Raw genomic sequence first — 115,343 nt, 5'->3', positions numbered from 1 at the left:
CCGAGGCTTATCTCGCATATGTTGATAGGCTCGTCGACGAAAGCGGCAAGCTGGTGCCTGACACCGCCAAGTTCCTTGGCGATTTCCTCACGGCATTTGACAGATTTGCTCAGAAGAACCTTTAAAACTTCATGCTGCTTGCAAACATTGGCGCGCTTTCGGAATGAGAGCCGCCTCTGAGCTTTCGGATCGCAGTCAATAAATAGCCGAGCGATACGCGCGAAGCCGGTTTGGTGTCTGTTGACAGGGGGGACGGGCAGTCCTACTTTATATAAGAATATTCTAAAATACTTTTTAGTTTCATGGTGATAGGATGATGACACGCCGCCAAACCTTGTTGGGTGTTGCCGCCGCTGCCGTTGGTCTGTCGGTGCAAGCGCGCCGAGGGCAAGCGGAAGGTCAATCGGCTCGTTCTGCCGGTTTTTGGTATCCGGAAGAAACAGAGCCGCATGAACGCACTTTCATGCAATGGCCGGTGAATCCGGCTGTGTATGACGATCCTGATTTTCTTGATGATATTCAGAAAACGATCGCGAAAATAGCCAATACTATCGCGGAATTCGAGCCGGTTGTGATGCTGGCTGCAGCAAAACACCATCCTGCTGTTCGCAAGCTGGTGTCGCGCAATGTGGAATTATGGGACATTCCAACCGACGATTTGTGGTGTCGCGATTCCGGTCCCTCCTTTGTTGTTGATGGCAAGGGTGGTCTCGCCATCACGCAGTTCAATTTCAACGGTTGGGGCAACAAGCAGACCCACCGCGCAGACGGGAAGATCGCGGCGCGGATAGCCGAACGGATGGGATTGCAGGTTTTCGACGCAGGTCTGGTGGGCGAGGCGGGAGGAGTTGAAACCGACGGCCACGGCACGCTGATCGCTCATGAAAGCACCTTCATCAATGCCAACCGAAACCGGGGCAGCAAAGCTGAAATCGAGAAGATGCTGCTGGACACGATGGGTGCACGCAAGATGATCTGGGCACCCGGGATCATCGGTGCCGATATCACCGATTATCATATCGACGCGCTTGCCCGTTTTGTTAAGCCCGGACAGTTGCTGATCCAGATGGGAGATAAGATCGATCCCGACGACCCCTGGTCGGCTGCCGCCTTTGAAACGCATGACATACTGGCTGCAGCAACCGATACCGAGGGGCGCAAGCTGGATATGGTCATTTTGCCGGAACCTTATGACATACGTTCGAGCAACAGCGATTTCGTGTCTTCCTATGTCAATTACTATGTTTGTAACGGCGCGGTGTTAGCTGCCGAGTTCGGGGATCGTAAAGCCGATGAACGGGCTGCGGCTATTCTTGGCAAACTCTATCCCGGTCGGGAGATTGTTACATTGAATATCGATCCGGTGGGTGAGGTTGGCGGCGGTATCCATTGTGCCACCCATGAGCAACCCAAGGTCTGAACATGTGGAACTGGTTACGGCGCAATACTGAACAATTGGCCGCTCTGGGCGGGATAGCGACGGCCTTTGCCGCGCTCTCGGCGCTGATTATCATTCCTTATCAAGTCAGTCAGGCCGATCTCATTCAGCGCGACCAGACTGCGCGCGAAATATATCGCGAGTTCCTGAATCTGACGGTGCAAAAACCCGAACTGGCGCAGGCCGATTATTGCTCGCTGAGAGGCACGACCGAGCTCACCGCCTATGGGGCATATGTCGAGTATCTGCTTTATACGTCTGAACAGATGATCGAAACCTCACCGGACTGGCGTGCGCCGATGGCCGGATACTTGAGTGATCACATGGAATATCTGTGCGATGCCGAGGGGTTGGGCGCGCGTGACGGTGTGGCAGATCTGCTGGCACAGACCGGACTGGTCTGCAAGCCCGAAAATACTTGTCAGGAAAACACGCGACCTTGAAGTGATATGGCGGAGAGGGTGGGATTCGAACCCACGGTGGAGTTACCCCCACGCCGCATTTCGAGTGCGGGGTCTTGGGCCAATTCAACTACTTCTCAGCGTTATGCAGCGCCGTGAACGATCCGAAAAAATCGTGACGGCTGCGAGCATTTCAGGTGAATGCCGAGCGTGCGCCGTCGAGGTGCCGCGGTTGTGGCCGCGGCGCATCAAAGATGTCTCACGCCTTGTTTGATATGCATCTTCATACAACGCGTTTTAACAATGCGATTTCGTCTTCGGTCAGGTCGAATAGATCATAGACGATGCTGTCGATCTGGACTTCGGCTTGGGCTATCTCGGCAGTCAAGCGGGCGATCTCGGCGCGGTCGCGGTTGATCCAGTCTTCCCAGTCGGAGCGATCGGCCAGCGGGATATCGACCTTGAAAACCTTCTTCACCTCGGCGCGGAAGGCGGCGAAGTCGCGCAGGGTCCACCATTCCTTAAGACGTGTTGTTAGCTTGGGTTCGCGTTCAGGCGGGCAGAGGTCGGGAATCCGCCGCGTTAGGGCCGTTTGCAGGGCGAGGCGATTTTCAGCAGACCTTTGCGCTACGTTGGCCAGACGAGAAAGTTCGATACTGGCATTATCTGGGATGACAGGCATAGGGAGCTTTTCCACATGCTGCGCGGTTGCTTCGCGCCATCCGCCCCGAACGGCAGTGGTCCTTGAACAAAAATCAAACCAGATAACTTTCGAGTTCAGAACAGCCAGCAAGTCCCAGCCACCGTTTGGGATGAAGTAGGTCTTGTTGTTGGAATACGCCCCCGTCGTTTCCATGGAATAGATCGGCTGGTCTTGGAAATGACCGTAGGCAATTTTTGGTGGTTGGAAATTTGGTGCATAGGCTTCTTGTGCTTGCTGTAGTTCGAACCATTCTTGTTTCGTGGCCCGGTTTTCCAGCTGATCCTTGAATGGCATTAGCCAATCGCGGATAGCCGGATAGTCATCAATATTGATGCGACGTTGCGGGATGTAGATCAGCCACAGGCTGCGCGGTTCGGCCCGCCAGCGTTTCAGGTCTTTGCCTTCGAGGAACGGCTTTAGCAGCTCGGCGGACCGGGGGTCTTGGGCGCAGAGGCATTCCTTGGTGGCGCTGTCGATCACAAAGGCCGCGTTCAGACCTGTTTTGATACCGTAAAGCGGTGACCCGTAGACGTCCTTTAGGGTTTTCTTGCCTGTCCTGATCTTGTCGCGCAGGGCGCGCAGGGCGGGTTTTTCCAGTTCCCATGATCCGGTCCTCAGGGCCGTTTGTGGATATGGTCCGGCGGCAGCTTCCCAGGTGGCGAGGAAGTTGTTTTCCGGCAGGGTATCCACCTTCCAGAAACGCAGCTCGTGTCCTTTTGGCGCGGCTCCGCGTTTCATGGTCAGGATCGCTGGATAAGTGGTCACCCCCTCGAAGACTTGCAGGTCGGCGAAATCGACTACGCTTTCGATGGTGGCTTCTTTCAGTAGATATTCGCGCAGGGGCTTACCTGAGCCGGTCTTGAAAAAAGTATTAGAGGAAATGTAGCCCAAGCGCCCGCCTGGTTTCAGCAGGCGTAGGCCTCGTTCGTAGAAATAGCAGTAGAGATCGGCCCGGTCAGACACGACCTCATAGCGCTTTTCCAGATAGGGTTTCAGCAGCTTCAGGAATTCCATCCGCACATAGGGGGGGTTGCCCAGGACCACGTCGAAGCCGCCTTCGGCAAAGACGCTGGGGAAAGCGGTTTCCCAGGTGAAGGCGTGATCGAGATAGGCGAAGTTGCTGTCCTCGATCAGGCTGTCACCAACGCGGATATTGCCCGACAGACTGTCCAGAACCTTCCCACGGCGGGCGGTCTTGATCCAGAGCGACAACTTGGTAATCTCGATGCTTTCCTCGTTCACATCCACGCCGAAGAGGTTATCGGTCAGAATCTCGCTGTCAGGGACATAGTCGAGCAGATCGCCAAAATGTTCAGCTTTCGTCAGCAGGTCTTTGATCTTTTCGTTCACGCGAGTCAGTTCGGCCTTCATGAAGTCGAAGGCCATGATCAGGAATACACCGGAGCCACAGGCGGGATCGACAATGCGCAAGGATTTCAGGCGATCGCGATAGGCTTGCCAAGCTTCCAGCTCAGCCGTTTTTTTTCGCCAGGGGATGTTTTCGTAATCGGTGACATCCGCGCCCTTCTTAGCGAGATCGCGCAATGTGTCTTCGAACATTTCCCGCAGATGTGTGCCCAGCGTTTCAGCTACGATGAAGCGCGCGATGTAATCAGGTGTATAGACGACGCCGTCCCGCTTGCGTCGCCCGCTTGTGCCGGTGGTTTTCTCGGATTCTTCCTCCTCACCGCGCGCGATCGCTTGCAGACGCTCCACATCCGCGATTGACTGTTCAAAGATGTGGCCGAGGACCGTGACCGAGACTTCAGAGGCGAAGTCATAGCCGCCGAGGGTCTTGAAACCATCGCAGATTTCATCGTGTATGGTGAGTCCGTTGATTACCGCGTCATCTCGGAACAGGCCTCCGTTGTATCGCGGGATACTAAGTTCGGTGTTGCCAAGGTCAATTGCGCGGAACAAGCCCTTGAAATTATCCCAAATGGGGCGAGGATTATAAGGATCGCGTGCAACGAAAGCATTCTCTAGAGTGTTGTTTGGCAGTAAGCCGGTGTCTTCTGCAAATGCTATGAACAGCACACGATCCAGGATCTTCTGCGCGATCGCGATGGCATCGAGGGGGGCAATAGCAGCATCGGCCTTCTCGATGGCGCTCAGAAGCTTTAGGCGCAATTGCTTGTAGTCTTTATAAAGACTTTCAGTGATGTCCTTGTCTTCGCGGCGGCTCTCTTTCAGAAGACCAGCTGTTCGGCCAGACAGTAGATTTTCCGCCGACAGGAGCAGTATGAAGCGTGCGTATTCTTCCGGGTTCGTAAGTTGGTCGAGGCGAAAAGTCTCATAGGCAGAAGTGCCTTCACCAAAGCCATAGAGCCTCAGCTCAATCATGTTCGAAACTATCACCCATTTCACGCCAGGCGCATTCATGGCGTATTCCCAAGCCTGTTGAACAGGACTCTTGTTCCGACCTGGCATTATTGCATCAAGGTCGTGGGTATCCGCGCCCTTCAATTCAAACGGGGCAATAATCTCTGGTATCTTTCCCCCAAAATGACCTAGAGCGAGATCGACACTTCCACGCAAGATGGCTTGCTCGGTAGAAACATTGTAATCTGCTCCGCTAGCTGGACCGTGGTAGCCTAAAACTCCCTCAACGATCTTGGAAGCAAACTGCCCATGTAACGAAGTTTCCTTCAGGTGTTCAATCCTACCTGAGATGACTAAGTTTGCCCAATCGTTAAGTGCCGCCAGATGAAGTGACGGTATGGGGTCGGATTTTATATAGCGCTTCAGAGTCTTACGATTAAAAAGATGCATCGAAATTAGCTTCTTGTTATAAATCTGAACCAATGGTTAGGAGCATAAAACCTAGCAGTCTCAACTAGTTCCAGGCTGGCACGAATATACGCTTTAGTGGCACAAGCTGTTGCGTTTCCAGGTCGAACTTTTCGTATTGCTCCAGGAGGCTTTTCACAAGGTCATCTAGGTCCATTAAAGCGAGGGGGATATTTGCCCGCTCAGCTTCATAGCGCGCCTCACGGGTAAAGCCTCCAGTGCTAACATAGAGTCCCTTGTCTTGTGGATGCCGACCACCGAGGAAGCTGCGAACGTCAGGCGCACTCATTGCGCCCTTCCGGTGTTTCACTTCAACGACGATGCGTGGTGACTCGAATCCGAAGCCGTCCGGTGAGGCGACAATATCCTTACCACGATCAGGGCCTGCATCGGACACACTTGTTTTGTAGCCAAGTGAACGTAGTAGCCCTGCGACGAGTTCTTGCATATCGTCCCAAGTGAGCGCGTTCACCTTATCCTTAATAAATTCGTGCGCTCTGCTCTCCATAGATTTGAATAGGTCATCTTCCGATGACTCGATGACGGCTGGGATGGGTTCGCTGGTTGCAGTTTGTCCGGATGCTAGGGCTTTCTTCAATTCGACCGCAACCTCGGTCGATATACGGAACAACGTCGAGATGGAACCTAGGCTGTTTCGACTTTCAACAGATAGAAGATCACGGCCTACTTCGCCGTGCCATCGCACTGGTCTGAATTGCCCATCTTCGGGGTCGAGCGAAGTGTCGTAGCGATAGGGACCGGCGATCTCTCCGACCAGGTAAACACGCCGAGAGGGATCGTAGGTCACGACCATATCTCCAACGTCGATCTCGTTGACGAAACGATGCAATTGTCCGGCGGCCATCGCTATTGACTGAGGCTTCGCGTTGGGAAAAGCTTTAGAAACAAGATCCGCTATGGCTTTTCTTGTCTTAATTTTTGATAGATCGCCTATGTCGTTCCAGCCAATTGCCACTGCCGACTGGTCTCTGAATGTGTCAAACAGTCGCCCATTGCGTTCAGCTCGCACCATCCAAGATTTGCTCATGCCCCGAATCCCTTCATATTCACGTAAAGATCGCTGAAAGTTTAAAAGCGTGCAATATCAGTTCGTGATGGGGCGGAGAGTAGCTGTGTTTCCTCCCAATCGCTCCCGACTGGTTCCGCGCATTCGTGCGTTGCAAAACAGCAATAGACATGCCAAACGCGCCAGCGAGTCTTATTGAGCTGTTACTGAAGACCAAGAGCCAAATATGACAATGCCAAAGAAGACAGTTCGCGACGCTACGTATTATGAAGATCGTCTGAAGCGTGATCACCCAGCGATATACGCCGATCTGAAAGCTGGAAAATATCGAACAGTTACTGATGCCGCGTTGGCTGCTGGACTGAAGACCAAGCGCACTCGCTTGCACGAGATGAAAAATGCTTGGGAAAAGGCTAATCATTCGGAGCAGCGCGAGTTCTTAAAATGGCTCGGTGTAGGCAGATCCGTTGTGCATTCAGTTTCTGTTGGAGCAATGCCTATTGCTCCGATAGCCGCTAACCGTTGCTTGGTTCCGTTGGCTGTCGCCCGGATTGATGAAATTATGTCTAAACGCCATCTCAAAATTGGGGACGTGATGGCCGAGATGGGTTTCGCACGTTTAAATGCATCTTTAGGAATGGCGTTAGCAAGGGTCACACAGCTTCAGCCAGTCCTAATAGTGGCTTTGGAAAAATGGCTGGCCGCAAATGCCGCGGTTTGATTAAACGCGGTATGTGAGCTGGCAGGCAATATATCAGTGCGAGCGCACAGTCTCAGGGATTAGAGAAAATTTCACAAACGTTGATTGCTGAAGCAAGTTCAGTCGTGAAGTGCCTTGTTGGATCTGCGCCAAAGAGGCTGATGTTTATATCAGGCAAATCGCTTCCTGATGGAATGGTCAAAGTGATTGGCATACCTTCATACCATGCACGACCGATGCCTGCTGCCCTGTCTCCGACGCCCATCGTGATATCAAGTCCTGATCCAAACGATGCCGCTAAGAGATATCCGGTGTAGGGTGCAAATCCATTTACGGTTTTCACTTCGCCTTCGGTCGGAAGGCTGCCTTTGAAGGTCGGCCAAGGGTTTAGGTCGCCGGGTATATAAAGGTGAAGAATCTGGGTCTGTTTGTCGTTGCATGAAAGTGTGAGACGAGGGCGATCTGTTACAAACCGTTCAGTCAGATCTTTATCGACGAGCTCACTTTGAAAGCTGCCACTCAGTGCATCGATGGAGGTTTTTGCCGTCGGCGCGTCAAGGAAAAGAAAGACATCAGCCTGAGCAGCCATTGATGCACTAATGCCTAATAGGCTGGCGGTGAATGTTGTGACGACCGACGAAACGAGCTTCATATGCGTGACATTCATGATGTTGGAGCTGCACGAAAGGGAACCTTTCTGACATGAAAGATCCCGCAAACTCGTCATCACTGTAAGCTGCTGATATCCTTCAGTCGCCTTTCCGTGGTCAACAGAAAACCCGCTCTGCACAAAAAGGTTCCTTTAAATCAATCCCTTACCGGGTATATTCGCTGCAAGATCCCGGAATAGTAAGGCTCATCGCACAATGCAAAACCTCGGGTATGCCCGCGTAAGCACAACGGAACAGAACCTTGATTTGCAGCTGTCTGCGCTGCGAGCTGTCGGTTGCCACGCTGTGCTGACCGACGAGGGCATATCTGGATCCGAGTTCACCCGACCAGGGCTTTCGAAATTACTCAAGCAATTGCGCGCCGGTGATACGTTGACCGTCTGGCGGCTCGATCGGTTGGGGCGCTCATTATTCAATCTCATTAAGCTCGTCAGGGAGCTTGAGGAGCGTGGTATTCAATTCCGTTCATTAAGTGAGAGCATTGATACCGGGACGCCAGGCGGACGACTTCTTTTCCATCTGCTTGCTGCGATGGCCGAATTTGAACGCTCATTGGTCAGCGAGCGCACGCGTGCTGGTATGGCGGCTGCCCGAGCAAGGGGCAGCCGTATCGGTCGCAAGCCAGCTATGTCACCGGAACAGATAGCTGAAGCGACCAGCGCATTCGTTGATGATGGCATCAGCCTCGAGGATCTTGCCAAGCATTACTCAATTCATCCGAGAACGCTTAAAAGTAAGATGAGACTGATTTCATTAGTTGGTGATGGTGTCAGTAAGCCGATTAGCTGACAAATGGATATTCGACTGTGTGATCTCCTCACCACGCAGCAATGCTGATACCCAGCGACCACTGGGCCGCTGCACGCCATTGTTCAGGGCTTTTACGCGATATGCGAGCAGCCGAGCTACATCTCCATACGTCCGCGGCTGACGAAGCCAGATCAGATACTCATGACCGCAGACCTTACGGAAGTCCTGATCGTAATTCAGCGGAAACGGTTCGATGTCATCTTCAAGCAGCTTGCAGACATCGCCAAGAGTAAGTGGCACGCCGTCATTCACATAGGCACCGGACACGTCATCGTGGTCTACGAATGATTCAAACCGATTACGGAAGAACCGGCGGAGGTTTAATTTATCGTATTTCACGTTCTTCTCTAACGTCAGTAAAATTGTTCACGCCACCGGAGGTGGTGTGTTCTTCATGATATTTAATGGGAATATCCGATTATAACCGGATTTTTTGGCTTATTCTGTAACGCTCAACATAAGTTCTTTCTTACTTATATAAGAAGAAGAGATATTAAGCCGGGCGTTACAGTCACAAGTTCATCCGGTTAAAGTGCAACTGCAGCCGCTGCCATCTTCAGGTCCCGGTTACGGCGAAGCTTTGCGACCCGCGCCCTCGTTTTCTCACGCCGGTTGTTGAGGCGGTCCATTGCCACCGGTGAAACACTGCCATGTTTGTCAGCCATAAAGTTAGTGACAGACTTTGTGGCTCCGGCGCACCGAGTAAACAATGGGCATTCGATGCATTGCTTAGCGTCTGCGGAATGAGCGCCGGGGATGCCAAAGCATGCAGGAGCAAGATCTAACTCTTGCAGAGGTGCAACATTTTCATTGGTAGCATAACTCGACATTTCAGAACGAAGATTTCTCACCACACTCTTGCGACCGCCTTTCGGAACAGATTTCATGGCAAGACGTAACGGCAAATGGCGGGTCGCGAGACACTGGCGTTCAAGTTTCAGTGACCAGTTGCCTACACTCTCGCCCAGTGTTTCCAACAGATAAGAACGAAATTCATTCTGCACCGGGAATCCGCGGTAATGTTCGATACGATACTGAGCAAGATCTCCGAAGCGATTGACGACAGTGGGGAGACGTTCCAACAACCATTTTTCAAATTCGATCGGCCAAGCTACACCCGAATTCTTGGACCCGAAAAGCTGAGCCGGACGAGGTGCATTCTTCCAGGTGTAGTTACTCGCAAACCAGAACCCGAATTCAATCAGCAGCTCGTATGGCAAGCCGAGAAGATCCGCTCGCTGCCTAGCGTTCCATACTTCTGTCAATGAACGACTAGGATGGCCGAGAATGCGAGTGCTTAAGCCCTGGGCGCGTTCAGCCAACCCGTGATCGTTCTCACGACGGAGATAATTTTTATAGCCAACCCGATAAAGTTTCACGAAAAGCTTCGTCGCCTCAAGGGGCGTCATGAAGCGATAAGCATACCACTTTGAGTGTGCTGCATCTCGTTCTCCTTTCAATACGCTTGGCATAACCAAACGCAGTGATTCAATTGCGTCGTTGCGCTTAGCAATCTCCAGATCGTCAATTTTTGACATAGTTTTTCCTTCGGACAGGATGGCCTGACCGTTTTGAGTTTCGATAGATGTGCAGCGCTGCTATTTCATTTATAGCGCCCGAGAAAACGGAACGCTTCACTTTGTCAGAAAAATCTAAAGGGGCGCCAGTTTGGTGCTAAATCCTGATCGGCTACTTACTTTATAGCAACAAACGAAACGGACTGTATGCGATTGTCAGAATACGAATCTCTTTGACTCGAGGATCGTCACCAGCGCGTTCCGTGGTGCTTGGTGCTGACATTGTGCTTCCGGGTCGTCGGTGCTCGCCAGTGAGTCTCTCTGGCGATTTTTTGATATGGGAGGATCCGACCCAAGTTTCATTCCGGAGACGGAAGGCATCCCCATTGGCACACTTGCATTCTTCTAAGACTTCGATGATCGGCATCATACATGCTGCTGCTGATCTAACGCTCGGCAGATTGATCGTGCATTAATGAGGAGGTTGCATTTCACCGACGCTGAAGAAGGATGGCGGCGGCGCGTCTCTTACAATCGTCCAGGCAAATACGTCTGGCTACGTCTATCGTCCACCAGGCATCATCGGGGCGTGGGTTCGATACTCAGAAGTTGCATCCGGTATGAATTGCCTGGGCTGATTTCGGGTCGCTGTGGGAAAGCCATCGAATATGTTTTCGGCGCTGCACCGTAAGGGCTCCAAGAAGCGAGTTATTACGGTGACGTTCGAAGTGTTATCATAGATCGATCTACGTGATCATCTGCAGCGCTTTAGAAGGGGCTTCAATCTCGAGATAGATCGTCCCGGCATAGGCCAATGTTGACAGATTCCCAAAAACGTCGAAATCGGCCCAAATACGTAAACTTTTGTCAACATACGTCAACATAGCGCACCTAAAACACGAATATTCATCAACATTCTAATCGCTATGATTGTCGTTGGTGGCTATTTTCAGTGCTTTCGGAGCGCTATGTTTACATTGGCGGGTGTTTAATTGGTTGAATGTAAACGTCGTAAATCAATTAATGGTTGAGTTAACCGAGGCGACTGACCAGGCTCTCAGCGTTCAGGTGCGTGTAGCGCTTCAGCATCGACAGCTCGCGGTGCCCCGATATGGTGCTGACTTCCATGATGTTCAGTCCAAGCTCGAAGAAGCGGCTGACGGCTTCGTGGCGTAGGTCGTGAAATTTCAGATCCACGATGCCGGTGCGCTTGATCACGCGCTTCCACGTCTGCTCGAAAGCTGAGATCGTCATGCCGAACGGCATAGATTTATCTATGGTGTCGCTCTGCTTGAGTGTCATCAGTGCTTCATAAGCACGCTTTGATAGTGGAATCTCGCGACTGGTGCCGTTCTTGGTCATAGCCAATGAGATCACCCTCCGGTTATGAGAAATATCTGACCACTTGAGGCCAAGAATTTCTCCACGGCGCATCCCGGTCTCGATTGCCAGGACGACCAGCGTGCGAAAGCATTCGATCTTACCCTCATCACAAGCATCGAGAAGGCGCTGCTCCTCGGACGCACTCAAGCGGCGTGAACGTGCATTGTTGATTGTCGGTCGCCGGATCATTTTCACAACATTCTGAGCGAGGGGGTAGCCCCAATCACGCATGGCGACGTCAAGAACGTGACTGAGGATTGCAAGCTCACGAACTGCGGTGGCTGGCTTCACTGTTTTCAGACGCTCGTCTCTGAACGAAGCTATGTCCTGCTGAGATAAGCCGACCAGTGTCCGGTAAGCGAGATCGTGACGCTGTAGCACGCCTAAGCGCTGTGTCTCTTGAGTAGCGCCACGTTTCGACGGCGAGACTTCTTCAGCGTATCGCTTCATCAACGCGCCAAGCGTCGTGCTTTCAAGTATGCGCGTATCTGGTGCAGCGCCGAACTTGTCGACCTGGCTTTCCAGATCGCGCGCCCACTTCTCGGCTTCTGTCTTGCTGTCGAACGATTTGCAGCGTGGTTTCATTCCACGTCTGCGAACCTGGGCTTGCCAGCGCCCCCTGAGTTTGCGGATGGTTGCCAAAGCATGATCTCCAATAGATATTGAAGATCACGCGTAGGACGCCCCGGATGGGGAGCCAAGAATTATCCCGGCTGGTAGACTTCATTAGCCGGGAGGTCGAGACTTAAAATTTCTTGGAGTAATAAGGTAATGTCCTCTGGACGTAAGTCCACGATTATGCTGAATATGTAAGTATTACAATACCTAATCCTAAACGAAAAGGGTCGGGTGAATAGATTTAATCTTCTTGCCCGTCCGAGTGACGAGCGAGTTGAAGCAGAAAAGCGATCGGATCCACTGTATGCTTGAGCCTTTGCATATTTCTCGTGACTTAGTCATTAAGAGCGCTTTTATATCCGCGGTCACAAACTTTGATTATGCGATAGCGAATATATTTCCTCTCCTAGATCGTTTTGGAGAGCAGAGAAAAGCTCAAAGTAAAAAGTTTTATGATCGTCTGCGGAACGATATTGTTTCAGGTTGCGTCATGCCACCGATTACTCTTGCGTTTGTAAATCCTGCGCTTTCAACCGAAGCTGATCCTGAGGTTCTCAGCGAATTTATCAACAATAATATCGCTGATGGATACATCCTTGACGGTATGCAAAGAATGATAACCCTCAAGGATGCTTCGACATTAAACGGTTACGTCGGCACCCGCACTCTCTACGTTAATGTTATCGTCGCTGAGAGGTATGATCTTCTTTTGTATAGGATGATAACACTCAATAACGGGCAAAAGCCTATGACTGCTCGGCATCAGATCGAAATGCTGACCAAAGGTGCGATAGATATCTCTGGCACAAACCTGGAAGTAGTTAGCGAGAAACAAACAGAGTTAACAAAGATACGCAACGCTTTCCGTATGTCCGATGTAGCAGAGGCTTATACTGCTTACCTATCGGATAGTTTGCATAACCAGAATACCAAAATAATAGAGAGTAAGTTGGACGAAATACTCGTTGGTCGGGTAATGGAATCTGACATAACAAACGCACAATACACATTTTCAGAGATATTAACTGAGATCGCACGACTTCAGTCTGTCGATCAAAACAGAGATTGGCTGCGCCAAGTCAATAATCTTATTGGATTTACAGTAGGTGCGAAACGATCACTTAATGATATAAGGGCTGTTAATCCTGCAGATTTCAGTCAGAAAATAATTACATTCGAAGCAGCCTTCGATGCTATTAATACATCGAAAGTGAATGTCGGGAAATATCGGAGAGAGTTAAGTCGTCATTATATCGAGAATATTGCTGAGCTTGCGGCTTTTGATCAATCGCAGTTAGAAGAGCTTTTTTTCAATGAAACGATGACCGACTGAAATGCCATCGACGTTCAAAATCAAAGACGGATTATCACAACTGGGCATCAGAAAGCCTTTCGGCGTCAATGAGGAAGGGGTTCACGCCTTTGAGTGTTTAAGAATACTTTGTGGCACAGTAAATCTTCACAACAAATCAGACGGTTCTGTAATAAAGTTAAGAAACTGTTTTCTTACACAGGCCGTTAGGAAGCTAAAGGTAAATTCCCTTAAAGAAATAATAAACTCCGCTTTTGATGGGGATATGTCTTTAGATGATGTCGATAAATACTTGAGTAAGACATCTGGGGTTAATAAAGATTTTTGGATGAAAGTTAAAGGTGAGCTTTGCTTGACTTTGGCATGTTGGAGTAAAAATCAGTATACTCGAGCTTTCCTTCATATATATAGACTTATCGAAATGACGTCTGTAGCTCTGCCTCTATTTTACGCGAGTGTTGAGCATAACTATTTAAAATCTCTCGAGTTCCTTAAGGGGCTTCCACAGAATCCGCGGGATGGAGATCTCGCAATATTCCGGAAGTTTGTATCCATTCTCGCTAAAGAGGGAGGCTACGAAAAACTAAAGATGGAAGTCTTCTACTCAAAAGGAGATCTCACCTGGGACGCAAGGTATACGAAGCAGATTTACGATTACGTTATCTCTGCGGAGAGACTAACAGCTTCGATAGATACCGCCGCTAGTAAGATTGACATTCCCTTTAGCGAATTTCCATCTTTTTTCGTCACATTCAGGAACAGACTGTTTCACAGCATGTTGTCGGCGGAGAATTTGGATCTTGATCAACTAGGAGGGTCGGATGCAGCCTGTGAGCCACTAATAAATCCGGCATTGAATTGGTTTACCATGATGCTCTGCGTTATTCTGAAGCAAAACGCTGCTCGATACATCTAGAACGACCGTGCCGCAAGCGTGGCTCGCGATTTGAAATTATCACTGGGTCGCGCAGCCGAAATCACCCGGCGAGGGCGTATTCCATTTAAGCGTCTGTTTTCAATAATAAAATGGCGGAGAGGGTGAGATACCAACCCACGGTGGAGCGACCTCCGGTAACGATGAATTGCATACGTAGAAACGCATCCTTGTCTGCACCTCGTGGTTGATGCTAGATCACCTAAAAATGGGGTGGGTTATGCGTAAGTCTTTTGTTTGCGCCGTTGCAGGCGCCTTGTCAGCTTTTTTTATAATTTCCGCTGGAGCGGCTTCAGCGTCTGAAACTAGCTTCGGCCCCTTTACGGTTGATGATACTAAGCCAAATGTAATCGAGATGAATGGCATCATTGAGCCAGGGGCTGCTCTGGATTTTCGTAGAGCTCTCCGGGCAGCACCTAATGCCAAATTGGTGATACTGAATAGCGATGGTGGCAACGTCCAGGCTGGGTTGCTTATAGCCGACGACATTAACCAGCGAGCCCTGGCAACTTACATTCCAAAAGCGAGCAAGTGCTATTCCGTATGTTCTTATATCTTCTTGTCGGGCAAGGAGCGCAAGGCTGATGGCGAGCTCGGGGTTCATCAGATCTCGTCAGACTCACCTGATTTAGTCGGCGCTCAATTGGCAATATCGGACATTATAGAAGTGTTAAGCAGATTTGATACACCGCCAGCGGTCACGCAGATCATGTTCAAGACACCGCCAAATGAGATGCACGTATTCAATCAGGAAGAAATTGAGCGATACAAACTTAATCGTTCGCAGGCTGATCAATCAGCAGGTAGCGCAGTTTCGGTTAAGAGTGCCAAGGCCATTTGGTCGAAAGAGATCGTTGATAAAGCTGTCGCCGAAATTGTTGCTTTTGAAAAAGACGGCGTTGCCGCATGTGTCAAAGACGCGGGAACCAGCATTAGCTATGCAGTGAAGCAGATCGATTTGAACGGTGATGGTATAATGGAACTCGAGATTGCAAGTTCTCCAGCGGAACTGGGGAATGGCGCGAGCATGTGTTTTGGCAGAGCCACCCAGAATATTTATCTACTGATCTCTGATGGAAATGGTGGTTGGAAAAGAGAGTTTGGTTTTGATTCTGCCGGACTTGAATACCTGCCACGTGAGAATGGGCAGATGGCGGATGTTGTCATTGGTGGGCCAGGCTTTTGTTTTCCGACTTGGCGGTTCATCGATGGCAGCTACCATCTTTGGAAAAAGTGTGAAGACGGAAAAGAAGTTTTGGCAGAGGGCTTTCCAGGTGCAGATCGTCAGGAGGTTATGGTAGCAGCCGCTAAAACGGACACTAAACAGGGTATTTTACCGCACCCAGGAAAGGTCTCGGTGACAACGCGATCGCCGGAATTTGATCACAATGGGTCGTTGATGCTGGTCGACCATAAGAACGGGATCATAGCTTATAAAAGCCCTAAGAAGTCGATCCGTGGAACAATATCGCCCGGTCAGGTTCTGTTCAAAGGCCATCCTTGGGACTATTTTGCGACTGGCCGTCCAATTGAGGGGACGGCTTACGTTTTCAAGAAGGGTTGCAGCCCGGCCCCTTATCGAGTCAAAGGCCAACTAGAAGGCACTTGGCACACACTTGTCCTACGAGGCGCAGCACCTGTTCGGAAAAAGGGCTCATGTAATATTGAAAAATATTCGCTAACCAGCCCTAATGCTGAGCTGCGTTTTGAAAGCATCTTGGATTGAGATTATTACCGGAAATGCAGATACCGAAATCCCTCATGAAATTATCACGGTTTTCAACCCTGTCTGCGGACTTGCGCCTGCCAGCGACCTCTTAGTTTGCGTATCGTTGCCATGTGATCTCCGATAGATATTGAAGATCACGCGTAAAACGCCCCGCATGGGCAGCCAAGCCCTATCCCGACCGCCGACAATGGATGTCCAATTTGGAAGGTAATTTTGCTTGATCCAGACGTGGAGCTAGATTCCCAACACGGGGTTATCGCTCCATCGCGCTGATCAGCTCGATCTCATTTCGCGCATCTACCACCTTGATATCGCTCTCGCGAAACAGTTCCACTGCTTCCCGGAAGGCCTGTTTACGTTTTGAGGAGTCTTTTGGCCCTTCGACGGCGACGACCACATCGGGTGGAAGTTTGCCCTTCAAGCGATTGATGGTGAATAGCCATTTATTACCGTGGTCAAGAATACGTGTTGGCTCATCCTGACCGAGATAAATGGGCTTCAAAACCCTAAGAGGCGTATTTTGGATAATTTCCACAAACGGGAATTTCGCCGAATAAACTCCATCTGAGAATGCCATCGGCTTGAAATGGCGACCAATGTCACGCAGTTTCAGAATTCCTCGGACGTGCTTTTCCAACAAACCTTCACGATAAATAGAGCCAGCAAAGTTCCGTCTGACATAATAGTTGAATAGTTCGTCGAGCTTATCCTTGGGATTATCGGTCATCGCGAAACGGACGTCACTGAATCGGATTACTCCTTCGCGATCCTTTGTCAACGCGTGAAAAAGATGCTCGGCGTTGTCGCTTAGCTCGAACTCAAAACGGCTCTGCCCGCTCCCTGTATGACCGGCGAGATCCCTGATCCGCTTCAGCTCTACATAGTAGCTCTTTAGAGCGCCGCGAATAGTCGTTGCCTCAACGCTATCGAAGAAGCTTGTCAGCCTGCTAAGGCGTCTAGTCTCGAGTCTAAAGTCTAGATAGCCCATTCGCGGCGCGACGAGCACTATACCAATGTTAGCGAATTCTTCCGTTTCGACGTGTGGCTGGAAACGGATTATCGCATAGCTTACAGCATGCTTTTTCATGTTCGTTCCCAAAACGCTGGCACCCTATGTCGCTTCAGTGTGCTCTCAATACGATCGAGCGACAAGTTAATATCGACCGTGCAGGCGTCGTCTACATAGTGCCACCGCTCTGGGATGTCACCAAGGATCTGGGGTAAATCCATCAAAGCTTCTTCAAACCTTGCATTATAACGGTCCTGAAGATCCCTCTGGTCGCATATTTCACAGAGTGAACTACGAAATATATGGCTTTGAAGTTGTGAATGAAGCGTTACTTCCTCATCGAAGGCCAAATTGTGATCGATGACAGCAAGCCGGTGTGCTGTCTCCGACCAAAGGAGATTAGGATTTCCGCCGGCGTCGGTTAGCGTGCGGTCACCGTTTTGAATCCACCAATCGAACGCAGCGATGTCGTGTTTCACCGCCGCCGGAGCCTGGTGAATGTTGACGAAAGACATTTCATTCGCGCTCTCGACGTTCTCCGAGCCGAAAAGGAATCCGAATCCAAGGTCCCGCAAGGCTCCACCACGGCCAGCTTCATACAGCTCCTGTGGAACCGTGACGATACAAAAACGCGGAACAGGCAAACCCAGGCGTAAAGCAAGTTGACCTGCAACCCACTCTTTCACTAGCGAGTCGTAACCAGCACCTTTTCCCTTAACAAAATAGAGTTTTCCATCCGAGCCACGGCAGATGTAAGGCTCGGTTGCCCCCTGCTCAGAACGCCTCAGCACTTCATCGATCTCGATCGGCATCGGTCCCCACGCACGCCACACAGTAGCAAGCGTTTAGATCACATAGTAACGAGAAGTCCAAGAGCAAGAGTGTGCCACGAGTGTGGCTGATCTGCTGGCACAGACCGGACTGGTCTGCAAGCCCGAAAATACCTATCAGGAAAACACGCGACCTTGAAGTGATATGGCGGAGAGGGTGGGATTCGAACCCACGGTGGAGTTACCCCCACGCCGCATTTCGAGTGCGGTACTTTCGACCACTCAGCCACCTCTCCGCATTGTGCACTACGGTAAAACGATCTATGAAAATCGCGCCGTCGGTAAGCATCTAAAGCGAATGCTAAGTGTGTAGCGGCTCAATAACGGGCCAAACACAATTAGACAAGACCTAATTTGCATTCCTGGACGAAAATTCTTGACTTTTCCGCTACCTCATATCTATAAGCACCTGACTTTATGTGTGGGGTAGTCTGCGCTTATTGTTTTGATTGGAGATTTCCGGTTTTCCGGGCTCTGGTCAGGAGGCTGAAAAGCTTCCAAAATCAATCGACTGATAAAAAGACGGCCCGTGCCTGAGGCGCTTGCGTTGCAGGGTATGAGAGCTGGACCGAACGACCCGAAAGGAAAACAAATGTTCGCAGTCATTAAGACTGGTGGCAAGCAGTACCGCGTTGCCGCAAACGACCTGATCAAGGTTGAAAAGGTTGCTGGCGAAGCTGGCGACATCGTAGAATTTGCAGAAGTTCTGATGGTCGGCACGACCATTGGCGCGCCAGTTGTTGAAGGCGCTCTGGTAACGGCTGAAGTCGTTGAACAGGGCCGCGCTCGCAAGGTTATCGCGTTCAAGAAGCGTCGCCGTCAGAATTCCAAGCGTACCCGCGGTCATCGTCAGGAACTGACGACCATCCGTATCTCGGAGATTCTCACCGATGGTGCGAAGCCTTCCAAGAAGGCAGAAGCCAAGAAGGCAGCTCCGAAGGCAGACGCCGCTGAAGGCGAAGCCGCAAAGCCAAAGAAGGCAGCGCCTAAGAAGGCTGCAGCCAAGGCTGAGTCGGCTGAGTAAGTAGAAGAGATTAAAGGAGAAATCCAATGGCACACAAAAAAGCTGGTGGTTCGTCGCGTAACGGTCGCGATTCAGAGTCGAAGCGCCTTGGCGTAAAGAAGTTCGGTGGCGAAGCTGTCGTTTCTGGCAACATCATCGTGCGCCAGCGCGGCACGAAGTGGCATCCGGGCGCCAATGTTGGCCTCGGTAAAGACCATACTATTTTTGCTACCACCAACGGTTCCGTTGCTTTCCGCACGAAAGCCAACGGCCGTACCTACGTATCGGTTAACCCGATCGCGGAAGCAGCAGAGTAAGCCGGACCTCTATAAAGTACCGGCGTCCCATGGACCCGGTACATATGGCGACCTGCCAGAAGATCGAAGGGAAGATGGGACAACCATCTTCCCTTTTTTCATCTGGAGGACAGAACAATGGTCGTCGAAGTCTTAGAAGAAGATTATTACGAGAGCTGTAGTGAGCGGGAGGCCAGCTATGCTGTTCTCTCGCCGGGTTTAGAGCACGCACTGGATTGCCCCGTTCTCGTTACTGACAGGCTGGTTCTTCGCCCGCCACACACCGAAGACGTGGATGCAATTTCCTATCTTGCCAATAACGCCCGCGTCTCCGCTATGCTCGCCCGTATGCCTCATCCATACACCCGCGAAAATGCTGTCGATTTTGTCGAGCGTGTCCGAAAAGGCGAGATGGGCAATTGCATTTACGCGATTACCCAAGCTGAAACCGGCATATTTATGGGTTGTTGTGGCATCCACGCGCATAAACATGGCGAGGGGCTGGAGATCGGCTATTGGCTGGGCGAGCCCTATTGGGGTCATGGCTTTGCAACCGAAGCCGCCCATGCATTGATCGATCTGGCCTTCCGGGCCACGCCGATCGAGCGGTTGCATGTTTCATGCCGCGCCAGCAACGGTAGCTCTCGCCGTGTGATCCATAAGTGCGGCTTCCAGTTCAGCAACATGGGCATGTCGGATTCGCTCGCTGCCGGGAATGTCCCTGTCGAGCGCTATGTTCTTGACCGGCGGACCTGGATCGGCCTGAGAAGCTGGCAGTCGTAATCAAAAAGACGGTCCTGCGCGATAACCGCAGGACCGATAAAGATCGGGGAATATAATGAACGATATTTATGCTGTCGCCCGTGAAAGGGTTGTTGTTCGCGCACTGGACAAGGGAGACCTGCACCGGTTCCGCGCGATACGGCTTTCGGCTCTGCAGCTCGCGCCACAAGCCTTCGGCTCGACCTTTGAAGAAGAAAATGCCTATTCCGACAATGTGTTTGCGCGTCGTCTGGAACAGGTGAACGGCAATGTCATTTTCGGTGCATTTGATGGCGAAAACCTGATGGGCATTGCCGGGATGTTCCGGCATGAACGCAAGTCGGAGAGGCACCGTGGCACTCTGGTCAGCGTCTATGTTGCTCCCGAAGCACGTGGGTTGGCTCTGGGCAAGGCGCTCGTTGGACGGATTATCGAACATGCGGCGCAGCATGTCGTGATACTGGATGCAAAGGTCGTGGCAACCAACGAGCCTGCGAAGCGCATCTATTACGGGCTCGGCTTCAAATCCTACGGCGTTGAGCGCAAGTCGCTTTATGTGCAGGGTCAGTATCTGGATCAGGAGCTGCTCTATATCGATTTCAGTGATCCTGCGTGGAAACTGAACTTAGGCTGAAACCCTTATGTTTGAGTGAATTGAATTTGACGTTTGTTGCTTGTAGCGGCGTGATGCAAATGTCGAAATCAGACCACTAGCTGTTTGCAGGACAAGGGTTTTGCTGTAATTGCAAATCGGATTGCGCGAGATTGCGTGCGGTCCCAAGTTTAAGACGCGCTACGATACAAGTTTCGAATGCGTCACAAGAGGTAAGTTCAATGAAATTTCTCGATCAGGCCAAGATTTACATTCGCTCCGGCGCGGGCGGTGCAGGCGCTGTTTCGTTCCGGCGCGAGAAGTTTCTTGAATTCGGCGGTCCTGACGGTGGCGATGGCGGGCGCGGCGGCGATGTCTGGGTTGAAGCTGTCGATGGTCTCAATACGCTGATTGATTATCGCTATCAGCAGCACTTCAAAGCCAAGACCGGCATGCATGGCATGGGTCGCAACATGACCGGCGGCAAGGGCGATGATGTCGTACTCAGAGTGCCGGTTGGTACGCAGATTTTTGAAGAAGATAATGAAACGCTGATTTGCGATATTACCGAGCTCGGCCAGCGTTATCGCCTTGCCAAGGGCGGGAATGGCGGCTTTGGCAATCTGCATTTCACCACATCCACAAACCGTGCGCCGCGCCGTGCCAATCCCGGCCTCGACGGTATTGAGCGCACGATCTGGTTGCGTCTGAAGCTGATTGCCGATGCTGGTCTGGTCGGTTTGCCGAATGCGGGTAAATCCACATTCCTCGCAAGTGTGACAGCGGCCAAGCCAAAGATTGCTGACTATCCTTTCACCACGCTGCATCCCAATCTTGGCGTGTCGCGTGTCGATGGCCGCGAGTTTGTGATCGCCGACATTCCTGGTCTTATCGAAGGTGCAAGCGAAGGCGTGGGCCTTGGCGACCGCTTCCTTGGCCATGTCGAGCGCACGCGTGTGCTGTTGCATCTGGTGTCGGCGCAGGAAGAAGATGTGGCAAAGGCTTACACCGTCATTCGTGGTGAGCTCGAAGCCTATGAGCATGGTCTTTCTGACAAGACTGAAATCGTAGCGCTGTCGCAAATCGATACGCTTGATCCGGATGCGCGCAAGGAAAAGATCAAGGCACTGCAGAAGGCCTGCGGGCGCGACCCGCTGCTGCTTTCAGCCGTTAGCCACGAAGGCTTGAATGATGTCTTGCGCCAGCTTGCAAGCGTGATCGATAAGAGCCGTGCAGCGGAAGCTGGAACAGCCGAAGAAGAATAACAGTTGAGGACGCGGCGCAGGAACTGAATGCATGTTGAAACAACTCAAAGATTATCGCCGCATCGTTATCAAAATCGGATCTGCGCTTCTCGTAGATCGTTCATCGGGCCTCAAACAAAGCTGGCTTGAAAGCCTGGGCCAGGACATTGCCAGCCTTTCGCGGGCAGGTGTGGAAGTCCTAGTCGTTTCTTCGGGGGCCATTGCGCTTGGCCGTACGGTTCTTGGTCTGCCGAAAAAGTTGTTGAAGCTTGAGGAAAGTCAGGCTGCCGCTGCTGCGGGGCAGATCGCACTCGCCAAGGCTTATGCCGATGTGCTCGGTAGCCACGGCATCAAGTCTGGTCAGGTTCTGCTCACACTGGCCGATACCGAGGAGCGTCGCCGTTATCTCAATGCGCGCGCGACCATCGAAACATTGCTGAAACTCGGTGCAGTCCCGATCATCAACGAGAATGATACAGTCGCAACCACCGAAATTCGTTATGGCGACAATGATCGTCTGGCGGCTCGTGTTGCAACCATGATGGGCGCAGATCTTCTCATTCTGCTTTCGGATATTGATGGGCTTTATACAGCTCCGCCACATAAGAACCCGGATGCGCAGTTCCTGCCTCTTGTGACGGCAATTACCCCGCAAATCGAGGCTATGGCGGGAGCTGCCGCATCCGAGCTATCCCGCGGCGGTATGAAGACCAAGCTTGATGCGGGCAAGATTGCCAATGCCGCAGGCACGGCAATGATCATTACATCCGGCACGCGTATGGCGCCGCTTTCAGCCATCGATCATGGCGAGCGCGCAACCTTATTTGAGCCGTCGCGTGCGCCGGTCAATGCCTGGAAGACATGGATTTCCGGCAATCTTGAACCTGCAGGTAAACTGCTGGTCGATGCGGGTGCGGCAAAGGCGCTGAAGTCTGGCAAATCGCTACTACCCGCAGGTGTCAAAGAGATCGAAGGTCAGTTCGAGCGCGGCGATACGGTTGCAGTGCTGAATGAAGAGCGCCGCGAAATTGCGCGCGGCTTGATTGCTTATGATGCCGACGATGCGCGCAAAATTGCCGGGCATAAAAGCGATGAGATTAGTAGCATTCTTGGTTATGATGCGCGTGCTGCGATGATACATCGCAATGATCTGGTTGTGCGCGGCGTGACTGCGGTTGAGACAGAAGAAGCATAAAGGGTGGAGCGGATGCTGAACAAAGTGGACGGGGGAGCCGACATTGCAGCCATCATGGCGGAAGTTGGTCGCAAGGCCAAAGCTGCTGCAGCACCACTCGCAATAGCAAGCGCCGAGCAAAAGAACAAAGCCCTGCTTGCTGCTGCAGATAGCATCCTCGCAAGCAAGAATGCAATTCTTGCAGCCAATAAGCTTGATCTTGCCAATGCGGCAGAGAGCGGTATGGCTGCGTCATTCGTTGACAGGCTGACGCTCGATGACAGCCGCATAGAAGCCATTGCCGATGGAATTCGGGCGATTGCTGCTCTGCCTGATCCTGTCGGTGAGGTGATCGCCGAATGGGACCGTCCCAATGGTCTTCACATCGAGCGCGTACGCACGCCGCTCGGTGTGATTGGCGTCATCTACGAAAGCCGTCCCAATGTAACGGCAGATGCCGGCGCGCTCTGCCTCAAGGCCGGTAATGCGGTTATCCTGCGTGGCGGTTCAGATTCCGCTCACTCCTCGGCTGCGATTCACCGGGCCCTTGTAACTGGTCTTGAGGCTGGCGGACTGCCTGCCGATGCTATCCAGATCGTGCCTGTGACGGACCGCGCTGCGGTTGGCGAAATGCTCAAAGGTTTGAACGGTGCGATTGATGTGATTGTGCCCCGTGGCGGCAAAAGCCTTGTTGCGCGTGTGCAGTCAGAAGCGCGGGTTCCGGTCTTTGCGCATCTCGAAGGCATCTGCCACTTGTATGTCGATGCTTCTGCCGATCTTGATATGGCACGCGCCATTGCGGTCAATGCCAAGATGCGCCGTACCGGCATTTGCGGCTCAGCTGAAACGCTTCTTGTGGATCGCGCCGTTGCCGCAACGCATCTTGTACCAGTTCTGCAAGATCTGGCTGCAAAAGGCTGTGAAATTCGCGGAAGCGACGAGGTGAGGGCGCTTTATCCCAATGCCGGGCCTGCAACGGAAGAAGACTGGTCGACCGAATATCTCGATGCGATCATTTCCGTAAAGCTCGTCGACGGTGTTTCGGGTGCGATCGAACATATCAATCGTTACTCCTCACATCACACCGAGGCGATTATCGCTGAGGATGCCGAAGCCGTTGCACGCTTCTTCAATGAGATCGATTCAGCCATTCTGCTGCACAACGCCTCGACGCAATTTGCTGATGGTGGCGAGTTCGGTATGGGCGCGGAAATCGGTATCGCGACTGGCAAGATGCACGCACGCGGGCCGGTGGGCGTCGAACAATTGACCTCGTTCAAATATCGTGTTCGCGGTAACGGACAAGTTCGTGGTTAGGTTTAGCATGATCTTTTCCGAAAACCGGTGCCCACTTTTTGGGACCATGCCCTAATGCGTTTCGGCTTCGGGCTTTCCGCACTGAAAGAGCAATATCCGGATGTTGATGCGCATTATCTGCGCATGCCGCATGTCGAAAAAGGCATGACAGTCGGTCTGTTTGGTGGCTCGTTTAACCCTCCGCATGGGGGGCATGCGCTGGTGGCAGAAATTGCAATCCGGCGGCTTAAACTTGATCAGCTCTGGTGGATGGTGACACCCGGTAATCCGCTGAAAGACAGCCGCGAACTGGCGCCGCTCGCTGACCGACTGAAACTGAGCGAAGATGTGGCGAGCGATCCGCGTATCAAAGTGACTGCTCTGGAGGCTGCCTTCAATGTGCGTTATACGGCTGATACCCTGGCGCTCATCCGCAAAGCCAATCCCGGTGTGCATTTTGTCTGGGTGATGGGGGCTGACAATCTTGCATCGTTCCATCGCTGGCAGCGTTGGCGCGAGATTGCGCAGAATTTTCCTATCGCAGTGATTGATCGGCCGGGTTCGACACTGGCTTATTTGTCGTCGCGCATGGCGCAGACATTTTCCGATAGCCGACTTGATGAACATTATGCGCCTGTTCTTGCGCGCCGCACGCCGCCTGCCTGGACATTCATTCACGGGCCGCGTTCTTCGCTCTCGTCGACCGCACTCCGTAAACAGAAATTGGAAAAGTGAACGGGCTTTTAAGCGCATCCTGAAAGGTATGAAACGGTTTTCGGGTGAGATGTGCGTCAAAAAAAGCTAAGACTCTTGAAAGAATACAGGGACTCTGCCTATCTTAGGTATGTGCGGTGCTTATGAATGCCGTACTGCGTTGTTCTTGTCGGAAAGGAACTACACTGAGAACAGCAATTGAGAAGAAGGCTCACCACGCGCCTTCACCGGTCGGGATGAACGAAACAGCTTTCGTGTCCCAGACCTTCGACGCGGCTTTGGCCAGTCTCGAAAACTCCAAAGCAGAATCCATCATCCCCATCGACATTCGCGGAAGATCTTCGATCGGCGATTATATGATCGTCGCGTCTGGTCGTTCGCATCGTCATGTAACGGCTGTCGCTGATCATCTTATGCAAGCTCTTCGTGAAATGGGCTGCAAAGATATGCGGGTCGAAGGACTCGAGGGCGGTGATTGGGTTCTCATCGATACAGGCGATATTGTCGTCCATATTTTCCGTCCGGAAATCCGTGATTTCTACAATCTGGAAAAGATCTGGATCAACGACGATCTCGAAGATCAGCGCGCATCGGGAACGGTGCACTGATCAAGTCGTAAAGAGGACGTGATGCGTGTGAGTGTTATGGCCGTGGGCCGGATGAAAGCCGGCCCCGAGCGGGAGTTGGTCGAGCGTTATTTCGACCGTTTTTCCAAGGCGGGACCGCCGCTTGGGCTCGAATTTGCCGGTGTGAGCGAAATCCCCGAAAGCCGCGGCCAAACGGCTGATCTGCGCAAAGCCGAAGAAGCACAGCGCATCAATGAAGCACTCGGCAATGCCGGTTCAGGGGGCGCTGCCCTTATCCTGCTCGACGAGCGCGGCAAAGCGCTCGGCTCGGAAGCTTTTGCTGAACGCATTGGCCGTATGCGTGATGATGGCAAGCGCCAGCTGATTGTCGCCATTGGCGGCCCGGACGGGCACGATCCTGCTCTGCGTTCGCGCGCAGATCTGGTTCTGGCGCTGGGCGAACTCACATGGCCACATCAGATCGCGCGTATATTGATAGCTGAGCAATTATATCGGGCTGCAACAATTCTTGCGGGTCATCCCTATCATCGGTCCTAGTTCTTTCATGTTTTTCCAATAGGTGACGAATAGGTCCTGTTTTGGCCTGATTTCGCAACTGCCTCCTGTATCACCTATAGAAATTCATGACGTACACAAAACCTGCCGTGAACGTACCCCAGATCGCTTTCGTGACAGATGGCGGCTTTCTCAAGCCCACCCTTGTGGCGATGTGGGGCGTGCTTCGCCACTTATCTGTACCGGGCATCATACATTTCTGGGGTGATGGTCTCAGCGACCAGGACTGGGATGCGGTAAGGCGCGTTGCGGCGATAAATCCGGCTGTTACGCTGAATTGTCTCGCTCTGTCTGCCGATGATCTGGATGGGGCAAAAGGGCCAACGTCTCATATTTCAGCAGCTACGATGGGGCGCCTGCATATTCCGGCCCGTATCACTGGTCGCGTTCTTTATATCGACGGCGATACTCAGATTGTCGGTGATGTTGCGCCGCTTTTCTTGCTCAATCTCAATGGTTGTCCGATTGGTGCCGTACGTGATTGTGTGGTGGCAAAGTGGTCGGCGCGCAGTCTTAAAGTACGCGACAAATGCCGCGCCCGCATCAGCGAGTTGCAGGGGCTGATGGGGCAGACCGATATATCGCGCTATTTTAACGCCGGTGTCCTGCTGCTTGACACGGATGCGATCCGCGCTGAGCCTGAATTGCATCAGGCCATGCACGATCTTGTCCGGGCTTCCGCATTCCCGCTCGGTGATCAGGACCATCTCAACAACGTGTTTCGTGGTCGTGTGCATCTTCTTAACCCGGCTTATAATTCCTCGTGGCGGGATGCTCCCCGACAGCGTCGGCATATCGCCCGACTTGGTGGCGATGCTGAGGAAAGCAAGACGGTTCCGGATATTATCGTTCACTTCCACGGTCCCGAAAAGCCCTGGAAACGCCCGCGCCGCGATCTTTGGAAAAGTCGCGCGCGTGCCGTCTGGCGCTATCGTCGTGAGATGCAGGAATATGCGCAGAGTTATCCCGATCTTGCGCTGTGAGCGATCTTTTTGCTTAATGCTGCCGCGAACAACGGTTGGATAAGCACGGATGCGTATCATTCAGCTCGATCATATACAGCTGGCAATGCCAAAGGGTGAAGAAGAAAAAGCTCGTGCTTTTTATGCGGGGCTTCTGGGAGTTCCGGAAGTGTCCAAGCCGCAAAACCTGGCGGCAAGAGGTGGCTGCTGGTTTGAACGGGGTTCGTTGAAAATTCACCTTGGAATCGATCCTGATTTTATTCCGGCACGCAAGGCGCACCCAGCCTTCATTGTTGAGGAACTGGCAGAACTGACCGAAACACTGATCAAAGCAGGTGTCTCTGTTGTCGAAGATGAACCGCTGGTTGGTTATGCAAGACGCTATGTCTCCGATCCGTTCGGGAATCGTATCGAATTGATGGAGAAATTCGCATCATGACGGCTATAAACCACGCCAGCGCTTATGGTTGATGGTTCGTTAACGGTATGCGGCTAGTTTTGGCCTTGTTTGTTCCTGATATAGCGCGCCATGAGTCTTTTTCGCCTTCCCAAAAAGCCTAACCTGTCTGCCGTGTTGCGGACTGGTTTTGTTGCGACTGCTCTTATGGCAGGCGTGCCACAGGTTTTTGCACAACAGGCTCTTCAGCAGCAGCGCGATCAGGCAGCGAGTGAATATGAGCAACTCAGCACCGAATTGTCGGTGACGGGCGACAAGCTGAAACAGCTTGAAGACGAGGTGGCAAATCTCAAAAAGGATCAGGCGACCATTACCGCAGCGCTGATCCAATCGGCCAAGACCGATAAGAAATTGCAGCAGGATATTGCCGATAGCGCTGACAAGCTCGTATCTCTGCGCGAGCAGGAAGACGGCATTCGCAATTCCTTGCGAGCGCGACGCAGCATTCTGGCTGAAGTGCTGGCAGCCCTTCAGCGGATGGGTTTGAACCCGCCGCCCGCAATTCTCGTGCGACCCGACGATGCTCTGGCATCGGTACGCAGTGCTGTGCTGCTTGGTGCGGTTGTACCGGAAATGCGTGAGCAGGTGGAAGAGCTCACCAGCGATCTCAAGGATATGCAGCGCGTCACCGCTTCTATTACCCAGGAACAGGACAAGCTCAAGGAAACGCGGACGGCGCAGGCTGAAGAGCAGAAGCGTCAATCACTTCTTCTTGATGAGAAGAAGAAGTTGCAGGCGCAATCCGAGCAGGAAATCGAGGCGCAACGCAAGCGTTCGGAAGAACTTGCGGCCAAGGCGGGCAGTCTCAAGGAACTGATCGACGGGCTTGATGAGCAGATGGCAGGTGTGCGTGATGCGGCAGATGCTGCGCGCAAGGCGGAAGCCGAACGTCTTGCAAAAGCGCAGGAAAAGGCCGGAGAAGCAACGCCAGACGAGAACCGCCTGCATGCGCAGCTTGATTTTGCATCACTGCATGGAAAGCTGGCATTGCCTGCTGCGGGCAAGACAATCCGGCATTTTGCTGAAAAGGACGGTGTTGGTGGCAACATGATGGGGCAGGTTGTCGAAACCTTGCCCGCTGCCACGATTACGTCACCTTCCGATGGCGTTGTGCTTTATGCAGGTACATTCAGATCTTATGGGCAGCTCTTGATCCTGGATGCTGGCGGCGGATATCATATCGTGATGGCTGGCATGGGCCGAATCGATGTGGCGCAAGGTCAGTTCGTGCTGGCGGGTGAGCCTGTCGGTGCAATGGGTGAAAAACTTCTCGCAAGTGTTGCACCAATTGAGGTGGGCAATGGCGCGCCATTGCTTTACATTGAGTTTCGAAAAGATGGAAAACCCGTTGATCCGGCCCCGTGGTGGTCCGAGCGGCTTTCTGGAAGGACACAAAATGATACGTAAACTGTCGCTGCTGTTCGCCGGAGCCCTGATGGGCGCGTCAGCCATGGTGATGGTTCAGGGCGCGCCTGCCTCCACTGCTTTTGCCGCAGCGGGAAAAGACAGCGATGTCTACAAGGACCTGGCTCTCTTCGGTGATATTTTCGAGCGCGTGCGCCAGCAATATGTGACGCCGCCAGATGACAAGAAGCTGACCGAAAGTGCCATTAACGGCATGTTGACGTCGCTCGATCCGCATTCGTCTTATCTCAACCCGGAGGCAGCGCAGGACATGCGTGTGCAGACCAAGGGTGAGTTTGGTGGCCTCGGTATCGAAGTGACAATGGACAACGATCTTGTGAAGGTCATCGCGCCGATTGATGATACGCCGGCTTCCAAGGCCGGTGTTCTCGCAGGCGATCTGATCAGCAAGATCGACGGTCAGGAAGTCCGCGGTCTGAGCCTGAGCGATGCCGTTGAAAAGATGCGTGGTGAAGTTGGCTCGCCAATTGAGCTGACACTTATTCGTCAGGGTGCCGACAAGCCGATCACGCTCAAGATCGACCGCGCGGTCATCAAGGTCAAGGCAGTTCGCTCGCGGATTGAGAATGACGTCGGTTATCTGCGCGTGATTTCCTTCACAGAGCAGACTTCGGAAGATCTCAAGAAGGCGATCAAGGATATTCAGGAAAAGGTTCCGGCCGACAAACTGAAGGGCTATGTGCTCGACCTCCGCCTTAATCCGGGAGGTCTGCTTGATCAGGCCGTCGCTGTCTCAGACACGTTCCTCGACAAGGGTGAAATTGTTTCGACCCGCGGTCGCGATCCGCAGGATGTAACCCGCTTTGACGCACGCAAGGGAGACCTTGTCGACGGCAAGCCGGTGATCGTGCTGATCAATGGTGGCTCGGCCAGTGCTTCGGAAATTGTCGCCGGTGCTCTTCAAGATCATCGCCGCGCGACCGTGCTCGGCACACAGTCTTTCGGCAAGGGGTCTGTACAGACGATTATCCCGCTTGGTGAAAATGGCTCGCTGCGTCTGACGACAGCGCTCTATTACACGCCGTCGGGCAAGTCGATTCAGGGCAAGGGCATCACGCCTGACATCAAGGTTGAACAGCCGTTGCCGCCAGAACTGCGCGGCGAGGATGTTGTTCGTGGTGAGTCCGAACTTAAAGGCCACATCAAGGGTAACGCTGAAGACGATCAGGGATCGGGTTCGGCAGCTTATGTTCCGCTTGAGCCGAAGGATGACGTTCAGCTCAACGAAGCGCTGAAGCTTCTGCGTGGCGAAGAAGCCAATGCTGCTTTCCCACCAGACCCTAAAAAGGGTGTTCTGAACTGATCTGCCTTAGTGCACCGTGTGTGTCCTTTCGGACGCACAAAGGTCGCTCTAAGCTATTGAATCTACGCATCGTGCTTTCCAAAAATCAATTCCGGTTTTGGGGCTGATGCTGTTGAAGGCGAATGAAACGACAAGCGCGGGAGTTCAGGCTCCCGCGTTTTCTTTTGTCGCAGTTTACAGCGGCTCCAGATAAGATTGAATAGTTGTAACCGCTCTATAACACTCGTTCAAACGCGCGCATACGGAGATACCATGTCGAAGCATAAAGGTCCTGTCGATCCTGAAAGCCTGCCTTATCGCCCTTGTGTGGGGCTGATGGTGCTCAACAGGGAAGGCCTCGTCTGGGCCGGTCGTCGCATCGTTATTCCGGGTGACGAGATGGATGGGGCTACGCAGCTTTGGCAGATGCCGCAGGGCGGTATCGATAAGGGCGAAGACCCCGAAGTTGCATCGCTACGCGAGCTGTATGAGGAAACCGGCATGAAGTCGGTCTCACTGCTTGCAGAAGCACCAAACTGGATCAACTACGATCTGCCGCCACGTCTGGTCGGGCAGGCCCTCAAGGGTAAATATCGCGGCCAGACCCAGAAGTGGTTTGCTTATCGCTTTGAAGGCGACGAGAGCGAGATTGCAATCAATCCCCCTCCCGGTGGGCATACAGCCGAGTTCGAAGAATGGGCGTGGAAGCCAATGCAGGAGCTGCCGGATTTGATCGTGCCTTTCAAGCGCAAGGTCTATGAAGAGGTCGTGAGCGCTTTCCGGCATCTTGCACCATAATTCATCAGCCCTCTTGTCTGACAGGCCAACATATTGTCAACTCATCGCAGATGCGTCGGGGACGCGTTCTGAGAGGGAGAATTGCTTATGGACGGTATGAGTCTTCTTGTATTCCTTTTCGTTGGTCTGATTGCTGGCTGGCTTGCCGGCAAAGTGGTGCAGGGCGGTGGTTTCGGCCTCATCGGCAATATTATTGTTGGTGTAATCGGTGCTTTCTTCGCGGGCTGGCTCTTGCCACGATTGGGCTTCTCGGTTGGCGGCGGTATTCTCGCTTCCATTATCAACGCCTTTATCGGTGCTGCAATCCTTCTTGTTATTCTGCGTATCGTTAAACGCGTCTGACGACGTGTTCCAATCCTGAATAAAGGCCCGGGTTTTTTCAAAAGCCGGGCCGCTCTTTTTTCGAAGTTCAATCCAATGACACCGAATTCACGACTGTCTCTCGGTCTGGCTCTGACCGCATCGGCAGGCTTCATTGATGGAATTGCTTTTCTGGAATTGGGCGGCTTCTTTGCCTCCTTCATGAGCGGCAACACCACTCAGCTGGGGCTCGCCATTTCCGGGCAACCGGATGCTATGGGGCGGGTAATTATCTGGCTTCCCGCCGCTCTTATCGCGTTATTTTTCACAGGCGCATTTATGGGGACACTTACCGTTCGCGCCCATGGCAAGAATGGTAGCCTTGCAGTCATGGCAAGCGTGGCGGCGATACTTCTTCTGGTCAGCGTCTTGCGTCATGTGGGGCTCGATCTGATCCATCCGGTGCTGCTTCTGGCAGCCGCTATGGGTGCGCAGAATGCCGCTGTACAGCCTATAGGCTCTGCGCGTCTCGGTGTGACTTATGTGACCGGAACTTTGTTTAATTCAGCGGCTGATCTTGCCGGTTCATTGCGTGGTGAAGTGCCACGATGGCGCTGGTTGCAACATTTCGCTGTTTGGCTGTCATTGATGATCGGTGCCGTTATGGGCGGCTTTGCGCATTATTTCATTGGCCTCGATGCGCTGTTTATTCCAGCCGCTATGATCGTCGGTGTGATGGTATTTTATTGGAAAGCAAATTAGAGCGCATTTCGATCTCATCATTTTTTACGCGCATCTTATCCGAAACCGTTTCACACTTTTCGGGATGGGCTCTAACTAAACAGTGATTTCTCACTCTCCACGAGCTCGGAAATCAAAGCTGAAACAGCCGTGACACGCCGCAGAGTGCGCGCAGATTCATGATAGGTCAGCCAATAGGCCCGGCGGATGATGCGGTCGGGCAATACAGGCACAAGATTAGGATCTGCGCGTGCGATGAATGCGTGCAAAATGCCGATGCCTGCACCCGCACGAACTGCCTCCATCTGTCCCAATGCGCTTGAAACCTCAAAAGCAGGCTTCCAGTCGCGGCTGATTTCCGGCGCATAGGCCAGAGACGGGTTGATCACCAGATCTTCCACATAGCCAATTGTCCGATGGTGGTTCAGATCTTCGACGCTTTCAGGCATGCCGTTTGCTTCGAGATAGGAACGATGGGCAAAAAGACCCAGCGTATAATCGACCAGCCTGCGGGCGATCAGCCGTCCCTGTTCAGGGCGCTCGACCGTGATGGCGATGTCTGCTTCACGTCGCGACAATGAGAAGGAGCGAGGCACAGGCACAAGCTGGATGGTAAGATCGGGATATTGTTGTGTCAGCCGCGCTAGTCTTGGAGCCAGAAACGTAACGCCAAAACCATCAGGCGCACCAATCCGCACCGTACCCGATACAGCGATATCGGCATTACCGACTTGCGAACGCGCAGAAAGCATTTCTGCTTCCATGCGTTCGGCTGCAAGCAGAAATTCTTCGCCCGCCTGCGTGAGTGTCGAGCCGTTGGTTCGGCGCGTCAGCAGCGTTGTGGAAAGCGCCGTCTCAAGTGCAGTCAGTCTGCGGGCAACTGTTGTGTGGTTGAGGCCGAGCCTTTTGGCCGCACCCAGAATCTGCCCAGAGCGCGCGACAGCAAGGAATATGCGAATATCATCCCAGTTCATGGTGTTCTTTGTTTGAGCGTGAGTTTGCCCGAAAATTGCTACGCGCTTTTCGGGGTTTATCTTATTGGTACTATAAAAAATGCACAACGGATACGCTTTTCAGCGCCTTGCAATTGTGAATTTGCAGAGTCAGGATAGCTGTCAAGATGGCAGGTTTTGGATCTGCCAGACGGAACCAGAATTCAGGGAGGTCTTCCAATGCGCACTGTAGGGCATTTCATCGGCGGCAAGCATGTAGCTGGCAAAAGCGGCCGTACATCGGATATTTTTCAGCCGCTTGATGGCACGGTGCAGGGCACAGTTGCTCTCGCCACAAAGGACGAAGTCCGTGCTGCAGTGGAAAACGCCAAGGCTGCACAGCCAGCATGGGGCGCAACCAACCCGCAGCGTCGCGTTCGCATTCTGCGCAAGTTCCTTGAGCTGGTTGAAGCTGAATACGATAGCCTTGCCGAACTGCTTGCACGCGAACACGGCAAGACTATTGCTGACGCCAAGGGCGATATTCAGCGCGGTCTTGAAGTGGTCGAAGTTTGCCTTGGTTCTGCGCATATGCTGAAGGGCGAATTCACCGACAATGCAGGAACGGGCATCGACACCTATTCCATGCGCCAGCCGCTGGGTGTTGTGGCGGGTATTACGCCGTTCAACTTCCCGGCAATGATTCCGCTCTGGAAAGCCGGTCCTGCAATTGCATGCGGCAATGCCTTTATCCTGAAACCGTCGGAGCGTGATCCAGGCGTACCGATGCGCCTTGCCGAACTGTTCATGGAAGCCGGTCTTCCAGCTGGTATTTTCAACGTCGTCAATGGCGACAAGGATGCTGTTGATGCGCTGCTTGACGATCCTGATGTTCAGGCCATTGGCTTCGTCGGTTCCACGCCGATTGCGCAGTATATTTATGGACGTGGTTGCTCGAACGGCAAGCGTGTGCAGTGCTTTGGCGGTGCAAAGAACCACATGCTGATCATGCCGGATGCAGATATGGATCAGACCGTTGATGCGCTGATCGGCGCGGGTTACGGTTCGGCTGGCGAACGCTGCATGGCGATCTCGGTTGCCGTTCCTGTTGGTGAAGACACTGCAAACCGTCTGATGGAAAAGCTGATCCCACGCGTTGAATCGCTGAAGATTGGTCCTTCGACCGACAATTCAGCCGATTACGGCCCGGTTGTTACTAAGGCTGCACTCGATCGCATTCGCGGTTATGTCGATCTCGGTGTCGAAGAAGGCGCAAACCTCGTCGTCGATGGTCGTAACTTCAAGATGCAGGGCTATGAAAATGGCTTCTACATGGGTGGTTGCCTGTTCGACAATGTCACGTCGGACATGCGCATCTATAAGGAAGAAATCTTCGGTCCGGTTCTTTCGGTCGTTCGCGCCAAGACCTACGAGGAAGCCCTGGCTCTGCCGAATGAACATGAATTCGGCAATGGCGTTGCCATCTTCACCCGCGACGGTGATGCAGCGCGCGATTTTGCAAGCCGCGTTCAGGTTGGCATGGTCGGTATCAACGTGCCGATCCCGGTTCCGATTGCTTATTACACCTTCGGTGGCTGGAAGGCTTCGGGCTTCGGTGATCTCAACCAGCACGGCCCTGATGCATTCCGCTTCTACACCAAGACCAAGACAGTCACCTCGCGCTGGCCGTCTGGCGTCAAAGACGGAGCTGAATTCGTCATCCCGACGATGAAGTAACGCCAGACGTTTCTTTGCTTGCGCGTCCTCGCTTTGCTGCGGGCGCGCGGCATGGCGTCAGGGATAGTGCGGAGTTTGTCATTCCGACGATGAAGTAATTTCGGACCCTTTCTTACAGAGTATCGACCCCGCCCATTGTGGCGGGGTTTTCTTTTCTAACGATGTGATGGGGAGGGAACGGAGTTTCTTTCCAGTCGTTTAAAACAGGCACGAAGATTTCCGCGGGGTCGTTTCGCAGTCGAAGCGATTCACTTACGTTCAGATGAAGAGTGAGAGGCAGAGTGCCTTATTGATCAGCCAGAATGTGCAGGAGTTTCCCATGACCGCGAAAGTCAATCAACGTATCGTCCTCGCTTCACGTCCCGATGGGCGTCCGGTGGCTCAGAACTTCCGGCTTGAGGAAGTGGCAATCCCAAGCCCGGGCGAAGGTGAACTGCTTCTGAAACTCCGTTACCTTTCGCTTGATCCCTATATGCGTGGGCGCATGAGTGCCGCCAAATCCTATGCTGCGCCTGTCGAGATCGGCGGCGTCATGGATGGTGGGACCGTGGGCGAGGTGGTTGAGAGCCGCAGCGCAGGTTTTGCGCCAGGCGATTTGGTACTTTCGCATTCAGGTTGGCAGAGTTATGCGCTCGTAAAAGCCACAGATGTTCGCAAGCTTGATCCGAAGGCAGCACCCGTGACGACTGCGCTCGGTATTCTCGGCATGCCAGGTTTTACCGCCTATTCAGGTCTTCTCACAATTGGTCAGCCGAAAGAAGGTGAGACCGTAGTGGTTGCCGCAGCGACTGGACCCGTGGGGTCTGCCGTGGGGCAGATTGCGAAGCTGAAAGGCGCACGCGCCGTTGGTATTGCGGGCGGCGCGGACAAATGTCGTGCGCTGATTGAAGAGTTCGGCTTTGACGCAGCAATTGATCATCGCAGTGAAAACTTTGCAGAAGAGCTGGCTGCGGCCTGTCCGAAAGGCATTGACGTCTATTTCGAGAATGTAGGCGGCAAAGTCTTTGCGGCAGTTTTCCCGCTGCTCAACCAGTTTGCCCGTGTGCCTGTGTGCGGTCTGATTGCCCAATATAACCAAAGCGGTGCATTCGATGGACCGGATCGTCTGCCGGTTTTCATGCGGGACGTTTTGTCGAAAAGCCTCACCATTCGTGGTTTTATCCAGCGTGATTTCGTGGAGCAGCGCCCGGCCTTCTATCATGATATGGCGAAGTGGATTGCCGATGGTCATGTTCGCTATCGCGAGGACATTGTCGACGGGCTTGAAAATGCACCAAAAGCCTTCTTTTCGCTACTTGAAGGCGGTAATTTTGGCAAGCTGATCGTGAAAATCGCGTGAGTGCATTTCGAAAAATGCCAATCTGTTTTCAGACGCGTTACGTTTGATCAAACATTCTGCTTGCAGAACGGCGCTTCGGGCGTGATGCTGTAGTTCTTCTTTGGGACGCGAGTCTTTTTTTGAGGGCAGGCAGGTCATGGGCGAACGCCAGCAGGCGGGTATAGGCGAGGGCGGTGGTCCGGGACGCGAGCGTCAGGACGAGGCGCAGCGTATTCTCGATCGGCTTGAGCGCGAACAGATCGGTGCAGAAGGCATTGTGCGGCGCGGGTTGTCGCGCACCGCCGAACATCTGTCAGCCAGCGACGCGCCGGAGAATGATCCGATCGAACTCTGGGCTACGCGTGTTGGGCGCGGACTTGGGCTCATCATCACGCTGGCGATAATCGGCTGGCTCCTTTTCTATCTCATGCAAAGCTAGGTTCAATATGACGCTTTCTGCGCCGTCGGATGCGACAACCGTTATTGTCATTTCAAGTCATGTCGTGCGCGGTTCTGTGGGTAACCGTGCTGCAGTTTTCGCATTGGAAACGCTGGGCTTTCCTGTCTGGGCTGTGCCGACTGTGGTGTTGCCATGGCATCCCGGTCATGGGCCTGCCGGGCGTATCGTGCCGCCGTCGCAGGAATTCGCAACATTGATGAAGGATCTGGAACGCGCGCCATGGCTTGGTGAAGTGGGGGCAATCCTGACCGGTTATCTCGGTCATCCCGAACAGGCGGACGCTGTCGCCGGGCTTATCAAAGCGGTGAAAGCGCGCAATCCAAATGCGCTTTATCTGTGTGACCCGGTGATCGGGGATCAGAAGGGGCTTTATGTTCCTGAAGCAACGGCCATTGGTATCCGTGACAAGCTTCTGCCTCTTGCTGATATTGCCACGCCCAACCGGTTCGAGTTGTCGTGGCTGACGGGGGTTCCGCTGGAAGACAACAAGGCGCTGATGGAAGCAGCACTTGATGCAGGTCCTGCGACAATGCTGGTAACGTCTGCTTTCCCGCTTATGACAGGCAGTATCGGCAATATCCTGCTGACGCCGACGGTTGCGCTGATGGCGGAGCATCGCTGCGTCGAAGGACCGACCAATGGTCTTGGCGATCTGACTTCAGCGGTATTTCTGGCGCGCAAGCTATCCGGTCTTTCCGACGAGAAGATGCTGCAAAGCACGACAGCTGCGGTGTTTGAGATAATGGCTCGCTCCGCCAAGCGCGGCGCTGATGAACTGATGCTGGAAGCAGATGCTTCCAGTCTCGCGACACCAATGGCAATGGTGCAGACGCGGCGACTGGTGCATCCGACCAAGGGATTGCGGGCGTAGGGCTGTGGTTTCAGCAGTATTCTGCACCATGCTTATGCGGTTTATGGTGGCTGCGAGAGATCGCAAATGCTTGAACCTGAACGCCAACGTTTTTTATTGCTCTCGGTTTTCGATAGGGATATTGGAAAGTCATGGCTGATCTACCAGATTCACTACTCGCCGGTTATCGTACCTTTATGAGCGAGCACTTCGCGCAGGAAACAGCGCGTTATCGGGAACTCGCGGAAAAAGGCCAGTCTCCTCAGACTTTGGTCATCGCGTGTTGCGATTCGCGCGCCGCTCCTGAAACCATCTTCAATACAGCGCCGGGCGAAATCTTTGTCCTGCGCAATGTTGCAAACCTTATTCCACCCTATGAGCCGGATGGCGAATTCCATGCAGCATCGGCTGCACTCGAATTTGCAGTGCAGAGTCTCAAGGTGAAGAATATCGTCGTCATGGGCCACGGCCGCTGCGGCGGGATCAAGGCTGCGCTCGATACGGAGAGCGCTCCGCTTTCTCCCGGTGATTTCATCGGCAAGTGGATGAGCCTGATTGCACCAGCGGCAGAAACAGTCAGCGGCAATCAGCTGATGACCCCGACGGAGCGTCAGACGGCCCTTGAGCGTATTTCAATCCGCTATTCTCTCAATAATCTGCGCACTTTTCCTTGTGTCGATATTCTGGAAAAGAAGGGTAAGCTCACCTTGCATGGCGCGTGGTTCGATATTTCGACCGGTGAACTTTGGGTGATGGATCACCAGACCGGTGATTTCAAGCGACCGGATGCCGGGCCATTGCAGCCCGCATCGGATATATCTGAGTAATAAAAAAAGCCCGGTTTTCCGGGCTTTTCTTTTATGATTTTGACTGGATTAGAGCGCCGATCTGATTGAATCAAATCGGCGCTCTAATCATTTATTTTTACGCGCATCTTTTCCGAAAACCGTTTCACACTTTTCGGGATGCGCTCTAGTTCCCGTCGATTGCCTTGCCCATTTCGGCAATGGCGCGCTGGTAAACGCTTGCAGCGTTCCAGCCCTGAATTGCACCGTAGTTCGGTTCGCCAGGCTGATAGCCAGCGCCGCGCTTCCAGCCGTGACCGACCAGGAAGTTTGCAGTCGAATAAAGTGCATCCGCCTTCGAGCGAGCCATGTCGATATGACCGCTACCATCACCGTCCACGCCATATTTCAGCACGTTAACCGGCAGGAACTGTGTCTGGCCGATTTCGCCATGCATGGCGCCGACAGCATTTGCATCGAGATCCTGATTGTCGATCAGCTTGAGCGCTGCATAAAGCTGCTGGGTGAAATAGTCGCTGCGGCGGCAATCATAGGCGAGCGTTGCAACTGCCGAAAGCGTGTGCTGCTTGCCGAGATAGGCACCAAAGCCGGTTTCCATGCCCCAGATAGCGAGCAGCGGACCGGCTGGAACGCCATAACGCTTTTCGATTGCAGCAAAGAGCGCCGCATTCTGCTTCTTCATCGAACGTCCGCGCTGGATGATCGTGTTTGCGCCGCGCTTCTGCATGAACTGCTCGAAGGAAAGCTTGAAGCTCTTCTGATTGCGGTCAGCATTGATCGTGGCCTGCGCATATTTGGTGTTGGACAGAGCACCGATTGCACGCTTGCCAATGCCACGTCCCTGCGCTTCCTTGATCGTCTGCTGGAGCCAGGCATTATAGCCAGCGCCGTTGTTTCCGCACTGGGCTGCCTCAGCGAGGCCGGTTCCGGCCATCATGCCCACTGCAAGAACTGCTGCTGCGGTCCAAGACCGGCCCTTGGCAAACAATGCCATTCGTTTCTCCTTTGGAGTTGATTCTACCTCGGCGCGAATTTGCCATTCTTTACATCAAATGTCATGCCGGAACCGGACACCAAGTCCCGCCATTTCAAGTATTTTATCGCCATAATAAGGGAGTTTGACAAGTTTGAGGCTTGAGAACGAACATTTTCGCCCCTGTTGACAAAGTGCTTCATACCTATGGACTATAGAAGTGCTGGTAAAAACTATTTACCACTATGACCACAATTTGCTCTTTGAGGCCACGACATTGACGAGGGAGGACGCCACGTGTCGAATGGATTTCTTGCATTATTTGCATTTTTGCCGATTTTCGTAGCCGGTGTAATGCTGGTTGGATTTCGTATTCAAGCCCGGACCGCTATGCCGGTCACTTACATAATCACAGTGATTATTGCGATGGCTCTATGGGGTATGAGCGGCAATCGCATCATCGCTTCCACCATCCAGGGGTTGATACAGACTGCCGGATTGCTCTGGATTATCTTCGGGGCGATTTTGCTGCTCAATACGCTCAAGCATTCGGGCGGCATTTCTGCCATCCGCTCTGGTTTCGCACAAATCAGTCCTGATAGGCGTGTTCAGGTGTTCCTGATTGCGTGGCTTTTCGGCTCCTTCATCGAAGGGGCGTCTGGCTTTGGAACGCCGGCGGCTGTTGTCGCTCCGTTGATGGTTGCGGTTGGCTTTCCAGCGCTTGCAGCCGTCACGTTCGGTCTCATTATTCAATCAACACCAGTTTCTTTTGGCGCAGTTGGAACGCCGCTCATCGTGGGTGTGCAGTCGGGTCTCAATCGCGAGGCATTGACGGGGCAACTTCAGGGCGCCGGTTCAAGCTGGGAATACTTCTTTCACATCATCACGTCGGAAGTAGCCATTCTGCATGCCATTTGCGGTACTTTCATTCCGCTCTTTCTTGTTCTTATCATGACGCGCTTCTTTGGGCGTAACAAGTCATGGACAGAGGGGCTGGCGATTCTGCCTTTCGCACTCTTCGCAGCCTTTTCATTCACAATACCCTACGTTCTGAGCGCGGTTTTTCTGGGTGCGGAATTCCCGTCAATGATCGGCGGTCTGGTTGGTCTGGCTCTCGCCACACTTGCAGCCCGTGCCGGTTTCCTGATGCCGAAAGACACCTGGGATTTTGCGCCAGCGTCAGAATGGCCGGAAGGCTGGATGGGTAGCGTCGAGATGAAGCTCGACGAACTGACATCGCGAAAAATATCGTTGGGACTTGCCTGGACGCCGTACATACTTCTGGCTGTGTTCCTTGTGGTCAGCCGTACATTCCCAGCCGTTGGCAGTGCGTTGAAGTCGGTGACTTTTGCTGCAACCAACATTATGGGGGAAACAGGAATAAGCGGTGACTTTGCGCCCTTGTTCTTGCCTGGCGGACTGCTCGTCATTGTCTGCCTGATCACCTTCTTCCTTCATCGCATGTCAGCGGTGCAATTTTCGAAGGCGTTTGGTGAAAGCACAAAGACCTTGCTCGGTGCGGGCTTTGTGTTGCTCTTCACTGTCCCGATGGTTCGCGTGATGATCAATTCCGGTGTCAATTCAAAGGAGTTGGTCAGCATGCCGCTGATGGTTGCAGATTGGGTGGCTGTCGAGGTTGGAAATATCTATCCATTCTTTGCTCCATCCGTCGGTGCGCTCGGCGCGTTTCTTGCGGGCTCCAATACTGTTTCCAATCTCATGCTCAGTCAGTTCCAGTATGGTGTTGCAGAAGGGCTTGGAATTTCTGGGGCATTGATGGTTGCCGGGCAATCGGTGGGTGCTGCTGCGGGCAATATGATCGCTATTCATAATGTTGTTGCTGCTTCTGCAACGGTCGGATTGTTGGGCCGCGAAGGCTTGACGATGCGCATGACCATCATTCCGACGATCTATTATGTGACACTGGCAGGCACATTGTTGCTGATCGGCTTCTACGTGCTGGGCATCGGCGATCCACTTGTCGGAGCCGTTCCACAATAAGGCTCGAGTAGGCGGCCCTGTGTAATATGGTTTTGCAGGGCCGCTTCCTGCCTTTTGCTTGACATTGCTGGCTTATCACCTTAAAGCCTGCCTCAATCTACCCGCGATCTTCAGAACGCGAGCCACCGACCGGGACCCATTGTGGTATAAAACGATCCCGGAGGTCCACATCCGACAGCGCGATGCGCCCTCGGGTGCTGTATCTCTTTGGTTGCTTCTTGAACTGACCAGTTCGCGGGACGATCTATCCCTGAGAACGCATTAAGCCTCCTCTCGGATTAAAAGGAAACTCGATGTTTGAATCACTTCAGGAGCGTCTTGGCTCCATTCTGAACGGCCTGACCGGACGCGGCGCTCTCTCTGAAGGCGACGTGGCGGCTGCGCTGCGCGAAGTGCGTCGTGCGCTGATTGAAGCCGACGTTTCGCTGGAAGTGGTTCGTTCTTTCACCGACCGCGTTCGTGAGAAGGCCGTTGGTGCTGAAATTCTGAAAAGCATCAAACCCGGCCAGATGGTCGTTAAGATCGTTCATGACGAGCTTATCGAAATGCTGGGCACCGAAGGTGTCACGGTCGATCTGAACGCGCCTGCACCTGTCGTCATCATGATGGTTGGTTTGCAGGGTTCGGGTAAGACAACAACCACCGGCAAGCTTTCCAAGCGTCTGACCGAGCGTCAGCGCAAGAAGGTGCTGATGGCCTCGCTCGATACGCGTCGTCCGGCAGCACAGGAACAGCTTCGTCAGCTTGGTATTCAGACCTCGGTTGACACATTGCCAATCATAGCTGGCCAGTCGCCGGTTGAAATCGCCAAGCGCGCCGTTCAGGCTGCAAAGCTCGGCGGTCATGATGTGGTTATCCTCGATACCGCCGGTCGTACGCATATCGATGAGCCGCTGATGGTGGAAATGGCGGATATCCGCAAGGCCGCCAATCCGCATGAAATTCTGCTTGTGGCCGACAGTCTGACTGGTCAGGACGCGGTAAACCTCGCGCGCAATTTCGATGAGCGCGTCGGCATTACCGGTATTGTTCTCACTCGTATGGATGGCGATGGCCGTGGCGGTGCCGCACTTTCGATGCGCGCCATCACCGGCAAGCCGATCAAGCTGATCGCCACCGGCGAAAAGATGGATGCGCTTGAGGAGTTCTATCCTAAGCGTATTGCCGACCGTATTCTCGGCATGGGCGATATTGTTTCGCTCGTCGAAAAGGCTGCTGAAAACATCGACGCGGAAAAAGCCGCTGCGATGGCTAAGAAGATGCAGTCGGGCAAGTTCGATCTCAACGATCTTGCCGACCAGCTGGGCCAGATGAAAAAGCTCGGTGGCATGGGCAGCATCATGGGCATGATGCCCGGCATGGGCGGGATGAAGGACAAGGCAGCAGCAGCTGGTCTTGATGACAAGGTTTTTGATCGTCAGATTGCCATCATCGGTTCTATGACCAAGGCCGAGCGTGCCAATCCCGATCTGCTCAAGCATAGCCGTAAGCAGCGTATTGCCAAGGGTTCCGGCACCAATGCTGCCGACATTAACAAGCTTCTCAAGATGCACCGCCAGATGGCCGACATGATGAAAGTCATGGGTAAGGGCAAGGGCGGAATGATGAAGCAGATGATGGGCGGTCTTGCTGGTAAGATGGGTCTTGGTGGTCTCGGTGGCGGCCTGGGCGGCGGCATGGGAATGCCCGATCTTTCCAAGATGGACCCCAAGCAGCTTGAAGCGCTTGCCAAGCAGGCCGAAGCTGCTGGTCTGACCAAGGGTGGTGGTCTGCCAGGGTTGCCGGGCTTAGGCGGGCCTAAGCTTCCGGGTCTTGGTGGCGGTCTTCCCGGCCTGCCGAAGAAGAAGTGAGTAAGATGGCTGACGAACAGAACACTATACCCGCTGAGCTTCTGTCCTTGCGCGCTTCCATCGATAATATCGATGCAGCGCTGATCCATATGCTTGCGGAGCGTTTTCGCTGCACGAAAGCTGTGGGCGTATTGAAAGCCGAGCGTGGCCTTGCTGCTGCTGACCCGGCGCGTGAAAAGCGTCAGGTCGAGCGTCTGCGTGCGCTGGCTGTTGATGCCCATCTCGATCCAGATTTTGCTGAAAAGTTCCTGAACTTCATCGTGAAGGAAGTCATTCGGCACCATGAGCATGCCGCTGCAAATCACAGCGGAAACTGAACACCGCAAACGCGGCTCAACCAATTGCCCATCTGGGCAGAACTATTGTCTAAAGGAAAGAAAAAATGGCTCTTAAGATCCGTCTCGCCCGCGCTGGCTCCAAGAAGCGTCCTTACTACCACATCGTTGTTGCTGACGCTCGTAGCCCACGCGATGGCCGTTTCATCGAAACCGTTGGTGCATGGAACCCAATGCTTGCCAAGGACGCTGAACGCGTAAAGCTCGATGGCGACCGCATCCAGCATTGGATTTCGCAGGGCGCACAGCCTACTGATCGCGTTCTTCGCTTCCTCGACCAGGCTGGCCTTGCAAAGCGTGAAGCACGCAGCAACCTGACCAAGGGTGAGCCAGGCAAGAAGGCTCAGGAGCGTCTCGCTCTGGCCAAGCAGGCTGAAGAAGAAGCAGCTGCAAAGGCTGCTGAAGCTGCAGCCGCCGCTGCTGCTCCTGCTGAAGAAGCTGCAAGCGAATAATTTTTCGCAACTTGCGAATGGAAAAGCGGCGGAGCAATCCGCCGCTTTTTTTGTTGGCGGCTTTGTGGGGAATAGGGGATGCAAGTGGGGATTGTCGTGAAACTTACCACAGTGTTGTCGGCGTTTATTCTCGTCACGCTGGCCGTTCCGGCGCGCGCGATAGATGCGCAGGAACTGGCCGCGGCAGCTGCCTCTTATGAGGACGGGGCTGCAGCGCAACAATTGGAAGACCGGATTGCCGACCTCATTGAGGCGGGGGACAAGGTTGGTCTGAAGGCACTCGCCACGCAAATCGAGAGAGAGGACGGCCCCTTTCTTGAAGCTTTGGCCGCATTTCAGGAACAGAGCGAACCGGGAGCGGAAGAAGTAGAACCCGCTGCCAGCGATGAATTTGCACGGCTGGCAATGGCCATGGGATCTTGCCATCAGGCAAACATTGCCCTCAGAACCATCGTTCTTCTCGTTTCCGCAGGCGAAGCCGAACCGATCGTCAGGAGTGGTCTTGTCATGATCGACGGGAGTGAAATCGACAGTACCTATGCAAGTCTGATCCACATATGCGAGAAGGTAAAAAAGCTTCCCGCCCATAGGCCGAGGATCGGTTCCAGATGCGTATTCACGGGTGTCTGTGGCGATGATCCGGATATGACTGGAGAAGTCGGGCGGAGCTCAGGAACGTCTGGCCATGACCAGGCGGATGGAAGAAGAAGCCGCTGAAGCTGCCGCTTTTCTTATGGGCTGGCTGACTATAATGTTGCCCGTCGAGCCTTACCTCAGGTCCAGCTTCCATGTCTGACCGATGAGATCTGCACCGAATGAATGGTGCGGGGCTTCGTCAATAAGCTTGAAACCGGCCCGTTCGTAAAGACGCCGGGCCGCTGTCAGAACGCTGTTTGTCCAAAGTGTAAGTTGATCGTCACCGACGGCGCGCGCGCGTTCGATGCAGGCATTCACAAGTCTGGCTCCTACGCCTGTGCCGCGCGCTTCCTGCTCGACATAGAGCAAACGTAGCTTGCCGAGTTTTGGTCGATCCCCATGTACCAGAAAGACCGATCCGACGATGCGGCCATTCATTACCGCTATCCAGGCCCCATCGTGTGCGGGATCGAAGGCTTCGATGAAATCTGCAAGAATCCGCGCAACGAGCGCCTCATATTCGTGATTCCAGCCATATTCTTTGGTGTAAAGCACGGCCTGCCTGTGGATGATCCAGCCAAGGTCGCCAGCTTGTAGGCTACGTATCTGCACGTCCCGCAGGTCCGGTTCATCGAATATACGTGTAATTGTTGCAGCCGAGGCTAGTAAGTCCTTGCGTTGGTCTGGCCTCAATCCGTCGAGAAGCTCACCGACTGCCCCACACGTATTCCGTTCCAGAGCGGAGTAAACCTCACGGCCGGCTTTGGTAAGCTCGATGGGACGGCTGCGGCCGCCTTCCGGGTGCTGTGATGTTTCAATCAATCCACGTTCGGCAAATCGTTTGAGCATCCTGCTGAGCTGGCCGCGATCGAGATCAAGAGCCCGCATAATTGTTGCAGCCGTCGGGTTGGTGCGATGTGCGATTTCGTAAAGGATACGCGCTTCGGACAGAGAGAACGGGCTCTTGTCGAGATGTGTGTTCAGAAGGCCGAGGCGGCGCGTATAGGTGCGGTTGAAAGCGCGCAATTCGCTGATGTCTTTTTGGCTTTCGCTCAATGTCATGGCTGTATACGCCGTTGCGCGGCGCCTCCTATGTTGACTTTATCAATATGCAATATGTTGATAGAGTCAACATAGTTTTCAGGCGATGGCTTCGTCCCGATGAAAACTCATCAATGATGGTGTAAGAAAGGTTTGTGGGTCGCGCGTCTATGGACTCAAGTCAAACAGACTGGACGACACATGAAATTCGTCTATCCTATTGATTTGACGGCTCGCATTTTTGTGAATGCTCGTATGCGAGTACCAAATTTGTTCGGCGCAGCAAACGCGCCTTTTTCAGGAGAACACCATGTCGGCCGTGACCGCTATCCGTTCTTTTCCTTTTCGTCGTATCATCGTAGCTCTCGGGCTTGCGGTCCTTGTGCCGCTGCTTTCGGCTTGTGGCTTTAATACAATTCCGACAAATGAAGAAAAGGCCAAGGCTGCATGGAGCGAAGTGCAGAACCAGTATCAGCGCCGCGCTGACCTCGTGCCCAATCTGGTCGAAACGGTGAAGGGCTATGCTGCGCACGAAAAGGAAACCCTTCAGGCGGTGATTGATGCGCGTGCCAAGGCGACACAGGTGCAGATTACGCCCGAGACACTCAATAATCCGGAGCTCTTCAAGCAGTTTCAGGATAATCAGGCCAATCTCACCAGCGCACTGTCGCGCCTGATGGTGGTGGTCGAGCGCTATCCTGACCTGAAAGCCAACCAGAACTTCCTTGCATTGCAGTCGCAGCTTGAAGGTACTGAAAACCGTATCGCAGTTGCACGCCGCGACTATATCGAGGCGGTTCGCGTTTATAATACGGCGATCCGCACGATGCCGACGATGATCTGGACATGGATCTGGTATCGCGATGCTGTTCCGATGCAGACATTCAGCGCGGATGCAGGAAGCCAGACAGCACCTCAGGTCAACTTTAACAATTGATCGGGTTTTCCGTGGCAGCTTTGCTTCCCATGCGTGCGGCGTTTCGCGGCCTGAACTGGCTGCGAAACCTGTTTGTTTTTGTCGCGCTTCTGCTTACCGTCTTTGCCGCTGCAGTTGCGAATGCGCAGGACGTGGCAAGGCCTGCACAGGCTTTGACCGGGCGTGTGGTCGATGCTGCCGGTATTATAGATCCGACAGCAAGGCAGCAGCTCACGCAGAAGCTCGCCGATTTTGAAACGAAGTCATCGGATCAGGTGGTGGTGGTGACGGTTCCGAGCCTCAATGGCGAAGATATCGAAACCTATTCCAATCGCCTGTTCCGGGCCTGGGCGCTGGGGCAGAAACAGGAAAATAACGGTATATTGCTGGTCGTCGCGCCCAATGATCGCAAGGTGCGTATCGAGGTCGGCTACGGCCTTGAAGGTACGATGACCGATGCGCTTTCGAGCGTGATTATCAACGGCACGATCATCCCGGCGTTTCGCACAGGCGATTATTCCGGTGGCGTGGTGCAGGGCGTCGATGGCATTCTTTCGGTGCTTTCCGGTGATGCTGCCGAACTTGAAGCGCGCGCTAAACGCAATGTGCAGAGCAGTTCTGACGACATCGACTGGGTGTTCGTTGTTTTCATCACCTTCTGGTGCCTGATCTTCTTCGGGGGCTTTGGCATGGCGATCCTGACGCCGATCTTTGGTCGCAAGATCGGTCCCGGTAAATATCGCTGGCTGGGCATGGTGGTCGATTTTAACTCGCGCGGTGGGTCCGGCGGTGGTGGAGGTTTCTCTGGCGGTGGTGGTGGATGGTCATCGGGCGGCGGTGGCGGCGGCTTTTCTGGCGGTGGCGGTTCGTCAGGTGGCGGCGGCGCTTCGGGTAGCTGGTAGGGGAGAAGTCTGTGACGGTTAAAAACCTAATCGGCGAGCAAGATCATAAGCGTATTGCTCATGCGATCCGCGATGCCGAGGCCAATACAAGCGGCGAAATCTACGCCGTTCTGGCGCGTTCCAGCGATGATTATTTCTTTGCTGCAGGCTTCGTTGCGACCTGTGGAATTCTCATAACCTCGGTCATTCTGGCATTTCTCGCGCATTGGTACTGGTTCGATATCCGGCTACCGATGTTTGGCCTCGCCATTCTGGCGGCCTTCATTTCGGTCATGCTGGTTCTTTGGTTCCTGCCTTCAATCCGCATATTGCTGGTGCCGCGCCGCATTCGCTACAAACGCGCCCATCTCAATGCCTTGCAGCAGTTTTTGGCGCGCAACGTGCACATCACAGAACACCGCACCGGCATCCTGCTTTTTGTGTCTATGGCCGAGCATTACGCTGAGGTTATCGCCGATGCAGGCATTCACGCGCGGGTCGAGCAGGAAGAATGGAACGGGATTGTTGCAACCCTGATCCATCACGCTTCACGCAAACAAGTAGCTGAAGGTTTTGTATTGGCCATTGGTCAGGCAGGCATATTACTGGAGATGCATTTCCCCGCAGGTGACAATGATATCAACGAGCTGGACGATCATTTGATCGAGCTTTGATCCGGGGTATAGATTGCCAGATTCGCCGCTGATTTGTGGCGAAATTTAGCTTTTATGACGCTTACGTAAGCCTGTTGTGTCACCTGCAGTGTGATTGACGTGAAGCCAAACGGCATATTTCGAAATTTCCCGGAGAGTTTTCGAAGTTTTGTTCCAAATTAAATGGATTAGATGCAAGTTTTCTGACTTTCACGGAATTTTTTGGTTGTTTTCAACGATTTGTCATCGAAACGGATGCCCAATCTGCTAGTTTGGCGCGCATTGCCATCATGACAGGAGTATCCGACGTGACTGCAAAGCAGGATCGGTCGAGCAAAATTAAAGGTTCCAAGGCAAGCAAGGAGGAGAAGAAGGGAGGAAAGTCGAAGGCGCTTATCGCCTTTTCGCAGCTTCTCTTCGAATGGGCTCCACCCGAAGATCTTGCAGCCTACGATGCTGCAGCGCTCGATAAATCTGCCCGGTATGGCTACGAGGCGCTTGAATCCTATCGTAAGGGCAAGAGCATCATCAGCGTCGATAACAGCATCGAACGCCATGGCCGCCCCGTCAGCGTCATCACCATCGTCAATGACAATATGCCGTTCCTGCTCGACTCGATCATGGGTGAGCTGAACGATCACGTCAGCCAGATTTTTATGGTCGTGCACCCGGTTCTCGATATCCAGCGGGAAAAAGACGACCTCACAATTCTAGGCGAAGCCTCGCAGCTCGCACCCGCCAAGGGCGTTGAGCGCGTAAGCCTTGTGCAGATTCATCTGCCAGCACTCGACAAGCAGGTAAAAGCCAATCTGACTGCTGCAATCAAGCGTGTGCTCGGACAAGTCCGTTCTGCAGTCAGCGACTGGAAGCCGATGATGAAGCGCCTTGATGGTGCAATCGCCGATTACAAGCGCGTTCAGGAGTTGACGCTCGATCCGGCAATGCCGGAAGCTATCGCCTTCCTTGAATGGCTGCGCGATGATCGTTTCATCTTTCTCGGTATGCGTGAGCTTACCTTCAAGGGCAAGGGTGACAACCGCGAGCTGGTTCCTGTCAAGGAAACGCTTGGTATCCTGAACGACAGTGAAGTGCGTGTTCTCCGCAAGGATGACGACGACACGGTGACACCACGCGAAATCACCGACTTCCTCGACGGCAATGAACCGCTGATCGTCACCAAAGCGAATTCGCTTTCGTTGGTCCATCGCCGGTCTTACCTCGATTATGTCGGCGTGAAGATTTTTGGTGAGAAGGGCGAGGCCATTGGCGAGCTGCGTCTCGTTGGGCTCTTCACCTCCGTTGCTTATACGAGCTCGGTTGCGGGCATTCCGTTCATTCGCTCGAAAGCTGATGCAGTTATCAAGCATCTTGGCTTCAATCGCGAAGACCATTCGGGCAAGGCACTCATTAACGTGCTGGAAGAATATCCGCGTGATGAGCTTTTCCAGATCGATACGGAAAGCCTGACGGCCAATGCAGAACTGATCCTTGCGCTCGGCGAACGCCCGCGTGTGCGTGCCGTTCCCCGCCTTGATCGTTTTGGCCGCTTTGCGACCGTGCTGATCTATATTCCGCGTGACCGTTATGACTCGGTCGTGCGCGAGAAGATCGGGCACTATCTCGTCGATATTTATAGTGGCGACAGCTTCGAATTCCATCCGGTATTCCTGCAGAACGGCCTGACCCGTGTGCAGTTCGTTATCCGCCGTCATGAACGCTCGACGCCGCATGTGGATCGCGAAGAGCTGGAGGCGCAAGTGCGTGCCATCGTGCGTACGTGGGACGATGCTGTGCGTGAAAGCGCGGACAATGCGGATGCCAAGACCGTTGCTCTTGCTGCAAGCTTCCCGCCATCTTATCGCGAAATCTTCACTGCACCCGAAGCCCTGGTCGATGCAGAACGTATCGCCGGCCTCAGCGCTGAGGCGCCACTTTTCGTGGACTTCTATCGCTATCGCACGGATGGCCCGGATGCGGTTTCTCTGAAGCTCTATCATCATGGTGCGCCGGTTGTTCTGTCGCAGCGCGTGCCGCTTCTGGAAAACATGGGCTTCCGCGTCGTCAGCGAACAGACCATTGATCTGCCGCAAGCTGGCAAAGATGGTGCTCCGGTCTATGTCCATGACATGCAGCTTGTGAACGCCTATGGCGCTCCCGTCGATCTTTCCGACGATGGCGAGATGCTGGAAGATGTATTCCGCAATGTCTGGGATGGGTTGGCGGACAATGACGGCTATAACGCGCTGGTGCAGACCGCACGCCTGACGGCACGCCAGATCATGATCCTGCGTTCCTACGGTCGCTATCTGCAACAGGCAGGCATTGCCTATTCGCAGGGCTTCATCGCGGCCGCACTGAACCGTTATCCGGAAATCGCCAGCGATCTTTATTCGTTAATTGATCTGCGCTTCAATCCATCGGCCAAGCGCCGTGACGCGGCTGAAAAGAAGCTAGTCGATGCCATCGAGACCGCATTGCTTGGCGTGCCAAGCATCGATGACGATCAGATTTTGCGCCGTTTCCGCAATCTGATCGAAGCCACATTGCGTACCAATGCCTATCAGCCGGATGCTGACGGCAAGCCGCGCGTTACTTTTGCCTTCAAGCTCAATCCACGGCTTGTCGAAGGTCTGCCTGATCCGCGTCCATATCGTGAGATCTTCGTTTATGGGCCGGAAGTGGAAGGTGTGCATCTGCGTTTCGGCGCTGTTGCGCGTGGTGGTCTGCGCTGGTCGGACCGCGCGCAGGATTATCGCACCGAAGTGCTGGGCCTCGTGAAGGCACAGCAGGTCAAGAATGCAGTGATCGTGCCGGTTGGTGCCAAGGGCGGCTTCTATCCGAAGCGTCTGCCGGTCGGCGGTGATCGCAATGCAGTGTTCGAAGCCGGTCGCGATGCCTACAAAGTGTTCATCTCGACGCTTCTGTCCGTCACCGATAACATTCATGACAATGATGTCGTGCCGCCTGCGGAAGTTGTTCGTCACGACAAGGACGATCCGTATTTCGTTGTGGCTGCCGATAAGGGCACGGCGACTTTCTCCGATACGGCGAACGCGATCAGCCAGGCTCATGATTTCTGGCTTGATGATGCCTTCGCATCGGGTGGCTCTGCTGGCTATGACCACAAGGGCATGGCGATTACCGCACGTGGTGCATGGGAAGCCGTGAAACGGCATTTCCGTGAGTTCGACAAGGATATCCAAACCGAGCCGTTCACGGTTGCTGGTGTGGGTGATATGTCGGGCGACGTGTTCGGTAATGGTATGCTGTTGTCGGAGCAGATCAGACTGGTTGCAGCGTTTGATCACCGCGACATCTTCATCGATCCGAACCCGGTTCCGGCTGACGGCTTTGCAGAGCGTAAGCGTCTGTTCGAGCTGCCGCGTTCGAGCTGGCAGGATTATGATCGTTCGAAGCTTTCGGCTGGTGGTGGCGTCTATAGCCGCAGCCAGAAGACGATCACGCTGTCGGCAGAAGCTGCAAAGGCCATCGGCCTTGGCAAAACCACGGCTTCGCCGCAGGAAATCATGACGACGATCCTGAAGGCGCAGGTCGACCTTCTGTGGTTCGGCGGCATTGGCACCTATATCCGTTCGACGGCGGAAACGGATGCGCAGGTTGGTGATCGCGCCAATGATGCAATTCGTATCACGGGTTCTGAAGTGCGGGCGCGAGTGATCGGCGAAGGCGCTAATCTCGGTGTCACGCAGCGTGGACGCATCGAATATGCTCTGACTGGCGGTCGCAGCAACACGGATGCTATCGACAATTCGGCAGGCGTTAACTGCTCGGACGTCGAGGTCAACATCAAGATCGCACTGGCTGCTGCCATGCGCTCGGGTAAGCTCAAGCGTCCAGCACGCGACAAACTGCTGGTGAGCATGACCGATGATGTTTCGGAACTGGTGCTGCGCAACAACTATCTTCAGCCGCTGGCACTTTCGCTCAGCGAACGTCAGGGCCTTACAGAGCTGCCTTATCAGGCACGCTTCATGGCTGAACTTGAAACCCGCAAGTTGCTTGACCGCAAGGTTGAGTATCTGCCTTCGGATGCGCTTCTGAATGAGCGCCAGAAGTCGGGACAACCGCTGACCCGTCCGGAACTTGCTGTTTTGCTTGCTTATGCCAAGCTGTCGTTGTCGGATGAGCTGGTTGCGAGCAGGCTTCCGGATGAGCCTTATTTCGAGCAGCTGTTGTTCGGATATTTCCCGAAGCGCATGGTCAAAAACTATGCCGAGGAAATTTCCAATCACCGATTGAAGCGGGAAATCGTCGCTACTTTGCTGGCTAATGACGTCATCAATCGCGGCGGTATCACTTTCATTAGTCGTTTGGCCGATACGACAGGCAAGTCGCCTGCTGATATCGTGCGAGCTTATGTTGCAGTGCGTGATGGTTTCGAGATCAATGCGATCTATGACGCCATTGATGCGCTTGATAACAAGGTGGCAGGTGATGTGCAGAACCAGTTCTATCATCTGGTTGGCGAGATGTTGCTTGCGACAACCGCCTGGGTGCTGCGCAACGACACGACGCGTGCAAACCTGACGGAACTGGTGAACACCATCACCACGGCACGCTCTGCTCTTGAACCACGCTTCGATGGTCTGATGCCAGACTACCTCATTGAGGCCGTACAGGCGGACAAGGCAGCCTTCGTCGAGAAGGGCGCGCCTGAGAAGCTCGCCCAGCGTCTGGCCAATCTGCAGCTTGCGGGCATCATGCCGGATATCGCGCTGATCGCGCATCTGGCTTCTGCTGATCTGGTGGCAACCGCCAAAACCTATTTCGGTGTGTCGGAAGCCTTCCGCATCGGTCGCATCGAAGAGGCGGCACGGAGCATTCCCGTCACGGATTATTATGACGGGCTTGCCCTGTCACGAGCGAGCGATACGATCACGCAGGCAGCACGTGGCATTACGATTGCTGCGCTCAAAAAGTATGGCAAGGACAAGGATCCGGCAGCGACATGGTTCGCCGAAGATGCCGCACGCATTGATCAGGTCAAGAACCGTATGGTGGCGCTGACCGAGGGTGGTGATCTGACGGTGTCGCGTCTGGCTGTTGCTGCAGGACTTATGTCTGATTTGACGCAGTAAGGTAAGGCAACTCTAAGTTAAAGGGGCGGCTTCGGTCGCCCTTTTTTGTTTATTGTAGGTGGGGAAAGCGCAGTATAAGGTCCAGCTTAATTACTGAAGAGAAGCTTCAAGCATCGGGGGCAAGGAGCAATTCATTGGGCGATCAATCTGTAAGCGCGAGAGGCTATGCTTCTCGACGCGGCGTATGGGGCTGGATATTTTTCGACTGGGCGGCACAGCCGTTTTTCACGGTTGTCATAACTTTTATTTTCGGGCCTTACTTCATTTCACGTATGGCCGAAACGCCTGAAGCCGGGCAGATTGCATGGGGCTACGGCTTTGCGGCTGCAGGCTTCGCAATCGCCATTCTATCGCCTGTTCTGGGGTCGATTGCCGACCAGACGGGTGCGCGCAAGCCATGGATTGGCTTTTTTGCCGTTCTCAAGATCGTCAGTCTGATGACGCTTTGGTTTGCTGTGCCGGGAGCCAATCTGTTCTGGGTATTGCTTGCCTTTAGCATAGCGATGGTTTCTGCGGAATTTTCTATTGTTTTCAACGATTCCATGATGCCGCGTCTCGTGCCGCGAGAAGATATAGGAAGAGTTTCCAATCTCGCCTGGGGGCTTGGTTATCTGGGCGGCATGATCGTTCTGATCTTTGTCGTCTTTTGTCTCTCGGCTTCACCTGAAACCGGCAAAACGATCCTTGGTATGAAGCCCTTGTTTGGGTTGGACCCGGTACAGGGAGAAGATGCCCGTATCACGGGGCCGATCGCCGCTATCTGGTATCTGATTTTTGTTCTGCCGATGTTTTTGTTCACACCCGATCAGGCGCGCGGAAAGCCTTTGCGACAGGCACTTGGCAAAGGTTTGTCGGAGTTAAAGGCAACGTTGGGCGAAGTACGTAAGCGTCCAGGCGTTGCACGATTTCTGGTTGCTCGAATGATTTATCAGGATGGCGTCAATGCCATCATCGCCTTGGGTGCAGGCTATGCCGCATCGATGTTTCATTGGTCGATCACAGGGATCGGACTTTTCGGCATGATCACCAATGTCATGGCAATTTTCAGTTGCCTTGTTGCGAGCCGCATGGATGCGCGCTTTGGCTCCAAAGTGATCGTGATGATTTCGCTGGTATTGCTGTTTTTCGCTTCCATAGGGATGGTATCTACGGGGCGGGACTATCTGCTGTTTGGTATGGTGGCGCTCGACTATTCGCCAGCTCAAGGCTTGTTTGCGACGTCTGCGGAACATGCTTTCCTGATTTACGGGATCATGATGGGTGCTGCCTTCGGTCCCGTGCAGGCCTCGTCTCGCTCCTGGTTCGCGCGCAGCATCAAGCCAGAAGAATCGGGTCGATATTTTGGCATCTATGCATTGGCTGGAAGAGCAACCAGCTTCCTCGGACCGTTCCTGGTGGCAACCGTGACAGCGCTCACGCATTCGGCAGCATTGGGTATGTCAGTACTGGTATTGTTTTTTACTGTCGGTTTGGTGCTGGCTGCGAGAACTCCTTATCCATCCGACAGATAGATAAGGAAATGCAGTAGGCAAAAGAGATACGCCGATCTGATTGGGTCAGATCGGCGTATCTCTAACGTTTACATCATGCCTGCGGCTTTGGCACAGGCAATGGCGATAAGACCACCGACCACAGGTGCTGCAACTGGCACCCATGCATAGGACCAATCTGATCCGCCTTTACCCGGAATGGGTAGCAGAGCATGCGCAATGCGTGGTCCAAGATCACGCGCCGGATTGATTGCATAGCCGGTCGGTCCGCCGAGCGACACACCGAGTGCCCATACGAGAAGGCCAACCATCAGCGGGCCCAGAACGCCGACGGCACCAACGGCCTTTGCGCCAATGGCGATGACGACAAATACGAGTACGAAAGTGCCGATGATTTCCGTGATGAAATTGGCCGGAATGTTGCGGATCGCTGGGCCTGTACAGAAGACGGCAAGCTTGAGATCTTTGTCTTCGGTTGGCTTCCAATGAGGCAAGTAGGCCAGATAAACCAGAATAGCACCCGCGAATGCACCAAGCATTTGTGCCGCAATATAGGGTGCGACTTCAGCAGCAGGAAATGTGCCAGCCGCATAGAAGGCAAGGGTTACGGCCGGATTGAGATGGCCTGCAGCACCCGCTGAAACCGCAACCATGACACCACAAAGAACGGCAAAACCCCAACCCGCTGTTATGACGATCCAACCCGAGTTCTGACCTTTGGATTTGGCCAGGAGCACGTTGGCGACGACGCCGTCACCCAGTAGGATAAGCACCATTGTGCCGAGAAATTCTCCAATAAAACCATGACCCATTTTTTGCTCCGAGGATAATTGGGCGCTGAAAAACCGTCCGGTGGGCAAATGTGCTCACCGGCTGTCCAAAACTATTGTCCATTTCAGGCGATGGCCCGTTGATCGGGCCAGATTAAAACCCTTATTCGACCCAGTTGAGGGAACGCTGAACGGCTTTTTCCCATGAGGCGAACAGGCGGGTTCTTTCCTTTGATGTCATCTTAGGGTGCCAGCGCTGGCCGACTTGCCAGTTTTCGATAATGTCGTTCGTCGACTTCCAGTAGCCAACGGCGAGACCCGCCGCATAGGCGGCACCGAGGGCTGTGGTTTCGATGATTTTGGGACGTACGACCGGCACATCCAGGATGTCGGACTGGAACTGCATGAGAAGTTCGTTGATGGTCATGCCACCATCGGCCCGCAATTCGGTGATTTCAACACCGGAATCCTTGACCATCGCTTCCAGCACTTCGCGCACCTGATAGGCGCTAGCTTCGAGTGCTGCACGTGCGATGTGACCCTTATTGGCAAAACGCGTCAGACCGGCGACAACGCCACGTGCCGAATCTTCCCAGTGGGGGGCGTAAAGACCAGAGAAGGCAGGAACGAAATAGACATCGCCATTGTCTTCGACCGTGCGAGCCAGTGTTTCAATGTCGCCGCTGGTTTTGATGATGCCGAGATTATCGCGCAGCCATTGCACCAAAGCACCGGTAATGGCAATCGAACCTTCCAGCGCATAGATCGGCTTTTTATCGCCAAGCTGATAGGCAACTGTGGTGAGTAGGCCGTAGGTTGATGGAACCAGCTTTTCACCGGTATTCATCAGCATAAAGCAGCCAGTGCCATAGGTGTTCTTGGCTTCGCCCGGCTCAAGACAGGCCTGACCGAAAAGGGCTGCCTGCTGATCGCCCAGAATGCCGGCGAGCTTGACACCTTCAAGTGAAGGCAGGGAGATATCGCCATAGACCTCGCTGGATGAACGAATTTCTGGCAGACAGGCGGCTGGAATATCGAAGAGGTGCAGAATTTCCTCGTCCCATTTCAGGGTCGCAAGATCCATAAGCTGCGTCCGGGAGGCATTGGTGACATCGGTAATGTGGATGCCGCCATCGGTGCCGCCTGTCAGGTTCCAGACAAGCCAGCTATCGATGGTGCCGAACAGAGCATCGCCTGCTTCAGCCTTTTCGCGTGCACCCGGAACATTATCAAGAATCCAGCGTAGCTTGAGGCCTGAAAAATAAGTCGAGATAGGCAAGCCAGTCTTGTCGCGCAGACGATCTGCACCGCCATCCTGCACGAAATGGTCGACCAGTTCGTCGGTCCGTGTATCCATCCAGACAATTGCATTATAAAGCGGTGTGCCTGTTGCCTTGTCCCATAGCAGTGTGGTTTCGCGCTGGTTGGTGATGCCGACCGATGCGATATCGGAAGCCTTGAGCTTAGCCTTCTTCAAGGTAGCTGCGATGACATGCTGCGTGTTGCGCCAGATTTCGTTGGCGCTGTGCTCAACCCAGCCAGCTTTTGGATAAATCTGCTCGTGTTCCCGCTGGTCCATGGCGATAATGTCGCCATGCTTGTCAAATATAATGAAGCGTGAACTCGTGGTTCCCTGATCGATGGAACCGATAAATTGAGTCATGTGCTTTTGCTCCTCCCATTCGGGTGTTTGTTACCGGCAGAGCGCAGAATCGTGCGAACTGCCTGCTTTCCAAATCAACTTAATACAGGATGACGCCTCAGGCATTCCCAATAGCTTCGTGCCATCCTCTGCACTTTCGTTATGCTCTCCAAAACGCATAATACGAAATAATATGAATATAAAACGAAAGCAATATGAATTCACTTTTTCGAGAGTGACGTAAAAGTGATGAAAATATGTCGCTATGAGTAAAGCCGCTTTCATTTTCCGAAGACCAATCATTCCTGCGTAATCGGCGAGGCGCGACGTCTTCAGAGCTCAACGATAGGCCCATGAAAAAAGGCCCCGGGAAGATGTCCCCGGAGCCCATTTCGTTAGCTAGAGCGCGTTTCGATCTGATTGGATCAGATCGACGCTCTAAATATTTGTTTTAACGCGCATCTTTGTCCGAAAACCGTTTCACACTTTTCGGGATGCGCTCTAAATGCCAGCTTATGAACGCAAAGTTTAGTGACGGAAATGGCGCATGCCGGTCATCACCATGGCGATGCCATGTTCGTCTGCAGCAGCGATCACTTCATCATCACGCATGGAACCACCCGGCTGGATGACGGCCGTCGCGCCTGCCTGAACGGCAGAAAGCAGACCGTCGGCAAACGGGAAGAATGCGTCGGAAGCCACAACGCAGCCTTTGGTCAGCGGTTGAGCGAGACCGGCGGCTTCTGCAGCGTCTTCTGCCTTGCGGGCAGCAATACGGGCCGAATCCACGCGGCTCATCTGGCCTGCACCGATGCCGACTGTTGCACCGTCCTTGACATAGACAATGGCGTTTGACTTCACATGCTTGCCAACGCGGAAGGCGAATTTCATGTCGTTGAGTTCGGCTTCGCTTGGGCTCCGCTTGGTCACGACTTTCAGATCGAGATCGTCAACGACGCCATTGTCGCGGGACTGAACCAGCAGGCCGCCAGCAACTGTCTTGGCTGCGATACCTTTCGCACGTGGGTCAGGAAGACCGCCCGTTACCAGAAGACGCAGGTTCTTCTTGGCAGCAACGATGGCCTGTGCGCCTTCGGTTGCGTCCGGTGCGATGATGACTTCGGTGAAGATCTTGACGATTTCTTCAGCGGCTGCTTCATCAAGCGTTTTGTTGAGCGCAACAATGCCGCCGAATGCCGAAACCGGATCGCAAGCCAGTGCCTTGAGATAGGCTTCCGTGATCGTTGCAGCTTCTGCGACGCCGCAAGGATTGGCGTGCTTGATGATGGCAACGGCTGCGGTGCGGGCAGGATCAAACTCGGCGACGAGTTCAAACGCCGCATCGGTATCGTTGATGTTGTTGTAGGAAAGTTGCTTGCCCTGAAGTTGGGTTGCGGTCGCAACGCCCGGACGCTGTTCGCCGGTCAGATAAAAGCCTGCGGTCTGATGCGGGTTTTCACCATACCGCATCACTGAATGCAGCTTGCCAGCAACAGAACGGTAGGTCGGGGTTTCTTCGTTGATAGCTTCGGCAAACCAGTTGGAAATGGCTGCATCATAAGCGGCAGTGCGCGAGAATGCCTTGGCGGCTAACTTCTTGCGGAAAGAAAGCTGTAGCGAGCCTTCGTTCTTTTCGAGTTCTGCTACCACGTCTGCATAGTCAGCTGGATCGACAACGGTTGCGACATAGGCATGGTTCTTTGCCGAAGCGCGGATCATGGCCGGGCCACCAATGTCAATATTTTCGACAGTAGTGTCGTAGTCGCCGCCCTTGAAGCGAACTTCTTCAAACGGATAAAGGTTGATGACAGCCAGATCGATGCCACCAATACCGTGTGCTTCCATGGCTGCAACATGTTCAGGATCGTTGCGCACGGCGAGCAGGCCACCATGGACCGATGGATGCAGCGTTTTTACGCGTCCGTCCATGATTTCCGGGAAGCCGGTTACTTCGGACACGTCCTTTACAGGAATGCCTTCAGCGGCAATCGACTTGGCGGTACCGCCGGTCGAGAGGATTTCAACGCCATGCGCATGAAGCGCCTTGGCAAAATCGATGAGGCCGGTCTTGTCGGACACGGAAAGGAGGGCGCGGCGCACCCGATGAAGATCGGGAGCGGGAATATGCTTGGAGCTGACAGCCATAGGAAACGGTCTCTTCGTTGCTGAAGCGTTTTGCGTTCAGGAAGGGTGGGACGATGGCGAGTTAGCACAGGCGAGACGCGAATCATACCTTAAAACGCCGCAAGGCAGAGGCTTTGTGAATTAAGCGTAGCTGCCGATGGCGATGCGGCTGAATTGCCAGTTCACTTCCGGGAGGTCTGAGGCCGGAAACGACAGCACGATTTGCTTTGATGTCACAGGTCCGCGGAAGCCGGCGAAGAAGATGCTGTCTTCTAATTGCGGCGCCACTTCGAAGCAGGAGAAAGCCCATGTGTCATCATGAGGTGCGCTCAGGATAATCAGGCCATTTTCATCAAATGAGATATCGACCGACGGGTGAATATGAAAACGCACGGCAATATTGTCGCGCCCGTTGGCTTTCAAAGCTTTGGCATCGCCACGATAGAAACGGTCGGCACCCTGAATGACGCTGCCATTGTGCGACAGCACCACGCGACGCTCGTGGAAAATTCCGAAGAGCCGGACGTAACCGTCATGGCTTGCGACAAACCCTTGCCGACCCATGTCTTCCACACGGTCACGCTGCACTTTGGTTGGTCCGGCAATGATCGGTGTACCGATCATGTTGGAAAGCCCTGAATTCAGGCTGAAACGGCAGGATGATGTGTCATTGATGGTAGCCGTCGAGTGCGCGGCAGTCGAGCGTCCCAATGGACGAAATTCTGGTGGACCAAAGCGGTCGACGCCGGAATTGACAATATAGCGCTGACGTCCGGAGGACATTTCAAAGGCGAGGCAGCCCGCATGGGCATCGCGCGACGAGGTGACCGGAGGCGGCAGGCCGGTGTCAGCGATGATCGTGGTAGACCCCATGGACAGGCGTTCATAGCCTGAATAGGGGGCATGGGTCAGCGGCGAGCCCGCGGTTTCATCATGGCGCAGCACTGAAATGATGCGCTCTGACATGGTTGGCCCGACGCCGTTGAACAGCGCAAGGCTTCCGTCCTGATGACGGAAGAAGCGGAGCGCTGGCAACATGCGTTCGACGGCTTCGATCAGCGCCTTGGGTGGTGCTTCCGTGCCATTGGCATAGGTTTGGCGCAGCGGCAGAAGGTCGGCCAGCAGTTCGAGAATAGTGACGGGATTGCGCGAGACGTGGCCACCATCAGGCAGAATCTGGCGCTTTAACTCATATTCGAGATTGCGGCGAGCCGCACGCGCCGTCGGTGGCGAAACCGGGAGCGCAAGGGCTGCGAATGCAAGTGCGATGCGGGCGCGAAGCCGCTCCTCACCGTCATCCATGGCTGACGCCACCGTGCGCAGATAGCGCACCTGCATGGCAAGAGAACGCATGAATTTGCGATAGGCAGGCAGTTCAGCGCCCGACAAAATCAGATTGGAGTGCTGCAACCATGCGATGATGCGCTGAGCCGTAACTTCCGGTGACCAGGCCAGTCCACCGATGCGTTTTCCATAAAGGCGCATCCAGTCATCAAGCAAGGCACGTGCATTGGCGGTGGCAAGCTCGCTATTGGCGCTTTTGAGATGACGCAGCCAGCTGAAGCTGTGAAGTGCTGCTTCCCACTCAGGTGTTGGTGGTTCGACGGCGAAAGGTGAAAGCCCACCAGTCTCGACAAGGCGACCGGCAAGCGCGAAGCGACCGTGATAAAACTCCTGAGCGAGTTGGGGGTCCGCAACGCGCAGATCTGGTGGAGCAATCAGAATGCGTTCCGGCGTGAAGCCTGTGAAACGCCAGCGGAAAAGCGGGCCCATGCGCAGACGGCGGCTGAACTTGCGCCAAGCCTGTGCAATAGCCAGTCCCCAAAGATGCGGGGTTTCGCTCAACGCGACTGCCACCCTTTCATTCTCCGTATTAAAATTCATTCGCATTGGACCTGATAAGGCAGGCCCGTCCTTTCATGCCATGATTTATCGAAATGCCGGTTTCCGGATTTCGGAATCATGCATTCTTAGAATCGTCTATAATGGTGAATCGAATGTTAACCATAACGGGCGCAGCGCACCCGTTATCGCAAATTCATCGATTTTAATCAGCAGTTGCTAACTGACTAAAGCGCGTCGCAATTTATCGTATTCAAGAGCCGCGCTTTAAGTCTTTGTTTTCATGCATGTCGTTATTGGAAAACCGGTTCCCACTTTTCCGCGACATGCTTTAGGCTTTGCGTCTGAAACGGGCGGCGAAAAAGCCGTCCATGCCTGCCATATTCGGATTGCCATCGAATTTTTCCGCAGGCAGATCGGCAGGGGTTGACCGCAGGAAGCCTTCTTTGGTGATTAATCCTTCGAGGCCGGGGCACTCTTCAAGCGTGATCGGATAGGCTTCAATGGCCGGATTTTTCAGCGCATTGCGAGCCATATCCTCGCCCTCCTGCGGATGCAGTGAGCAATTGGAGAACAATATTGTGCCGCCGGGTTTCACAAGCGTGATGGCCTGCTCAAGCATTTTGGCCTGAAGTGTGGCAAGTTTCTTAATATCCTGCGGCGTCTTGGTCCAAGGCACATCTGGGTGACGACGCACTGTGCCAGTGGATGAGCAGGGCGCATCCAGCAGTACGGCATCAAACAATGTATCCGGCTTAAAATCCATCATATTGCTTGCAACAGTGCGGGCTTTGAGGCCCAGACGTTCCAGATTGCCGTCAAGCCGCTTGAGGCGGTTTTCGGACATATCAAGCGCTGTTACATCAGCGCCCTGAAGCACAAGCTGTGCAGTCTTTCCGCCGGGGGCTGCACAAAGATCCGCCACGCGCTTGCCTTTAATGTCGCCCATCAGGCGCGCTGGCAGGCTTGCGGCGGCATCTTGTACCCACCAGTCACCCTCGGCAAAACCGGGCAGATCGGTGAGGTTGCCCTCGACTGTCTGAAGACGCACAGAACCGTTGGGCAAGGCTACGCCGCCAAGCTTTTCTGCCCATTCCTTCGGATCACCTTTAACGGTGAAATCAATTGGCGGCTCGTAACCATGCATGGTCAAAATGGCTTCGGTTTTTTTCGGACCGTAGGAATCGGTAAGGCTCCTTGAAAACCATTCAGGCACATTTTTTTCAGGCTGCAATGTATGTTCGAGCGCGCGTTCCTTGTTGCGCGACAATCGGCGCAGCAGTGCGTTGACGAGACCAGCATATTTGCGATTGCGCGGATCGTAATTCGCTGCTTCAACGGCCAGATCGACCGCAGAATGATCGGGGAGGTTGAGATAGAAAATCTGCGCGACGGCTACATGCAGCAGGTGTTTGAGCGCATGTGCATTTTCCGGCAATGGACGATCAAGACGCTTGTTGATTGCTCGATCAATGCTACCGCGATTGCGCAGTGCAGAGCCCAAAATAGCGCGAACGAGCGAACGGTCGCGTGGCTCAAGTGCCAGATACTGCGGATGGCCATGGCTGTTATCAGTCAGACCGTCGAGCGATGTGTTCTTTTCAATCACTGCACCAAGCAGGCGGGCCGCGGTGAGACGTGCGGCAAGACCGGGCCGTTGTTGTTCGGCACGGTCTGCGACGTAGTCATGTGTCTGCGGCTTGTTATTTCCACGCTTTGGCGCAGGTTTCTTATCGTTCACGCTGTTCTACTTTATCTAACGCTTGGGATGCGTTTCTACGACCACGGGCCTCGGTAGCCAGAATTGGAACCGGAGCCACCACTGTTATTTTTGTCTGCATTACCACTAGTTTGTCCCCAAGGACCACTGTTTTGTGCAGGGGCTGTGTTACGCTGCGCCATTCCAGCCGAGCGAATACCCATTTCTGCAGCCATCTGTTCAAGCGCCTGAATACGATTATCCGTGTCCGGATGCGTCGAAAACAGGTTGTCTGCACCACGTCCGCTCAGGGGGTTGATGATAAACATGTGTGCGGTTGCCGGGTTGTGCTCTGCTTCCTCATTGACAACAGATTTGGCACCGCGGGCGATTTTGCCAAGGGCTGATGAGAGCCAGAGCGGGTTGCCGCAGATTTCGGCACCGCGACGGTCGGCGGCATATTCGCGGGTACGGCTTACCGCCATCTGCACGATCATGGCGGCAAATGGGGCAACGATCATCGCAAGGATCGTGCCGATTACACCCATGATGCCATTGCCGTTCTCTCGGTTGCCACCCAGGAAAAAGGCAAAATTGCCGAGCATGGAGATCGCACCGGCAAGTGTTGCCACGATTGTCATGGTGAGCGTGTCACGGTTCTGAACATGCGCCAGTTCATGCGCCATCACGCCTGCGACTTCTTCCGGCGTCAGTCGGTTCAGCAGGCCAGTCGTGGCGGCCACGGCAGCGTTTTCCGGGTTGCGGCCAGTGGCAAATGCATTGGGTTGATCTTCGTGGATGATGTAAACCTTTGGCATCGGCAGTCCTGCATTGGCAGCGAGACCACTGACCATCCGATAATAATCGGAGCCGGAACGCTCATCCACTTCCTGCGCATTATACATGCGCAGCACCATCTTGTCAGAATTCCAGTAGCCAAACAGGTTCATGGCAACCGCGATCACAAGCGCGATCATCATGCCACCACCGCCGCCCAACAAATAGCCGATGCTCATGAACATGACTGTCATGAGAGCAATCAGCATGGCAGTTTTCGTCATATTCATGCGTATAGGTCTCCAGTTCAGCGAGAATTGATCTCAAACAGGGTTTTGCTTGCCCACCAAGTTTAACTATATGATGGGTATGAAACCTCTGAGCTTCAATAATGGATTTGCCGCGGATGACCGATAAATTCAACGAAACCGACATCAATGATAATGTAGCTCCGCGCAAGTTTGACGATTTGCCAGCGGCAGCACAGCGCGCGCTCAAAGAAGCCGAAGAACGCCGCTCCACTGAGACGGCTGAAAAGCTCCCGCGAGAAATCGGCGGTCGCGGCGGCAAAGATCCTGCGCGTTTTGGCGACTGGGAGATTAAGGGTCGGACAATCGATTTTTTAAAATTTGGGGTATTTCCGCTCCTGCGACCTGTAGTTACCCTCACTCTGAGACAGCGCTTCGCGCTTCCTCAGGGTGAGGGTGCCGCGATACTAAAAAGGCCGGGAAATCCCGGCCTTTTTTGCTATTTCTTATTCTGACGGTTTTCGATCAGATCGTCCACGACGCCCGGATCGGCGAGAGTCGAGGTATCGCCCAGTGCTCCAAACTCGTCTTCGGCGATCTTGCGCAGGATGCGGCGCATGATCTTGCCCGAACGGGTCTTTGGCAGGCCCGGCGAGAACTGAATCTTATCTGGCGTTGCAATTGGCCCGATTTCCTTACGCACGTGGCTGATCAGCTCCTTGCGCAAAGCGTCAGCATCCTGTGTTTCCGCGCCAGTCATCAGAGTGACGTAGCAATAGATACCCTGTCCCTTGATCGGGTGTGGATAGCCGACAACCGCAGCTTCCGAAACCGAGTGATGCGAGACGAGTGCCGACTCGATTTCCGCCGTGCCAAGACGATGACCGGAAATATTGAGCACGTCATCGACGCGACCAGTGATCCAGTAATAACCGTCGTCATCGCGGCGGCAGCCATCACCGGTAAAATACTTGCCCTTGTAGGTGGAGAAGTAAGCTTCGATGAAGCGCTTGTGATCGCCATAAAGTGTGCGCATCTGACCCGGCCACGAGTCGATGATGCAGAGATTGCCATCGACCGCGCCTTCAACAACTGCACCCTCATTGTCCACGAGCTGCGGCTTTACACCGAAGAACGGACGGGTTGCGGAGCCCGGCTTGAGGTCGGTTGCACCGGGCAATGGTGTAATCAGAATGCCGCCGGTTTCCGTCTGCCACCAGGTATCGACAATCGGCGAATGCTGATCGCCCACGACGTTGTAATACCATTCCCAGGCTTCCGGGTTGATCGGTTCGCCGACCGAGCCAAGCAGGCGCAATGTCGAGCGAGACGAACGTGTGACGAACTCATCGCCCGCGCCCATCAGTGCGCGAATTGCAGTTGGCGCTGTATAGAAGATGTTGACATGGTGCTTGTCGATGACTTCCCAGAACCGACCCTGGTCGGGGAAGTTCGGTACGCCTTCAAACATCAGCGTGGTCGCGCCATTGGCGAGCGGTCCATAGACGATGTAGGAATGACCCGTCACCCAGCCCACATCCGCGGTACACCAGTAAACATCGCCGTCGTGATAGTCGAAGACATATTGATGTGTCATCGAAGCATAGACGAGATAGCCGCCGGTGGTGTGAAGCACGCCCTTTGGCTTGCCGGTCGAGCCGGAGGTATAAAGGATGAACAGCGGGTCTTCCGCGTTCATTGGTTCAGGTTCACAGGTCGGCTCAACGCTTGCCACTTCCTGATGATACCAGAGATCGCGGCCCGGTCCCCAGCTCACCTTGCCGCCGGTGCGGCGCACCGTGAGAACCTTGTTGACGATGACATACTGCTTGGCAGCAATGTCGATAGCAGTGTCGGTGTTTTCCTTGAGTGGGACTGGCTTGCCGCCACGCACACCTTCATCGGCGGTGATGACAAAAGTGGATTCGCAATCAACGATACGGCCAGCAAGCGCTTCCGGAGAGAAGCCTGCAAAGACGACCGAATGCACGGCGCCAATACGGGCGCAGGCGAGCATCGCATAGGTCGCTTCGGGGATCATCGGCAGATAAATGGTGACGCGGTCACCTTTTTTAACGCCATGCTTTTTCAGCACATTGGCGAGGCGGCAGACATTTTCGTAAAGCTCAAGATAGGTGATCTTTTTATCGATGTACGGGTTGTCACCTTCCCAGATGATCGCAACCTTATCGCCACGGCTTTTCAGATGGCGGTCGATACAATTGTAGGAGACGTTGGTGACGCCATCTTCATACCACTTGATCGATACGTCGCCGTTGAAATCAGTATTCTTGACTTTGGTAAAGGGCTTGAACCAGTCAATCCGGCGGCCGTGCTTGGCCCAGAAGCCATCCGGGTCGGTCACGCTTTCATTGTACCATTCGAGATATTTCTCGTTGTCAATGAGCGTGTTCTTCTTTGCCCCCGGCAGAACGGGGTAAAGCTTTTCCGACATGTGTTCCTCCATAACTGTCCGGCGATCCTCCCGCCAGAATCGACAGCCCGCATCGGGGCGAAGCTATCGCCAGACTCATCTACATTCCGTCGCGTCCAACGTAAATTAGACATTGGGATCGACTATGGTCCACAATGACGCAGCACAAAAATATGAACGGAGCGGCAGCACTCATGCTGTATTAGTGCTAACATATTGTTTTTACGCTTTAAAAACTATTTTGCGCGATTATAATTCCTATCGGAGCCGCTAAATATTTAGAATGGCTCTTCATAAAAAGGGGAAATCGCCATGACGACATCCGCTTTTATTTCAAAGTCGGCCTTCGAACTGCAGCTTGCCGGTTACGGTCTGACGACGGCGAAAATCTTCTATCACATGCCTGATCATCCACATGTGCTGCAGCTTTTTGTCTGGCAGGACTACGATCTCGCGCCGGAATTTCCGGTGCTCAATCATTTCATAGAATTCTGGAAGGAAAAGATCGACGGGCCGTTGCATTCAGTCGCTTACGCGCATTGTAGACTGCTGGGACCATCTGGTTGGAAGAGCGTGCAGGGAGAAATTATTTTACACTGACAAACGCTGATCTAGAGCGCCGGGCGCCCTATTGGGCGCGCAAAGGTCGCTCTAACACTTTAAAATTAGAGCATAATTTTACCTTAAACTGATCCAAGTTTAAGGAATTATGCTCTAAGATGCATAGCACGACCTGTTTTCAATGAGATTGCTGGAAGGCCAAATGGCGTTTGTGCATCTGTCCCACCCGGAAAAAGCGCTGCTCTACGCCTCAAAGACGTTGCTCGGCTGTCTGATTTGTTGGTTTGCGTTGCAATGGGCGGGGATTGAGCACCCGATATGGGCCGTGATCACTGTGCTTATCATTTCAGATCCCGACGTTCGCACGACGCTTGCGCTTTCGCAGGCACGCGCGATCAATACGGCGGTTGGATGTGCCATCGGCATGATAACCATTTGGCTCGTGGGGTATTCACCCATTGCGAGCCTGTTCGGAGCGGCCCTGACGGTATTTGTCATCCTGATGATCGACCGATATCCGGTCAATTGGCGACTGGCGCCCGCAACCGTGGTGATTGTGATGGATGCGGGACGCTTTGCTCAGTCGCGCAACGAGGAACTACTGCTTGCCTTATCGCGGTTGATCGAAATCGCGCTCGGCTGCGCGGTCGCAATCGCTTTGGCCTGGATTTATACCAGGCTTATTGAGCGGGTGAGGGCGCGCAGACAGCAGCCGTCAACTCATGCAGAAGGCGAATAGCTCCTTCCGCCAAAAATCGCTGAGCCAACGCGCACCGATGTTGCACCGAAGCCAACAGCAGTCTCAAAGTCGCCTGACATACCCATTGAGAGCTTGTCGACATTGGCTTCGCGGGCAAGCTTTTCGAGCAGCGCAAAATGCGGCCCCGGATTTTCGTCTGCTGGCGGAATGCACATCAGTCCTTCGATTGAGAGGTCGTGCTCGTTGCGGCAACGCTCGACGAAGGCAATTGTTTCTTTGGGCGCGATACCAGCCTTCTGTTCCTCAAGGCCGGTATTGACCTGAACGTAAAGCTTCGGGCTTTTGCCCTGCTTCTTGATCTCGGCGGCGAGGGCGGCTGCAATTTTTTCGCGGTCCACGGTTTCAATCACATCGAACAGAGCTACAGCGTCGGCTGCCTTGTTGGATTGTAGTGGGCCGATCAGATGCAGCTCGATGCCCGGATAGGCTTCACGCAGCGCTGGCCATTTGCCTTGTGTTTCCTGCACGCGGTTTTCGCCGAAGACCCGCTGGCCTGCGTCGAGGGCAGGGCGAATGTCCTCGGCCTCGAATGTTTTGGACACAGCAACGAGTGTCACAGAGCCCTTATCGCGGCGTGCTTCTTCTTCGGCATTGGCAATGACAGCCTTGACCTTGTTCAGGTTCGCTACAATATCTGACATGAAACTCTCGCTTTCAGGCTTTTCATCCGCAAAAGGTTGACGCTTTCGCCAATACGTGGTGAAGGTCGCCATTAATGACGACTCTCCTTATTGCATCATCTTCGTACGAGTAAATACGCTCATGGCAGCCGAACGTTATAATCCGCGCGTGGCGGAAGCACATTGGCAGAAAATCTGGGAAGAAAACCAGACTTTCGAAACCGACAACAGCGATCCCCGCGAGAAGTACTACGTGCTCGAAATGTTCCCCTATCCATCGGGGCGCATTCACATGGGCCATGTGCGCAACTATGCGATGGGTGACGTGGTCGCTCGCTACAAGCGCGCCAAAGGTTTCAACGTGCTTCATCCGATGGGATGGGATGCGTTTGGTATGCCTGCTGAAAACGCTGCCATGCAGAACAAGGTCCATCCGAAAGAATGGACCTATCAGAACATCGCCACTATGAAGCGCCAGCTGAAGTCGATGGGCCTGTCGCTCGACTGGTCGCGCGAATTTGCGACCTGCGATGTTGAATATTATCATCGCCAGCAGATGCTGTTCATCGATCTGTTTGAAAAAGGTCTGGTGACGCGCAAGACCTCCAAGGTGAACTGGGATCCGGTCGACAACACCGTGCTTGCCAATGAGCAGGTGGTGGACGGTCGTGGCTGGCGTTCGGGTGCGCTGGTCGAACAGCGTGAACTGACACAGTGGTTCTTCAAGATCACCGATTTCAGTGAAGAATTGCTGGCCGGTCTCGATACGCTCGACCAGTGGCCGGAAAAGGTTCGTCTGATGCAGCGCAACTGGATCGGCAAGTCGGAAGGCTTGCAGGTTCGTTTCGCGCTGGACGCTAAGACTGCCCCTGCCGGTTTCTCGGAAGTTGAAGTTTACACGACACGCCCGGACACGCTGTTTGGCGCGTCGTTCCTGGCAATCGCTGCCGATCATCCGTTGGCCAGAACGCTGGCTGAGGGCAATCAGGCCCTGACCGATTTTATCACCGAATGCCATCAGGCAGGTACGTCGCTGGCAGCACTCGAAACGGCCGAGAAGAAGGGCTACGACACGGGCGTTAAGGTTCGGCATCCGTTCGATGAGAACTGGGAATTGCCCGTCTATGTCGCCAATTTCGTTTTGATGGAATATGGCACGGGGGCGATCTTCGGCTGCCCGTCTGGCGATCAGCGCGATCTTGACTTCGCAAACAAATACGGCCTGCCGGTTGTGCCTGTTGTGATGCCGAAAGGCGAAGATGCTGCGACTTTCGCGATCACCGATACGGCGTATGGCGACGATGGTGTGATGATTAATTCACGCTTCCTCGACGGCATGACACCGGAAGCCGCCTTCAAAGAAGTGGCGAACCGTCTGGAACAGACCAGCCTCGACAATAGCCCACAGGCAAGCCGCAAGGTGCAGTTCCGTCTGCGTGACTGGGGCATTTCGCGTCAGCGTTACTGGGGCTGCCCGATCCCGATGATCCATTGCGAAAGCTGTGGCGTCAATCCGGTGCCGCGCGCCGATCTGCCGGTCAAGTTGCCGGATGATGTCGAGTTCGACCGTCCGGGCAATCCGCTCGACCGTCATGCGACCTGGCGTCATGTGAAGTGCCCGAAATGCGGCGGCGAAGCCCGTCGCGAAACGGATACGATGGATACGTTCGTCGATTCGTCGTGGTACTACACGCGCTTTACAGCCCCTTGGGAAAACGAGCCGACGGATCGTGCTGTTGCGGATCGCTGGTTGCCGGTTGATCAGTATATTGGTGGCGTAGAACACGCGATCCTGCATCTGCTCTACTCGCGCTTCTTCACCCGCGCCATGAAAGTGGCCGGTCATGTCGGTATCGACGAGCCATTCAAGGGCCTGTTTACACAGGGTATGGTGGTTCACGAGACCTATAAGTCTGATGGTCAGTGGGTGGCACCCGCCGATATTCGCATTGAAGACGTTGACGGCAAGCGCGTAGCCACCATGCTTGATAGCGGTGCTCCGGTCGATATTGGTTCGATTGAAAAAATGTCGAAGTCGAAGAAAAATGTGGTCGATCCCGACGACATTATCTCTTCTTACGGCGCAGATACGGCACGCTGGTTCATGCTGTCCGACAGTCCGCCAGAGCGCGATGTGATCTGGACGGAAGCTGGTGCTGAAGGTGCGCATCGTTTCGTGCAGCGTGTCTGGCGTCTGGTATCTGAAGCAGCACCTGCGCTGAAAGACGTTGCGCCGAAATCTGGCACGGACGGCGACGCGCTTGCTATTTCAAAGGCTGCGCACAAGGCCGTGCAGGCCGTTGGCGACGACATTGAAAAGCTCGCTTTCAATCGTGCGGTTGCACGTCTTTATGAGTTGGTGAATGCGCTCGCAGCATCGTTGCAGCTGGCTGCCTCGGGCAAGGCTGACAATCAGTTGAAGGGGGCTTTGCGTGAAGCCACCGAAATGCTGGTTCTGATGGTTGCACCGATGATGCCACATCTGGCTGAACAGTGCCTGACTGAACTCGGCGGCAAGATCACCGGCAAGGACACGCTGGCCGCAACGGCTGCATGGCCATCGTTTAATGCAGCGATGATCGTGGAAAACGAGATCGTTTTGCCGGTGCAGATCAACGGGAAGAAGCGTGGGGATTTGACAATCGCCCGCGACGCTGATCAAGCTACAATCCAGCAGGCGGTGCTCGAACTTGACTTTGTCAAGGCTGCGCTCGATGGGGGCTCGCCGAAGAAGATCATCGTGGTGCCGCAAAGGATCGTCAATGTCGTTGCCTGATCGCCTCATTTCCGCATTCAAGGCTTTCCGCGTCGCAATCGCTGCTCTGGGGGCAGCGGTTCTGATCGCAGGCTGTACCGTGCAACCGCTTTATTCGTCGGGTGGTGCCGGTGGCACAATCGGTGGCAGTGTCACACCGGATATGCGCAGCAAGCTTGCGTCGGTGGCGATTGATCCGGCTGGCGATGTGTTTCAGCAGCAGGTTCGTAACCGTCTGATCTTTTTGCTCGGCGGTGGAGCAGGTGAACCTGCAGCTCCAAATTATCGCCTCAGCCTTGGTCTGAGCACCTATACGCTGAATGCAGTGAGTGTGGATATCGGCGATCAGACGGATCGTACCGGTCGTCCATCGGCTGGTATCGTCAAGGCGACATCGAACTATGTATTGCGTGACAAGGACGGCAAGCCTCTTGTCTCTGGTACGCGCACGGCTGGTGCCTCTTTCGATCGTCCACGGCAGGAGTTTGCTAACCTGCGCGCTCAACGCGACGCCACCAAGCGTGCAGCGGAAGAGCTGGCAGAACAGATATTCCTCTCGCTTGCGATGCAGATGTCTAAGCTCTGAGCAAATCAGCTTGATTGAATTTGAAAAGGCGGTGCATCTTGTGCCGCCTTTTCTATTCAAGCGCCGTGCGTCCTTTTGGAAAGTACGATGCATAGTCAGAGGAAATCATGCGGCTCGTTTCATTCACGGCAAAAGGCTATCGCTCGCTTCGGTCTGTCCGGTTTGATCTGGGGCAGGTCACGGTTTTCGTCGGTGAAAATGGCGCTGGAAAATCCAATCTTTACCGTGCGCTGCAACTGGTGAAGGCAGCCTCTGAAGGCACATTCTCGACGGAGATCGTGCGTGAAGGCGGTATGCAATCGGCCATGTGGGGAGGCACTCGGCGCAAGCATGAACCAGCGCGAATCATTCTTGAGGCTGAATTTGAAGATGAACGCCTTGCTTCGCGTTTGTCTTATCGGGTTGAGGCAGGATTGCCGCCGCCGGTATCAGGTGCTTTTCCGTTTGAGCCGCAGATCAAGGAAGAACAGCTCAATCTCGATACAGGGCGCCGTCCGGTCGATCTCATGGATCGTAAAGGCCCGGCCGTTTTTGCGCGCGATGGGGAAGGGCGGCGGATGGAGCATCCGACAAGGTTGCTTACTTCCGAAAGTGGTCTCGCGGTTCTCGGGCAGTCAGGGCACTATCCGGAAATCGGCGATTTATCCGCTCAATTGCGTAGCTGGCGTTTTTATCACGGGTTCAGAAGTGATCGCGATGCGCCGGTGCGTCAGCCAGCAATTGCGGCAACCGCTGCGATGCTCGATGAAGATGGCAGTAACCTCGCCTCAGTCTTTGCGACGCTTGCGCATATCCGTCAGGATACGGTCGATCTTGATCGTCTGATTGCCGATGCCTTGGAGGGCGCAAAGCTCGTCATTCCATATCCCGAAGAAACGGCAACATTCGGCCTCAACTTTCCGGCCTTTCCGCCGCGCGTTTTTCGTCCGGGCGAGTTGTCCGACGGACAGATACGTCTGCTCGCGCTTGCAGGCGCGCTTTTGTCTTATCGTTTGCCGCCGCTGATAGCATTGAACGAACCAGAAGCAAGCCTGCACCCGGATATGATCCCTTCGCTTGCGAAGATGATTGCGCAGGCGTCTCAGCGCAGCCAGATCTGGGTGGTGACGCATTCAGCCCGGCTGGCCGAGGCGATTATCGAATATTGCGGCAGCAGGCCGATCCGTGTCGCCAAGCATGATGGCGAAACAGAGTTGGGATAAACAAAAACGGCGGATCAATGATCCGCCGTTTTGCATCAATCGATAAGCTTGATTAAGCGATCTGCTTTAAGCGATCTTCTGGCCTGTCTTCGCCCAGTCGGCAAGGAAGGTTTCGAGGCCCTTGTCGGTCAGCGGATGCTTGACGAGTGCCTTGAGCGTTGCCGGCGGTGCGGTAACGACATCTGCGCCGATGAGGGCAGCTTCCTTGACGTGGTTTACGGTGCGAACCGAAGCCGCAAGGATTTCGGTGCGGAAATCGTAATTGTCGAAGATGGTGCGGATTTCAGCGATCAGTTCCATGCCGTTGACGCCCATATCATCGATACGACCGATGAATGGCGAAACAAACGTAGCGCCAGCCTTGGCAGCGAGCAGAGCCTGATTGGCCGAGAAGCAGAGTGTCACGTTGGTCTTGTGACCATCGGACGTCAGTGCCTTACAAGCCTTGAGGCCGTCGAGCGTGAGTGGAAGCTTGATGCAGATATTGTCTGCAATCTTGGCAATCACTGCTGCTTCCTTCATGATCTGCTCGTATTCGGTCGCAGCAACTTCAGCCGAAACCGGACCCTTGACGATGGAGCAGATTTCTTTCGTTACTTCAAGAATATCGCGGCCCGATTTCAGGATCAGCGATGGATTGGTGGTCACGCCATCGACCAGTCCAAGATCGTTGAGTTCGCGGATTTCCTTGACGTCCGCAGTGTCGACGAAAAACTTCATAACAGCGTTCCTCCATAATGAGCGCGGGTGTTGTGGGAAACTAAATCCATTTAATTCCCGGAAGGTGGCTTTTCTTTAGCGCAAAGCCACGCCAAGGTCACGCAATCATGTCGAAAGATTCGCACGATATTTTGGGCCTCTTTGCGGAACCCACTCCGAGTGTGGTGCCGGTGCTTGTACCCATGCCCGCTGAGCGGCCTTATTCATATATGGTGCCGGAGGGAATGCGTGTCCAGCCCGGCTCGATCGTGCGCGTCCCATTGGGGCCGCGTGAGGTTGCGGGAATCGTTTGTGATGGCGCGACCGATGCGGTGGACGCTAAAAAACTTCGCGCAATCTCACAGGTTTTTGATTGTCCGCCCGTGGATAGCGAAATGCTTCGCTTCATGCGCTGGGCTGCGGATTACACACTTTCACCACCCGGAATGGTGGCACGTATGGTGCTGCGTGCGCCTGCAGCCTTTGATCCGGAACCTGCAGTTCCAGGTCTTCGTTACAGTGGCGGCGAGCCGGAACGTATGACCGATGCCCGCGCCCGCGTGATGGAATTGGCACGCGATGGACTCGCATGGACGCGCTCAGGCCTTGCTCATGCAGCAGGTGTTTCGCTGACTGTCGTCGATGGGCTGAAAACGCAGGGCGTGTTTGAAGAGGTGATGTTGCCTCCGCCCGCGGTGGTGGCAACGCCTGATACTGATTATGCGCGAGCAACACTTTCGGAAGACCAGCAGGCTGCTGCCGAAATGCTGGCCGAATCGGTTGAGGCAAATTGTTTTTCGGTTTCGCTTCTCGATGGCGTGACAGGCTCGGGCAAAACGGAAGTCTACTTCGAGGCGGTGGCCAAGGCGCTCGATCAGGGCAAGCAGGTGCTGATTCTTTTGCCCGAAATCGCACTCACGCAGCAGTTTCTCGACCGCTTTCACGATCGTTTTGGCGCAAAGCCCGCCGAATGGCATTCCGATCTTGCACCACGCACCCGCGAACGTGTTTGGCGACAAGTAGCCGAAGGCACAGTGCGTGTCGTGGCCGGTGCACGTTCTGCACTGTTTTTGCCGTTCAAAGAGCTTGGGCTGATCGTGGTCGATGAAGAACATGATCCGGCTTACAAACAGGAAGACCGCGTTTTCTACAATGCGCGCGATATGGCGGTGGTTCGCGGCCATATAGGTAGTTTCCCGGTCATTTTGGCATCAGCTACCCCCTCTATCGAGAGCCAGGTCAATGCCGATCAGGGCCGCTACAAGCGAATCAAGCTTTATGGTCGCTATGCGGAAGCGGCACTGCCGACACTCAAAACCATTGATATGCGGCGCTCTCCGCCGCCGCCGGGACGATTTCTTTCGCCTGCACTTACAGAAGCTGTGGGAAAGACGGTTGAGCGTGGAGAACAGGCGCTGCTGTTTCTCAACAGGCGTGGCTATGCGCCGCTCACGCTTTGTCGTGTCTGTGGTCATCGTTTCCAGTGTCCGCAATGTTCAAGCTGGCTGGTCGAGCATCGTTTTCGTGGGCAGCTCATGTGCCATCAATGCGGTTATCATGAGCCTGTGCCGGAAGCCTGTCCTGAATGCGGTACGCTTGATCATCTGGTGGCCTGTGGTCCGGGTGTCGAGCGTATTGCAGAAGAAGTGGCCGCAACCTTTCCTGAGGCACGAATCATAGTGCTTTCGTCTGATATGGCCGGTGGTGTGAAACGCCTGCGGCTTGAGCTTGATGCCATTGCTAAAGGCGAAGCCGATATAGTCATTGGCACGCAGCTTGTGGCCAAGGGGCACAACTTCCCCAATATGACGCTGGTGGGCGTGGTGGATGCCGATCTCGGGCTTGCGAATGGTGATCCGCGAGCCGCTGAGCGCACATTCCAGTTGCTCAATCAGGTGACAGGTCGTGCGGGACGTACGGGTCGCAAAAGTCTGGGGCTTTTGCAGACCTATCAGCCCGATCATCCGGTGATGCGCGCAATTGTCAGTGGCGATTCGGAAGCATTTTATGCCCGCGAAATCGAAGAGCGGGAGCGCAGTGTTTTGCCGCCATTTGGTCGCCTTGCAGCATTGATTATCTCGGCGGATAATCGACCCGATGCTGAAAATCATGCACGGGCACTGCGCCGTGCAGCGCCTGCGTCGCCTGAGATTTCAGTGCTTGGGCCAGCGGAAGCGCCGCTCGCGCTGGTACGTGGTCGGCATCGGTTCCGTATCCTCGTCCACGGTACAAAACGCGCGGATATTCAAGGGTTTATCCGGGCATTGCTGGCTGCTGCTCCTAAGGAGCGCGGTTCTATAAGAGTGCAGGTGGATATTGATCCGCAGAGCTTCCTGTAAGTTCGGAGCCTATGGAAACGCATCGGGTTTTTCGCTATTACGGCTAAAACCAAGAGGGTAAAATACGATGGAATTCTATCTTCCCGCCACGACCGGCGAATGGCTCGCATGGAGCGCGGCAGTCGTAACTGCCTTTGCCGGCATCGTTATGCTGTTTGCACCGGGTATCACCATGAAACTGATGCGGCTTCAGCCGATCAATGCGCGCCCGGAAGCTTACAGCTCCATTCGTGCGGTGCTGGCTGGTCCTTATCTGGGGATAGGGCTTGGCTGCCTTATTTTTGCACAGCCATTTTTATGGGTTGTTCTTGGTGCTGCGTGGGGATTTGCTCTGTTCGGGCGCTTCATTTCGATGATGTCGGATAAGGGCGCAACTTTCTACAATATCATCGCTGCCGTCATCGAGTTTGCGCTTGCTGCCGGACCTTTGCTTTATGCTTTTGGCTTCGTCAGCTGAAGCCGGATTGCTGCGCTAAAGAGCACCTTGCTGTATTAGTGGGCTTGGTTAGCACTTTTCTAACCTAAAATTGCGGCAAAACTTACACAAAAGTGCGGGATTCGCGTGTTGCGAGTCCGGTTCGTCTATGCTAGACGGCAATCACATTTCGGTGTTGTCGCGCTCGCGCGTCAGGGGTTCCCCGGAAACATTCAATAAAATCATCTGCTTGGGCCTTTTGGTCCTGCTGAACTCCCAAAAAGATGGTTTCAACGTAGAGAGCAGGTTGTTCGTGGCAGAAACGTCTTCGCTCATTTCAGGTGTCGCACAGCGCTACGCCGGATCGTTGTTTGAGCTTGCGCTCGATGCAAAATCCGTTGCTGCTGTGGAAAAAGATCTTGGCCGCTTTGAGGCGCTTCTGAGCGGAAGCGAAGACCTGAAGCGTCTGATTTCCAGCCCGGTCTTCAATGCTGAAGACCAGCTTCACGCCATTGGCGCGATTGCTGACAAAGCTGGCATCAAGGGTCTCGTCGGCAATTTCCTGCGCGTCGTGGCGTCTAACCGTCGCCTTTTTGCGCTGCCGGGCATTATCGCCGCTTTCCGTGAGATTGCAGCCGAACATCGTGGCGAAATTTCCGCCGATGTTATCTCTGCTCATGAGCTGACGAGCGCTCAGCAAAACGAATTGAAGGCAACGCTGAAGAGCGTGGCCGGCAAGGACGTGACGATCAATGTCACCGTCGATCCTTCGATCCTCGGCGGGCTTGTCGTCAAAATGGGTTCGCGTCAGATCGACACGTCCCTTCGCACTAAACTTTCTTCTCTCAAGCTTGCACTGAAAGAGGTCGGCTGATGGACATCCGCGCCGCGGAAATTTCCGCTATCCTGAAAGAGCAAATCAAGAACTTCGGCAAGGAGGCTGAGGTCTCCGAAGTCGGTCAGGTTCTGTCCGTCGGCGACGGTATCGCCCGCGTTTACGGTCTGGACAATGTTCAGGCTGGCGAAATGGTCGAATTCCCTGGTGGTATTCGCGGCATGGCGCTTAACCTCGAAACCGACAATGTCGGTGTGGTTATTTTCGGTGCCGACCGTGACATCAAGGAAGGCGACGTCGTCAAGCGTACCGGCGCGATCGTTGACGTTCCAGTCGGTCCTGGCCTGCTCGGCCGCGTTGTCGATGCTCTCGGCAATCCAATCGACGGTAAAGGCCCAATCGTTGCTACCGAACGTCGCCGCGTCGACGTCAAGGCACCGGGCATCATTCCGCGTAAGTCGGTTCATGAGCCAATGTCGACCGGCCTCAAGGCTGTTGACGCTCTGATCCCTGTTGGTCGTGGTCAGCGCGAGCTGGTCATCGGTGACCGTCAGACCGGCAAGACCGCAATCATTCTCGATACCTTCCTTAACCAGAAGCCAATCCACGACAACGGCCCAGACAAAGAAAAGCTTTATTGCGTCTATGTCGCTATCGGCCAGAAGCGTTCGACTGTAGCTCAGTTCGTTAAGGTTCTCGAAGAACGTGGCGCACTCGAATATTCCGTCGTGATCGCGGCTACCGCTTCCGATCCGGCTCCGATGCAGTATCTTGCACCATTCGCCGGCTGCGCGATCGGCGAATATTTCCGCGATAATGGCCAGCACGCTCTGATCGGCTATGACGATCTTTCCAAGCAGGCTGTTGCTTACCGTCAGATGTCGCTTCTGCTTCGTCGTCCTCCGGGCCGTGAAGCTTACCCAGGCGACGTTTTCTATCTGCACTCGCGTCTTCTCGAACGCGCTGCGAAGCTCAACGACGAAAACGGCGCTGGTTCGCTGACGGCTCTGCCAGTTATCGAAACGCAGGGCAACGACGTTTCCGCGTTCATTCCGACCAACGTGATCTCGATCACCGACGGCCAGATCTTCCTCGAAACCAACCTGTTCTATCAGGGTATCCGTCCGGCTGTTAACGTCGGTCTGTCGGTTTCCCGCGTTGGTTCGTCCGCTCAGATCAAGGCCATGAAGCAGGTTGCTGGTTCGATTAAGGGTGAACTCGCCCAGTATCGTGAAATGGCAGCATTTGCTCAGTTTGGTTCGGATCTTGATGCTTCGACCCAGCGTCTGCTTAACCGCGGTGCACGCCTGACCGAACTTCTCAAGCAGCCACAGTTCTCACCGCTCAAGACGGAAGAGCAGGTTGCCGTGATTTACGCTGGCGTGAATGGCTATCTCGATAAGATCGCCGTCAACCAGGTTGGCAAGTTCGAAGCAGGTCTTCTTTCTTCGCTGCGCACCGAGCACAAGGATGTTCTCGACGCGATCCGCGACGAAAAGGCACTCACCGACAACATCAAAGCAAAGCTCAAGGCAGCGGTCGACGCGTTCGCCAAGTCTTTCGCTTGAATTTTGTGACGGGATGAACGGATGCCTTCACTAAAGGATCTGAGAAACCGTATCGCCTCGGTCAAGGCGACGCAGAAAATCACCAAGGCGATGCAGATGGTCGCTGCGGCGAAGCTGCGCCGTGCTCAGGAAGCTGCGGAGGCCGCACGGCCTTACTCGCAGCGCATGGGCGCCGTTCTCGCTAACATCGCGCAGAACGTGAGCGGTGAAGATGCACCGGCTTTGATGGCTGGTACAGGTAAGGACGACGTGCATCTGCTCGTCGTCGCTACTGCAGAACGTGGCCTTTGCGGCGGTTTCAACTCGCAGATTGCGCGTTATGCGCGTGATCATGCCCGCAAGCTCCTCGCTGAAGGCAAGACGGTCAAGATTCTGACGATCGGCAAAAAAGGTGCAGATATTCTGCGTCGTGAATTTGCTTCGTTGATCATCGACCATGTCAATTTGCGTGAAGTCAAACAGCTCGCTTTTGTGCATGCCGACCAGATCGGCCACAAGCTCATCGAGCTGTTTGAACAGGGCGCATTTGATGTCTGCACGCTGTTCTATTCCGAGTTCAAATCGGTGATTGCACAGATTCCAACTGCACAGCAGCTCATTCCGGCTTCGGCTGGTGGTGCTGAGCAGGCGGATACTGCAGGCGATGCGATTTATGAGTACGAACCTGATCCTGCGGCGATCCTGAGCACGCTGATCCCGCGCAATATTTCGGTCCAGATTTTCCGCGCTCTGCTGGAAAATGTGGCGGGCGAAATGGGCGCGAAGATGAGCGCGATGGACAATGCGACGCGTAACGCCGGTGACATGATCAACAAGTTGTCGATCACGTATAACCGTCAGCGTCAGGCTCAGATCACCAAGGAACTGATCGAAATCATTTCGGGCGCGGAAGCGCTTTAGAGTTAAGGTTCATCGCATGATTTTCCCCGAAAAGTCTGCAACTTTTCGGGATCATGCTAACGGAAGGTAAAGGATCGATGGCAAAAGCAGCGACCCCGAAAACTACCGCCGCGGCCGAAGCGAAGCCAGCAGCGGCGAAAGCTCCAGCCAAAAAGGCTCCGGCGAAGACAGCCGCCGCTAAGTCCGACGCAGCTCCAAAGGCTGCAAAGACTGGCGCAGTAGGCAAGATCACTCAGGTCATCGGCGCTGTTGTCGACGTACAGTTCGAAGACGGTCAGCTTCCGCTGATCCTCAACGCGCTGGAAACCGACAACCTCGGCAGCCGTCTGGTTCTTGAAGTTGCGCAGCATCTGGGCGAAAACACCGTTCGCACGATTGCTATGGACTCGACCGAAGGTCTGGTTCGTGGTCATGAAGTACGCGACACGGGCAACCCGATCATGGTTCCGGTTGGCGAAGAAACGCTCGGCCGCATCATGAACGTTATTGGTGAGCCAGTTGACGAAGCAGGTCCGATCAAGACCACTGCGCGTCGCGCGATCCACCAGGAAGCTCCTGAGTACATCGAACAGTCAACCGAAGCTGAAATCCTCGTAACGGGCATCAAGGTTGTTGACCTTCTTGCTCCTTACGCAAAGGGCGGTAAGATTGGTCTGTTCGGCGGTGCGGGCGTTGGTAAGACCGTTCTCATCATGGAACTGATCAACAACGTTGCCAAGGCGCACGGCGGTTACTCGGTATTCGCAGGCGTTGGTGAACGTACCCGTGAAGGTAACGACCTTTACCACGAAATGATCGAATCGGGCGTTAACAAGCTCGGTGGCGGTGAAGGCTCGAAGGCCGCACTCGTTTACGGTCAGATGAATGAGCCTCCGGGTGCGCGCGCTCGCGTTGCTCTGTCGGGTCTGACGGTTGCTGAAAACTTCCGTGACAAGGGCCAGGACGTTCTGTTCTTCGTGGACAACATCTTCCGCTTCACGCAGGCTGGTTCGGAACTTTCGGCTCTTCTCGGCCGTATTCCATCCGCTGTGGGTTATCAGCCTACGCTGGCAACCGACATGGGCCAGATGCAGGAACGCATCACCACGACGACCAAGGGTTCGATTACTTCGGTTCAGGCAATTTACGTTCCTGCCGACGATTTGACCGATCCTGCACCAGCAACGTCGTTCGCTCACTTGGACGCGACCACGACGCTGAACCGTTCGATCGCTGAAAAGGGTATTTACCCGGCTGTGGATCCTCTGGAATCCACATCGCGTATGCTCGATCCGATGATCGTTGGTGAAGAACACTACGCAGTTGCACGTCAGGTTCAGTCGATCCTTCAGCGTTACAAGTCGCTTCAGGACATCATTGCCATCCTCGGCATGGACGAACTGTCGGAAGAAGATAAGCTGACTGTGGCGCGCGCTCGTAAGATCGAACGCTTCCTGTCGCAGCCATTCTTCGTTGCTGAAGTGTTCACCGGTTCGCCAGGCAAACTGGTTGACCTCGCTGACACCATCAAGGGCTTCAAGGGCCTTTGCGCAGGTGAATACGATCATCTTCCAGAACCAGCCTTCTACATGGTTGGCTCGATTGAAGAAGCGATCGAAAAGGCAAAGAAGCTGGCTGCTGAAGCCGCTTAATGAATTGAGTTTTCGGCGGGTTTTCAAGCCCGCCGAAAATGCCTGTTCATTTGTTTGAGTATGATCTTTTCCGGATGCCGTTTTGCATTCGGGGTCAAGCTCTAGAAATTTAAGTGAGAACCATGGCTCAAGCTTTCCAATTCGAACTCGTGTCGCCAGAACGCCTCCTGCTTTCGGCTGAGGTGACGGAAGTCGTCATTCCGGGCAGTGAAGGCTACCTGACGGCTCTCGCAGGTCATTCGCCGCTGATGACGACGATCATGCCGGGTGTCGTTTCGGTTAAGCTGAGCGACGGCAAGTCTGACGCTTATGTGGTGTTTGGTGGTTTCGCCGATATCACGCCGCAGGGCTGCACCATTTTGGCTGAATCCGCCACGCATGTTGATGACGTGGATCCAGCCGATATTCAGAAGCGTATTGAAATTGCTCGCAAGCATCTTGAAGATGCTTCGACGAACGAACATCGCACAAAAGCAGAGATTTTTCTGCATCAGCTGATGACGCTGCAGGGGACTGTTCTGCCGGCCTGAAAAGGTTAGGCTTCGGCTTCCTATTAAGACAGAATTTGAGAAAGCGGGCTTCGGTCCGCTTTTTTATTATCTTACGTATAGGTGATTGATGGGCCGGTTTATACCATCACGCTTGCGTGAGTTTAGTATGATCGCTTGAAAACCGTGTGCTGGCCATTTATCTCAATAGATAATTGTTAGGTTACTAATATAAGGCTTTCACGATGAGCAGAGCAGATCTGAGTGCAGAGATGATCGACGCGATGGCGAAGGTCAATCGCCGGCTTCGCACGTTGTTTGATGCTCGCGTCAAGGAACGGGGTCTTACACTGGCACGTGCGCGTACTCTGCTGACGCTGATCGAACAGGAAGGGCTTTACCAGAAAGAACTGGCAGAAGTGCTTGAGATCGAAAACGCCACTATGGTTCGTTTGATCGATGGGTTGGAGCGTCAGGCTTTCGTAGAACGGCAGGCGGTAGAAGGCGATCGCCGCGCCAAGCGCATTATGATGACCCAAGAGGGCAAGCAGCTCGCTGAGGAAGTCGTTAAGCTTGCTGGTGATGTTCGTGCCGATCTGCTCGAAGGCATCAGTGATGAAGATCTGAGCACGGCGCTTCATGTTATGCGCAAAATGTCGGATTCCATGAACAAGGCGCTTTAGAGCGCGTTTCGATGTGATTGGATCAAATCGGCGCTCTAAATATTTATTTTAACGCACATCTTTGTCCGAAAACCGTTTCACCCTTTTTGGGATGCGCTCTAAGCTCGATCTGAACTATTCCTACCCGTTCGGGCTGAACGGATCGCGGTTTTGTGAATTACCGCCCAGACTTTGATCGATCCCTGCCATTTTTCGAACATGAGCGACCGCTTAATTTAACTTATTAAAGTTCATGGCGGAGCGTTGGAGATGCGTTACTCGTCGCAAGCTGTATTGGGTCTTTTGGCCGTTCTTTCGATCGCCTCAGTTCAGACGATGGATATGGGGCATGGTACCCGGCATCTGTATGCAAGTGCGGTCAATGACATCAATACAGACGATGGTCTCATTTTCGATACAAGAGCAACGACGGCGGCTGGCGTCAATGCCTTGGCGCATACTCGCAATTCGTTGAGCGCGGTCTGATTTACCAGTGCTCTGCTGGTCTGCTTTAACGCACGTTCGGAAGTTGTTTCGCATTCTTCAGGATGCACATAAACCTTATGGTGCGAGCGTGCGAAGATAGGCCATCAATTCGCTGGCCGTGTCGCTGGCGCGCTCCGGTTCACGGGATACGATGGCCTCTATCAATGTCGCATGAGCATTGGCGGAGCCGGTTATGCCGGTTGATGGCCGCAGTCTGAACCAGAATCTGCGACTATGCGTTTGCAGGGGAGCCGCGAGACGCGCGGCGTAAGGATTGCTTGCTGCTGTGCCAAGCACGATATCGAATGCTTTATCCGCATCCAGAAAAAGGGACACATCTTCTGACGGTATGGCCTGACGCATGGCGTCTGCTGCAGCCTTCAGTCGCTCGTAGTCGCGTGCGCTGCCAAAACGCGCAGCATCGCGCGCCAGCACGCGCTCAACACCTTCGCGCGCATCCAGAACCTTGGTGAAATCCGTGGGATCAATTTGCGCGATTGCAATGCCAGAACGCGGGCGAACCTCTACCAGTCCTTCCCAGGCCAGGCGTTGGATCGCTTCGCGAATGGGGGTTCGGCCCATTCCGGTCAGTTCGATCAGGGAACGTTCGTTGACGATTGCACCCGGTTCCAGTTCAAGCGTCACAATCGAGCGCTCCAGAACGCGATAGGCCTGTTCGGCGAGGCTTTCACTGCCCCAGCTATCAATAAGAGTTGTGCTATTTTTTGCTGTCTTGTCGTGGACGCTCGCATGTTCCATGCAGATCTAAGCCTTATAATGATAGCAATTGACAGGTTTGAACCCTACAGATATATCTCTGATATATCAATGAAGAGCGCTATGCCGTCGCAAAATAACAAGAATACGGGTACTGCGCGATTATCATCGATAGCGAGCTTTTAGCATGGTGTCATTCCAAAAAATGGATCGACAGAATCAGTGCAACTGGCGTGAAAATAGATCAGAGTAGCCAATTGAGACGAATATCAGCAGACCGGTCGGGAGCCGTGCATTTATGAATTCTGATACAAAGGGGCAGCACGACATTGTCATCATTGGTGGCGGGATCGTCGGTGTAGCCACTGCTGCGTTGCTTGCCGAAAAGGGTCGCGATGTTCTTGTGATCGACCGCAGCGGCATTTGCGAGGAAACAAGTTCCGGCAATGCTGCAGCCCTTGCATTTTCCGATATTCTGCCGATGGCTTCAAAGGGCGTGATGCGCAAGGTTCCCGGGTGGTTGATGGACCCGCTCGGGCCTTTCACAATCCGCCCTTCCTATTTCCCCAAAATGATCCCGTGGCTTTACCGCTTCTGGCGCGCAAGTAGTTCGCAGGCGCTCGAAAAGACGACCGTCGCTCAGGGCAACATGATGCGTCTTGCCGAGAGTGAGATGCTCGGCCTGATTGACCGTGCGGGTTTGCGTGACAGGCTGCGTGAAGATGGAAATCTCGAACTTTATGAAAGCGAAGCAGAACTTGCTGCATCGCAACCCGGTTGGGATGCACGCGAAAAGGCGGGCATTGCCTATGAACATGTGCGTGGGAGCCGGTTGAAGGAACTGCAACCAGGTCTCGATCCACGCTTTGTAGCCGGCACTTTCGTTCCCGGCTGGAAGAATGTCAGCGATCCGAAATTGTTCGGTCAGGCCATATGGGCCTATGCCGAAACCAAGGGTGCGCGCTTCCTGCAGGCGAAGGTGGTCAATGCACAAAAGCACAATGGTGGCGCGGTTGTTCGGCTTGACGATGGCACGGAAGTCGACGCCTCGCATCTTGTGCTTATGGCGGGTGCCTGGTCGCGGAACTTAGCTCAGGGATTTGGCGATACCGTTCCGCTTGATACGGAGCGCGGCTATAATACGACGCTTCCGGTTGGCAGTTTCGATGTGATGCGCCAACTGACCTTCCCCGGGCACGGTTTTGTCATCACGCCAATGGCGACCGGTCTGCGCGTGGGCGGAGCGGTGGAATTTGGAGGCCTTCAATTGCCGCCAAATTTTGCGCGCTCAAGCGCTATGCTGAAAAAAGCCTCAATGTTTTTGCCGGGACTGAAGACTGAGGGCGGGCGGCAATGGATGGGCTATCGTCCTTCACTGCCCGATTCCATGCCAGTTATCGGCCGTGCATCTTCAGGGGGCAATATTTACTATGGTTTCGGCCATGGCCATCTCGGCCTCACACAATCAGCAGCGACAGGGCGGATTATCTGTGATCTCATCACAGGTTCTGCACCGGCTGTCGATATCGAACCTTTCAAGCCACAACGTTTTCGGAACTGACCATCATGGCAAGACATTCTTTCTTCTGCGTCGACGGACATACATGCGGTAACCCAGTGCGTCTGGTGGCTGGTGGCGGGCCGAACCTTGAAGGTTCGAACATGATGGAAAAGCGCGCACATTTCTTGCGCGAGTATGACTGGGTCCGCACCGGCCTCATGTTCGAGCCGCGTGGACATGACATGATGTCGGGCTCCATCCTCTATCCGCCGACACGACCGGATTGCGATGTCGCAGTGTTGTTTATTGAAACGTCGGGTTGCTTGCCGATGTGTGGACACGGCACCATCGGCACCGTGACTATGGCGATTGAACAAGGTCTTGTAACGCCCAAGACGCCGGGAAAGCTCAATCTCGATACGCCTGCTGGTCTTGTGTCGATTGAATATGAGCAGAACGGCCAATATGTGGATCGCGTGCGCCTCACCAATGTTCCGGCCTTCCTTTATGCGGAAGGATTGGAAGTGGTGTGCCCTGATTTAGGGATGCTCAAGGTCGATGTTGCCTATGGCGGAAACTTCTATGCAATTGTCGATCCGCAAGAAAATTACAAGGACATGCAAGATTATTCCGCGCTGCAACTCATTGCATGGAGTCCGGTGCTGCGCGAGCGTTTGAACGAGAAATATAATTTCCAGCATCCTGATCTGCCGGACATCAATCGTCTGACGCATATTCTCTGGACGGGAAAGCCGACGCATCCTGAAGCGCATGCGCGCAATGCTGTTTTTTATGGCGACAAAGCGATAGATCGTTCGCCTTGTGGCACGGGCACTTCGGCCCGAATGGCGCAGCTTGCGGCCAAAGGCAAGCTAAAACCAGGCGATGATTTCGTGCATGAATCCATTATTGGGTCGCTGTTTCACGGTCGGGTGGAACGTGCTGTGGAGGTCGCTGGAGGCAAGGGAATCATCCCTTCTATTGCGGGTTGGGCACGCATGACAGGCTACAATACGATCTTCATTGATGATCGCGATCCGTTTGCGCACGGGTTTACTGTTGCGTAAAACGGGTACGGTAGGCAAAAATAGGGGGAAACTCCCTATTTTTTGTCTGTGACGCGTTGGGGAAACTATGGAATAAGCGGCTCTGGGTAGGAGAAAAAAATATATACAGGGCCCTTTTTAGGGGACATAACTAGTTTGTGGAGGAGGGAAGTCATTAGTCTTTTGTCTGAGACAAAAGGGGCTTGCATTCCTTTATACAGCCGTTAGGTGTAATTATCCGGGAAAAAATGAAGTCGCACGAAATAATGATGCGGCAATAAAACCGGGTAGAGTAAAATGGGTGGCTTCTAGATGGAATATTTCTTCCAGCAGGTGATCAACGGGCTCGCGCTCGGGTCGATCTATGGCCTGATCGCCATCGGCTATACGATGGTCTACGGCATTATCGGCATGATCAACTTTGCGCATGGCGATGTCTTTATGCTCGGCGCCTTTATGGCGCTGATTGTTTTTCTAATCATCACAACATTCATAGGAGCTTTGCCAATCGCGCTCATGCTGCTCCTTATGATGGTTGTTGCAATGCTTCTGACGGGGCTTTGGAGCTGGACGATTGAGCGAGCGGCTTACCGGCCTCTGCGTGGATCGTTTCGTTTGGCGCCGCTGATTACAGCAATCGGTATGTCCATTGCATTGTCCAACTTCGTCCAGGTGACGCAGGGGCCGCGCAACAAGCCGGTGCCACAATTGCTCAATGGCTCTTACAGTCTCTTCGGAACCGATGTGACGATCTCGCTTAAGCAGATCGTGGTCATTGTGGTGACGGCGGTGCTGCTGACGATCTTCTGGTATATCGTCAATCGTACGTCCCTAGGTCGTGCGCAGCGTGCCTGTGAGCAGGATCGCAAGATGGCGTCACTGCTCGGTATCAATGTCGACCGCGTGATCTCGCTCACTTTCGTTATGGGTGCGATGCTCGCAGCTGTTGCCGGTACGCTTTATCTCTCCTTCTACGGCGTGATTTCGTTTGCTGACGGGTTTATCCCCGGCGTCAAGGCGTTCACGGCCGCGGTTCTTGGCGGGATTGGCTCGCTGCCGGGTGCTGTTGTTGGCGGTTTGCTGATCGGTCTCATCGAGGCTTTGTGGTCGGCTTATTTCTCGATCGATTACAAGGATGTTGCCGCGTTCTCGATCCTTGCCATCGTACTCATCTTCATGCCGTCCGGCATTCTTGGCCGTCCTGAAGTCGAAAAGGTGTAATCATGGCCGTACAAACAGGTTCACGCCCGGATTCCCTTTTTGCCCGGGCCATTCGTGAAGGGTTCATTGCCGGTCTTGTGGCATTGGGGCTTTTCATTCTGATCGTTGGTTTCAAGACCGACCAGAACATTAACAATGAGCTGGTGCTGCAACAGCGCTGGGGAGCACTTGCGATCCTCGTTGCAATGGCTGCTTTCGGGCGTTTTGGCTTTATAGCCTTCTTGCAGCCCTGGCTTGAGGCACGCAAGTTTGCGAAGGCGAGCCGACCGACGGTCGCTGCCGAAAGCCCGTCTTTCTTTCGCAAGCATTTTTCGCAAATTGGCGTTGTTTTTCTTTTCGTCTACCCGATCCTGATCGTCAGTATGCTTGGCTGGCAGGGTTCGCTTAAATGGGTCGACAATTTCGGCGTTCAGATACTGATCTATGTGATGCTCGCATGGGGTCTTAATATCGTGGTCGGCCTCGCTGGCCTTCTCGATCTGGGGTATGTCGCCTTCTATGCCGTGGGCGCTTATTCCTACGCCATTCTTTCTTCGTATTTTGGCCTGTCCTTCTGGATGCTGTTGCCGATTGCAGGCATTCTGGCGGCAACATGGGGCGTGATCCTCGGTTTTCCGGTCTTACGTCTGCGCGGAGATTATCTCGCTATCGTGACGCTTGCATTCGGTGAAATTATCCGCCTTGTGTTGATAAACTGGACGGACCTCACCAGAGGAACGTTTGGTATTTCAGGTATTGCCAAGGCAACCTTCTTCGGTCTGCCATTCAATGCCAGCAAGGATGGCTTCGCCGCCTATTTCGGTCTCGCCTTCTCTGCTGCTCACTATAAATTCTTCCTCTATTACGTGATCCTCATCCTTGCGCTGATAACGGCTCTGGTCACGATCCGTCTTCGTCGCATGCCGGTCGGCCGTGCATGGGAAGCACTACGTGAAGATGAAATTGCCTGCCGTTCGCTCGGTATCAACACCACCACGACCAAGCTCACCGCCTTTGCGACGGGTGCTATGTTTGGTGGTTTTGCCGGTTCCTTCTTTGCTGCTCGTCAGGGGTTCGTAAGCCCAGAATCCTTCGTCTTCCTTGAATCCGCTGTTATTCTCGCCATCGTCGTTCTGGGTGGTATGGGATCGCTTGTCGGGATTGCCATTGCTGCGATTGCGATGATCGGTGGCACGGAAATCCTGCGCGAGATGGGCTTCCTGAAGGTCATCTTCGGTCCAAACTTCACGCCTGAACTCTACCGCATGCTGATCTTCGGTCTGGCTATGGTGGTGGTCATGGTCTGGAAGCCACGCGGATTTGTCGGAAGCCGGGAACCAAGTGCGTTTCTCAATGAGAAGAAGATGGTGTCGGGTGCCTTTACCAAGGAAGGGCACGGCTGATGGCGGAGACAAAAATTATGGCTGGCAATGGTTCGAAAGAGACCATTCTTACAGTTGAGCATCTGTCGATGCGCTTTGGTGGTCTCATCGCGATCAACGATCTGAGCTTCGATGTGAAGCGCGGGGACATTACTGCGATCATCGGTCCGAACGGTGCGGGCAAGACAACAGTCTTCAACTGCATCACCGGCTTCTACAAGCCGACTGGCGGTATGCTGACGATGCACCGGGCTACAGGTGAAAAATTCCTTCTGGAGCGTCTGCCGGATTTCAAGATCACGCAGGATGCGCGGGTTGCGCGTACGTTCCAGAATATTCGCCTGTTCTCAGGTTTGACTGTTCTCGAAAACCTGCTTGTTGCACAGCACAACACGCTGATGCGCTCGTCGGGCTACACGATCCTTGGTCTTCTCGGCTTTCCAACCTACCGGAAGGCCGCAAAGGATGCGATTCAAAAAGCCCGCGACTGGCTTGAGAAGATCAACCTTATCGACCGTGCGGACGATCCGGCTGGCGATCTGCCTTATGGTGATCAGCGCCGTCTGGAAATTGCGCGTGCCATGTGCACCGAGCCGGAAATTCTCTGCCTTGATGAACCGGCTGCAGGTCTTAATCCGCGTGAATCAGCAGAACTCAACAAGCTTCTGTTAGATATTCGCAAGGAAACAGGCACGTCGATCCTGCTGATCGAACACGACATGTCGGTGGTTATGGAAATTTCCGACCACGTGATCGTGCTCGAATACGGCACGAAGATTTCCGACGGCTCGCCCGAGGAAGTCAGGAACGATCCGCGCGTCATTGCCGCTTATCTCGGCGTGGATGATGACGAGATTGCTGAACTGATTGAAGAAGCGGATAAGCCAGGTATTGCTGATCCGGCTGATTTTATCGCAGCCCAGCTTGCGGAAGAGGCAATCGAGGAAGAAAAAGCCGAGGAGCCCCGGCTTTTTGCTGGCGGACTTGCGGCTGCGCGTGATGGAAAGCCTGATAATCTGACGCTCATCAAGGGCATTGGTGCGATCAACGAGAAGAAGCTTAACGAGCACGGCATCTACCATTTCGATCAGATTGCCGCCTGGGCTGAAGCTGACATCGTTCAGGCCGAAACCTATCTCGAATTTGACGGTCGTATTGCTCGTGAGGATTGGGTGGGGCAGGCAAGCAAGCTTGCGTCGGGTCAGACAACCGCGTTTTCATCGCGTGTTGAAGCTGGCGATGTTCCTACAAGCCATAAAACTTCTCCCGCAAAGGCAGCCCGAGCGCCGAAAGGCACAAAAGCTCCGGCAAAGCCTAAGAAGGGAAGCGAATGATGACGGCTGAAACCATGCAGACAAAACAACCGCTTCTGGCCGTCGAAAAGGTCGAGACCTATTACGGCAATATCCGCGCTCTGAAGGGTATTGACCTGACGGTCAACGAAGGTGAAATCGTAGCGCTTATTGGTGCTAACGGCGCTGGCAAGTCCACGCTGATGATGACCATTTTCGGTTCGCCGCGCGCTCGCACTGGTCGCATTCTCTTTGGAGGCAAGGACATCACGTCGATGCCGCCGCACGAGATCGCGAAGCTCCGTATTGCGCAGTCGCCGGAAGGCCGGCGCATTTTCCCGCGCATGACGGTTCTCGAAAATCTTCAGATGGGCGCTAGCCTCGATAATCAGCAATATTTCGAAGAAGACGTTGCGCTGATGTTCGAGCTGTTTCCGCGTCTGAAGGAACGTATCACACAGCGTGGCGGTACACTTTCGGGTGGCGAGCAACAGATGCTGGCAATTGCACGCGCCCTGATGGCGCGTCCGAAGCTCCTGCTTCTTGATGAACCGTCGCTTGGTCTTGCTCCGCTGATCGTCAAGCAGATCTTTGAGGCAATCAAGGAGCTTAACCGTACACAGGGTTTGACCGTGTTCCTCGTCGAGCAGAACGCGTTTGGTGCGCTGAAGCTCGCTGATCGCGGCTATGTTATGGTCAATGGATCAATCACGATGAGCGGCGCTGGCCGCGAACTGCTGGCTGACCCGGAAGTGCGTGCCGCCTATCTCGAAGGCGGAAGGCATTAAGGAGAAAAATCATGCAGGGAATTCTCTACGAAGAACCGTCATTCTGGCTGTTTTTTCTCATCACCTGTCTTCTGGGCGGTTGGGCCGCCTGGATGACTGGCCGTGCCTGTGCGCAGACCTGGCGAACCTATCCGCAGTTGCTGCTCTATCTCATTCCGTTGGGGGCAGCCGTACGGTTCATCCACTATGCTTTGTTTGAAGGCACGCTGCTTTCACTGCACTATTATCTGGTTGATGTGATTGTGCTGATGATCATCGGCACGGTCGGGTTTCGTTATACCCGCACCAAGCAAATGGTGCGCCAGTATAACTGGCTTTATGAAAAAGCCTCGCCTCTCAGCTGGAAGGCAAAATAATTTAAAGCTTCGCCGTTACGCGGCGGAGCTTTTTTAAAAAGATCACGCTGAAAAACAGGTTCAGCGTAGATATTGCTGGCTAATCAGCAAGATAATAAGGCGATGCAAAAACATCGTTTCGGGGTAACTATAATCGGGAGTTCAAGTAATGAAGAAATCGCTTTTCTCAGGCGTTGCTCTTGCAGCAGTGATGGCTTTCAGTGGCTCGGCTTGGGCAGATGTACTGTTGGGCATCGGCGCACCGCTGACCGGTCCAAATGCTGTTTATGGTGCTCAGATTCAAAAGGGTGCTGAAGCTGCAATCAAGGAAATCAATGATGCCGGCGGCATCAATGGCGAAAAGATCGCGATCTCGCTCGGTGACGACGTTTCCGATCCGAAGCAGGGTATTTCTGTTGCCAACAAGTTCGCTGCTGACGGCGTAAAATACGTCATCGGCCACTTCAACTCCGGTGTTTCGATCCCGGCTTCTGAAGTCTATGCCGAAAACGGTATTCTCGAAATCTCGCCAGCGGCAACCAACCCGGTCTATACAGAACGCGGTCTTTGGAACACGTTCCGTACCTGTGGCCGTGACGATCAGCAGGGCATCGTTGCCGGTCAGTATATCTTCGACAACTTCAAAGATGCCAAGATTGCTGTGATCCACGACAAGACACCTTATGGTCAGGGTCTTGCCGACGAAACCAAGAAGAAGCTCAACGAACTTGGCGCAAAAGAAGCACTTTATGAAGGCGTAAATGTCGGCGAAAAGGACTTCTCCGCTCTTATCGCCAAGATGAAGCAAGCCGGTGTGACGGTTGTTTACTGGGGTGGTCTCCACCCGGAAGCCGGTCTCATCATCCGCCAGCTCGCCGATCAGGGTCTGAAGGCTCAGTTCATCTCGGGTGACGGTATTGTGTCGAACGAACTGGCTTCGATCGCAGGTCCTGCTGTTGAAGGCACGCTGAACACATTTGGTCCAGACCCACGCAACGCCCCGGCAAATGCTGAACTCGTCAAGAAGTTCCGCGATGCGGGCTTTGAACCAGAAGCCTATACGCTTTATTCCTATGCGGCAGTGCAGTCGCTGGCAGGTGCCGCAAAGGCTGCTGGCAGCAATGACCCACAGGAAATTGCCAAGGCTCTGAGAGAAAAAGGTCCATTCCCAACTGTGCTTGGCGATCTTTCTTATGACGAGAAGGGCGACCCGAAGCTCCCAGGTTACGTAATGTATAAGTGGGAAAAGGGTGCTGACGGGAAATATAATTACATTCAGCAGTAAGCATCTGTCTGTATCGTTACGTCTGCCCGAAAAGTGCCCGGCTATATGCCGGGCATTTTTATTTTAAGAAAACAGCATATTCATGACATCATGCGTAAAAAGCATTAAATTTAGATATTAACGAGGGTAGACAATACTGAGTAAAGCCATTTTACCTATTGTAACGACATTGTTTGGCGTAAAGCACGGTCGGCAATTCGTTCCCTGGAGGAGGGCGAGAGCGTCGGGAAATATTGGCTAAGTGGATTTCGTGGTCCATAGCATTAAGCCTGTTTCTCGCACGGATATAAAAATTCTCTTCCAGTGGAATTGGCGGCTCCGGAATTCAGTCCGGAGATCGTGGTTTAATGGGAGTAACTGAAATGAAGAAATCCTTATTCTGTGGTGTGTGCCTTTCCGCTTTGGTTGCGATGGGTGGAGCGTCTTTTGCTGATGTGCAGCTGGGTGTTGGTGCACCATTGACGGGCGGTCAGGCGGCTTATGGCGACCAGATCAAGCGCGGCGTTGAAGCAGCCGTCGCAGAAGCCAATGCCAAGGGCGGCATGAATGGTGAGCAGATTACGATCGTTTATGGCGACGATGCTGCTGATCCGCGTCAGGGGATTTCGGTTGCAAACAAGTTCGTCGGCGATGGCGTTCAGTTCGTAATCGGTCATTTCAATTCGGGCGTCAGCATTCCGACATCGGATATTTATGCAGAAAACGGCGTGCTGATGATTGCGCCGGGCACCACCAACCCGACTTATACTGAACGCGAATTGTGGAACACCTTCCGTACCTGCCGTCGAGATGACCAGCAGGGTATCGTGGCAGGTAAGTACATTGCTGACAATTACAAGGATGGCAAAGTCGCGATCCTGCATGACAAGACGCCTTATGGTCAGGGCCTTGCCGATGAAACGAAGAAGTCTCTCAATGCCAATGGCAAGGAAGAGACACTCTACGAAGGCATCAATCAGGGCGACAAGGATTTCTCGGCGCTGATTTCCAAGATGAAGGCCTCAGGCATCACAGCTGTTTATTGGGGTGGTATGCACCCGGAAGCGGGTCTGATCATCCGTCAGATGGCTGATCAGGGGCTGAAGGCTCAGTTCATTTCTGGTGACGGCATCGTATCGAACGAGCTGGCTTCCATTGCTGGCGACGCTGTTTCGGGCGTTCTGAATACGTTTGGCCCGGACCCACGCGATGACGCAGCCAATGCTGATCTGATCAAGGCATTCCGCGACAAGGGATTTGAGCCAGAAGCTTACACCTTCTATGCTTACGCAGGCGTCCAGTCGCTGGTGGATGCAGCCAATGCTGCCGGAAACAATGATCCGCAGTCGGTTGCCGAAGCCATGAAGAGCAAGGGTCCGTTCAAGACCGTGCTTGGCGATGTATCTTATGACGCTAAGGGCGATCCGAGCCTTTCGCCTTACGTTATGTTCGAATGGCGCAAGGGTGATGACGGCAAGTATAACTACTTCCAGAAGAAGTAAGGCTGCTCGAGGCAGACTCACTGGCCCGATGTGGGGTCTGAACAATGTTCAACGAGCTGAATGTACTATTTCTTCAGTAACATTGTGCAGAATGCCTCATATATTAGCATAATTTGCTTCAAATTTCGGCAAAATGCCCGACTTTTGGTCGGGCATTTTGTTTTTATCTCCAGATTGCACAGTTTGTTTGCGCTTGCCCATTTTGCGGGTTAAGCAAAGGCACATTCTTCATTGCAGCCTGGGAGACCTGCCTTGTCCATACGTAAAATACTGGTCGCCAATCGTTCAGAGATTGCCATCCGCGTGTTCCGTGCAGCCAATGAGCTTGGCATAAAAACGGTTGCGATATGGGCTGAGGAAGACAAACTTTCACTGCATCGTTTTAAAGCGGATGAGAGCTATCAGGTTGGCAGAGGTCCACATCTCGCTCGTGATTTAGGCCCGATTGAAAGCTATCTTTCCATTGACGAAGTGATCCGCGTTGCCAAGCTTTCGGGCGCGGATGCCATTCATCCGGGTTATGGCCTGTTATCGGAAAGCCCTGAGTTTGCGGATGCTTGCGCCGAGAACGGCATTATCTTCATTGGCCCGAAGCCGGAAACCATGCGCCGCCTTGGTAACAAGGTTGCTGCGCGTAATCTCGCCATTGAGATTGGTGTACCGGTGGTGCCTGCAACCGATCCGCTTCCGGACGATATTGAGGAAGTGAAGAAGCTCGCCGCCAAAATCGGCTATCCGCTGATGCTGAAAGCCAGTTGGGGTGGCGGCGGTCGCGGTATGCGTGCGATCCGTGCCGAGGAAGATCTTGATCGCGAAGTCGGTGAAGCTAAGCGCGAGGCAAAGGCGGCTTTCGGCAAGGATGAAGTCTATCTCGAAAAGCTCGTCGAACGTGCGCGTCACGTCGAAGTGCAGATTCTGGGCGATACGCATGGCAATGCAGTTCATCTTTATGAGCGCGATTGCTCGATCCAGCGCCGCAATCAGAAAGTTGTTGAGCGCGCGCCTGCACCTTACCTCAATGATGCGCAGCGTCAGGAACTGGCCAGCTATGGTCTGAAGATCGCTCATGCAACTGATTATATCGGTGCGGGTACGGTTGAATTCCTGATGGATGCCGATACGGGTGCCTTCTACTTTATCGAAGTGAACCCGCGCATTCAGGTCGAGCATACTGTCACCGAAGAAGTGACGGGCATCGATATTGTCAAAGCGCAGATACATATTCTGGAAGGCTACGCCATTGGCACACCAGAATCGGGCGTGCCGGAGCAGAAAGATATTCGCCTCAACGGTCATGCGCTGCAGTGCCGTATCACAACGGAAGACCCTGAGCAGAACTTCGTTCCCGATTATGGGCGTATTCAGGCCTATCGCTCGGCATCGGGCTTTGGCATTCGTCTCGATGGTGGCACTGCCTATTCGGGCGCGGTCATCACGCGCTATTACGATCCGCTGCTGGTGAAGGTTACGGCATCCGGTTCGACGCCGATTGAAGCCATCCGTCGTATGGACCGCGCTTTGCGCGAATTCCGTATTCGCGGTGTCGCGACGAACCTCACCTTCGTTGAGGCGATCATCAATCATCCGCGTTTCCAGTCGAATGATTATACGACGCGCTTTATCGACACGACGCCTGAGCTTTTCACGCATATGAGGCGTCAGGATCGCGCGACCAAGCTTCTAACCTATGTGGCTGATGTCACGGTCAATGGTCATCCAGAAACCAAGGGCCGCGCCGAGCCATCGCGGGATGCTGCCAAGCCGGTGGTGCCGTGGTTTGGCGATCGTCCGGTAGTGGACGGCACCAAGCAGTTGCTCGACAAGCTTGGGCCGCAGAAGTTTGCCGAATGGATGCGCAATGAAAAGCGCGTTCTCATGACTGACACGACCATGCGTGACGGTCATCAGTCATTGCTGGCAACGCGCGTGCGCACCTATGACATTGCGCGTGTCGCCAATGCCTATGCGCAGGCGCTGCCGAACCTGTTCTCGCTGGAATGCTGGGGCGGTGCGACCTTTGACGTGTCGATGCGCTTCCTCACCGAAGATCCGTGGGAGCGTCTGGCAATGGTGCGCGAAGGCGCGCCAAACATCCTGCTGCAAATGTTGCTGCGCGGTGCGAATGGTGTTGGCTACAAGTCCTACCCGGACAATGTGGTGAAGTATTTCGTGCGTGAAGCAGCGCGTGGCGGTATGGACCTGTTCCGCGTGTTCGACAGTCTCAACTGGGTAGAGAACATGCGCGTATCGATGGATGCGGTTCTGGAAGAAAACAAGCTCTGCGAAGCGGCCATCTGCTACACGGGTGATATTCTCAATCCTGAGCGCGCCAAATATGACCTTAAATATTATGTCGATCTGGCCAAGCAGGTTGAAAAGGCTGGCGCGCATATCATCGCTGTCAAGGACATGGCGGGCCTGTTGAAGCCAGCGGCTGCACGTGTGTTGTTCAAGACGCTGCGTGAGGAAACCGATCTGCCGATCCATTTCCACACGCATGATACGTCGGGTATTTCGGCCGCAACCGTGCTTGCAGCGGTTGATGCTGGCGTGGATGCGGTTGATGCGGCAATGGATGCCTTCTCCGGCAATACATCGCAGCCTTGCCTTGGTTCGATTGTCGAGGCGCTGCATGGTTCGGAACGTGATCCGGGTCTTGATACGGAAACGATCCGCCGCATTTCCTTCTATTGGGAAGCGGTGCGCAATCAGTATGCGGCCTTTGAAAGCGATCTTAAGGGACCGGCTTCGGAAGTGTACTTGCATGAAATGCCGGGCGGTCAGTTCACAAACCTGAAAGAACAGGCGCGTTCGCTGGGTCTTGAAACCCGCTGGCATGAAGTGGCGCAGGCCTATGCCGATGTGAACCGCATGTTTGGCGATATCGTCAAGGTGACGCCATCCTCCAAGGTGGTGGGCGACATGGCGCTTATGATGGTCTCTCAGGACCTGACCGTTGCCGATGTTGAAAACCCGGATAAGGACATTGCCTTCCCGGATTCGGTTGTGTCGATGATGCGTGGCGATCTTGGTCAGCCGCCATCGGGCTGGCCTGAATCGCTGCAGAAGAAAGTGCTCAAAGACGAAAAGCCTTTCACGGTACGTCCCGGTTCGCTGCTTCCAGCCGCAGACCTTGATGCCGAACGCAAGTCGATTGAGGAAACGCTGGGTCGCGAGATCACAGACCAGGAATTTGCTTCCTACCTCATGTATCCGAAAGTCTTCACCGACTATGCGGCGGCGCAGGAAAATTATGGCCCGACCAGTGTTCTGCCAACGCCGGTCTATTTCTACGGTTTGAAGCCGGAAGAAGAAGTCTTCGTTGATCTCGAACGCGGCAAGACACTTGTGATCGTCAATCAGGCGATGAGTGAAACGGACGAGAAGGGCATGGTCACGGTGTTCTTCGAACTCAACGGTCAGCCACGCCGCGTCAAGGTGCCAAACCGCGCCAAGGGTGCGTCGGGTGGTGTGAAGCGCAAGGCGGAACTCGGCAATGACAAACATGTTGGTGCGCCAATGCCGGGTGTCGTTTCAACGGTTGCTGTCTCGCAGGGCCAGAACGTGAAGGCCGGCGATGTGCTGCTTTCCATTGAAGCCATGAAGATGGAAACTGCTCTGCGTGCTGAACGCGACGGCTCGATTGCCGAAGTGCTGGTGCGCCCTGGCGAACAGATCGATGCAAAGGATTTGCTGGTGGTTTTCGGGGATTAATTTCTCTTCTTTTACGGAATTTTGAAAACGCCGCGCCCTGTGAATGGGTGCGGCGTTTTCTTTTGCTTGCGCGGTCATAAAAATCTGCTATGCACGTTTATACCGATTCATGCATGTTTGTGCATGATGATAGAAAGGCAATGATGACAGAGCTTTTGCTGCACGAACGACAAACGCGGATACAGGTGCTGCTGGATCAGTCCGGCCGCGTGCTGGCCAGTGAACTTGCCGATACTTTTGGAGTTTCGGAAGATACGATCCGTCGTGATTTGCGCGAGATGGCGGCAGCGGGGCTTTGCAAGCGTGTTTATGGCGGTGCACTGAAGGCCGCGCCCTCTTATGCGCCACTTGCCGAACGCGATACGGAAAGACCCGAGGCCAAGACGACGCTTGCCGCCACGCTGGCTGGTCTGATCGAGCCGAACATGACTGTGTTTCTCGATTCCTCCTCGACCAATTTAGCACTTGCGCGTCTGCTTGTGGATCGCGGTGATGTAATCACGGTTGTCACCAACACGCCGTCGATTGCAGCAATCGTTCTGCAGTCAGACAAGATCGATGTTGTGATGATTGGCGGTCCTATTGATCGTCGCGTGAGCGCGGCGGTTGGTGCGCGCGCTTTGCGTGATGCCGAGCTGGTGCGACCTGATCTTTGTATGCTCGGTGTCTGCGGCTTTTCTGCCGAAACAGGTATAACCGCGCTTCATCTGGAAGATGCGGAATTCAAGCGGGTTATTGCCGGGCGCAGCCGCAAGGTTGTGCTGGCGATCACCAGCGACAAGCTTGGTACTGTTGCTGCGCACGATGTCATACCCATTGAGGCGGTCAATGTTATGGCTGTCGAACATGATGCGAAGGAAGACGTGCTTGCGCCTTATCGGGCATCAGGTATGAGTATTGTAAGGGCGGTTTAAGGCCGTGACCGAGGAAACCATGGAACAGACTGCCGGACGAAACGATGCGCTGAATGACCGTGCGCCAATCGTAACCAGGGAGCGCATTGCGGTGGCACTGCTCTTTCTGATGAATGGGTATATTTTTGGCGGATGGGCGCCGAAAATTCCGGAATTTGCGGGGCGTCTCGGGCTCGATACCAGTGGCATGGGTTTGATGATCCTCGTCTTCGGTATTGGATCTCTTTCGATGATGCCGGTCGCTGGTGCATTGTCGGCCCATCGCGGCTCCGGTGCTGTCGTCAAGCTGTTTGCAATCGGTCTTATCCCTGCGTTGCTCATTATTGCGCTCGTGCCGGATATCGTAACAGCGGTGATCGTCATGTTCTATTTTGGTGGCATGATCGGCGCGATGGATGTCGCGATGAACGCCAATGCGGTGGGTGTTGAAAAGCATATGCGCCGTGCAATCATGTCGTCCTGTCACGCATTCTGGAGCCTTGGCGGCCTGATAGGTGCTGCGACCGGTGGCTTTCTGATTGCGCATGTTGGTTCAACTGTTCATGCACTGATCGCAACGATTGTGGCCGCAGGATTGCTCGCCTGCGCCTGGCCGTCGATCATTGCCGACAAGTTCCATCATCCGAGTGGTGAAAAACAGAAGCTGGTTTTGCCACGCAATGCTCTGCCATGGCTGGTGGGTATCATTGCTCTTTTCTCGATGATCCCGGAAGGCGCGATACTTGATTGGGGTGCCTATTATCTGCGCGATGAAATGGGTGCATCGGTAACGGTTGCCGGGTTTGGCTTCGCGGCCTTCTCCATGACCATGGCGATCATGCGCTTTGCAGGCGACATTGTGCGCGACCGTTTCGGTGCCATCAACACGCTACGTTTCTGCACGTCGATTGCCATTGTCGGTATGGTCATTGTCGGCCTGTCGAGCCACCCTTATGCAGTGATCTTTGGCTTTGCCATCTGCGGTATCGGCATTTCCAACATGGTGCCGATAGCCTTCTCGATTGGCGGCAATCTGCCGGGCATCAATCCAAGTGTTGGCCTGTCGATTGCCACCACCATGGGCTATTCCGGTATGCTGGTTGCGCCGTCGCTGATCGGCTTTGTCGCCAAGCATAGCGGTTTCAGCGTCGTGTTCCTGTCATTGCCTGTGCTGTTGTTAGTGGTGCTCGCTTTCTCAGGACTGGCAAAATATGCGGATAGTTCGCACTGACTTCATTCAGCGGTCCAGCCGCCCTCGACTGGCAGGGCGGCACCGTTGATCTGCGCTGCGGCATCTGTTGCAAGAAAGGCCGCAAGCGCACCGATCTGAGCAGTGGTCACGAATTCCTTCGTCGGCTGTTTATCGAGCATGACTTCGCGGATTACTGTTTCGCGATCCATGTTATGAGCTTTCATCTGATCGGGTATCTGCGCTTCGACAAGCGGGGTCAGCACATAGCCGGGGCAGATGGCGTTGGCCGTAATCTTGGCAAGGGCAAGTTCGAGTGCCAGCGTTTTTGTGAAACCGACAATGCCGTGCTTTGCTGCCACATAGGCCGACTTGAACGGCGAGGCGACAAGTCCATGGGCCGATGCGATGTTGATGATCCGGCCCCAGCCAGCCTTTTTCATATGGGGGATTGCTGCCGCTGACGTGTGGAACGCTGAGGTCAGATTGATAGCGATGATCCGGTCCCATTGCTCGGTCGGAAATTCCTCGACAGGTGCTACATGCTGGATACCGGCATTGTTGACGACGATGTCCGCGCTGCCAAAGGCGTCCACGCTTTTTGTGATTAAGGTGCGGCACTCGTCGGCTTTCGACATATCTGCCGCAATATAAATCGCGCTGACGCCATGTTTTTCGGCGATCTTCGTTGCAAGATTGTGATCTTCGTCGCGGTCTGTGAAGGAATTGATCACAAGATTGTGCCCGGAAGCTGCCAGGGCACGGGCGATGCCAAGTCCTATACCTGAATTGGAACCGGTGATGATAGCGGTTTTGCGGGCTTTGGCATCTGGCATGTCTGATTTCCTCCTCTTTTGACGCGCATCTTATCTGAAAACCGCTTCACACTTTTCAGGATGCGCTTTGAATTCTTCGTATAATGAGGAGGCGACAAGGCGTCGGCAAGTGATTATATAACAAGAAAGCAACGCGGGCAGGCGTTGACAATTGCGCCCTGCTACGCCACCTGAAAACAGGCCCGTACTAAGAGCAGTTCCCGAGAAGCGGAAAGCAGCTTCTATCGGCAATTGCGGCAGGACAAAAGAACAGAGCACAATGTCTTCCGAGACCGTCAGCTATTTTTCGCATCCATTTCCCCGTCGCCAATCCGTTGGCGTGAGCGTTGGCGGTGTTATCGTTGGCGGCAGTGAACCTGTTGTCGTCCAGTCGATGACCAACACCGATACGGCGGATATCGATGGCACCGTTGCGCAAGTTGCAGCTTTGCATCGCGCCGGTTCCGAGATTGTGCGCATTACGGTGGACCGTGACGAATCCGCTGCTGCCGTTCCAAAAATTCGTGAGCGTCTTGAACGTCTCGGGATGAATGTGCCGCTGGTCGGCGATTTTCATTATATCGGACACAAGCTTCTGGCCGATCATCCGGCGTGCGCGGAAGCGCTTGCGAAATATCGCATCAATCCGGGCAATGTCGGTTTCAAAGACAAGAAGGACAAGCAGTTCGCCGATATCGTGGAAATGGCGATCCGCTACGATAAACCAGTGCGTATTGGCGTGAACTGGGGGTCGCTCGATCAGGATTTGCTGACCACGCTGATGGATCGCAATCAGGCGGAAGGCGCACCTTTGAGCGCGCAGGAAGTCATGCGCGAAGCCATCGTGCAGTCAGCACTGATTTCAGCCCATTTGGCTGAAGAGATCGGGTTGAGCCGCGACAAGATCATCCTGTCGGCCAAAGTCAGTCAGGTGCAGGATCTGATTGCTGTTTACACGATGCTGGCACAACGCTCCGATCATGCGCTGCATCTGGGCCTTACTGAGGCGGGTATGGGCACCAAGGGTGTTGTCGCATCCTCTGCAGCCATGGGTATTCTGCTTCAGCAGGGCATTGGCGACACGATCCGTATTTCGCTGACACCGGAACCCGGCGGTGACCGCACGCGCGAAGTGCAGGTGGCGCAGGAGCTGTTGCAGACCATGGGCTTCCGTCAGTTCATTCCGATTGTTGCGGCGTGCCCCGGTTGCGGGCGCACCACCTCAACCGTGTTTCAGGAGCTGGCGCAGAATATTCAGGACGATATTCGTCGCAACATGCCTGTCTGGCGTGAGAAATATCCGGGCGTCGAAGCACTTTCGGTCGCGGTCATGGGCTGCATCGTTAATGGTCCGGGCGAATCAAAGCATGCCGATATTGGCATTTCGCTTCCCGGTACGGGCGAAACGCCGTCCGCACCGGTCTTTGTCGATGGCAAGAAGGTTACGACGCTGCGCGGACCTGAGATTGCTGCAGATTTCCAGAAGATGGTTGCCGAATATATCGAGAACCGCTTCGGACTTGATCAGAAGATCGCAGCTGGCCAGAACTAAAGCATGTCTCCCAAAAGTGGGAACCGGTTTTGGGATAAAGACATGCTAAAAAACAAAAGCTTAAAGCGTGCCACGCTTTAAGTTCAGTTTAAGACAGGGTTTGTGGCAGCTTCGGGCATTGATTTGCGGGTCGCCGCCCAGAATATGAGCGTGACGAGGCTGATGCCTGCACCAAGCAGACACACACCGTTCCAGCCTGCATGAGCATAGACCCAGGTTGAAATTGCTGAACCGCTGGCGCTGCCGATGGAATAAAAAACCATATAGGCAGCGGTCAGCCGATTTTGTGCGTCTGGACGCACGCGATAAATCATCGCCTGATTGGTGACGTGCACGGCTTGAAGTCCAAAATCGATTACCAGCACGCCGACAATCAGCCAGAGCAATGAATGATCGAGCAGAGCAATTGGTATCCACGATAGTAGCATCAGCGTAAGTGCGATGCCGGTCATGCGTTGAGCATGCCCGCGGTCGGCGGCTGCTCCCGCACGAGAAGCCGCAAGCGCACCTGCGGCTCCGGCAAGGCCGAACAGTCCGATTTGTGCATGGCTTAGTTCAAAAGGCGGCGCGCTGAGCGGCATGACGAGGGGGGCAAGCAGCGTGGTGATATCTGCAAAGATCAGCATGGCAATGATTGCGCGGACACGGAGCACGGGTTCGGAGCGGAACAGCGTTACAAGTGACAGAATAAGTGCTGGGTAGGAGACGCTTGTCGTCTGACGATTCTGTTGTGGCAGGTTGCGCCATAGAAGAAGCGAAATCAGCAGCGTGAGTGCTGCGGAACTGAAGTAAACACTGCGCCATCCGCCAATATCGGTGAGGGCGCCTGCTATGGCGCGTGCCAGCAATATGCCAAGCACGATACCGCTTGTGACTATTCCCACCACATGACCACGCTGCATCGGATCGGCGAGACTGGCTGCATAGGCGACAAGTGCCTGTGTGACAACGGCCAGAAGGCCTGTCGCAGCCATTGCCAGCAGCAGTATGGTCGCACTTCCTGCAAAGCCAATGGCTAGTAGCGATAAGACCGAAAGCAGGAAATGCGCGAGAATCAGTTTTCGCCGGTCGAAAAGATCACCTAGCGGCACCAGAAAAATGAGGCCGATCGCATAGCCAATCTGGCTCGCAGCGATAATGAGGCCTGCAGTTGAGCGTTTCAGCCCCATATCATCTGCCATCACATCAAGAAGCGGATGCGCGAAATAGACATTGGCTACAGCAAGGCCGCTTGCGATGGCAAACAGCAACAATGTCGCTCGGGAAAGCGAAGGGCGCACAAGGTCATTCGCGGCAGACGGTGCTGCCACGGTGGAGGAGGACTGCATGATTGACTCCCATAAGTGGTTTTAAAATGAAACCATTTTGCTTTTATCGCGATTGGTTTTATATTGCAACCGAGTTGCAGCGCATGGAGTAAACATGGTTCGCAAGAAAAGCCTGAAAGGCGATTATTGCCCGAGCGCACGAGCGCTGGATGTCATCGGCGACTGGTGGTCACTGCTGATCGTGCGTGAAGCGTTTGATGGCGTAACGCGCTTTAGTGCCTTCCAGAAGAATTTGGGTATTGCACGCAATATTCTCGCGGAACGGCTACGCAAGCTGACGGGCGAGGGCATTCTGGAGATGGTGTCCGATCCCAATGGCGGCGCGCATCAGGAATACAGGCTCACAGCCAAGGGGCGTGATCTGTTGCCGGTCGTCGTCGCGTTGCGCCAATGGGGCGAGAATTATCTTTTCGCGCCCGATGAGCCGCATTCAAAGCTGGTCGATACGGCAAATGGTGAAGGTGTCGCAAAACTGGAAGTGCGCGCGCTCGATGGTCGCCCGCTCTCGGTGGATGACGTTGCCATCATCAAGGTGCGTGAAACAGATGTGTAAGTTTTAGCTTTGGCGTTCTGCGATGAAGCGGGCAGCTTGCTTGAGAATGGTCGCATCATCGCCGAAGGGCTCGAGCAGGCTTTCGGCTTGGGCAACGAGGCCGGAGAGCTGCTTGCGCGTCCAGTCGATGCCGTGAAGCGCCACGAGCGTGGCCTTGCCAGCGGCTGCATCTTTGCCGGTTGCTTTGCCCATAGCGGCTGCATCTGCGGTCACGTCGAGAAGATCGTCAGCAAGCTGGAAAGCAAGGCCGATGGCAGAGCCGAATTCGGCCATACGTTCGCGATCCTCGCGTGATGCACCTGCAATGATTGCGCCTGCTTCACAGGCAAAGCGGATCAGCGCACCGGTTTTCATCGCCTGCAGGGTTATAATGCCTGCTTCATCCGGTTTGTTGTCTTCTGCCATCAGATCAAGCGCCTGACCGCCAGCCATGCCGCCAACACCAGATGCCCGCGCGAGTGCTGATACAAGCTGGATACGGATATTGGCAGGCAGATCGGTTTCGTCTGACGCCACGATGTCAAACGCATAGGTCAGCAGACTGTCGCCTGCGAGAATAGCTGCGGCTTCATCGAAAGCCTTGTGCACGGTTGGCTGGCCGCGCCGCATATCATCATTGTCCATCGCTGGCAGATCATCGTGGACGAGCGAATAGCAGTGAATGCATTCGAGCGCCGATGCGACGCGCAGGACCGCATCGCCGTGTTGGCCGAACAAAGCTGCACTTTCAACGACGAGGAATGGACGCAGCCTTTTTCCACCGTTCAGCACGCCATGACGCATGGCGGCAAGCAGTCGCTCCGGGCGAGCCACTTCTCCAGTGCGCAAACGAAGATCCAGAAGCCCGACCAGCATTGTCTCGACTTCGAGCGCACGCAGGTTCAGGGATTGAGCAAAATCGACAGACACGTTTTCCATGCAGAAGGGGATGGACGAAAGCGCTGAATTGGTCAACTGGGCATGACGGTCAGCACAGGCTTTTTCATCAAGCGGTCATCAAACAGAGGGTTTTGAGCTACGATTGGCTGAACTTACCGTTAGAAATCCCGCAAGTGGATTATGGAATCAGGTTCATTATTGTTAAGGAATAGTTTATGTCGCTTGAAAGGAATTAACGGGCGGTGGAAGTGGCAAAAATCATTCTCAAGAGCAAAGATGGGCGCAATTACTTGGCTGATCCCGTTTGGGGTGGCAGAATTGCTCTTATGCTCAAGATTTTGGTGGCGCTTGCAATTCTTCCGCTTTTTCTGATCCTGATCTATTCGGTTCCCTTTGTGCGCCCAATCTCGACTTTGATGGTCAAGGATTACGTCCTCTTGCGGGATGTCGATCGGCAATGGGTCAGCATCGAGGATGTAGCACCTGTTCTGGTGAACTCGGTCATGATGGCGGAGGATGGGCAGTTCTGCAGCCATGGGGGTGTAGACTGGCACCAGCTCAGTCTGGTGCTTGATAATTCGGGCGAAGGTGGTCCGAGCCGCGGCGCCTCTACCATAACCATGCAGACGGTGAAGAACCTGTTTCTCTGGAACGGCCGTTCCTATGTACGCAAGGGACTCGAATTTCCTCTGGCGATTGCTGCCGATGCGGTGCTTTCCAAACGACGGATCATGGAGATTTATCTCAACATCGCCGAATGGGGGCCGGGCATCTATGGTATTGAGGCTGCAGCTCAGCATTATTTCAAACGCCCCGCATCCCGTCTGACTGCGCAGCAAGCGGCTCTGCTTGCCGTAACGCTTCCCAATCCGGCTTTGCGCAATCCGGCAAAGCCGACGCGCAACATGCAGCGTATCTCGCGTATTGTTGCCGGACGCGCTTCCCGGGCTGGTCCTTATGTGACGTGCGTGCAATAAATGCGCAGTCTGGAAAAAAGATAAGACTCCGACTGGTCAAATGCTGCGAGAGCGTGTATAGGCACGTGACTTTCCGGAATTTTGTCCGATGTGACAGGCTCCTCGGGGCCGTGCCGGACGTTTATTGATCGATCAGTGGAGTTGGATCCATGGCAGTACCAAAACGCAAAACGTCTCCGTCGAAGCGCGGCATGCGCCGTTCGGCAGACGCTCTCAAGGCCCCGACTTACGTCGAGGACAAGAACTCGGGCGAACTTCGTCGTCCGCATCATATCGATCTTAAGAGCGGTATGTATCGCGGCCGTCAGGTCCTCGAAGCTAAGGAATAGTCTTAGGCTGCATTGCAGCTGAAAGATGAATTTCAAAAACGCCGTTTCCGGTTTCCGGAAGCGGCGTTTTCTTTTGGGAATATTTGATTTGTCGGGTTTAGCCCACTTAGTGGACCGGTGAGGTCACGCGTTTACGTGACCTCAAGCAGATGAAGTCAGCCTGCATCTGCAGCAAAGCCAGCGCCCTCGATGCCTGCAATTGCTGCAGCTTCATCATTGTCAGATGTGTCACCTGAAATTCCGACGGCGCCGATGATTTCGTTTGAGGCATCTTTAATCAGCACGCCGCCCGGGACAGGGACGATCTTCCCACCCGAGACACCCGAAAGACCTTCCAGAAAATGCGGACGATCCTTGGCCTGATTGTGGAGCCAGCGTGAACCGGTGCCAACGGCCAAAGCGCCAAAGGCCTTGCCAGAAGCAATCTCAAAGCGGAGAATCGAAGTTCCATCTTGTCGCTGAAAGGCCTTGAGATGACCACCGGCGTCAAAAACCGAAACGACAATCGGCTTCAGTTGCAGTTCTGTGGCCTTGGCAAAAGCACCGGCAATGATCGCGTTGGCTTTTTCTAGCGTCAGTTGGGGCATGGTTATCTCCTTTGTTTGCATGGCGCTAATCTAACGGTTGTTGAGCAATGCGCATGGTCAAAAGTGCATGCCTATCGAAGAAACTGATTATCATTTTGAGCGAAGGTGTCTTCCCACCACCCTCACCTCTGAACTTGCAAAAGAGCTGGTTTTGGGTTTTCTCTGTCGGTGATTTTTCAAGGAGGAAAGAATGACAGCCACAAATAGTCCGAAGGCCATTGTTATTGCCAGCGCTGCCCGTACTGCAGTGGGGGCCTTCAACGGCGCCTTTGCCAACGTGCCAGCGCATGAGCTTGGTGCTACCGCCATCAAGGCAGCTCTCGAACGTGCCGGCGTTGATGCGGTCGATGTGGATGAGGTTATTCTTGGTCAGGTGTTAACAGCAGGTGAGGGGCAGAACCCCGCCCGTCAGGCTGCTATGGCTGCTGGTTGTCCGAAAGAAACGACAGCCTTCTCGATCAATCAGCTCTGTGGTTCCGGTTTGCGTTCCGTGGCACTCGGTATGCAGCAAATTCTGTCGGGCGACGCAAAAATCATCGTGGCTGGTGGACAGGAGTCCATGTCGATGGCGCCACATTGCGCCCATCTGCGCGGTGGCGTGAAAATGGGCGACTTCAAAATGATCGACACCATGATGAAAGACGGTTTGGTCGATGCGTTCCACGGTTATCCTATGGGGATCACTGCAGAAAACATTGCCAGGCAATGGCAGTTGAGCCGCGAGGAACAGGATGCTTTTGCGCTGGCCTCGCAACACAATGCCGAGGTCGCACAGAAAGCTGGCCGCTTCGACGATGAAATCGTTCCGTTTACGGTGAAAAGCCGTAAGGGCGAGACGATTGTTTCTGCAGATGAATATATCCGTGCAGGTACGACGATCGAAGCGCTTAGCAAGCTGAAACCGGCCTTCGACAAGGAAGGCACTGTTACGGCGGGCAATGCCTCCGGCATCAATGACGGTGCTGCAGCTGTGGTTCTGATGGATGCGGATGAAGCCGCAAAACGCGGTGTTGAGCCGCTTGCGCGCATTGTTTCCTGGGCAACGGCGGGTGTCGATCCATCGATCATGGGAACTGGTCCTATTCCTGCAACACGCAAAGCGCTTGAAAAGGCAGGCTGGACAGTTGCTGATCTGGAATTGGTCGAAGCCAATGAGGCCTTTGCAGCGCAATCCTGTGCGGTTGTGCGCGATCTTGGGCTCAATCCGGAGATCGTCAATGTGAATGGTGGAGCGATCGCCATCGGTCATCCGATTGGTGCCTCGGGTGCGCGGGTGCTGACAACGCTTCTGTATGAGATGAAACGGCGTAATGTGAAGCGCGGTCTGGCAACGCTATGCATTGGCGGTGGTATGGGTGTCGCCCTGTGTGTCGAGCGGTCGTAAGAGGCTCAAAAGTTAACAGCGAGCTTCAGTATCACTGTCACGGAGCGGCGAGGTCTTGCCGCTCTATGGTGTTTGGATTAGCTCGGCCACTATATCTTGTGAGAACAAAGCGGGAAAATAAGCGGATCAGCGATTCGTCTCCGATTCGTTCCGGCTTTGACCTGAAGGTTAATGAAAAGCGGCTCCTATGTGATGAGAGTTTTAACTAACTGTCAGGAAATATTGATATTCTATGAATAGGTAATCCGTCGCCTCATCTCGCAAAATGGCTTCCGAGATAAAAGTTAATGCGGTCGCCGGTTTGTTCTCCTTTCGGGCCGGATATTAATTGAGGTGATTCATTATATGGTGGGAATTTGGTGTTCAGCCACTATATGTTGCCGTGAACAAAAGGCGAAGAAAGCTCTGTGAGCGATTCGTCGCTGATTCGTTCCAGAGTCGTTCTATTTATTAAAAGGCACGTTTGTTAAGATGCAGGCCGATGTAAGACCAACCTTCAATCCTGTGTTTTAAAACGGATGGTCATTTGAAAGCCGTTTTGTTCTTTTCAGGGTGCGCGCGAGAAAAGTTCCGGTTAGAACAGTGAAGACTGGATCGTGCCGGAAACGTCCCGAAACATGGATTGAAACTTAACAGGAGCGCTTTCGGCTCAAGTCATATAGTGCTAACGCATAGCTTTACGTATGGCATTTGTTCCGGGAATTCTATTATTGGCATGAACCAACTCCCTGCCCATGATCTGCCGCTAGGCTTGAGCGGTCGCGGTGTTACTGCGGTGCTGGGGCCGACGAATACCGGCAAGACGCATCTCGCTATCGAGCGGATGCTGTCGCATGGCAGTGGCATGATAGGCCTTCCACTGCGCCTTTTGGCGCGCGAGGTCTATAATCGTGTGGTTGAGCGGGTAGGGACTGCCAATGTTTCGCTGATTACCGGCGAAGAAAAGATCACGCCGCCCACCTCTCGTTATTCCGTCTGCACGGTCGAGGCCATGCCACGTCGGACAGATATGCCTTTTGTGGCTATCGATGAAGTGCAGCTTGCGGGCGATCTGGAACGTGGTCATATCTTTACCGACCGTATTCTGCATCTGCGCGGACGACAGGAAACGCTGCTGCTTGGTGCAGGTACCATGCGCGGCATTCTGGAAAAGTTGCTGCGTGGCATTACAGTTGTGACACGTCCACGGCTGTCGCATCTTTCCTATGCGGGTTCCAAGAAAATCATTCGCCTGCCGAATCGTTCGGCCATCGTGGCTTTCTCTGCTGATGAAGTTTATGCAATTGCAGAGCTGATCCGCCGCCAGCGTGGTGGTGCTGCCGTGGTGATGGGCGCATTGAGCCCGCGTACCCGCAATGCCCAGGTCGAGCTTTATCAATCGGGCGATGTTGATTTTCTGGTCGCAACCGATGCGATCGGGATGGGCCTTAACCTCGACGTTGATCATGTGGCATTTGCGCAGAACCGTAAATTCGATGGCTACCAGTTTCGCGATCTGACACCAGCCGAGGTCGGGCAGGTCGCAGGACGCGCCGGGCGTCATTTGCGCGACGGCACGTTCGGTGTGACAGGGCAGGTACAGCCGCTGGACGACGAGCTTGTAGAACGGGTCGAAGCGCATGCTTTTGATCCGGTAAAAGTTTTACAATGGCGAACGGGGCGGTTCGACTTCTCGTCACTCAGTGCCTTGCGCTATTCTCTGGAAACACCCACGCCCATAGAAGGGCTTACCAAAGCATTGCCAGCGGTTGATCAACAAGCGCTTGAAAATTTGTCGAAAGACGACGACATTGTGCGGCTTGCAACGACGCCTGCGCGGATCGAACTTTTGTGGGATACCTGTGCGCTCCCCGATTATCGTAAGATCGCGCCGGCTCAACATGCCGATATCATTGCAACCATCTATCAGGATCTGGTCCGCCGAGGGAGCGTTGATGAAGATTATATGAGCGAACAGGTGCGCCGCGCCGACAGTACAGAGGGGGAAATCGACACTCTGTCGCATCGCGTGGCGCAAATCCGCACCTGGACTTTTGTGTCGCACAGGCCGGGATGGCTTGCCGATCCGACACACTGGCAGGAAAAGACGCGCGAAATTGAGGACAGATTGTCCGACGCGCTGCATGAAAGGTTGACGAAACGCTTTGTAGACCGCAGGACAAGCGTGCTTATGAGGCGCCTGAGAGAGAATGCCATGCTAGAAGCAGAAATCAGCCCGGCCGGTGACGTAATTGTCGAGGGCCACAATGTTGGGCAACTAGAAGGATTCCGGTTCACTGCCGACGTTCAGGCTGAAGGGCCGGACGCGAAGGCTGTGAAGACGGCTGCACAAAAGGCGCTAGCCGCCGAGTTCGAACGTCGTGCGGAGCGGTTTGCTGCGGCACCCAATGGCGATTTTGCGCTTGGGTCGGATGGCGTGATGCGCTGGGTCGGCGCAACCGTTGCAACGCTCGTCGCTGGCGACGATGTGTTGAAGCCGCGTGCGATCATTCTGGCTGACGAACAATTGACCGGACCAGCACGTGACAAGGTTGCTGCCCGTATTGAACGTTTTGTCGCGCACCATATCGAAACCGTATTGAAGCCGCTGACTGATCTCAGTGCTGCCGATGCTTTGACCGGTATGACACGCGGTCTGGCTTTCCAGATCGTCGAAAATCTTGGTATTCTTCAGCGCCGCGAAGTGGCCGAAGAAGTACGTGGTCTTGATCAGGATTCACGAGCAGCACTTCGTCGTCTCGGCGTGCGCTTTGGTGCCTATCATGTTTTCATGCCGATGCTGCTGAAGCCCGCTCCTGCTGGCATGATCACGCTGCTCTGGGCATTGAAGAATGACGGCCGTGAACGCACCGGTTATGGCGATGTGGTCAATGTGCTGGCCGCTGGCCGTACATCGGTCGTTGTCGATCCGGCTTTTGATCCGATGTTCTATCGTCTAGCCGGTTATCGGGTGCTTGGTCGCCGTGCTGTGCGCATCGATATTCTGGAACGTCTTGCTGACCTCATTCGTCCGGCACTTGCCTGGCGTCCGGGTTCGGGCGCACGTCCGGAAGGTGCCTATGACGGTGGCCGCTTCATCGTGACCCCTGCCATGATGTCCATTCTGGGCGCGACTGGCGAGGACATGGAAGAAATCCTGAAAAGCCTCGGATATCGTCATGAAGCCATGGACGCAGCCGACGTAACGGCAAAGCTTGCCGAGCTTGATGCATTTGCTGCTGAAGCTCAAGTCAAGGATACGGTTTTCAAGGCTGCTGTACCTGCTGCAGTTGCAAGCGAAGGCGAAAAGCCTGCCGTTCCGGCAGCCGAGCCTGTGCCTGCGCCAGTGGAGGCCGTTGTTGCCGAGACTGTTGAAGAAGCCAAGCCTGTTACAGAAGTAAGCGAAGCGCCGGTTGAAGAGCCGAAGCCTGTTCTTCTGTGGCGTCAGGGCCGCTTTGAAGGTCGCAATCGCAATCAGGATCAGAACCGTCAGCGCCACAATCGCCCACAGCAAGGCGTTCAGGGCAATGAGGCTCGCAAGTCCGAAGATGGTCCAGAAGGTGGCGAAGCGCAGAACACGCGTGACAATCGTGGTGGCAAGCGGTTCGATAAAAACCGTCGCAATCATGATGGTGCCCGCCAGAATCAAGGCCAGAATCAGGGTCAAAACCAGAATCAGGGCAAGCGCGAGGGCTTCAAGGGCAAGCCGCGTGATGGTGACCGCAACCGTCAGCCAAAGCGCGACAATGCCGGCCAGCAGGGCAACAAGCGGTTCGAGCAGGAACGTCCCGTGCGTGTCGATCCCGATTCGCCTTTTGCCAAGCTTCTCGCTCTCAAGGAGCAGCTGAAGAAGTAAGATGGCGACCGAAGCGATTGCAAGACAGCGTATCGATAAGTGGCTGTTCTTTGCACGCGTGGTCAAATCAAGATCGCTGGCGGCGAAACTCGCCGTCGGCGGCAAAGTTCGTGTTAATCGCGACAAGATCGAGCAGGCCTCGCATCAGGTGAAGATCGGCGATGTTCTGACCATTACCCTTGAGCGACGCATCGTGATCTACAAGGTGCTGGCAGGCGGAGATCGGCGCGGACCAGCGCCTGAAGCGCAGCTTCTTTATGAAGATTTGACACCAAAACCTACCCAGCAATCCGAAAACATAGAAGCGGTGCAGCCTCGGCGCGAAAGCGGTGCGGGACGTCCCACCAAGAAAGAACGTCGCGAAACTGATCGCTTGCGCGGCAACTGATGCGGACGCGATGACGCAGTTTGAATGGTCAATACGATAGAATTTGCGTATTAAAGGCTTAAAATAAAAGCATTTTTCAGTTTTTCGCCTTCAAAAGAAACGTCATTTCAGATGTTCGTGACATATTGATATTGCGGCGTTTGGGCCCTTGTCATAGGCAGATAAAGTCGCTACCTCACCGTTGGCGATTGCAAGGGCATGAGCTGGCAAGCAAGCCACACGCCGTAGCACCATATGCGTGACACATATGTCGTGACGGGAGCGAACCATTCAGATGTTCGATCTGAATGTTCAAACAGCCAGTTCAGAATAGATAAGCCATTCCTTCAAATGGAAGGTTGGCAACAGGAGTTGGACAATGACTTATGTCGTGACCGATAATTGCATTCGTTGCAAATATACGGACTGCGTCGAGGTTTGTCCTGTCGACTGTTTCTATGAAGGCGAGAACATGCTCGTCATCAATCCGGACGAATGCATTGATTGCGGTGTCTGTGAGCCTGAGTGCCCGGCAGAAGCCATCAGCCCGGACACTGAGCCAGGTCTCGACAAGTGGCTTGAGCTGAACGCAGAATATGCGGCGAAGTGGCCAAACCTCACTGCCAAGAAGGACGAACTTCCGGAAGCCAAGGAAATGGATGGCGTGACGGGTAAGCTTGAGCAGTTCTTCTCAGCAGAACCAGGTTCGGGTGATTAACACCCATCATGCGGGCAAACCTGTCTGCATGAATAAGTGATTACAGCCTGTTTTATGGGCGTCTAAAGTTGCCAAAACCAACGTGTTTGGCAATTTGTTGATTCTTGCGCAAAATTGTGTTAAGTTGCACAGATAATTTCGGTGGCTGGACGTCAACTCGTGGCGCAAACGCGTTAATCTCTGAAAGGGCTATATTTTTTTACTGGGCTGTATTGGCACCGGGATGGATTATTGCGATTTCAGCGCTCCGCCCTCACCAAACTCTCCCGGTAGATAAATCTGTGCCTGAGAAGCGCTTTCAGTTCAAAACCGCAACGACTTCCATATCTCTCCCAGGAGGTATGGTCGAAATCATGTGTAAACCGGCGAGTTGCGCCGGGCACAACAGGGAGTATTGAAGCGTATGTCATCCCAGCAGAAGAAGACTCCGGCTCGTCAGGGTTTCAAGACCGGTGAATCGATTGTGTATCCAGCTCACGGCGTTGGCCAGATCGTCGCGATCGAAGAGCAGGAAGTAGCCGGTCATAAGCTTGAGCTTTTTGTTATTGACTTTGAAAAAGACAAAATGCGCCTCAAGGTGCCAGTCGCTAAGGCTGTAACCATCGGTATGCGCAAGCTTTCGGAAACCGATTATGTCGAGCGTGCATTGAAGGTCGTCCAGGGCCGTGCACGCGTGAAGCGCACCATGTGGTCGCGCCGTGCGCAGGAATATGATGCAAAGATCAATTCCGGCGATTTGATCATGATTTCTGAAGTTGTTCGTGATCTGCATCGCGCTGAAAACCAGCCTGAGCAGTCTTATTCCGAACGTCAGCTTTATGAAGCAGCGCTCGACCGTATGGCGCGTGAAATCGCTGCCGTGAACAAGCTTTCCGACACGGAAGCTGTTCGTCTTATCGAAGCAAATCTCGCCAAGAGCCCGAAACGCACCAAGGCTGATGCCGATGCGGAAGGTGATGTTGACGGCGATGAAGTCGAAGCAGCGTAATAAACGTTTGCATTGTTCTCTAAAAAGCCCGGCTCTGCCGGGCTTTTTATTTATCTGGTTTAGTACTCACCAAGCTGAGCGCTTCCGAGATGTCCATTTTTCAATGGGTGTCTCATCTAAAGTAATTCTGATTCAAGCAATATCGCGAGAGCTGCTCTATCTTTTTGTTTTGACGCATTATCCTACGCCAAACCGCTTCGCACTTTTGGCTTAAATGCTCTATTTTCCTGCAATGTCAAAGATTTATAGTGTCTAAATGGAACCGGAAGGTTCCTGCCGCGTTGTTAAGCAGCACCAGTTCGTAAACGGGTTTGTTTTGCGGCGTATCAGTCTGGCCTCAGAGCGGGTCTGTAAAAGGCATTTTGAACGAATAAAAGACGTTCATTCAATTGTTCTTCGCAGAGCTGGAATATCTTTTGTCTTGCGCTTTCAATTTTTTGAAAGCCTCGCAGTCAGAACAGGAGAACCAGATGAAGACGTCATCCGCAAGCAGTTCCTCCACCGTTCCAGCAGTGCGTTTGCCAATGGTGGCGCGCAACATGCCACCAGCTGCCGCCTCTTCTCCCCAGTCCATGATCCGCAATGCGATGTCTGCACCTTATCTGGAGCGGGAGGAAGAACGTGCGCTGGCCATTCGTTGGAAAGAGAACAAAGATCAGGATGCCCTTCATCGCATCACGGCGTCACATATGCGACTTGTGATTTCCATGGCCGGGCGCTTCCGCAAGTTCAAGCTGCCGATGAGCGATCTTATTCAGGAAGGCTATGTAGGCCTGCTTGAAGCGGCTGCGCGCTTTGATCCTGAACGAGATGTGCGCTTTTCGACCTATGCGTCGTGGTGGATACGCGCTTCGATGCAGGATTACATTCTGCGCAACTGGTCAATTGTTCGCGGCGGCACAAGTTCTGCGCAAAAGTCGCTGTTCTTCAATCTTCGCCGTTTGCGCTCCAAGCTTGCTCAGGAAGATGAGACGATGAGCAAGGCGGAAATCTATAGCCAGATCTCCACTCAGCTTGGCGTCTCTGCAAGCGATGTCGAGTTCATGGATAGCAGGCTCTCAGGCTCTGACAGTTCGCTCTCGGCTTCAGTGAATAATGATGAATCCGGTGCATCGAGCCGCATGGATTTTCTCGTTGACGATCATCCATTGCAGGATGAGGTGGTGGAGAGCACCATCGACATGGAACGTCGGGTTAGCTGGCTTCATACAGCCCTTCATGCACTTAATGAGCGTGAATTGCACATTATTCGCGAGCGTCGGCTTGATGATGACGGGGTGACACTGGAAGCGCTGGGCGAAAAACTCGGTATTTCAAAAGAGCGTGTCAGGCAAATCGAGAGCCGTGCGATGGAAAAGCTCAAGCTTGCCCTGTTGGATCAGCACGAAATGGCCGCCTATCAGGCTTGAACTTTATTCTTTATGCCCTGTAAGCCGGGGCGACCAGTCTTCCACCTTGCGATTTTCGAGACGGCGGACAGCATAACGCTTCCAGCCGTCTGCAAGGTGCGGGATCTGAGCCATTTCAGCAAGCTGATCATAATTGAGCATATCGACGTAAAGCAGATGCCAAACCCGGTGCAGCGTCCATTCCGGCGAAAGCCGCTCAACCAGCTTCATCGTATCGTTCTCGGCAACGACACCTTCTTCCAGAACACGATAGTACCAGCCGGTGC

General features: G+C 53.9%; 103 protein-coding genes, 1 tRNA gene and 1 pseudogene (2 of these 105 only partly in view). 78 read left to right on the top strand and 27 right to left on the bottom strand.

Going from position 1 to position 115,343, the window contains the following annotated elements:
- The 3 genes from C9380_RS11150 to C9380_RS11140 form a co-directional block, all read left to right on the top strand.
- Nucleotides 1–125, top strand: the final stretch of a protein-coding gene (locus C9380_RS11150; protein ID WP_111787252.1) for an NADPH-dependent FMN reductase. It extends 427 nt beyond the left edge of the window; only the last 125 of its 552 coding nucleotides appear in the window; its start codon lies off the left edge, out of view; its stop codon occupies nucleotides 123–125.
- Between the two features lie 191 nt (nucleotides 126–316).
- Nucleotides 317–1,420: an agmatine deiminase family protein gene (locus C9380_RS11145; protein WP_128093659.1), complete on the top strand. Its 1,104-nt coding sequence runs from the start codon at nucleotides 317–319 to the stop codon at nucleotides 1,418–1,420.
- A gap of 2 nt (nucleotides 1,421–1,422) precedes the next feature.
- Entirely contained in the window at nucleotides 1,423–1,881 is a 459-nt protein-coding gene (locus C9380_RS11140) for a hypothetical protein (RefSeq protein WP_024896922.1), read from the top strand.
- A 241-nt stretch (nucleotides 1,882–2,122) separates the two neighbouring features.
- Here C9380_RS11140 and C9380_RS11130 read toward each other — a convergent pair whose 3' ends face one another.
- Both C9380_RS11130 and C9380_RS11125 read right to left on the bottom strand, forming a co-directional pair.
- The gene (locus tag C9380_RS11130) at nucleotides 2,123–5,314 is read right to left on the bottom strand and encodes an Eco57I restriction-modification methylase domain-containing protein (protein WP_128093544.1); all 3,192 of its coding nucleotides are present in this window, start codon (nucleotides 5,312–5,314) and stop codon (nucleotides 2,123–2,125) included.
- Nucleotides 5,315–5,378: 64 nt separating this feature from the next.
- Entirely contained in the window at nucleotides 5,379–6,380 is a 1,002-nt protein-coding gene (locus C9380_RS11125) for a restriction endonuclease (protein ID WP_247877646.1), read from the bottom strand.
- A 205-nt stretch (nucleotides 6,381–6,585) separates the two neighbouring features.
- Between C9380_RS11125 and C9380_RS11120 the strand changes: the two genes are divergently transcribed.
- Complete coding sequence (locus tag C9380_RS11120) at nucleotides 6,586–7,080, top strand: hypothetical protein (protein WP_128093543.1); 495 nt, start codon at nucleotides 6,586–6,588, stop codon at nucleotides 7,078–7,080.
- Between the two features lie 52 nt (nucleotides 7,081–7,132).
- Here the strand turns inward: C9380_RS11120 and C9380_RS11115 are convergent, their stop codons facing one another.
- Nucleotides 7,133–7,849, bottom strand: coding sequence for a hypothetical protein (locus C9380_RS11115; protein ID WP_128093542.1), 717 nt, complete (start codon nucleotides 7,847–7,849; stop codon nucleotides 7,133–7,135).
- 76 nt (nucleotides 7,850–7,925) lie between these two features.
- Between C9380_RS11115 and C9380_RS11110 the strand changes: the two genes are divergently transcribed.
- A complete protein-coding gene (locus tag C9380_RS11110; RefSeq protein ID WP_128093541.1) occupies nucleotides 7,926–8,519 on the top strand; it encodes a recombinase family protein in 594 nt (197 codons plus the stop codon).
- On the opposite strand, the gene C9380_RS11105 is transcribed toward C9380_RS11110, so the two are convergent.
- The 3 genes from C9380_RS11105 to C9380_RS11095 all read right to left on the bottom strand — a co-directional run bounded on the left by C9380_RS11105 (nucleotide 8,484) and on the right by C9380_RS11095 (nucleotide 12,082).
- Complete coding sequence (locus C9380_RS11105) at nucleotides 8,484–8,879, bottom strand: hypothetical protein (protein ID WP_128093540.1); 396 nt, start codon at nucleotides 8,877–8,879, stop codon at nucleotides 8,484–8,486. The two genes, C9380_RS11110 and C9380_RS11105, sit on opposite strands and share 36 nt — an antisense overlap.
- A gap of 188 nt (nucleotides 8,880–9,067) precedes the next feature.
- On the bottom strand, nucleotides 9,068–10,078 hold the full coding sequence (locus C9380_RS11100) for a hypothetical protein (protein ID WP_128093539.1): 1,011 nt from the start codon (nucleotides 10,076–10,078) through the stop codon (nucleotides 9,068–9,070).
- A 1,011-nt stretch (nucleotides 10,079–11,089) separates the two neighbouring features.
- On the bottom strand, nucleotides 11,090–12,082 hold the full coding sequence (locus C9380_RS11095; protein WP_128093538.1) for a site-specific integrase: 993 nt from the start codon (nucleotides 12,080–12,082) through the stop codon (nucleotides 11,090–11,092).
- 280 nt (nucleotides 12,083–12,362) lie between these two features.
- On the opposite strand from C9380_RS11095, the gene C9380_RS11090 reads away from it, so the two are divergent.
- The 3 genes from C9380_RS11090 (at nucleotide 12,363) to C9380_RS27375 (ending at nucleotide 16,030) form a co-directional block, all read left to right on the top strand.
- Nucleotides 12,363–13,391, top strand: a complete 1,029-nt coding sequence (locus tag C9380_RS11090) for a hypothetical protein (protein WP_128093537.1) — start codon at nucleotides 12,363–12,365, stop codon at nucleotides 13,389–13,391.
- A gap of 1 nt (nucleotide 13,392) precedes the next feature.
- Nucleotides 13,393–14,286 carry a hypothetical protein gene (locus C9380_RS11085; protein ID WP_128093536.1) on the top strand — a complete coding sequence of 298 codons (894 nt, stop codon included), beginning with the start codon at nucleotides 13,393–13,395 and terminating at the stop codon, nucleotides 14,284–14,286.
- A 238-nt stretch (nucleotides 14,287–14,524) separates the two neighbouring features.
- Entirely contained in the window at nucleotides 14,525–16,030 is a 1,506-nt protein-coding gene (locus tag C9380_RS27375; protein ID WP_247877645.1) for a COG3904 family protein, read from the top strand.
- 256 nt (nucleotides 16,031–16,286) lie between these two features.
- Here C9380_RS27375 and C9380_RS11075 read toward each other — a convergent pair whose 3' ends face one another.
- From C9380_RS11075 to C9380_RS11065, 3 genes are all read right to left on the bottom strand, one after another.
- Nucleotides 16,287–17,120, bottom strand: coding sequence for a DUF3037 domain-containing protein (locus tag C9380_RS11075; protein WP_128093535.1), 834 nt, complete (start codon nucleotides 17,118–17,120; stop codon nucleotides 16,287–16,289).
- A complete protein-coding gene (locus tag C9380_RS11070; protein WP_128093534.1) occupies nucleotides 17,117–17,854 on the bottom strand; it encodes a HipA family kinase in 738 nt (245 codons plus the stop codon). Before C9380_RS11070 ends, C9380_RS11075 begins: the two co-directional genes overlap by 4 nt.
- 164 nt (nucleotides 17,855–18,018) lie before the next feature.
- Nucleotides 18,019–18,108: transfer RNA gene (locus C9380_RS11065), tRNA-Ser, on the bottom strand.
- Nucleotides 18,109–18,464: 356 nt separating this feature from the next.
- Between C9380_RS11065 and rplU the strand changes: the two genes are divergently transcribed.
- The 17 genes from rplU (at nucleotide 18,465) to C9380_RS10980 (ending at nucleotide 32,081) form a co-directional block, all read left to right on the top strand.
- Nucleotides 18,465–18,896: a 50S ribosomal protein L21 gene (gene rplU / locus C9380_RS11060; RefSeq protein ID WP_024895852.1), complete on the top strand. Its 432-nt coding sequence runs from the start codon at nucleotides 18,465–18,467 to the stop codon at nucleotides 18,894–18,896.
- 26 nt (nucleotides 18,897–18,922) lie between these two features.
- The gene (gene rpmA, locus C9380_RS11055) at nucleotides 18,923–19,192 is read left to right on the top strand and encodes a 50S ribosomal protein L27 (RefSeq protein ID WP_007876947.1); all 270 of its coding nucleotides are present in this window, start codon (nucleotides 18,923–18,925) and stop codon (nucleotides 19,190–19,192) included.
- 117 nt (nucleotides 19,193–19,309) lie between these two features.
- Nucleotides 19,310–19,954, top strand: coding sequence for a GNAT family N-acetyltransferase (locus C9380_RS11050; RefSeq protein WP_128093533.1), 645 nt, complete (start codon nucleotides 19,310–19,312; stop codon nucleotides 19,952–19,954).
- A gap of 55 nt (nucleotides 19,955–20,009) precedes the next feature.
- Complete coding sequence (locus tag C9380_RS11045) at nucleotides 20,010–20,567, top strand: GNAT family N-acetyltransferase (RefSeq protein ID WP_100558537.1); 558 nt, start codon at nucleotides 20,010–20,012, stop codon at nucleotides 20,565–20,567.
- Nucleotides 20,568–20,767: 200 nt separating this feature from the next.
- Nucleotides 20,768–21,790 carry a GTPase ObgE gene (obgE, locus tag C9380_RS11040; protein WP_128093532.1) on the top strand — a complete coding sequence of 341 codons (1,023 nt, stop codon included), beginning with the start codon at nucleotides 20,768–20,770 and terminating at the stop codon, nucleotides 21,788–21,790.
- Nucleotides 21,791–21,821: 31 nt separating this feature from the next.
- Nucleotides 21,822–22,964 (top strand): glutamate 5-kinase, encoded by a 1,143-nt coding sequence (gene proB, locus C9380_RS11035; RefSeq protein WP_128093531.1) that lies wholly within the window; start codon nucleotides 21,822–21,824, stop codon nucleotides 22,962–22,964.
- A 12-nt stretch (nucleotides 22,965–22,976) separates the two neighbouring features.
- The gene (locus C9380_RS11030; RefSeq protein ID WP_128093530.1) at nucleotides 22,977–24,260 is read left to right on the top strand and encodes a glutamate-5-semialdehyde dehydrogenase; all 1,284 of its coding nucleotides are present in this window, start codon (nucleotides 22,977–22,979) and stop codon (nucleotides 24,258–24,260) included.
- Between the two features lie 54 nt (nucleotides 24,261–24,314).
- On the top strand, nucleotides 24,315–24,974 hold the full coding sequence (locus C9380_RS11025) for a nicotinate-nucleotide adenylyltransferase (RefSeq protein ID WP_128093529.1): 660 nt from the start codon (nucleotides 24,315–24,317) through the stop codon (nucleotides 24,972–24,974).
- 215 nt (nucleotides 24,975–25,189) lie between these two features.
- Nucleotides 25,190–25,561 (top strand): ribosome silencing factor, encoded by a 372-nt coding sequence (gene rsfS, locus C9380_RS11020; RefSeq protein WP_024895845.1) that lies wholly within the window; start codon nucleotides 25,190–25,192, stop codon nucleotides 25,559–25,561.
- Between the two features lie 21 nt (nucleotides 25,562–25,582).
- Complete coding sequence (gene rlmH, locus C9380_RS11015) at nucleotides 25,583–26,077, top strand: 23S rRNA (pseudouridine(1915)-N(3))-methyltransferase RlmH (RefSeq protein WP_024895844.1); 495 nt, start codon at nucleotides 25,583–25,585, stop codon at nucleotides 26,075–26,077.
- A gap of 86 nt (nucleotides 26,078–26,163) precedes the next feature.
- Nucleotides 26,164–27,078, top strand: coding sequence for a glycosyltransferase family 8 protein (locus C9380_RS11010; RefSeq protein WP_128093528.1), 915 nt, complete (start codon nucleotides 26,164–26,166; stop codon nucleotides 27,076–27,078).
- A 49-nt stretch (nucleotides 27,079–27,127) separates the two neighbouring features.
- Nucleotides 27,128–27,496 (top strand): VOC family protein, encoded by a 369-nt coding sequence (locus C9380_RS11005; protein WP_024895842.1) that lies wholly within the window; start codon nucleotides 27,128–27,130, stop codon nucleotides 27,494–27,496.
- Between the two features lie 165 nt (nucleotides 27,497–27,661).
- Entirely contained in the window at nucleotides 27,662–28,921 is a 1,260-nt protein-coding gene (locus C9380_RS11000; protein ID WP_235822364.1) for a murein hydrolase activator EnvC family protein, read from the top strand.
- Nucleotides 28,911–30,242, top strand: a complete 1,332-nt coding sequence (locus C9380_RS10995; RefSeq protein WP_100558545.1) for a S41 family peptidase — start codon at nucleotides 28,911–28,913, stop codon at nucleotides 30,240–30,242. The genes C9380_RS11000 and C9380_RS10995 overlap by 11 nt, the downstream gene beginning before the upstream one ends.
- 252 nt (nucleotides 30,243–30,494) lie before the next feature.
- Nucleotides 30,495–31,019 carry an RNA pyrophosphohydrolase gene (locus tag C9380_RS10990; RefSeq protein WP_024895839.1) on the top strand — a complete coding sequence of 175 codons (525 nt, stop codon included), beginning with the start codon at nucleotides 30,495–30,497 and terminating at the stop codon, nucleotides 31,017–31,019.
- An 87-nt stretch (nucleotides 31,020–31,106) separates the two neighbouring features.
- Nucleotides 31,107–31,361, top strand: a complete 255-nt coding sequence (locus C9380_RS10985; RefSeq protein WP_024895838.1) for a GlsB/YeaQ/YmgE family stress response membrane protein — start codon at nucleotides 31,107–31,109, stop codon at nucleotides 31,359–31,361.
- A 75-nt stretch (nucleotides 31,362–31,436) separates the two neighbouring features.
- A complete protein-coding gene (locus tag C9380_RS10980; protein ID WP_128093527.1) occupies nucleotides 31,437–32,081 on the top strand; it encodes a YoaK family protein in 645 nt (214 codons plus the stop codon).
- A gap of 71 nt (nucleotides 32,082–32,152) precedes the next feature.
- Here the strand turns inward: C9380_RS10980 and C9380_RS10975 are convergent, their stop codons facing one another.
- A complete protein-coding gene (locus C9380_RS10975) occupies nucleotides 32,153–33,034 on the bottom strand; it encodes a LysR family transcriptional regulator (protein ID WP_128093526.1) in 882 nt (293 codons plus the stop codon).
- A 198-nt stretch (nucleotides 33,035–33,232) separates the two neighbouring features.
- On the opposite strand from C9380_RS10975, the gene C9380_RS10970 reads away from it, so the two are divergent.
- The 5 genes from C9380_RS10970 (at nucleotide 33,233) to C9380_RS10950 (ending at nucleotide 38,184) form a co-directional block, all read left to right on the top strand.
- Nucleotides 33,233–34,729, top strand: coding sequence for a CoA-acylating methylmalonate-semialdehyde dehydrogenase (locus C9380_RS10970; protein WP_024895835.1), 1,497 nt, complete (start codon nucleotides 33,233–33,235; stop codon nucleotides 34,727–34,729).
- Between the two features lie 319 nt (nucleotides 34,730–35,048).
- Nucleotides 35,049–36,068, top strand: a complete 1,020-nt coding sequence (curA, locus tag C9380_RS10965) for an NADPH-dependent curcumin/dihydrocurcumin reductase (protein WP_128093525.1) — start codon at nucleotides 35,049–35,051, stop codon at nucleotides 36,066–36,068.
- Nucleotides 36,069–36,204: 136 nt separating this feature from the next.
- Nucleotides 36,205–36,486 carry a hypothetical protein gene (locus C9380_RS10960; protein ID WP_024895833.1) on the top strand — a complete coding sequence of 94 codons (282 nt, stop codon included), beginning with the start codon at nucleotides 36,205–36,207 and terminating at the stop codon, nucleotides 36,484–36,486.
- Nucleotides 36,487–36,493: 7 nt separating this feature from the next.
- Nucleotides 36,494–37,378 (top strand): pyridoxal kinase PdxY, encoded by an 885-nt coding sequence (gene pdxY / locus C9380_RS10955; protein ID WP_100558549.1) that lies wholly within the window; start codon nucleotides 36,494–36,496, stop codon nucleotides 37,376–37,378.
- 131 nt (nucleotides 37,379–37,509) lie between these two features.
- Entirely contained in the window at nucleotides 37,510–38,184 is a 675-nt protein-coding gene (locus C9380_RS10950) for a carbonic anhydrase (protein WP_024895831.1), read from the top strand.
- A gap of 145 nt (nucleotides 38,185–38,329) precedes the next feature.
- On the opposite strand, the gene C9380_RS10945 is transcribed toward C9380_RS10950, so the two are convergent.
- On the bottom strand, nucleotides 38,330–39,157 hold the full coding sequence (locus tag C9380_RS10945; RefSeq protein ID WP_128093524.1) for a lytic murein transglycosylase: 828 nt from the start codon (nucleotides 39,155–39,157) through the stop codon (nucleotides 38,330–38,332).
- A gap of 276 nt (nucleotides 39,158–39,433) precedes the next feature.
- On the opposite strand from C9380_RS10945, the gene C9380_RS10940 reads away from it, so the two are divergent.
- The 5 genes from C9380_RS10940 to C9380_RS10920 all read left to right on the top strand — a co-directional run bounded on the left by C9380_RS10940 (nucleotide 39,434) and on the right by C9380_RS10920 (nucleotide 44,491).
- Complete coding sequence (locus tag C9380_RS10940) at nucleotides 39,434–41,137, top strand: L-lactate permease (protein WP_024895829.1); 1,704 nt, start codon at nucleotides 39,434–39,436, stop codon at nucleotides 41,135–41,137.
- A 293-nt stretch (nucleotides 41,138–41,430) separates the two neighbouring features.
- Complete coding sequence (gene ffh / locus C9380_RS10935) at nucleotides 41,431–42,987, top strand: signal recognition particle protein (protein WP_128093523.1); 1,557 nt, start codon at nucleotides 41,431–41,433, stop codon at nucleotides 42,985–42,987.
- A 5-nt stretch (nucleotides 42,988–42,992) separates the two neighbouring features.
- On the top strand, nucleotides 42,993–43,304 hold the full coding sequence (locus tag C9380_RS10930; protein WP_128093522.1) for a chorismate mutase: 312 nt from the start codon (nucleotides 42,993–42,995) through the stop codon (nucleotides 43,302–43,304).
- A 65-nt stretch (nucleotides 43,305–43,369) separates the two neighbouring features.
- Nucleotides 43,370–43,774, top strand: a complete 405-nt coding sequence (rpsP, locus tag C9380_RS10925; RefSeq protein ID WP_024895826.1) for a 30S ribosomal protein S16 — start codon at nucleotides 43,370–43,372, stop codon at nucleotides 43,772–43,774.
- Nucleotides 43,775–43,870: 96 nt separating this feature from the next.
- Nucleotides 43,871–44,491 carry a hypothetical protein gene (locus C9380_RS10920; protein ID WP_247877644.1) on the top strand — a complete coding sequence of 207 codons (621 nt, stop codon included), beginning with the start codon at nucleotides 43,871–43,873 and terminating at the stop codon, nucleotides 44,489–44,491.
- A 51-nt stretch (nucleotides 44,492–44,542) separates the two neighbouring features.
- On the opposite strand, the gene C9380_RS10915 is transcribed toward C9380_RS10920, so the two are convergent.
- Nucleotides 44,543–45,472, bottom strand: a complete 930-nt coding sequence (locus tag C9380_RS10915; RefSeq protein ID WP_128093521.1) for a bifunctional helix-turn-helix transcriptional regulator/GNAT family N-acetyltransferase — start codon at nucleotides 45,470–45,472, stop codon at nucleotides 44,543–44,545.
- 289 nt (nucleotides 45,473–45,761) lie between these two features.
- Here C9380_RS10915 and C9380_RS10910 point away from each other — a divergent pair, with 289 nt between their 5' ends.
- From C9380_RS10910 to C9380_RS10890, 5 genes are all read left to right on the top strand, one after another.
- Entirely contained in the window at nucleotides 45,762–46,388 is a 627-nt protein-coding gene (locus tag C9380_RS10910) for a LemA family protein (RefSeq protein ID WP_128093520.1), read from the top strand.
- 29 nt (nucleotides 46,389–46,417) lie between these two features.
- Nucleotides 46,418–47,269, top strand: a complete 852-nt coding sequence (locus tag C9380_RS10905) for a TPM domain-containing protein (RefSeq protein ID WP_128093657.1) — start codon at nucleotides 46,418–46,420, stop codon at nucleotides 47,267–47,269.
- An 11-nt stretch (nucleotides 47,270–47,280) separates the two neighbouring features.
- Nucleotides 47,281–47,922, top strand: coding sequence for a TPM domain-containing protein (locus C9380_RS10900; RefSeq protein ID WP_100558553.1), 642 nt, complete (start codon nucleotides 47,281–47,283; stop codon nucleotides 47,920–47,922).
- A 287-nt stretch (nucleotides 47,923–48,209) separates the two neighbouring features.
- Nucleotides 48,210–53,000, top strand: a complete 4,791-nt coding sequence (locus tag C9380_RS10895; protein ID WP_128093656.1) for an NAD-glutamate dehydrogenase — start codon at nucleotides 48,210–48,212, stop codon at nucleotides 52,998–53,000.
- Between the two features lie 134 nt (nucleotides 53,001–53,134).
- The gene (locus C9380_RS10890) at nucleotides 53,135–54,511 is read left to right on the top strand and encodes an MFS transporter (RefSeq protein ID WP_128093519.1); all 1,377 of its coding nucleotides are present in this window, start codon (nucleotides 53,135–53,137) and stop codon (nucleotides 54,509–54,511) included.
- A 68-nt stretch (nucleotides 54,512–54,579) separates the two neighbouring features.
- On the opposite strand, the gene C9380_RS10885 is transcribed toward C9380_RS10890, so the two are convergent.
- The 6 genes from C9380_RS10885 to htpX form a co-directional block, all read right to left on the bottom strand.
- Entirely contained in the window at nucleotides 54,580–55,302 is a 723-nt protein-coding gene (locus C9380_RS10885; RefSeq protein ID WP_024895818.1) for an MIP/aquaporin family protein, read from the bottom strand.
- Between the two features lie 121 nt (nucleotides 55,303–55,423).
- Nucleotides 55,424–56,923, bottom strand: coding sequence for a glycerol kinase GlpK (gene glpK / locus C9380_RS10880; protein WP_100558556.1), 1,500 nt, complete (start codon nucleotides 56,921–56,923; stop codon nucleotides 55,424–55,426).
- A 507-nt stretch (nucleotides 56,924–57,430) separates the two neighbouring features.
- Nucleotides 57,431–59,047: a bifunctional phosphoribosylaminoimidazolecarboxamide formyltransferase/IMP cyclohydrolase gene (gene purH, locus C9380_RS10875; RefSeq protein WP_024895815.1), complete on the bottom strand. Its 1,617-nt coding sequence runs from the start codon at nucleotides 59,045–59,047 to the stop codon at nucleotides 57,431–57,433.
- Between the two features lie 120 nt (nucleotides 59,048–59,167).
- Nucleotides 59,168–60,883, bottom strand: a complete 1,716-nt coding sequence (locus C9380_RS10870; protein WP_024895814.1) for a heparinase II/III family protein — start codon at nucleotides 60,881–60,883, stop codon at nucleotides 59,168–59,170.
- Between the two features lie 316 nt (nucleotides 60,884–61,199).
- On the bottom strand, nucleotides 61,200–62,609 hold the full coding sequence (locus C9380_RS10865) for an RsmB/NOP family class I SAM-dependent RNA methyltransferase (protein WP_100558558.1): 1,410 nt from the start codon (nucleotides 62,607–62,609) through the stop codon (nucleotides 61,200–61,202).
- 35 nt (nucleotides 62,610–62,644) lie between these two features.
- A complete protein-coding gene (htpX, locus tag C9380_RS10860; protein WP_024895812.1) occupies nucleotides 62,645–63,634 on the bottom strand; it encodes a zinc metalloprotease HtpX in 990 nt (329 codons plus the stop codon).
- A gap of 101 nt (nucleotides 63,635–63,735) precedes the next feature.
- On the opposite strand from htpX, the pseudogene C9380_RS27370 reads away from it, so the two are divergent.
- Nucleotides 63,736–63,966 (top strand): annotated as a pseudogene (locus C9380_RS27370) (DUF1674 domain-containing protein); the annotation flags it as partial.
- A 125-nt stretch (nucleotides 63,967–64,091) separates the two neighbouring features.
- Here C9380_RS27370 and acs read toward each other — a convergent pair.
- On the bottom strand, nucleotides 64,092–66,047 hold the full coding sequence (acs, locus tag C9380_RS10850; protein WP_024895810.1) for an acetate--CoA ligase: 1,956 nt from the start codon (nucleotides 66,045–66,047) through the stop codon (nucleotides 64,092–64,094).
- 291 nt (nucleotides 66,048–66,338) lie between these two features.
- Here acs and C9380_RS10845 point away from each other — a divergent pair, with 291 nt between their 5' ends.
- Both C9380_RS10845 and C9380_RS10840 read left to right on the top strand, forming a co-directional pair.
- Nucleotides 66,339–66,626 (top strand): usg protein, encoded by a 288-nt coding sequence (locus C9380_RS10845; RefSeq protein ID WP_024895809.1) that lies wholly within the window; start codon nucleotides 66,339–66,341, stop codon nucleotides 66,624–66,626.
- A 163-nt stretch (nucleotides 66,627–66,789) separates the two neighbouring features.
- Nucleotides 66,790–67,326: an FUSC family protein gene (locus tag C9380_RS10840; protein ID WP_024895808.1), complete on the top strand. Its 537-nt coding sequence runs from the start codon at nucleotides 66,790–66,792 to the stop codon at nucleotides 67,324–67,326.
- Here C9380_RS10840 and C9380_RS10835 read toward each other — a convergent pair.
- Nucleotides 67,308–67,988 (bottom strand): YggS family pyridoxal phosphate-dependent enzyme, encoded by a 681-nt coding sequence (locus tag C9380_RS10835; RefSeq protein WP_128093655.1) that lies wholly within the window; start codon nucleotides 67,986–67,988, stop codon nucleotides 67,308–67,310. The two genes, C9380_RS10840 and C9380_RS10835, sit on opposite strands and share 19 nt — an antisense overlap.
- A 121-nt stretch (nucleotides 67,989–68,109) precedes the next feature.
- Here C9380_RS10835 and leuS point away from each other — a divergent pair, with 121 nt between their 5' ends.
- From leuS to C9380_RS10820, 3 genes are all read left to right on the top strand, one after another.
- Nucleotides 68,110–70,743: a leucine--tRNA ligase gene (gene leuS / locus C9380_RS10830; RefSeq protein WP_128093517.1), complete on the top strand. Its 2,634-nt coding sequence runs from the start codon at nucleotides 68,110–68,112 to the stop codon at nucleotides 70,741–70,743.
- Nucleotides 70,730–71,308, top strand: coding sequence for an LPS assembly lipoprotein LptE (gene lptE, locus C9380_RS10825; protein ID WP_024895805.1), 579 nt, complete (start codon nucleotides 70,730–70,732; stop codon nucleotides 71,306–71,308). Before leuS ends, lptE begins: the two co-directional genes overlap by 14 nt.
- A gap of 107 nt (nucleotides 71,309–71,415) precedes the next feature.
- On the top strand, nucleotides 71,416–72,510 hold the full coding sequence (locus tag C9380_RS10820) for an AAA family ATPase (protein ID WP_111787226.1): 1,095 nt from the start codon (nucleotides 71,416–71,418) through the stop codon (nucleotides 72,508–72,510).
- Nucleotides 72,511–72,576: 66 nt separating this feature from the next.
- Here the strand turns inward: C9380_RS10820 and fsa are convergent, their stop codons facing one another.
- On the bottom strand, nucleotides 72,577–73,230 hold the full coding sequence (fsa, locus tag C9380_RS10815; protein WP_100558561.1) for a fructose-6-phosphate aldolase: 654 nt from the start codon (nucleotides 73,228–73,230) through the stop codon (nucleotides 72,577–72,579).
- Nucleotides 73,231–73,337: 107 nt separating this feature from the next.
- Here fsa and C9380_RS10810 point away from each other — a divergent pair, with 107 nt between their 5' ends.
- From C9380_RS10810 to C9380_RS10770, 9 genes are all read left to right on the top strand, one after another.
- Complete coding sequence (locus tag C9380_RS10810; RefSeq protein WP_128093516.1) at nucleotides 73,338–75,548, top strand: primosomal protein N'; 2,211 nt, start codon at nucleotides 73,338–73,340, stop codon at nucleotides 75,546–75,548.
- 67 nt (nucleotides 75,549–75,615) lie between these two features.
- Nucleotides 75,616–76,005 (top strand): AGROH133_08824 family phage infection protein, encoded by a 390-nt coding sequence (locus C9380_RS10805; protein ID WP_024895801.1) that lies wholly within the window; start codon nucleotides 75,616–75,618, stop codon nucleotides 76,003–76,005.
- A gap of 271 nt (nucleotides 76,006–76,276) precedes the next feature.
- Nucleotides 76,277–76,837 carry a F0F1 ATP synthase subunit delta gene (locus C9380_RS10800; RefSeq protein ID WP_024895800.1) on the top strand — a complete coding sequence of 187 codons (561 nt, stop codon included), beginning with the start codon at nucleotides 76,277–76,279 and terminating at the stop codon, nucleotides 76,835–76,837.
- Nucleotides 76,837–78,366: a F0F1 ATP synthase subunit alpha gene (atpA, locus tag C9380_RS10795; RefSeq protein ID WP_024895799.1), complete on the top strand. Its 1,530-nt coding sequence runs from the start codon at nucleotides 76,837–76,839 to the stop codon at nucleotides 78,364–78,366. Before C9380_RS10800 ends, atpA begins: the two co-directional genes overlap by 1 nt.
- A 21-nt stretch (nucleotides 78,367–78,387) precedes the next feature.
- Entirely contained in the window at nucleotides 78,388–79,266 is an 879-nt protein-coding gene (locus C9380_RS10790) for a F0F1 ATP synthase subunit gamma (protein WP_111787223.1), read from the top strand.
- A gap of 77 nt (nucleotides 79,267–79,343) precedes the next feature.
- Nucleotides 79,344–80,897, top strand: coding sequence for a F0F1 ATP synthase subunit beta (gene atpD, locus C9380_RS10785; protein WP_024895797.1), 1,554 nt, complete (start codon nucleotides 79,344–79,346; stop codon nucleotides 80,895–80,897).
- Nucleotides 80,898–81,019: 122 nt separating this feature from the next.
- Nucleotides 81,020–81,427, top strand: coding sequence for a F0F1 ATP synthase subunit epsilon (locus C9380_RS10780; RefSeq protein ID WP_024895796.1), 408 nt, complete (start codon nucleotides 81,020–81,022; stop codon nucleotides 81,425–81,427).
- 203 nt (nucleotides 81,428–81,630) lie between these two features.
- Nucleotides 81,631–82,068 carry a MarR family winged helix-turn-helix transcriptional regulator gene (locus tag C9380_RS10775; protein WP_111787222.1) on the top strand — a complete coding sequence of 146 codons (438 nt, stop codon included), beginning with the start codon at nucleotides 81,631–81,633 and terminating at the stop codon, nucleotides 82,066–82,068.
- Between the two features lie 249 nt (nucleotides 82,069–82,317).
- Nucleotides 82,318–82,533, top strand: a complete 216-nt coding sequence (locus C9380_RS10770) for a hypothetical protein (protein WP_100558564.1) — start codon at nucleotides 82,318–82,320, stop codon at nucleotides 82,531–82,533.
- Between the two features lie 75 nt (nucleotides 82,534–82,608).
- Here the strand turns inward: C9380_RS10770 and C9380_RS10765 are convergent, their stop codons facing one another.
- Nucleotides 82,609–83,292, bottom strand: a complete 684-nt coding sequence (locus C9380_RS10765) for a GntR family transcriptional regulator (protein WP_111787221.1) — start codon at nucleotides 83,290–83,292, stop codon at nucleotides 82,609–82,611.
- 256 nt (nucleotides 83,293–83,548) lie between these two features.
- Here C9380_RS10765 and C9380_RS10760 point away from each other — a divergent pair, with 256 nt between their 5' ends.
- From C9380_RS10760 to C9380_RS10705, 12 genes are all read left to right on the top strand, one after another.
- Nucleotides 83,549–84,811, top strand: coding sequence for an NAD(P)/FAD-dependent oxidoreductase (locus C9380_RS10760; RefSeq protein ID WP_024895792.1), 1,263 nt, complete (start codon nucleotides 83,549–83,551; stop codon nucleotides 84,809–84,811).
- Nucleotides 84,812–84,816: 5 nt separating this feature from the next.
- Nucleotides 84,817–85,818 carry a 4-hydroxyproline epimerase gene (locus C9380_RS10755; RefSeq protein WP_128093515.1) on the top strand — a complete coding sequence of 334 codons (1,002 nt, stop codon included), beginning with the start codon at nucleotides 84,817–84,819 and terminating at the stop codon, nucleotides 85,816–85,818.
- Nucleotides 85,819–86,109: 291 nt separating this feature from the next.
- On the top strand, nucleotides 86,110–87,018 hold the full coding sequence (locus C9380_RS10750) for a branched-chain amino acid ABC transporter permease (protein WP_024895790.1): 909 nt from the start codon (nucleotides 86,110–86,112) through the stop codon (nucleotides 87,016–87,018).
- A 2-nt stretch (nucleotides 87,019–87,020) separates the two neighbouring features.
- Nucleotides 87,021–88,400: a high-affinity branched-chain amino acid ABC transporter permease LivM gene (livM, locus tag C9380_RS10745; protein WP_100558567.1), complete on the top strand. Its 1,380-nt coding sequence runs from the start codon at nucleotides 87,021–87,023 to the stop codon at nucleotides 88,398–88,400.
- Nucleotides 88,401–88,417: 17 nt separating this feature from the next.
- A complete protein-coding gene (locus C9380_RS10740) occupies nucleotides 88,418–89,713 on the top strand; it encodes an ATP-binding cassette domain-containing protein (protein ID WP_100560069.1) in 1,296 nt (431 codons plus the stop codon).
- On the top strand, nucleotides 89,713–90,459 hold the full coding sequence (locus tag C9380_RS10735) for an ABC transporter ATP-binding protein (protein ID WP_024895787.1): 747 nt from the start codon (nucleotides 89,713–89,715) through the stop codon (nucleotides 90,457–90,459). Before C9380_RS10740 ends, C9380_RS10735 begins: the two co-directional genes overlap by 1 nt.
- Nucleotides 90,460–90,470: 11 nt before the next feature.
- Nucleotides 90,471–90,815: a DUF6867 family protein gene (locus tag C9380_RS10730; protein ID WP_024895786.1), complete on the top strand. Its 345-nt coding sequence runs from the start codon at nucleotides 90,471–90,473 to the stop codon at nucleotides 90,813–90,815.
- Between the two features lie 148 nt (nucleotides 90,816–90,963).
- Entirely contained in the window at nucleotides 90,964–92,079 is a 1,116-nt protein-coding gene (locus C9380_RS10725; protein WP_100558568.1) for a branched-chain amino acid ABC transporter substrate-binding protein, read from the top strand.
- A 362-nt stretch (nucleotides 92,080–92,441) separates the two neighbouring features.
- Nucleotides 92,442–93,560 (top strand): branched-chain amino acid ABC transporter substrate-binding protein, encoded by a 1,119-nt coding sequence (locus C9380_RS10720; RefSeq protein WP_024895784.1) that lies wholly within the window; start codon nucleotides 92,442–92,444, stop codon nucleotides 93,558–93,560.
- 252 nt (nucleotides 93,561–93,812) lie between these two features.
- Complete coding sequence (gene pyc, locus C9380_RS10715; protein WP_128093514.1) at nucleotides 93,813–97,274, top strand: pyruvate carboxylase; 3,462 nt, start codon at nucleotides 93,813–93,815, stop codon at nucleotides 97,272–97,274.
- A gap of 140 nt (nucleotides 97,275–97,414) precedes the next feature.
- Nucleotides 97,415–98,188, top strand: coding sequence for a DeoR/GlpR family DNA-binding transcription regulator (locus tag C9380_RS10710; RefSeq protein WP_036566584.1), 774 nt, complete (start codon nucleotides 97,415–97,417; stop codon nucleotides 98,186–98,188).
- 19 nt (nucleotides 98,189–98,207) lie between these two features.
- Complete coding sequence (locus tag C9380_RS10705) at nucleotides 98,208–99,398, top strand: MFS transporter (protein WP_128093654.1); 1,191 nt, start codon at nucleotides 98,208–98,210, stop codon at nucleotides 99,396–99,398.
- A 2-nt stretch (nucleotides 99,399–99,400) separates the two neighbouring features.
- On the opposite strand, the gene C9380_RS10700 is transcribed toward C9380_RS10705, so the two are convergent.
- Complete coding sequence (locus C9380_RS10700; RefSeq protein WP_128093513.1) at nucleotides 99,401–100,192, bottom strand: 3-hydroxybutyrate dehydrogenase; 792 nt, start codon at nucleotides 100,190–100,192, stop codon at nucleotides 99,401–99,403.
- A 259-nt stretch (nucleotides 100,193–100,451) separates the two neighbouring features.
- Between C9380_RS10700 and ispG the strand changes: the two genes are divergently transcribed.
- Nucleotides 100,452–101,723: a flavodoxin-dependent (E)-4-hydroxy-3-methylbut-2-enyl-diphosphate synthase gene (ispG, locus tag C9380_RS10695; protein WP_100558573.1), complete on the top strand. Its 1,272-nt coding sequence runs from the start codon at nucleotides 100,452–100,454 to the stop codon at nucleotides 101,721–101,723.
- 83 nt (nucleotides 101,724–101,806) lie between these two features.
- Here the strand turns inward: ispG and C9380_RS10690 are convergent, their stop codons facing one another.
- Nucleotides 101,807–103,051 (bottom strand): MFS transporter, encoded by a 1,245-nt coding sequence (locus tag C9380_RS10690; RefSeq protein WP_100558574.1) that lies wholly within the window; start codon nucleotides 103,049–103,051, stop codon nucleotides 101,807–101,809.
- Between the two features lie 94 nt (nucleotides 103,052–103,145).
- On the opposite strand from C9380_RS10690, the gene C9380_RS10685 reads away from it, so the two are divergent.
- A complete protein-coding gene (locus C9380_RS10685; protein ID WP_024895778.1) occupies nucleotides 103,146–103,604 on the top strand; it encodes a winged helix-turn-helix transcriptional regulator in 459 nt (152 codons plus the stop codon).
- Between the two features lie 3 nt (nucleotides 103,605–103,607).
- On the opposite strand, the gene C9380_RS10680 is transcribed toward C9380_RS10685, so the two are convergent.
- A complete protein-coding gene (locus C9380_RS10680; RefSeq protein WP_128093653.1) occupies nucleotides 103,608–104,522 on the bottom strand; it encodes a polyprenyl synthetase family protein in 915 nt (304 codons plus the stop codon).
- Between the two features lie 209 nt (nucleotides 104,523–104,731).
- Here C9380_RS10680 and mtgA point away from each other — a divergent pair, with 209 nt between their 5' ends.
- Nucleotides 104,732–105,460: a monofunctional biosynthetic peptidoglycan transglycosylase gene (mtgA, locus tag C9380_RS10675; RefSeq protein ID WP_181152088.1), complete on the top strand. Its 729-nt coding sequence runs from the start codon at nucleotides 104,732–104,734 to the stop codon at nucleotides 105,458–105,460.
- A 149-nt stretch (nucleotides 105,461–105,609) separates the two neighbouring features.
- Complete coding sequence (rpmF, locus tag C9380_RS10670) at nucleotides 105,610–105,789, top strand: 50S ribosomal protein L32 (RefSeq protein WP_006467787.1); 180 nt, start codon at nucleotides 105,610–105,612, stop codon at nucleotides 105,787–105,789.
- Between the two features lie 155 nt (nucleotides 105,790–105,944).
- On the opposite strand, the gene C9380_RS10665 is transcribed toward rpmF, so the two are convergent.
- Nucleotides 105,945–106,376: a GlcG/HbpS family heme-binding protein gene (locus C9380_RS10665; protein ID WP_128093512.1), complete on the bottom strand. Its 432-nt coding sequence runs from the start codon at nucleotides 106,374–106,376 to the stop codon at nucleotides 105,945–105,947.
- Nucleotides 106,377–106,566: 190 nt separating this feature from the next.
- Between C9380_RS10665 and C9380_RS10660 the strand changes: the two genes are divergently transcribed.
- The 7 genes from C9380_RS10660 to C9380_RS10630 all read left to right on the top strand — a co-directional run bounded on the left by C9380_RS10660 (nucleotide 106,567) and on the right by C9380_RS10630 (nucleotide 115,077).
- On the top strand, nucleotides 106,567–107,760 hold the full coding sequence (locus C9380_RS10660; protein WP_128093511.1) for an acetyl-CoA C-acetyltransferase: 1,194 nt from the start codon (nucleotides 106,567–106,569) through the stop codon (nucleotides 107,758–107,760).
- 715 nt (nucleotides 107,761–108,475) lie between these two features.
- Complete coding sequence (locus C9380_RS10655; protein WP_128093510.1) at nucleotides 108,476–111,595, top strand: helicase-related protein; 3,120 nt, start codon at nucleotides 108,476–108,478, stop codon at nucleotides 111,593–111,595.
- A 1-nt stretch (nucleotide 111,596) separates the two neighbouring features.
- A complete protein-coding gene (locus C9380_RS10650) occupies nucleotides 111,597–111,983 on the top strand; it encodes an RNA-binding S4 domain-containing protein (RefSeq protein ID WP_024895772.1) in 387 nt (128 codons plus the stop codon).
- Nucleotides 111,984–112,341: 358 nt separating this feature from the next.
- The gene (gene fdxA / locus C9380_RS10645) at nucleotides 112,342–112,680 is read left to right on the top strand and encodes a ferredoxin FdxA (RefSeq protein WP_007876747.1); all 339 of its coding nucleotides are present in this window, start codon (nucleotides 112,342–112,344) and stop codon (nucleotides 112,678–112,680) included.
- 403 nt (nucleotides 112,681–113,083) lie between these two features.
- The gene (locus C9380_RS10640) at nucleotides 113,084–113,668 is read left to right on the top strand and encodes a CarD family transcriptional regulator (RefSeq protein WP_024895771.1); all 585 of its coding nucleotides are present in this window, start codon (nucleotides 113,084–113,086) and stop codon (nucleotides 113,666–113,668) included.
- Nucleotides 113,649–113,882, top strand: a complete 234-nt coding sequence (locus tag C9380_RS10635) for a hypothetical protein (RefSeq protein WP_128093509.1) — start codon at nucleotides 113,649–113,651, stop codon at nucleotides 113,880–113,882. Before C9380_RS10640 ends, C9380_RS10635 begins: the two co-directional genes overlap by 20 nt.
- A gap of 256 nt (nucleotides 113,883–114,138) precedes the next feature.
- Nucleotides 114,139–115,077 carry an RNA polymerase factor sigma-32 gene (locus C9380_RS10630; protein ID WP_128093508.1) on the top strand — a complete coding sequence of 313 codons (939 nt, stop codon included), beginning with the start codon at nucleotides 114,139–114,141 and terminating at the stop codon, nucleotides 115,075–115,077.
- 3 nt (nucleotides 115,078–115,080) lie between these two features.
- On the opposite strand, the gene C9380_RS10625 is transcribed toward C9380_RS10630, so the two are convergent.
- A protein-coding gene (locus tag C9380_RS10625) for an MOSC domain-containing protein (RefSeq protein WP_128093507.1) crosses the window boundary here: on the bottom strand, nucleotides 115,081–115,343 show its final stretch. Its footprint extends 427 nt past the window's final position; the window shows 263 of its 690 coding nt (coding positions 428–690); the start codon falls outside the window, past its right edge; its stop codon occupies nucleotides 115,081–115,083.

The organism is Brucella pituitosa (assembly GCF_003049685.1).
In the GTDB taxonomy this organism is placed as follows: domain Bacteria; phylum Pseudomonadota; class Alphaproteobacteria; order Rhizobiales; family Rhizobiaceae; genus Brucella; species Brucella pituitosa.
This window is presented reverse-complemented; position numbering and strand designations above follow the sequence as displayed.

What these genes read in the sequence shown, in the direction of transcription:
- C9380_RS11145 (WP_128093659.1), top strand. Translation starts at nt 317, where the DNA reads ATGACACGCCGCCAAACCTTGTTGGGTGTTGCCGCCGCTGCCGTTGGT.
- C9380_RS11140 (WP_024896922.1), top strand. Translation starts at nt 1,423, where the DNA reads ATGTGGAACTGGTTACGGCGCAATACTGAACAATTGGCCGCTCTGGGC.
- C9380_RS11130 (WP_128093544.1), bottom strand. Translation starts at nt 5,314, where the DNA reads ATGCATCTTTTTAATCGTAAGACTCTGAAGCGCTATATAAAATCCGAC.
- C9380_RS11125 (WP_247877646.1), bottom strand. Translation starts at nt 6,380, where the DNA reads ATGAGCAAATCTTGGATGGTGCGAGCTGAACGCAATGGGCGACTGTTT.
- C9380_RS11120 (WP_128093543.1), top strand. Translation starts at nt 6,586, where the DNA reads ATGACAATGCCAAAGAAGACAGTTCGCGACGCTACGTATTATGAAGAT.
- C9380_RS11110 (WP_128093541.1), top strand. Translation starts at nt 7,926, where the DNA reads ATGCAAAACCTCGGGTATGCCCGCGTAAGCACAACGGAACAGAACCTT.
- C9380_RS11100 (WP_128093539.1), bottom strand. Translation starts at nt 10,078, where the DNA reads ATGTCAAAAATTGACGATCTGGAGATTGCTAAGCGCAACGACGCAATT.
- C9380_RS11090 (WP_128093537.1), top strand. Translation starts at nt 12,363, where the DNA reads ATGCTTGAGCCTTTGCATATTTCTCGTGACTTAGTCATTAAGAGCGCT.
- C9380_RS11085 (WP_128093536.1), top strand. Translation starts at nt 13,393, where the DNA reads ATGCCATCGACGTTCAAAATCAAAGACGGATTATCACAACTGGGCATC.
- C9380_RS27375 (WP_247877645.1), top strand. Translation starts at nt 14,525, where the DNA reads ATGCGTAAGTCTTTTGTTTGCGCCGTTGCAGGCGCCTTGTCAGCTTTT.
- C9380_RS11075 (WP_128093535.1), bottom strand. Translation starts at nt 17,120, where the DNA reads ATGAAAAAGCATGCTGTAAGCTATGCGATAATCCGTTTCCAGCCACAC.
- C9380_RS11070 (WP_128093534.1), bottom strand. Translation starts at nt 17,854, where the DNA reads ATGCCGATCGAGATCGATGAAGTGCTGAGGCGTTCTGAGCAGGGGGCA.
- rplU (WP_024895852.1), top strand. Translation starts at nt 18,465, where the DNA reads ATGTTCGCAGTCATTAAGACTGGTGGCAAGCAGTACCGCGTTGCCGCA.
- rpmA (WP_007876947.1), top strand. Translation starts at nt 18,923, where the DNA reads ATGGCACACAAAAAAGCTGGTGGTTCGTCGCGTAACGGTCGCGATTCA.
- C9380_RS11050 (WP_128093533.1), top strand. Translation starts at nt 19,310, where the DNA reads ATGGTCGTCGAAGTCTTAGAAGAAGATTATTACGAGAGCTGTAGTGAG.
- C9380_RS11045 (WP_100558537.1), top strand. Translation starts at nt 20,010, where the DNA reads ATGAACGATATTTATGCTGTCGCCCGTGAAAGGGTTGTTGTTCGCGCA.
- obgE (WP_128093532.1), top strand. Translation starts at nt 20,768, where the DNA reads ATGAAATTTCTCGATCAGGCCAAGATTTACATTCGCTCCGGCGCGGGC.
- proB (WP_128093531.1), top strand. Translation starts at nt 21,822, where the DNA reads ATGTTGAAACAACTCAAAGATTATCGCCGCATCGTTATCAAAATCGGA.
- C9380_RS11030 (WP_128093530.1), top strand. Translation starts at nt 22,977, where the DNA reads ATGCTGAACAAAGTGGACGGGGGAGCCGACATTGCAGCCATCATGGCG.
- C9380_RS11025 (WP_128093529.1), top strand. Translation starts at nt 24,315, where the DNA reads ATGCGTTTCGGCTTCGGGCTTTCCGCACTGAAAGAGCAATATCCGGAT.
- rsfS (WP_024895845.1), top strand. Translation starts at nt 25,190, where the DNA reads ATGAACGAAACAGCTTTCGTGTCCCAGACCTTCGACGCGGCTTTGGCC.
- rlmH (WP_024895844.1), top strand. Translation starts at nt 25,583, where the DNA reads ATGCGTGTGAGTGTTATGGCCGTGGGCCGGATGAAAGCCGGCCCCGAG.
- C9380_RS11010 (WP_128093528.1), top strand. Translation starts at nt 26,164, where the DNA reads ATGACGTACACAAAACCTGCCGTGAACGTACCCCAGATCGCTTTCGTG.
- C9380_RS11005 (WP_024895842.1), top strand. Translation starts at nt 27,128, where the DNA reads ATGCGTATCATTCAGCTCGATCATATACAGCTGGCAATGCCAAAGGGT.
- C9380_RS11000 (WP_235822364.1), top strand. Translation starts at nt 27,662, where the DNA reads ATGGCAGGCGTGCCACAGGTTTTTGCACAACAGGCTCTTCAGCAGCAG.
- C9380_RS10995 (WP_100558545.1), top strand. Translation starts at nt 28,911, where the DNA reads ATGATACGTAAACTGTCGCTGCTGTTCGCCGGAGCCCTGATGGGCGCG.
- C9380_RS10990 (WP_024895839.1), top strand. Translation starts at nt 30,495, where the DNA reads ATGTCGAAGCATAAAGGTCCTGTCGATCCTGAAAGCCTGCCTTATCGC.
- C9380_RS10985 (WP_024895838.1), top strand. Translation starts at nt 31,107, where the DNA reads ATGGACGGTATGAGTCTTCTTGTATTCCTTTTCGTTGGTCTGATTGCT.
- C9380_RS10980 (WP_128093527.1), top strand. Translation starts at nt 31,437, where the DNA reads ATGACACCGAATTCACGACTGTCTCTCGGTCTGGCTCTGACCGCATCG.
- C9380_RS10975 (WP_128093526.1), bottom strand. Translation starts at nt 33,034, where the DNA reads ATGAACTGGGATGATATTCGCATATTCCTTGCTGTCGCGCGCTCTGGG.
- C9380_RS10970 (WP_024895835.1), top strand. Translation starts at nt 33,233, where the DNA reads ATGCGCACTGTAGGGCATTTCATCGGCGGCAAGCATGTAGCTGGCAAA.
- curA (WP_128093525.1), top strand. Translation starts at nt 35,049, where the DNA reads ATGACCGCGAAAGTCAATCAACGTATCGTCCTCGCTTCACGTCCCGAT.
- C9380_RS10960 (WP_024895833.1), top strand. Translation starts at nt 36,205, where the DNA reads ATGGGCGAACGCCAGCAGGCGGGTATAGGCGAGGGCGGTGGTCCGGGA.
- pdxY (WP_100558549.1), top strand. Translation starts at nt 36,494, where the DNA reads ATGACGCTTTCTGCGCCGTCGGATGCGACAACCGTTATTGTCATTTCA.
- C9380_RS10950 (WP_024895831.1), top strand. Translation starts at nt 37,510, where the DNA reads ATGGCTGATCTACCAGATTCACTACTCGCCGGTTATCGTACCTTTATG.
- C9380_RS10945 (WP_128093524.1), bottom strand. Translation starts at nt 39,157, where the DNA reads ATGGCATTGTTTGCCAAGGGCCGGTCTTGGACCGCAGCAGCAGTTCTT.
- ffh (WP_128093523.1), top strand. Translation starts at nt 41,431, where the DNA reads ATGTTTGAATCACTTCAGGAGCGTCTTGGCTCCATTCTGAACGGCCTG.
- C9380_RS10930 (WP_128093522.1), top strand. Translation starts at nt 42,993, where the DNA reads ATGGCTGACGAACAGAACACTATACCCGCTGAGCTTCTGTCCTTGCGC.
- rpsP (WP_024895826.1), top strand. Translation starts at nt 43,370, where the DNA reads ATGGCTCTTAAGATCCGTCTCGCCCGCGCTGGCTCCAAGAAGCGTCCT.
- C9380_RS10915 (WP_128093521.1), bottom strand. Translation starts at nt 45,472, where the DNA reads ATGACATTGAGCGAAAGCCAAAAAGACATCAGCGAATTGCGCGCTTTC.
- C9380_RS10910 (WP_128093520.1), top strand. Translation starts at nt 45,762, where the DNA reads ATGTCGGCCGTGACCGCTATCCGTTCTTTTCCTTTTCGTCGTATCATC.
- C9380_RS10905 (WP_128093657.1), top strand. Translation starts at nt 46,418, where the DNA reads ATGCGTGCGGCGTTTCGCGGCCTGAACTGGCTGCGAAACCTGTTTGTT.
- C9380_RS10885 (WP_024895818.1), bottom strand. Translation starts at nt 55,302, where the DNA reads ATGGGTCATGGTTTTATTGGAGAATTTCTCGGCACAATGGTGCTTATC.
- glpK (WP_100558556.1), bottom strand. Translation starts at nt 56,923, where the DNA reads ATGACTCAATTTATCGGTTCCATCGATCAGGGAACCACGAGTTCACGC.
- purH (WP_024895815.1), bottom strand. Translation starts at nt 59,047, where the DNA reads ATGGCTGTCAGCTCCAAGCATATTCCCGCTCCCGATCTTCATCGGGTG.
- htpX (WP_024895812.1), bottom strand. Translation starts at nt 63,634, where the DNA reads ATGAATATGACGAAAACTGCCATGCTGATTGCTCTCATGACAGTCATG.
- acs (WP_024895810.1), bottom strand. Translation starts at nt 66,047, where the DNA reads ATGTCGGAAAAGCTTTACCCCGTTCTGCCGGGGGCAAAGAAGAACACG.
- C9380_RS10845 (WP_024895809.1), top strand. Translation starts at nt 66,339, where the DNA reads ATGACGACATCCGCTTTTATTTCAAAGTCGGCCTTCGAACTGCAGCTT.
- C9380_RS10840 (WP_024895808.1), top strand. Translation starts at nt 66,790, where the DNA reads ATGGCGTTTGTGCATCTGTCCCACCCGGAAAAAGCGCTGCTCTACGCC.
- C9380_RS10835 (WP_128093655.1), bottom strand. Translation starts at nt 67,988, where the DNA reads ATGTCAGATATTGTAGCGAACCTGAACAAGGTCAAGGCTGTCATTGCC.
- leuS (WP_128093517.1), top strand. Translation starts at nt 68,110, where the DNA reads ATGGCAGCCGAACGTTATAATCCGCGCGTGGCGGAAGCACATTGGCAG.
- lptE (WP_024895805.1), top strand. Translation starts at nt 70,730, where the DNA reads ATGTCGTTGCCTGATCGCCTCATTTCCGCATTCAAGGCTTTCCGCGTC.
- C9380_RS10820 (WP_111787226.1), top strand. Translation starts at nt 71,416, where the DNA reads ATGCGGCTCGTTTCATTCACGGCAAAAGGCTATCGCTCGCTTCGGTCT.
- fsa (WP_100558561.1), bottom strand. Translation starts at nt 73,230, where the DNA reads ATGAAGTTTTTCGTCGACACTGCGGACGTCAAGGAAATCCGCGAACTC.
- C9380_RS10810 (WP_128093516.1), top strand. Translation starts at nt 73,338, where the DNA reads ATGTCGAAAGATTCGCACGATATTTTGGGCCTCTTTGCGGAACCCACT.
- C9380_RS10805 (WP_024895801.1), top strand. Translation starts at nt 75,616, where the DNA reads ATGGAATTCTATCTTCCCGCCACGACCGGCGAATGGCTCGCATGGAGC.
- atpA (WP_024895799.1), top strand. Translation starts at nt 76,837, where the DNA reads ATGGACATCCGCGCCGCGGAAATTTCCGCTATCCTGAAAGAGCAAATC.
- C9380_RS10790 (WP_111787223.1), top strand. Translation starts at nt 78,388, where the DNA reads ATGCCTTCACTAAAGGATCTGAGAAACCGTATCGCCTCGGTCAAGGCG.
- atpD (WP_024895797.1), top strand. Translation starts at nt 79,344, where the DNA reads ATGGCAAAAGCAGCGACCCCGAAAACTACCGCCGCGGCCGAAGCGAAG.
- C9380_RS10780 (WP_024895796.1), top strand. Translation starts at nt 81,020, where the DNA reads ATGGCTCAAGCTTTCCAATTCGAACTCGTGTCGCCAGAACGCCTCCTG.
- C9380_RS10775 (WP_111787222.1), top strand. Translation starts at nt 81,631, where the DNA reads ATGAGCAGAGCAGATCTGAGTGCAGAGATGATCGACGCGATGGCGAAG.
- C9380_RS10770 (WP_100558564.1), top strand. Translation starts at nt 82,318, where the DNA reads ATGCGTTACTCGTCGCAAGCTGTATTGGGTCTTTTGGCCGTTCTTTCG.
- C9380_RS10765 (WP_111787221.1), bottom strand. Translation starts at nt 83,292, where the DNA reads ATGGAACATGCGAGCGTCCACGACAAGACAGCAAAAAATAGCACAACT.
- C9380_RS10760 (WP_024895792.1), top strand. Translation starts at nt 83,549, where the DNA reads ATGAATTCTGATACAAAGGGGCAGCACGACATTGTCATCATTGGTGGC.
- C9380_RS10755 (WP_128093515.1), top strand. Translation starts at nt 84,817, where the DNA reads ATGGCAAGACATTCTTTCTTCTGCGTCGACGGACATACATGCGGTAAC.
- C9380_RS10750 (WP_024895790.1), top strand. Translation starts at nt 86,110, where the DNA reads ATGGAATATTTCTTCCAGCAGGTGATCAACGGGCTCGCGCTCGGGTCG.
- livM (WP_100558567.1), top strand. Translation starts at nt 87,021, where the DNA reads ATGGCCGTACAAACAGGTTCACGCCCGGATTCCCTTTTTGCCCGGGCC.
- C9380_RS10740 (WP_100560069.1), top strand. Translation starts at nt 88,418, where the DNA reads ATGGCTGGCAATGGTTCGAAAGAGACCATTCTTACAGTTGAGCATCTG.
- C9380_RS10735 (WP_024895787.1), top strand. Translation starts at nt 89,713, where the DNA reads ATGACGGCTGAAACCATGCAGACAAAACAACCGCTTCTGGCCGTCGAA.
- C9380_RS10730 (WP_024895786.1), top strand. Translation starts at nt 90,471, where the DNA reads ATGCAGGGAATTCTCTACGAAGAACCGTCATTCTGGCTGTTTTTTCTC.
- C9380_RS10725 (WP_100558568.1), top strand. Translation starts at nt 90,964, where the DNA reads ATGAAGAAATCGCTTTTCTCAGGCGTTGCTCTTGCAGCAGTGATGGCT.
- C9380_RS10720 (WP_024895784.1), top strand. Translation starts at nt 92,442, where the DNA reads ATGAAGAAATCCTTATTCTGTGGTGTGTGCCTTTCCGCTTTGGTTGCG.
- C9380_RS10710 (WP_036566584.1), top strand. Translation starts at nt 97,415, where the DNA reads ATGATGACAGAGCTTTTGCTGCACGAACGACAAACGCGGATACAGGTG.
- C9380_RS10705 (WP_128093654.1), top strand. Translation starts at nt 98,208, where the DNA reads ATGGAACAGACTGCCGGACGAAACGATGCGCTGAATGACCGTGCGCCA.
- C9380_RS10700 (WP_128093513.1), bottom strand. Translation starts at nt 100,192, where the DNA reads ATGCCAGATGCCAAAGCCCGCAAAACCGCTATCATCACCGGTTCCAAT.
- ispG (WP_100558573.1), top strand. Translation starts at nt 100,452, where the DNA reads ATGTCTTCCGAGACCGTCAGCTATTTTTCGCATCCATTTCCCCGTCGC.
- C9380_RS10690 (WP_100558574.1), bottom strand. Translation starts at nt 103,051, where the DNA reads ATGCAGTCCTCCTCCACCGTGGCAGCACCGTCTGCCGCGAATGACCTT.
- C9380_RS10685 (WP_024895778.1), top strand. Translation starts at nt 103,146, where the DNA reads ATGGTTCGCAAGAAAAGCCTGAAAGGCGATTATTGCCCGAGCGCACGA.
- C9380_RS10680 (WP_128093653.1), bottom strand. Translation starts at nt 104,522, where the DNA reads ATGGAAAACGTGTCTGTCGATTTTGCTCAATCCCTGAACCTGCGTGCG.
- rpmF (WP_006467787.1), top strand. Translation starts at nt 105,610, where the DNA reads ATGGCAGTACCAAAACGCAAAACGTCTCCGTCGAAGCGCGGCATGCGC.
- C9380_RS10665 (WP_128093512.1), bottom strand. Translation starts at nt 106,376, where the DNA reads ATGCCCCAACTGACGCTAGAAAAAGCCAACGCGATCATTGCCGGTGCT.
- C9380_RS10660 (WP_128093511.1), top strand. Translation starts at nt 106,567, where the DNA reads ATGACAGCCACAAATAGTCCGAAGGCCATTGTTATTGCCAGCGCTGCC.
- C9380_RS10655 (WP_128093510.1), top strand. Translation starts at nt 108,476, where the DNA reads ATGAACCAACTCCCTGCCCATGATCTGCCGCTAGGCTTGAGCGGTCGC.
- C9380_RS10650 (WP_024895772.1), top strand. Translation starts at nt 111,597, where the DNA reads ATGGCGACCGAAGCGATTGCAAGACAGCGTATCGATAAGTGGCTGTTC.
- fdxA (WP_007876747.1), top strand. Translation starts at nt 112,342, where the DNA reads ATGACTTATGTCGTGACCGATAATTGCATTCGTTGCAAATATACGGAC.
- C9380_RS10640 (WP_024895771.1), top strand. Translation starts at nt 113,084, where the DNA reads ATGTCATCCCAGCAGAAGAAGACTCCGGCTCGTCAGGGTTTCAAGACC.
- C9380_RS10635 (WP_128093509.1), top strand. Translation starts at nt 113,649, where the DNA reads ATGAAGTCGAAGCAGCGTAATAAACGTTTGCATTGTTCTCTAAAAAGC.
- C9380_RS10630 (WP_128093508.1), top strand. Translation starts at nt 114,139, where the DNA reads ATGAAGACGTCATCCGCAAGCAGTTCCTCCACCGTTCCAGCAGTGCGT.